Here is a 113,730-nt window from a genome sequence, read left to right on the forward strand (position 1 = left end):
GGTTGAAGATTGAGTAACATCAATTGGAGGACCGAACTCACTAATGTTGAAAAATTAGGAGATGACCTGTGGATCGGAGTGAAAGGCTAATCAAGCCGGGAGATAGCTGGTTCTCCTCGAAAGCTATTTAGGTAGCGCCTCGCGTCTCACCCTCGGGGGTAGAGCACTGTTTGGGCTAGGGGGTCATCCCGACTTACCAACCCCATGCAAACTCCGAATACCGAGGAGTGCAATCGCGGGAGACACACGGCGGGTGCTAACGTCCGTCGTGGAAAGGGAAACAACCCAGACCGCCAGCTAAGGTCCCAAATACCAGTTAAGTGGGAAACGATGTGGGAAGGCCCAGACAGCTAGGAGGTTGGCTTAGAAGCAGCCATCCTTTAAAGAAAGCGTAATAGCTCACTAGTCGAGTCGGCCCGCGCGGAAGATATACCGGGGCTCAAACTGGTAACCGAAGCTGCGGATGCACTATGTGCATGGTAGAGGAGCGTTGTGTAAGCCGTTGAAGGTGAACCGGGAGGTTTGCTGGAGGTATCACAAGTGCGAATGCTGACATGAGTAACGATAAGGGAGGTGAAAAACCTCCCCGCCGGAAGACCAAGGGTTCCTGTCCAACGCTAATCGGGACAGGGTTAGTCGGCCCCTAAGGCGAGGGCGAAAGCCGTAGTCGATGGGAAACAGGTTAACATTCCTGTACTTGCAATTGCTGCGATGGAGTGACGGAGAAGGCTAGGCCAGCATGGCGATTGGTTGTCCATGTTTAAGGCTGTAGGCTGGGGGTTTAGGCAAATCCGGACCCCTAAGGCTGAGAGCTGACGACGAAGCCTACTTAGGTAGGTGAAGTGGTTGATGCCCTGCTTCCAGGAAAAACTTCTAAGCTTCAGGCAATTGCGAACCGTACTCTAAACCGACACAGGTGGTCAGGTAGAGAATACCAAGGCGCTTGAGAGAACTCTGGTGAAGGAACTAGGCAAAATGGTACCGTAACTTCGGGAGAAGGTACGCCGGCTTTGGTGATGGGACTTGCTCCCTAAGCTGAGGTCGGTCGAAGTGACCAGGTGGCTGCGACTGTTTATTAAAAACATAGCACTCTGCAAACACGTAAGTGGACGTATAGGGTGTGACGCCTGCCCGGTGCCGGAAGGTTAATTGATGGGGTTAGCTTCGGCGAAGCCCTTGATCGAAGCCCCGGTAAACGGCGGCCGTAACTATAACGGTCCTAAGGTAGCGAAATTCCTTGTCGGGTAAGTTCCGACCTGCACGAATGGCGTAACGATGGCCACGCTGTCTCCACCAGAGACTCAGTGAAATTGAAATCGCTGTTAAGATGCAGTGTACCCGCGGCTAGACGGAAAGACCCCGTGAACCTTTACTACAGCTTTGCACTGAACTTTGAGCCTACTTGTGTAGGATAGGTGGGAGGCTTTGAAACTGTGACGCTAGTTGCAGTGGAGCCGTCCTTGAAATACCACCCTGGTATGTTTGAGGTTCTAACCCAGGTCCATTATCTGGATCGGGGACAGTGTATGGTGGGTAGTTTGACTGGGGCGGTCTCCTCCCAAAGAGTAACGGAGGAGTACGAAGGTGCACTCAGCATGGTCGGAAATCATGCAATGAGCATAATGGTATAAGTGCGCTTGACTGCGAGACAGACATGTCGAGCAGGTACGAAAGTAGGTCATAGTGATCCGGCGATTCTGTATGGAAGGGTCGTCGCTCAACGGATAAAAGGTACTCCGGGGATAACAGGCTGATACCGCCCAAGAGTTCACATCGACGGCGGTGTTTGGCACCTCGATGTCGGCTCATCACATCCTGGGGCTGAAGCCGGTCCCAAGGGTATGGCTGTTCGCCATTTAAAGTGGTACGCGAGCTGGGTTTAGAACGTCGTGAGACAGTTCGGTCCCTATCTGCCGTGGGCGTTGGAGATTTGAGAAGAGTTGCTCCTAGTACGAGAGGACCGGAGTGAACGAACCTCTGGTGTTCGGGTTGTCACGCCAGTGGCATTGCCCGGTAGCTATGTTCGGACGGGATAACCGCTGAAAGCATCTAAGCGGGAAGCCTCCTTCAAGATGAGATCTCCCTGGGACTTCGAGTCCCCTAAAGGGCCCTGGAAGACTACCAGGTTGATAGGCTGGGTGTGGAAGCGTTGTGAGGCGTTGAGCTAACCAGTACTAATTGCCCGTGAGGCTTGACCATACAACAGAGATGGTTACTGACGATTGGCGCAAGCCGATGGACTGTGAGCAAGAGACATACGACTTGCGGTGTATTACTACAGAATGTTTCACCGACTTATTTGGGGTTACCGTTGATCGGAAGATCATGCAAACGGCGGTAACAGGTAGCGCAGGGCACAGAAACAGCCCGTAAGACCGACACCAACCCAAGCCAGTTTGCCTGACGACCATAGAGTTGTGGAACCACCTGATCCCTTGCCGAACTCAGAAGTGAAACGCAACATCGCCGATGGTAGTGTGGTGATTCGCCATGTGAGAGTAGGTCATCGTCAGGCTTCAATTGCAAAAGCCCTGATCGCTAACGCGGTCAGGGCTTTTTTTATGCCTGCCGATGACCTACGGTCAGGTGATGGCGCACATCCCTGTATGCCACCATTCGGGCGACCTAAAGGTCGTGCTAATTTGCGTGGGCAAGTTGGTCAGGCTTCTAAATCAAAAAAGGGTCACCCAAACGGGTGGCCCTTTTTTGATTTAGAATTCCAACCGATGAATTAGCGCCCGGCCAAGGAATCCGGGCCGGGGCCTGATCGAACATACTGTCGCCGCGCCGTGAACGGCGACTCAAAGACTTTTGCCTGTACATACACACGTCTTTTCAAAGGCTCTGTCGCCATCATGTCCGGCCCCTTTTATTCACAGCGCCCGCTGATGAATGGTGATTCCCGGGCAGTCCTGTCTGCACCGGCCTTTACCCGCCAGGTCTTCTCCAGGATAACAAGCACCGGATTTCCCCCCATCATGGTTAACGCACCAGGCTGACAGGAATCGACTGGTGTGGGTAGATGAAAGAAGTGCCAGCAGGGCCGCGCAAGGTGATTATTTATACGCCTGCAATTTGCGACGCAGACGCTACGCTCGGGACCTATATCCCATGGTTATGCACAGCTCTATCCATGTTTTCTGTTAGTAACAGGGTGGCAAACAGTTTGTCACCTGGCTGGGTAGAGGGCATTCCCTGTGCATATTTCACCAGTGGCGCTGCTGGTAGGAGCTTACAGTGAGCCTCAGTTACCGCTGGGCGGATGGGGCAGGCCTGGGAATCGCGGGTGTAGTTGCGCCAGTGCTCGTTCGGCCCCGGATTGTGCATAACGCCTCGATAGTTGTATCTCACGCCCTGTGACTTTCCGTTTTCTCCAGGGTAGTGACTGGAGCGCGGTATGGGATGACGATCGAGGCTACATCTCCGTCGGCGGTTCGCGACTGTTCAATTTCCAGCGACATGATTCGTGGCGCCAAAGAGCGCGGGATACATTGTGCCGGCTGCCGCATCACAGGTTCGGCACGATTGATTTTTGCACGTAGTTGAGCTCGCGCCGTAGAGAGCCGCCCAGAGCGCTGTATCCCCACACTATTCACAGCTTTGTCCAGATTTTCTGTGTATGAAGCGGCACCGGCCGCTGTCATAGAGAGGGCCGAACTTACTGTTTTTTCGGTTGTTTTTTTGAGCGCCGGGGACGGAGTGGCAGGATGGCTGGGTCAGAGGCGGTATTCCAGTGATTATCCACAGCGTTTTCCAGAGAACCTGTGAACAGGCGATAACAGCCGCGCTTTCCACAGATGGAGCGGCTGCTTACCCTCGTAAAATATGTGAACAAAATGTCCGGGGGAGGGGCAGACGCTGGGATATGCAGGGCGGCCTTCATGTCAACGACCAGTCTCTGGTCATGGATAACGCTGCCCTGGCCTTTTCAGGAATCCTTGAGGCCGAATTCCCTCAGGATCTCCCGACGGGTCCACAGTGACCAGTCTGTCGGTGGCTCAGCGGTACTGGCCCCATCGGGCAGGATACCGCGGTGCTGGCCCGGCCAGGCCAGTACAGCCGGCGCGCGCCCGGATTCGAACTGATAGAAGAGTTCAGGCGCCGGTAGCAATTTCTCCAGGCCCCGGAGCAGGGGGAGCCAGGTGAGGGGGAGAATTGCCTCGGCCAGTTTCCAGGAGTTTTCCATTTTGCCGCGGTAGGTTGCCGCGAAATAGTCAAAGCGAAGACGTGCTGCAGTAAGTGCCACTTCCTCGTCGATATGGAGGCAACCCCGGGTTTGCCGGACTGCACAGGGGATGCAGATACCAGCGGGGAGGGAATGCTGGTTGCCAATGCTCCCAGGCAGGCGCCAGCCTGCCTGGTCTGATGCACAACCGCAGCCAGGACAGGCTTCAATTCCCTTTTCCTCTTTCTCTTCTGTCACCAGTGATGATTCATCGGCGGGAGAAGGGGCCTCACCGGGTTGCCAGAAGGTATATCCAGTATCGAAATACTGGTGTGAGAAGCGCTGTACATGCCCGACAAAGTCGAATGCCTGCTGGATCTGCTGCCGCTCCCGGGAGTCGGCGCGGCGGTAATCGTCATGGTTCAGGGTCGTGAGGCAGGACTGGCAGAGAGTCAGCGGGCTGTCTGCAAACGACGATCGCATCATTTCCAGGTCTGTGCCTATCCAGGCGCTGCGTTCACCGGAATCCAGGGCGCCGCAGCACGGCAGCAGATGCACCCGCTGCCAGAACTCCCGCCGTCGGTCCGCGTCCTCTACCTCCGGCACCTCAACCCCAAACACCATTACCGGGTGTCGCCGATAGGTCCAGCCAACCGGTGTGGGCTCCAGGGAACTGAGTGATACCTGCATCCCCTCGTTTAACTGTATCTCTATCGCCTCTGCTGTGGGTGCTCCCTGGCTGGTTGGCGCATCCGGTGGCGTTGCCGCTGTTTCCGGTCCTGGCTGCAGCGATGGCCCGGGGCGCGGGGCGTCGGGATCGCCGTTATCGGCAAGGACCTGCCTGCTGGCGTGGCGAAGGCTGGCCAGAGCCTGTTTCCACATGGCCACTACAGCGCCTCCTCGAGTATCTGGTGGATATGTGCCTCTGAATCCGTGATCACCCGGAAGGCCACACGGCGGGATTTCTCCGCATCCTCGCTGCCATCGGTATGCAGTACCGGCCTGGCCGAGGAGTAGCCTACCGCAGCCACGAGGGATTGCATGGTGGCTGCCTCGGCGGCGGGCACCAGGGTGTGTACAAAGCGCAGGACTGCGCGGGAGCGTTCCTGTGACAGGGCAAGGTTTTTGAAATAATTGGCCTGCGGGCCGACATCGCCGCCCCATTCGGAGCTTGTATGGCCCTCAATATGGATGGCGCTGATTGAGTCCATGTACGGCTTCAGCGCGCGTATATAGCGTGGGAAAAAAGATCGCATGACCTCGGTGGCAGTACGATTCATTTCCGCGGCCCCGGCCTGGAACATCGCATCGGAATTGTTGAAGGCGATAGCCAGCTTTTCCTTGTCGATGGTCGCACCCCAGCGGGGCAGGTCATTCCTGAACTCATCGCGCAACGCCTGGTAAATGGCCAGCTGGTTGTCGCGATAATCCTCGGCCAGTGCGCGAATTTTTTCGCGCTCTTCCATCACCGAGCGCATCATCACTACGGCAATACACAGGAATACCATCATCAATCCTGCCATCAGGTCGGACAGGCTGACCCACTCCGAATCTTCGCTGGTGGCCTGGAGCCCGGGCTGCTCAGGACGCATGCTCGACATCCTGCTGTGGTGTCATTTCAATGACCCTCTGCATCTGGGCTACAAGCTGGCGGTAGTCCCGGGTGAACTGGCCACTGATGGTTGCCAGTGCCTCGCCCATGCCGGTAAATACCAGGTCGAGCTCTTCGGAAACCTTGCGATCGATATTTTCATACTGGTGGCGCAAGGCGATATCGGTGTTCTGCAGATCGGTACGGATGATCTGCGTGAGCGCATCGAGCATCTCGCGATGAGTGCTGGCCATCCCCTGGGCAAGTTCCCGCATGGCGGTGCGGTGCATAACGCTGCTTTCCTCGACAAGCTGCTGGAGCCTTTGCGGCTCGAGCAGGGACAGTCGCTCCAGCAGCCCGGACAACTTGCTGTAATGTTCTTCGACCTGGCTGGACTGGGTGCTGATAAGCTTGTGTGAATGCTCGACATTCTCCGCGATTTCCCGCTGGGAGCTGGCCAGCTGCTGGCCCAGACCCTCCAGGCGGGGCTGGATCTCCGGGACCATTTCCGCCAGCGCATGGGAGGCTTTTTGCTGCGCCGCCAGCAGGTTATTGGTCTGTTCGAGTTGGGCCTGTTGCCGCTCGATCAGTTCGCTGAGCCCGGCGCCCAGTTGTGGCAGGGCGGCAATCCTGTCATGCAGAGCGACCAGCTTTTCCTGTTCATCTGCCAGCCGGGCAAGCTGCTGTCCGCAGCGTTCACTCCAGTCATTGACCTGTTCACCATGATCCCGGTACTGCTGCGCCAGGCTTTCAAGTGCCGGTAGCAGGTCCCCGAGCCGGTCGGAGAAACGATTCAGGTTGTCGCCGAACTGGTGTGTGAGCCGCTCATTAAAATGCGCCACAATGGTTTCCAGCTGGCCGGTCATGGTGGTGCTGGCACTGCGGGCAAGGCTATCGAGGCTCTGGTGCAGTTCCCCGCGCAGGGCAACCAGGTTTTCATTGAGGTCCGCGATCCCCACCGTGGCGGGGCGCTGCTTGCCGGGTATGCGGATCATGCGCGTGATGACCCTGATCAGCAGGGAGAGGGACAACCCGACCACGCTGGTGATAAACGCCGTCTTCAAGCCGTCCATCAGGATCGCAATGCTGTTGTCGATGTCGTCCAGGGAAAAATCGAACAGACCGATGATAATGCCGAAAAATGTCCCGAGAATACCCAGTGAGGTCATTATCCCCGGCGAGTGCTCGACAAATTCCGGCGCAGCGCCAGTAATCCGGAAGACCAGTGCAAGCGCGGTCAGTGCCAGCATCAGGATGATAAACACCTCGGTCACCTGTGCGGGCGTCATCAGGGAAAAGAAGTGTTGCAGTAACTCAGACATGATTGTGGCCAGCTGTTTTCTGTAATGTCAGTTCGTGAAAAAGCGTCCCGCAGGGAAGTTTACCGTGTCCCTGGGCAACCAGGCTCAGGTAGGGCAGGGCGCGCATGACCTCGGTAATACTGTTGAAGTTCCGTGGGCGGTCGCCATGGGCGGGGATATGGATCTTGGTTGAGCCGTCGGACTGGATCTCGAAAATACCCGGGCGTGAGGGCAGGGCAGAGTGTTTTAACACCACCAGGTGTAGCAGGCCCCGGGGACGCAGGTTATTGACCAGTAAGTGACTCAGTAGTGACACTTCTGCCGGGGTGAAAAAGTTGATCAGGTCCCACAGGAGTATTGCGTCGAGACCCTGCTCGGGTAATACCTGGCGTAGGGCGGACTGGGCCGCTTCCGAAAAGGGGGTGCCGCGATCCAGTTGCCAGCGTATCTGGGTATACAGGTCCTGGACGAAAAGCTCACCCACCTGCTTCTGCAGCCCATCGATATTGCGACCGGTTCTCGGGCCGCAATCGAGGACCGTACTGACCGGAGACTTGCGTGCTTTTTCCAGCACCTCTGACAAACCGGGCAGCCGAATGGCGTCCACCGGTCGCTGGTTGAAATAGGAGCTGACATCGCTGGCTCCACCCGAGCGGATACGAGCCTGTGGCCTGGAATTACCATATTCCAGCATATGCTCAATCATATCCTTGCGCATGCCTTCCCGCTGCAGGGTAGAGTTGCGCAGGGTGAAAGAACCCATAACCTGCATCAGGGACAGGGTCGAATAGCGGTAAGCCGGCAGGTCGGGCAGGTTTGCATCGAAGCCGGTCTCGAAGGTGAAGTTTCCCACGTGGCGAAAGCTGGCGGGTTTTTCCGGCAGTGTCTTGCCGGTATACATCATCGTATGAAAAATGGTCCCCGGCTTCAGGTTCGGCTCCAGTAGCTTGAGCAGGTAGCGCAGTAGTTCCGGGGGAAGGAAGTTGAGCAGGTCCCAGCAGAGGACAACGTCCAGCTTTACCCGCTCGGGCTTGGGGACCAGGTGATCGGCGAGTGCTTCCCTGTGTTCCAGTCCGTTACCGTGCTCCGTAAAGAACTCGATCAGGTCCTCGATATAGCAAGGGCAGTTAAGTTGCAGGAATGCGTCTGTGGTTCCCGAGGACAATGGTCCCAGGTCGAGAATACGACAGCCGGGCTGGACAATTTCTTCAATAAGAGCTGCCAACCCGAATGAGTGATGCTGCATATGGCAGGTCCTGCGTGGTCACGACAAAATCGCGCGCTAGTGTACGGATTTTGTCGTGACCTGCTGTTAACCAGTTGAGGTTATTCCTCTTTTTCTTTCTGGTCGTCTTTTTTCTTGTCTTCCTTGGCGCCTGCCTTGGGTTGGGTGAAACTCGGGGTTTCCGGGATTTTGCTGTCGAAAGCCGAGCCGGATTTCTTACCTGATGCCTGCTTTGCAGCTTCCGCCGGCGGCAGGTTGGGGTGTACGAGCTTTTCCTTGAATTCCTTGTGACGCTCCTTCATCTCGGAATCCGTATCGACCATATCCATGGAGCCGCGGAACTTACCGCCATCGTCCAGCTTGATGCGGGGGGCGATCAGGTTGCCTTTCACTGCCGCGGTACGGCGGATCTCGATCAGTTCATCAGCCAGGGCATCGCCGGTCAGCTGCCCCTCCACCACGATGTTCTTGGCATGGATATTGGCGTTGAGTTCGCCGCCCGCGCCCACAGAAAGGTCGTGCCCTTCCATGATCACGGTTCCCTCGATGGTGCCTTCGATATGCAGGTTTTCTGTGCCGACCAGTTCGCCGCGGAACTTGATGTTCTTGCCGATTACCGACTGTTCCTTTTCGGTTGCGGCAGCACTGCCGTAGCCACCACTGGCCTTGGGTTGTTCAATGATCCCGTCCATAAAGGACTTGGCGTTCTCGTCTTTGTTCTCGAGGATATCGTCGATAGCCATGCTTGTTTCCTCCGCCTTATGCAGCTGGCATGGGCCCGTGCGGGAGCACGGGAGGGCTGGGGTTGGATATGTGCCCGGTTGTGGTGGGCTTTATTTTCAGGGCAGCGTCATGTCTGCCGGTACCACGCTGGAGGCCGGTGAACTGGGGAACACTGCGTGGGAAATACTAAAGTTGAATTAGCCGCCGAGCCAGAAAAAATTACAACCTGGTTCTCAATTCTGGAACTCAGTGGGAACAATTTAATTTTTTTACATGACAAAGGTGTCTCAGGGGGAATTTAAGTCGATAGTGCGGTGCAGCGTGGGCGCTCTGCCCGCGCCTGGACACCGGGTGCGCTGTGGGCAGGACAAGGACTGGCCGCTGACCAGTTGGTGAGTGGTCACCATGGCGGGGGCCCTGGCCAGGCTTGCCCGCCCTGGTCGCTTACTGCAGAATCGGCCGCCCATTTACCAAGGTTTGTAGAGCAATGCAGCGAGTGCAATCCCCCCTTGCCCCGGGCTTCTCAATGTCGCGACTGGCCATGGGCCTTTGGCGGCTGGTCGATTGGGGCTATTCCCCCCGGGAGCTGGTTGAACTGACCGAAAAGCTCCTGGATATGGGGGTAACCACATTCGACCTGGCGGATATCTACGGAGACTATCGTTGCGAGGCCCTTTACGGTGAGGCCCTGCGGCTCGATCCGGGACTGCGGGGGAAAATGGAGATCGTCTCCAAGTGCGGAATCAAGCTCTGCGGTAAGGACAATGGTTTCCGGCTGAACCACTATGACAGTAGCGCTGCTCACGTGAACGCCGCGGTGGAATCCAGCCTGGCCAAGCTGGGCACGGATTACCTTGACCTGCTGCTCCTGCATCGCCCGGATCCGCTGATGGACGCCGATGTACTGGCGGCTGTCCTGCAGGGCCTGCTGGATGCGGGCAAGATACGTGCGGTGGGGGTATCCAATTTCCTGCCACATCAGTTCGAGCTGTTGCAGTCGCGCCTGCAGGCGCCGCTGGTGGTCAACCAGATCGAGGTGTCGCTACTGCACAGCGACCCGCTGTTCGACGGCCAGCTGGATTTCTGCCAGCGGGAGCGGGTACTCCCCATGGCCTGGTCACCGTTTGCGGGCGGTGCTCTGTTTACGGGGGGCGGAGAGGCGGCCCGGCGGGTGCAGTCCTGCCTGGAGGAGCTGTCCCTGGAGCTCGGCCTCGAGCCGCAACAGATTGCGCTGGCCTGGCTGCTGCGCCATCCCACCAATATGGTACCGGTGCTCGGCAGCGGCAACCCTGGCCGGCTTGAGGCGGCGGTGGCTGCGGCCACCCTCGAATTGCCGCTGGAAGCCTGGTTCCTGTTGCTCCGCGCAGCGCGGGGAAGGGATGTGGACTGAAAGCAGTTGGGGCGTGGCCGGGCTGGCGATATTGAGGCTGCCCGGCCGGGCTTTGGGCGAGTGGTTCAGGTGCTGTCGCGGAAGAGGTTGTCCGGCACCAGCTCATAGCCAAGCCGGTCCAGGTCGAATTCCTCCAGGGGGGCCAGGTGAACCGGTACCGCAAAACGGCGCAGCGGTTTACCGTCGCGCCGGTCCATAACCAGCAGGTCTTCATCCTGCAACCCGTGCAGCAGGCTGCCGGTATCGCTTTCCTTCACCACGCTGTCATATTCAACTTGCTCACCGAGGCGGATAAAGCGGTATTCCTGTCCGGCCCGCTCAATCCGTAACCAGGCTTCACCGCTCGCTTTCCCGGGTTCACCGAGGATCAGCGGGCCGTGCTGGTCCGAGCCCAGGGCCTCCAGCGGCGTGTCGATTTCGGTTTCCAGCAGGGTTCCCACCCACACCCAGCCGGACAGGCCGATGCGGCTCAGTTGCCACTCGCTGAGCCAGACTGTCTGGTCCTCATCGATGCGGAACTCGCTGTACTCGCGCTGGCCCTCGCGATTGTCGAAATGGATTTCAGCGTCGGGATTGTGCTTGCGGAAACTGTGGAGCTGCTGGGTCATCTCGTAATTGACTTCCCAGTGTTTGCGCAGTCGCCACTGCATGGGGTAAGGGCTCCATTCAACGATGTACTCCTCGCGCTCGCGGATGGTTTCGGCCACCCGCCAGAAGGCACCATCGATCAGGACGCACTTGTCGCCAGGCAGGCTGCCCGGTGCGATCATGCTGTTTTCGGTTGAGGCTTCCGACGCATTCACCACATGCTGTCCGCGCCCCTCGATCACCTCGTACCAGGGGAAGCCATGGCGCAGCGGCGGTGGGAAAGCCAGTGGGGGACGCCCGGCCAGCAGCCGGCGAAAAAGCACTGACTTTTCGATCTCGCCATCCGAGAGGGTATACCCCTCCTTATGGCTTACCTGTCCCCACGCGAACGCCGCGCGTATTAATTGTTTTTCTCGATCTGAAAAGCTCATTGGAAATACGAGGAACCCTGATTGAGCCGTAACCATAACACCGGCCAGAGGGGGACGCCACGGTAGCCAGCCACGGCGGAAAACGGCACCCGGGGGTAAATTTGGGTAGACTTGTGGGCGATCTCGATGGGGCGATCAAGGAGAATACAGTTTGGCCGGGACCAGAAAGATTATTGCGGGGCTCGCCGTGCTGGTGGCAAGCCTGTGGTTGCGTACAGATGCACTGGGCCAGGCGGCGGGCGCAGAGACCTGTTACCTGGATGGCTGGCGCAACCCGTTGCGCTGCTACCGGCTGCCGATCGAGAGCGAGCCGGAAGCGCCGCAACTTGCCGTGATGGTGGCGCCGGCAGTCAATAACAGTGGCGAGGAGCCTCTGTACCTGCTTGCGGGCGGGCCGGGGCAGGCGGCCAGTGACCTGGCGCCGCTCCTCAACGCATTCGAGCCTGTCAACCGGGAGCGGGACATTGTCATGGTGGATCGCCGTGGTGCCGGGCGCTCGGGCGCGTTCCGCTGTGGTATCGAGGACCAGCGTTCCCTGGACCTGGACGCCTTTGCCCGCAAACTGGCTGACTGCTACCTGGATCGGGCCGAATTTGCCGAGTCGCTCAGTAGCCGGCAGACCGTTGAAGACCTGGAAATGGTGCGTTCCCGGCTGGGCCATGAGCGCATTGCGCTCTGGGGCGGATCCTGGGGCACGCGCACTGCACTCCTCTACCAGCAGTGGCATCCGCAATCGGTCAGCGAACTGGTACTGGATGCGGTGGCACCCATCGACACCAAGGTATTCCTGACGGCCAGGGCAGCCGAGGATGCGTTGCAGGCACTGCAACGCGACTGCGCAAACGACCCGGCCTGCGCACGCCTGGGCAATTGGCGGGCACAGCTCGACGCGCTGCTGGAATCATGGGACCAGGGTGGCCGCCCGGTATTGTCCGATCCGCTCACCGGCCAGCCATTGACTGAGCCCATGGCTCGCTGGGAATTTGCCAATGCCATCCGTACGGTACTCTACGACCCTCGTGCTGCTGCCCAGCTCCCCTTTGCCATCACCGAGGCGCACAGCGGTAACCTGCAGCCCCTGGTGGGCCTGTCCGGGCTATTCGTGAAGAGCACCGAGTCGATGTCCATGGGCCTGACCTTCTCGGTGGCCTGTGCCGAAGAACTGAACCGGATCAGCGCCGATGAGATCGCCGCTGACAGCGACGGCACTTTCCTGGGTACCGCCTTTCTCGACCTGTTCCAGCACGGCTGCCGTGGCTGGCCGGTAAAGGAAAAACCCTATGCGGCGCCGGAACCCAGGGCACAGCCGGTATTGTTGATTTCCGGGGAGGCGGACCCGATTACCCCGCCGCGTTATGCAGACGAGGCGCTGGGCTACCTGGCGGACAAGCAGCACCTGGTGGTTGCCAGCGGTGGGCATATCAATTCCCCACGCGGCTGTATCCCCGAACTGATCGCCCGCTTCCTTGCGCAGCCCGCGGAGGAGCTGGACAGCACCTGTACCCGGGAGATCAGCCGGCCGCCGTTTATGGTGGCCAGCTACGGCCCCGATATCGGTGGCACTGCGGGGAATCCGGTAAAGGAGCCTGGGACTGGAGGCCGGCATGACTCCGGCGAGGAGGCTGGAGAGTGATCGAGGTGAATTCGATCAGCAAGGCGTTTGCCGGCCGGCCGGTGCTGCGGGAGCTCGATTTCCGCGTGCCCGATGGTCGGATTACCGCCCTGCTGGGCGCCAACGGTGCTGGCAAGACGAGCTGCCTGCGAATTATCGGGGGCCTGTTGCGGGCCGATTCCGGGACGGTGCGCGTTGGCGGTATCGACGTTGCCCGGGATCCGCTGGCAGTGCAGCGGCAGCTGGGTGTTGTGGGTGATCGGGAAGGCCTGTACGAGCGGCTGACGGTGGAGGAGTACCTGACGCTGTTCGCGCGCATGCAGGGACTTGCCGGAGCTGCACTGCGCGAGTCGCTGGAATATGTGCGCCGGGAGCTGGAACTGGAGCCGCTGTGGCGGCGTCGCACGCGGGGCTTTTCCCAGGGGGAGCGGATGAAGGTCTCCCTGGCGCGGGCGCTGGTGCATCGCCCTCAGCACCTGATCCTCGATGAGCCCACCCGCGGCCTGGATGTATTGGCTGCGCGCCTGCTGCGCCGTACCCTCCTGCGGCTGCGGGATGCGGGAACCACTATTCTTTTTTCGAGCCACGTCATGTCCGAGGTGCTGGAGCTGTCCGACAGTGTGCTGGTGATGGCCCGTGGCTGTATCGTCGGCAGCGGTACGCCGCAGGCCCTGATCCGTGAGGCGGGTTGCTCTAATCTGGAGGACGCGTTTGTCGCCCTGGCCTATGGCGACAGGCAGGCAGGGGAGGTGCCGGCTTGAACCGATTGACAGAAATACTGCGCGGCCCCACGGCGGCGCTGCTGCACAAGGAATTCCTTGAAGCCTGGCGGGATCGCCGGGCGCTGTGGATGGCAGTCTGCTTCTCCCTGCTGTTTCCTGCCATGCTGGCGGGGGGCAGTATCTTTATGGTGAAGAAGCAGGCTGAGGAGATCTCCCGCCTGGCCCTGCTGGGCTCGGCATCTGCGCCGTTGCTGGAGCAGCGGCTACGCGGTGGCGGCCTGGAGGTCGATGCGCTGGCAGAGGGAGACCCGGCGGAACTGCTGGCGGGTGACTACGACATAGTGCTGTGGGTGCAGGAGGGTTTTGCCGAGGAGTACCGCAACTTCGGGGCGCCGCCCCTGTACCTGTATATCGACAGCTCCTCTTCCTCATCCCCGCGCGCGCAGCGGCACCTGCAGGAGCGGTTGGGAGCGCTGCAGCAGCTGGTGGTTCAGCAGCGGGTCACTGCCCGCGGCCTTGCCCCGCAGTTGCTGGCCCCCTGGCGACTGGAAGTGCGTGATGTCAGTACCCCCTCGCGCCGAGGTGCGGTGCTACTGGCGATGGTGCCGGGTCTGCTGATCCTGACCCTGTTTGTCGCCAGTCTGGCGACATCCGTCGATACGTCTGCCGGGGAGCGCGAGCGGCTGAGCCTGGAAACGCTGCTCCTACAGCCGTTGCCCGGGTGGCAGGTGATCCTGGCCAAAACCCTGGCGGTGGCCAGCATGGGCTGGGCCGGGGCGCTGCTCGCGCTGGTTGCGCTGGTGTCGCTGATGCCGTTGATGCCGCTGGCGGAGCTGGGCATACAGCAGGCCACCACTCTCAGCGGGGTATTGACGATGGGGCTGTTGTTGCTGCCGCTTGCCCTGCTGGTGGCGGTGGTGCAGATTCTGCTGGCATTGCGTTCCGGCTCCTTCAAGGATGCGCAGACGCAGTTGAGTATCCTGCAGGTAGCGCCGGTGTTGTTGCTGATGATGCTGGATATGTCCCGGGTCGAGCTGGGTGGTTTCTTCTGGCAGCTGGTGCCACTGGTGGGCCAGCAGCAATGGCTCAAGGCCCTGCTGGTGGGGGAATCCGTGCCGGCGGCTACGCTGCTGGCGGGGTCCGCCGCGACCCTGCTGCTGGTGGCCGTGGCCATTCGCCTGGGTGCCCGGGCGCTGCAGCGTGAAGCCCTGCTCAGTGCCGCCTAGCAACTGGCAGCGGGTATAGAGAAGCGTCGAGGACTGGTGAGGTAAAAGATGACGAGCATACACGACGGCCTGCTCACGGTGGACCTGCAGGCCGCCGGCGATAATTTCCTGGCGCTGGACCAGCGGTTACGCGCGGGCAGCCGCTGCGGCGCGGTGGTCAAGGCGGATGCCTACGGCCTGGGGGTGGGTGAGCTGGCCCCGGTGTTTTACCGCCGCGGCTGCCGAGACTTTTTTATCGCCACCCTCGACGAGGGGCTGGAGCTGCGCGATATCCTCGAGCCCGACGCCCGGATTTATGTGCTTACCGGTGTGAGGCCGGGGCGCGAGCTGGAATGCATCCGGGCCGGGCTGATCCCGAATGTCTTTACCCTGCAACAACTGCGGGCCTGGGTGGATGCCTGTAATGCGGCCGGTTCCCCGGCCCCCTGTGGCCTCAAGATCGATTCGGGCATGACCCGGCTGGGGATGACCGCCGAGGAGTTTGACCAGCTGTTGCGCGAGCGCGGGCTGCTCAGGGAGGCGGGCATCCAGGTGGTGATGAGCCATCTCGCCTGCGCGGATGACCCCGCCCACCCGCACAACCGCCGGCAGCTGGAAGCATTCCGGCGTGCCGGCGAGCGACTGCGGGAGCAATTGCCGGAAGTCCAGTTGAGCCTGGCAAATTCGTCGGGAATCCACCTGGATGAGTCCTATCACTTCGATATCGCCCGACCCGGTTCGGCGCTCTACGGCGTCAATCCGCAGCCTGCAGTCGCCAACCCCATGCGCGCCGTGGTTCACCTCAGCCTGCCCGTGGTGCAGCAGCGACATGTCTCCCGTGACAGTTGGGTAGGCTACGGTGCCACCCAGCAGGCACCGGCCGGTAGCTGGCTGGCAGTGGCCCGGGGTGGATATGCCGACGGTATTATCCGGGCCCAGGGCGGGCGCGGTTGTGGCTGGGCCTGCGGGCGCCGTTTGCCCATGGTGGGCAGGGTTTCCATGGATTCCACGGTGTTTGATATCAGCGCGCTGGCTGCCCGGGAGCGTGACAGACTGGGGCATATCGAGGTGCTGAACGACCAGGTAACCGTCGACGAGGTCGCGGAGTACGCGGGGACCATCGGCTATGAAATCCTGACCAGCCTTGGCCGCCGTTATACGCGCCGCTATACAGGAAATTGAATGTGACCAATGTCGACCGGAAAAATCCCCTGGGCCAGCTGCGGCCAGTACTGGAGTTGCTGGCTGACGGCGAAGTGCACTCGGGCCAGGCGCTCGGGGCGGCCCTGGGGGTAAGCCGTGCGGCCGTGTGGAAGCAGTTGCAGAAACTGGCGGATTACGGCCTGGAGCTGGAATCGGTAAAAGGGCGGGGCTACCGGGTCCCGGGAGGCCTGGACCTGCTGTCCGGGGCGCAGATGGAGGAGGCCATGGCGCCGCGGGCCCGCGACTTGCTCGGGGGGTTGGTCCTGAGGGACGAAGTGGACTCCACCAATGCCCGCATGCTGGCCCTCCTGGAGCGCGGGGAAGGTCACGGCGTGGCCATGCTGGCCGAACGACAGACTGACGGGCGCGGCCGGCGCGGGCGGCAGTGGATCAGCCCGTTCAGCGCCGGCGTCAGCCTGTCGGTGGGCTGGCAGTTCAGCGGCGGTGTGCAGCTGCTCGAGGGCCTCAGCCTGGCGGTGGGCGTGGCACTGGCGGAGGCGCTGGAAGAGTTTGCGGTGCCGGATGTGAGCCTCAAGTGGCCCAATGACGTCTGGTGCCGGGGGCGCAAGCTGGCCGGTGTGCTACTGGAGCTCAGTGGCGACCTCACCGATCGCTGCGGCGTGGTGGTGGGTGTGGGAGTGAACGTTGGGTTGCCCCAGGCGCAGGCCGCGGCGATCGACCAGCCCTGGATCGACCTGCAGCAGGTGCGGCCGGGTATCGAGCGCAATGCGCTCGCTGCCGCCATGCTCAGCCGCTTGCTGGCGCTGCTGGCCGACTACCCGGAGCGGGGTTTCGCCGCTTACCGCGATGCCTGGCTGGCCCGCGATGCCTTTGCCGGGCGCCGGGTGGAGCTGCAGTCGGCACAGCAATCATGGCGAGGCACTGCCCGCGGCGTGGACGCCAGCGGGGCGTTGGTGCTGGAGCTGGATAGCGGTGAGCAGCGCAGTTTTCATGGGGGGGAAGTTTCCCTGCGGGAGGCATTGCGGTGATCCTCGAAATCGATATCGGCAATACGCGTGGCAAGTGGCGCCTGGTGCAGTCGCAATCGGGTCATGCGGTGGCGCGAGGCGGGTTCGCCACCGGTGACCTGGCGCAGGGCCGCCTGCCGGCCCAGTGGGCCGGTGCCGGCCCGCGGCGGGTGCGGGTGGCCAATGTGGCCGGTGCGCGGATGGCGGAATTGCTGACCGCGGCGTTGCGCACGGACCTCTCACTGGAGCCGCAGTTTGCCCGGGTGGAGCGCCATTGTGCGGGCGTTACCTGCGGCTACCGGGATACGGCTGCGCTGGGGGTGGACCGGTGGCTGGCGGTGTTGGCCGCGCACCGGCGCGATCCCTCGCCGGCGCTGGTGGTGGACTGTGGCAGTGCCGTGACCCTGGACCTGCTGGGCACTGGCGGCCGGCACCGCGGGGGGTATATATTGCCGGGCCTGGAGCTGATGCGCCGGGCCCTGTACGCCGACACCGACGCGGTCAAGGTGGCGGGCCAGTTCATTGAGGGGATGTCGCTGGCGCCCGGCATCGATACCGCAGAGGCGGTGAACCGCGGCCTGCCGTCAATGGTGCTGGGCGCCATCGAGCGGGCACTGGCGGAGCTGCGTCGCAGCGAGGAGATGGAGCCGCTGCTGTGGCTGACCGGCGGCGATGGCCAGTTCTTCGCCAGCCTGTTCGGCGACGACGCGGAGCTGGTACCGGATCTCGTATTCGAGGGGCTGGGTATCAGCATTCCCTGAACATCACCAAGCGGTGAACAACACCAATCGACTCTCCCCTGTCTTCGGGAACAGACTCTATGCGTTGGATTGTACTTGTCCTTTTTCTTGCCAATGTGGGCGTCTTTGCCTGGTTGCAGACCAGTGGGCATGCGCCGGTCACGCCTGACGCGGCAGTGACGACCGCGCCGCCGGCAGAAGCCGGGGATACCATCCGCCTGCTCAGCGAGCTGGACCGGGATGAGCTGGAGTCCCGTGACAGCGCCGCGCCGGCGCCTCGCGCGCCAGCCAGCAGTGGCGCATCGACGACAGAGGGCCGGGCCGGGACCGCCGGTGCGGTCTGTACCCTCGTGGGGCCGTTTGAAGAGGGGTACCAGGGCGAGGACGTTGTGCAGCGCCTGCGGGCACTGCAGCTGGATGCGGAGCTGCGCGAAGTGGAGGTGCCGGGGCAGATGCGCTACTGGGTGTACCTGGAGCCGCTATCTTCACGCCGGGAGGCGTTCAACAGGTTACGGGAACTACAGGCCGCCGGGGTCGACAGTTACGTGATCCCGAAGGGATCCCTCACCCACGGTATCTCGTTCGGCATCTTCTCCGAGCGGGACCGGGCACAGTTGCTGTCTGATGAGCTGCGGGCGCAGGGCATTGACGCCCAGATGCGCGAGGAGCCGCAGATGATTGCCGAGCAGTGGGTGGTGTTGGCGCCCGGGGCTGCCGATGCGCTGGCGGGGGATTTCTGGGCGCAGCTGCAGCTGGACTATCCCGAGCTTGATCGGCGCCAGAATCTCTGTGCGGAGCTGGAAACCGACTAGGCCCGGGAGGTGAGCCGCAGTTGACCGGGGGGAGAAAAAACTCGCGCTCAAAACGGTTGCTTGTCGGCATAACATCCCCTAGAATCCCGCCTCCACTTACGGGGTAGAAGGCTTTCCCGTAAGGAGAGACAGGGCTGGCGTAGCTCAGTTGGTAGAGCAGCTGACTTGTAATCAGCCGGTCGGGGGTTCGACTCCTCTCGCCAGCTCCATTTTGTCTCTCACGCTGTTTTCACTTTAGGTTCCGCTGGTAAGTGTGTGAATTTAAAGAAAAAGTTGTTGACAGCGTAGCGGTTAGTGTAGACAATGCGCACCGCTTTCGAGCAGGGGTTCCCGAGTGGCCAAAGGGATCAGACTGTAAATCTGACGCGCAAGCTTCGGTGGTTCGAATCCACCCCCCTGCACCATATTCAGATGCCCCGGTATGCCGGGGTGTCGAAAGCGGAAGGCTGAGGGTCTTTTGCTTTGAGGTTCCTGCGCGGAGCGTGCGGGCATAGTTCAATGGTAGAACCTCAGCCTTCCAAGCTGATGATGCGGGTTCGATTCCCGCTGCCCGCTCCATGCCGGAAACCCGGTGTGGCGCAAAGGTGGGAGGTCGCTGCGGCGGCCGATAAACTGGTGGGGTTCACCGGTTAAAGCAGTTTTAGCTCATGTAGCTCAGGGGTAGAGCACACCCTTGGTAAGGGTGAGGTCGGCGGTTCAAATCCGCCCATGAGCTCCATTTTTACGGTGGCCGCGGGGGCAGGTGTCTCTGCGGCTATTTGTATCCGGGTGTTGTGTATCCCGGTGCTTCGGTTCTGCAAGTGGGTGTCTTTAAGTCTGCCCATACTAGGAGGCTGCAATGGGAAAAGAGAAGTTTGAGCGTTCCAAGCCCCACGTGAACGTGGGCACCATCGGTCACGTTGACCACGGTAAAACCACCCTGACTGCCGCGCTGACCCGCGTTTGTGCAGAAGTATGGGGTGGCGCCGCGGTAGAGTTCGCCGGTATCGACAATGCACCGGAAGAGCGTGAGCGCGGTATCACCATCGCTACTTCTCACGTTGAGTACGAGTCCCCGACTCGTCACTACGCGCACGTTGACTGCCCGGGCCACGCCGACTACGTGAAGAACATGATCACCGGTGCTGCCCAGATGGACGGCGCAATCCTGGTTTGTTCCGCAGCTGACGGCCCCATGCCGCAGACTCGCGAGCACATCCTGCTGTCCCGCCAGGTAGGTGTACCGTACATCGTGGTATTCCTGAACAAGGCTGACATGGTCGACGACGAAGAGCTGCTCGAGCTGGTTGAGATGGAAGTTCGCGAACTTCTGGACCAGTACGACTTCCCGGGTGACGACACCCCGATCATCGTTGGTTCCGCCCTGATGGCGCTGGAAGGCAAAGACGACAACGAGATGGGTACCACCGCTGTTAAGAAGCTGGTTGAGACCCTGGACGAGTACATCCCGGAGCCGGAGCGCGCTGTAGACCAGCCGTTCCTGATGCCGATCGAGGACGTATTCTCCATCTCGGGTCGTGGTACCGTGGTAACTGGTCGTGTCGAGCGCGGCGTTCTGAAGACTGGCGACGAGATCGAAATCGTTGGCATGAAGGACACCACCAAGACCACCTGTACCGGTGTTGAGATGTTCCGCAAGCTGCTGGACGAAGGTCGTGCAGGTGAGAACATCGGCGCACTGCTGCGTGGCACCAAGCGTGACGAAGTTGAGCGTGGTCAGGTCCTGGCGCAGCCGGGTTCCATTACCCCGCACACCAAGTTCGAGTCAGAAGTATACGTTCTGTCCAAGGACGAAGGTGGTCGTCACACCCCGTTCTTCAAGGGCTACCGTCCGCAGTTCTACTTCCGTACCACCGACGTAACCGGTGACGTACAGCTGCCGGAAGGTACCGAGATGGTAATGCCGGGCGACAACGTACAGATGACTGTTACGCTGATCGCACCGATCGCCATGGAAGAAGGCCTGCGCTTCGCGATTCGTGAAGGTGGCCGTACCGTGGGTGCCGGCGTGGTATCCAAGATCATCGATTGATCAGATCGATGGCGGGCGCGGTCACTGGTCTCCAGTGACCCGCTTTGCAAAAGAGGGGGAGGATGGTAAGATCCGCCCCCTCATTTTTCGGTCTCTGGCGCGTAAATGCGCGGCATTGACCGGAAGCTGTTCTAGGCCAGTGGCTCAATTGGTAGAGCATCGGTCTCCAAAACCGAGGGTTGGGGGTTCGAGTCCCTCCTGGCCTGCCAACTTTTCAAGCGCCCCATTCCTTTTGCCTGAGGGCGTTGCAAGTTCCGGTCCGCCGTGGCCGGGCTTGTTTTGTAAGCGCTAAGGGCTTCTTTGTATGAATGCTAAAGTAGAGGCGAAAACCTTTCGTCTTGATGGCCTAAAGTGGCTGCTGGTGGTAGTGCTGATCGGTGCTGCCTTGGCGGGCAACACCTACTACGCTGAATTCCCCCTGCTGTATCGCGTGCTGGCCATGGTCGTCATCTTCCTGGTGGCGTTGGTTGTGGCGGTAAATACTGCCAAGGGGCATGCGCTGTGGACGCTGCTGCGCGAAGCGCAGACAGAAGTGCGTCGTGTGGTGTGGCCCTCTCGCCAGGAAGCGACACAGACAACCCTGATCGTGGTGGTGTTCGTGTTGATTATGGCGCTAATTCTCTGGGCGCTGGATTCTGCCCTGGGTTGGGCAGCCTCCAAGGTTATCGGCTAAAGGTTGACGCATGGCTAAGCATTGGTACGTGGTTCAGGCTTACTCCGGGTATGAGAAGCGCGTTGCGTCATCCCTGAAGGAGCGTATTGAACTGCACGAAATGGACCACCTGTTCGGTGATGTCCTGGTTCCCACCGAGGAAGTGGTGGAGATGCGTGCGGGCCAGAAGCGCAAGAGTGAGCGCAAGTTCTTCCCCGGTTATGTGCTGGTAGAGATGGAGCTGAACGACGACACCTGGCACCTGGTCAAGGAGACCCCGCGGGTCCTTGGTTTTATCGGTGGCAAGGCCGACCGGCCGGCTCCGATTACCGAGCGTGAGGCCCAGGCGATCCTGAACCGGATCGATGATTCCGTCGACAAGCCCAAGCCCAAGACCCTGTTCGAGCCGGGTGAGATGGTGCGGGTCATCGATGGGCCGTTCAATGACTTCAACGGTGTGGTTGAAGAGGTTAATTACGAGAAGAGCCGCCTGCGGGTCGCAGTGCTGATCTTCGGCCGCTCCACCCCGGTGGAGCTGGAGTTTGGTCAGGTCGAGAAGACCTGATCAGACAGGCAGTTTTTTTGCCCTCTTCCGCTGCGGGTGGAAGGGGGCTTTCGCGTCCCTGAAAACCGTGACTGATCAGTTGCTGTACAGGGGCACCCGGGGAGCCGGGCGTTGCGGCTGTTGCAGCCGTCCAGCGCAGGCGCTACCACCCACTGAAAGAGGAAGCTGTAATGGCTAAGAAAATCGAAGCTTATATCAAGCTGCAAGTGCCTGCCGGGCAGGCCAACCCGAGCCCGCCCGTCGGCCCCGCGCTGGGTCAGCACGGCGTCAATATCATGGAGTTCTGTAAAGCGTTCAACGCCCAGACCCAGGGTATGGAGCAGGGCCTGCCGGTACCGGTCGTGATCTCCGTATATAGCGATCGTTCCTTCACCTTCATCATGAAGACCCCGCCGGCCTCCGTGCTGCTGCGCAAGGCTGCCGGTATCAAGAGCGGCTCCGGTCGTCCGAATACCGAGAAGGTGGGCAAGGTTACCCGCGCCCAGCTGGAAGAGATTGCCACTACCAAGATGCCCGACCTGAGTGCATCTGACATGGACGCAGCCGTGCGCACTATCGCCGGTTCCGCCCGTAGTGCCGGTATTGATGTGGAGGGCGTGTAACGTGGCAAAACTGAGCAAGCGCCAGCGCGCAATCGCTGAGAAAGTAGAAGCAGGCAAGGCCTACGGATTCGACGAAGCCGTCGCCCTGCTGAAAGAGCTGTCCAACGTCAAGTTCGCCGAGACCGTTGACGCATCTATCAACCTGGGTATCGACCCGCGCAAGTCTGACCAGGCGGTTCGCGGTGCGACCACCCTGCCGCACGGCACCGGTAAAGACGTCCGTGTTGCGGTCTTCACCCAGGGCGCCAACGCCGACGCCGCCAAAGAGGCTGGTGCCGACCTGGTGGGCATGGATGAGCTGGCAGCCGACGTCAAGGCCGGCAAGATGGACTTCGACGTGGTAATCGCCTCCCCGGATGCGATGCGTGTCGTTGGCCAGCTGGGCCAGATCCTCGGTCCGCGCGGCCTGATGCCGAACCCGAAAACCGGCACTGTGACCCCGGACGTGGCCACTGCAGTGAAGAACGCCAAGGCCGGTCAGGTGCGTTTCCGCGCTGACAAGGGCGGTATCATCCACGGTGGTATCGGCAAGGTTGCTTTCGACGCCAAGGCGCTGAAAGAGAACCTCGAAGCCCTGATCGCTGACCTGAAAAAGGCCAAGCCGGCTTCCGCCAAGGGCGTTTACCTGAAGAAGGTCTCCCTGAGCACCACCATGGGCCCGGGCCTGACCATCGACCAGGGATCCCTGGACGTTAAATAAGCCAGCGGTTTCCCCGGGAAACTGTTGCAGGCCGCAGCCGGCGCTACCGACGGGTATGCCTGGCTGCGGTTTTACCGAACTTTGGGGTCCGCCGGAATGCCCCGGCAGGAAGGCGGGCCGTCAAAGACCGTAGGCGTAGTGGGCGTGGCAAGTTCCGCTGTCCACCGCTTAATCAGGATCGAGCCCCTGGCCCGGTCCCAGCCTACGCAGACGGTGTTGCCCAAACCAGTATTTTTACTGGATTTGAGGTCTTAGCACCGGAGTGGATCGGGAGTGGTAATTCCCGGTCTTTTTTCCAAATCCAGGAGTGACACTATGGCTATTGGACTCGAAGACAAGAAAGCAATTGTCGCTGATGTCCAGCAGGCTGCTGAGGGTGCTCTGTCTGCGGTCGTTGCGGATTCCCGCGGCGTTGCCGTAAATGACATGACAGCCCTGCGCAAAGAGGCTCGCGAGAACGGCGTCTGGATGAAAGTCGTCCGCAATACTCTGGCGCGTCGCGCTCTGGCAGGTACCGAATACGAATGTCTCCTCGAGAAATTCGTAGGTCCAAGTCTTATCGCATTTTCCACCGAACACCCGGGTGCCGGTGCGCGCATCCTGACGGCGTTCGCCAAGGACAACGATAAGCTTGAACTGAAAGGTGCTGCCTTCGAAGGCGTGGTCACCGACGTCGCAATGTTGGCAACCCTGCCGACTTACGACGAGGCGATCGCCAAGCTGATGAGCGTTATGAAAGAAGCATCTGCTGGCAAGCTGGTCCGCACTATTGCGGCCGTTCGCGACCAGAAAGAGCAAGAAGCTGCCTAATAGTTTCGCCTGCGCGAAACGGCAGTTTTCAACGACTTTTAAATGAATTGACGGGCAGTTTACTGCTCACACAAATCAGGTACTGACTTATGTCTCTGACTAAAGAAGATATCATCAATGCTGTTGCCGAAATGTCTGTTAAGGACGTTGTCGAGCTGATCGAAGCAATGGAAGAGAAGTTCGGTGTTACCGCTGCTGCTGCTGTTGTAGCTGGTGGCGCTGCTGGCGGCGAAGCTGCTGCAGAAGAGAAGACCGAGTTCGACGTAATCCTGGCATCTGCCGGCGACAAGAAAGTGAACGTGATCAAGGCTGTTCGCGGCATCACCGGCCTGGGCCTGAAAGAAGCCAAGGCGCTGGTAGACGGCGCTCCGGCTCCGCTGAAGGAAGGCGCGACCAAGGAAGAGGCCGAAGAGGCCAAGAAGCAGCTGGAAGAAGCTGGCGCAACTGTAGAACTGAAGTAACTCGGTTGTTGCGACTACCGCTGTCGGCCGCAACCCGCGGTCGCAGCGGCAAGGCTGGTGGACTTTGTCCGCCGGCCTTTTTGCCGTTTTCGGCAGTGTGGTTTTGTTTGGCGATTCGGGGACCTGTGGGCCCTGGGTGAAACATACCGCGGCCTGCGCCGCTGGCAAGCGCGCAGTTAACCGAGAGGTTTCCGACCAGTGTAGCCATCGCTGCATTGCTCAGAGGCTTCTCGCCCGGGCGGACCGGGCCTTTCCGCATTCCCGTAAGTACAGTATGGGGAATATGGGGGCCGGTTCCAATGAAGTCTTGTCACTGATCAAGCTGGGGAATATGAATGGCTTACTCATACACTGAGAAAAAACGTATCCGCAAGGATTTTGGCAAACTGCCAAAGGTCATGGATGTACCTTTCCTGCTTGCGATACAGCTGGATTCTTATCGCAAATTCACTCAGGCCGACTCGCGCCCCGATGACCGACTGGACGTCGGCCTGCAGGCAGCGTTCAAGTCCGTATTTCCGATTGTCAGCTATTCCGGCAATGCGGCGCTGGAGTATGTCAGCTATACGCTGGGTAAGCCGGCGTTCGATGTCAAGGAATGTACCCTGCGCGGTATCACCTACGCATGCCCGCTGCGCGTGCGTGTACGCCTGATCATCTACGACAAGGAATCTGCCAACAAGTCCATCAAGGACATCAAGGAGCAGGAAGTGTACATGGGCGAGATTCCGCTCATGACCGAAAACGGTACCTTCGTGATCAACGGTACCGAGCGCGTGATCGTGTCCCAGTTGCACCGTTCCCCGGGTGTGTTTTTCGATCACGACAAGGGCAAGACGCATTCCTCCGGCAAGCTGCTCTACGCTGCGCGCGTGATTCCTTACCGTGGCTCGTGGCTGGACTTCGAGTTCGACCCGAAGGACCTGGTTTACGTGCGTATCGACCGTCGCCGCAAGCTGCCCGCGACCATCCTGCTGCGCGCCCTGGGTTTTTCTTCCCAGGAAATGCTGGACATGTTCTTCGATACCAGCAAGTTCGAGCTGCATGAAGAAAACTGCAGCCTGGAGCTGATCCCGTCGCGCCTGCGTGGTGATGTTGCCTCCTTCGACATCAAGGATGGCAAGGGCAAGGTTATTGTCGAGGAAGGTCGCCGCATTACCCCGCGCCACATCCGCCAGCTGGAAAAAGCCGGCGTGGAGCGCCTGGAAGCACCGCTGGAGTACCTGCACGGTCGCGTCCTGGCCCATGACATCATCGATGAGTCCACCGGTGAGGTAGCGGTTGAATGTAACAGCGAAATCACCGACGAGGTGATCGCCAAGCTGCGCGCCCTGGGCGTTAACAAATTCGAGACCCTGTACACCAACGACCTGGACTGCGGCCCATTCATCTCCGATACCCTGCGCTCAGAGCCGTCTCGCACCCAGCTGGAAGCGCTGGTGGAGATCTACCGCATGATGCGCCCGGGCGAGCCGCCCACCAAGGAGTCCGCCGAGTCCCTGTTCGAGAACCTGTTCTTCACCGACGAGCGCTACGACCTGTCCGCTGTCGGTCGCATGAAGTTCAACCGCCGCCTCGGTCGTGAGGACGAGACCGGCCAGGGCACCCTGAGCAAGGAAGACATCGTCGATGTGCTCAAGACCCTGATCGAGATCCGCAACGGCAATGGCATGGTGGACGATATCGACCACCTGGGTAACCGTCGTGTGCGCTCCGTGGGTGAAATGGCCGAAAACCAGTTCCGTGTGGGCCTGGTGCGTGTCGAGCGCGCGGTGAAAGAGCGCCTGTCCATGGCCGAGAGCGAAGGCCTGATGCCGCAGGACCTGATCAATGCCAAGCCGGTGGCGGCTGCCGTGAAGGAATTCTTCGGTTCCTCCCAGCTGTCCCAGTTCATGGACCAGAACAACCCGCTGTCGGAAGTGACCCACAAGCGCCGCGTATCCGCCCTCGGCCCGGGTGGCCTGACCCGCGAGCGTGCCGGCTTCGAGGTCCGCGACGTACACCCGACCCATTACGGCCGTGTGTGCCCGATTGAGACGCCGGAAGGCCCGAACATCGGCCTGATCAACTCCCTGGCCACATACGCCCGCGCCAACCACTACGGTTTCCTCGAGAGCCCGTACCGCAAGGTTGTTGACGGCCAGATTACCAACGACATTGAGTACCTGTCCGCGATCAACGAAGCGAACTACGTGATTGCCCAGGCGTCTGCTGCGGTGGACGACCAGGGTCGCTTTACCGATGAGCTGGTCAGCGTGCGTCACCACAACGAGTTCAGCCTCAAGCCGCCGGCCGAGATCCAGTACATGGACGTGTCTGCGAAGCAGGTGGTGTCCGTGGCCGCGGCCATGATCCCGTTCCTCGAGCACGACGACGCCAACCGCGCCCTGATGGGCTCGAACATGCAGCGCCAGGCGGTACCGACCCTGCGTGCCGACAAGCCGCTGGTTGGCACCGGTATGGAGCGCACCGTGGCGCGCGACTCCGGCGTGTGTGTGGTGGCCCGTCGCGGTGGTGTGATCGAGCGTGTCGATGCCAGCCGTGTGGTGGTTCGTGTGCGCGACGAAGAGGTGGAGGCCGGCGATGCGGGTGTAGACCTGTACAGCCTGACCAAGTACACCCGTTCCAACCAGAACACCTGCATCAACCAACGCCCAATCGTGAAGACCGGTGACGTGGTAGCCCGTGGCGATATTCTCGCTGACGGCCCCTCTGTTGACCTGGGTGAACTGGCCCTGGGCCAGAACATGCGCATCGCGTTCATGCCGTGGAACGGCTACAACTTCGAGGACTCCATCCTGATCAGTGAGCGTGTGGTGCAGGAAGATCGCTTCACCACCATCCACATTCAGGAGCTGACCTGTATCGCCCGCGATACCAAGCTGGGTAGCGAAGAGATTACTGCTGATATCCCCAACGTGGGCGAATCTGCACTGAACAAGCTGGACGAGTCCGGCATCGTTTATATCGGTGCGGAAGTTGGTGCCGGTGACATCCTGGTAGGCAAGGTGACGCCGAAGGGTGAAGCCCAGCTGACGCCGGAAGAAAAGCTGCTGCGTGCGATCTTCGGTGAGAAGGCCTCCGATGTGAAGGACACGTCCCTGCGCGCGCCGAGTGGCACCCGCGGTACCGTTATCGACGTGCAGGTGTTTACCCGCGACGGCCTGGAGAAAGACCAGCGTTCGATCGATATCGAGAAGGCCCAGCTCGACGAGGTGCGCAAGGACCTCAATGAGGAATATCGCATCGTCGAAGGCGCCACGTTCGAGCGCCTGGCATCCGCACTGGAAGGCCAGAAGGTTGCAGGCGGCAAGGGCGTCAAGAAAGGCGACGTGCTGACCGCCGAGGTCCTGGCAGGCCTGCCGCGCGAAGACTGGTTCAAGCTGCGTATGGCCGAAGAGAGCCTGAACGAGCAGCTCGAGAAGGCCGAAGCGCAGCTCAAGGATCGCCGCAAGCTGCTGGACGAAGCCTTCGAGGACAAGAAGAAGAAGCTGGAGTCCGGCGACGACCTGGCGCCGGGCGTGCTGAAGATCGTCAAGGTTTACCTGGCGATCAAGCGCCGCATCCAGCCGGGCGACAAGATGGCCGGTCGCCACGGTAACAAGGGTGTGATCTCCGTGATCAAGCCGGTCGAGGACATGCCGTACGACGAGAACGGCGAGCCGGTTGATATCGTCCTGAACCCGCTGGGTGTACCCTCGCGGATGAACGTGGGCCAGGTTCTGGAAATGCACCTGGGTATGGCCGCCAAGGGCCTGGGCGTGAAGATTGACCGCATGCTCAAGGAGCAGCAGGAAGTGGCCAAGCTGCGCGGTTTCCTGGAAGAGGTGTACAACTCCACCGGCGGTTACAAGGAGGAGCTGGACGAGCTGTCCGACGAGGAAGTGCTGGCCATGGCCAACAACCTCCGCGGCGGTGTGCCGATGGCGACCCCGGTCTTCGATGGTGCCGACGAGAGCGAAACCAAGAAACTGCTGCGCCTGGCGGACCTGCCGGATTCCGGCCAGATCACACTGTACGACGGCCGTACCGGTGACTCCTTCGAGCGCCCGGTAACCGTGGGCTATATGTACATGCTGAAGCTGAACCACCTGGTGGACGACAAGATGCACGCGCGTTCTACCGGTTCCTACAGCCTGGTTACCCAGCAGCCGCTGGGTGGTAAGGCGCAGTTCGGTGGCCAGCGCTTCGGTGAGATGGAGGTCTGGGCTCTGGAGGCGTACGGTGCCGCCTACACGCTGCAGGAAATGCTCACGGTCAAGTCCGACGACGTGGAAGGCCGGACCAAGATGTACAAGAACATCGTGGATTCCGACCACCGCATGGAGCCGGGCATGCCCGAATCCTTCAACGTACTGGTCAAGGAGATCCGCTCGCTCGGTATGAATTTCGAGCTCGAGCACGAGTAAGACCGGTAACTGGTGTAGGCGCCTGGTAACAGGCGATCGCATATAGAGGCCGGTGTCCCGCGAGTGTGCGGGCGCCGGCTGGCCCACCCCGAGATGGCAAGGGGCGGGTTGACTACCTCAAGTGGAGGAAAGGCCTTGAAAGATTTGTTAAACCTGGTGAAAGACCGGGAACAGCTGGAAGAGTTTGACGCAATCCGTATCGGTCTGGCGTCCCCGGACATGATCCGTTCCTGGTCCTACGGCGAGGTCAAGAAGCCGGAGACCATCAACTACCGTACCTTCAAACCGGAGCGGGAAGGCCTGTTCTGTGCCAAGATTTTTGGCCCGGTCAAGGACTACGAATGCCTGTGCGGTAAGTACAAGCGCATGAAGCACCGCGGCATCATCTGCGAAAAGTGTGGCGTGGAAGTTACCAAGGCGAAAGTTCGCCGCGAGCGCATGGGCCACATTGAGCTGGCCAGCCCGGTCGCGCACATCTGGTTCCTGAAATCGCTGCCGTCCCGCATTGGCCTGCTGCTGGACATGACCCTGCGCGATATCGAGCGCGTGCTGTACTTTGAGTCCTATGTGGTTACCGATCCGGGTATGACCACCCTGGAGCGCGGCCAGCTGCTGAACGACGAGCAGTACTTCGAGGCGATGGAAGAATTCGCCGACGAGTTCGAGGCCAAGATGGGTGCCGAGGCGATCCAGGACCTGATGAGCGATATCGACCTGCCGGCGGAAATCCAGCGCCTGCGGGAAGAGATCCCGGCCACCAATTCCGAAACCAAGATCAAGAAGCTGTCCAAGCGCCTGAAGCTGCTGGAAGCTTTCTACAAGTCCGGTAATGACCCGGAGTGGATGATCATGCAGGCGCTGCCGGTACTGCCGCCGGACCTGCGTCCGCTGGTTCCGCTGGACGGTGGCCGCTTCGCGACCTCCGACCTGAACGACCTGTACCGTCGGGTGATCAACCGCAACAACCGCCTGAAGCGCCTGCTGGAACTGAACGCGCCGGACATCATCGTGCGCAACGAGAAGCGCATGCTGCAGGAGTCTGTGGACGCGCTGCTGGACAACGGCCGTCGCGGCCGCGCCATTACCGGTTCCAACAAGCGCCCGCTGAAGTCCCTGGCTGACATGATCAAGGGTAAGCAGGGCCGCTTCCGCCAGAACCTGCTGGGTAAGCGCGTGGATTACTCCGGTCGTTCCGTGATCGTGGTTGGCCCGACCCTGCGCCTGCACCAGTGCGGCCTGCCCAAGAAGATGGCCCTGGAGCTGTTCAAGCCGTTTATTTTCGGCAAGCTGGAAGCCCGCGGCCTGGCAACCACCATCAAGGCGGCCAAGAAAATGGTCGAGCGCGAAGAAGCGGTGGTGTGGGACATCCTCGACGAGGTGATCCGCGAGCACCCGGTACTGCTCAACCGCGCCCCGACCCTGCACCGCCTGGGTATCCAGGCGTTCGAGCCGGTACTGATTGAAGGCAAGGCGATCCAGCTGCACCCGCTGGTGTGTGCGGCCTATAACGCCGACTTCGACGGTGACCAGATGGCCGTGCACGTGCCGCTGACCATTGAAGCGCAGCTGGAATCCCGCGCGCTGATGATGTCCACCAACAACATCCTGTCGCCCGCTAACGGTGAGCCGATCATCGTACCGTCACAGGACGTTGTACTGGGCCTGTACTGGATGACCCGCGAGCGTGTGAACGACAAGGGCGAGGGCATGGTCTTTTCCGATATCAAGGAAGTGAGCCGTGCCTTCTACGCCAAGCAGGTGGGCCTGCAGGCGAAGATCAAGGTCCGTATCCGCGAGGTGATCGTCGGCGAAGACGGCGAGAAGCGCGAGACAATATCGCTGCAGGACACCACTGTCGGCCGCGCGCTGCTGTGGAACATCGTACCGGACGGCCTGCCGTTCGAGATGGTCAACCAGCCGATGAAGAAAAAGGCTATCTCACGCGCGCTGAACGAGTGTTACCGCAACGTGGGCCTCAAGGCGACGGTTATTTTCGCCGACCAGCTGATGTATACCGGTTTCGACTTCTCCACCAAGTCCGGTTCCTCCATTGGCGTGAACGACTTCGAGATCCCGGCTGCCAAGGCCGAGCTGATCGACAGTGCCGAGGAAGAGGTCAAGGAGATCGAGAGCCAGTTCGCCTCCGGCCTGGTAACTGCCGGTGAGAAATACAACAAGGTGATCGACGTCTGGTCCCGTACCAACGACAAGGTCACCCAGGCGATGATGGCCGGCATCAAGAAAGAGCCGGTGATCGATCGCGATGGCAACGAGACCGAGCAGGACTCGTTCAACTCGGTTTACATGTACGCCGACTCCGGTGCCCGTGGTAGTGAGGCGCAGATCCGCCAGCTGGCTGGTATGCGTGGCCTGATGGCGCGTCCGGACGGCTCCATTATCGAGAACGCGATTACCGCGAACTTCCGTGAGGGTCTGTCGGTACTGCAGTACTTTATCTCCACCCACGGTGCCCGTAAGGGTCTGGCGGATACCGCTCTCAAGACCGCGAACTCCGGTTACCTGACCCGCCGTCTGGTAGACGTGGCACAGGACGTGGTGATCACCGAGGACGATTGCGGCACCGACGACGGCCTGACCATGGCGCCGGTGATCGAGGGTGGTGACGTAATCGAGTCCCTGGGTGACCGCATCCTGGGCCGCGTAGTCGCACGCGATGTGATCAAGCCCGGCAGCGATGAGATCGCCATCCCGGCAGGTACCATGATCGACGAGAAGTGGGTCGAGCGCATCGAGACCATGGGTATCGACGAGGTGATCGTGCGCTCCCCGATCACCTGTGAGACGGCACACGGTATCTGTGCCCTGTGTTACGGCCGTGACCTGGCCCGTGGCCACCGCGCCAACTCCGGCGAGTCCGTGGGTGTGGTCGCCGCCCAGTCCATTGGTGAGCCGGGTACCCAGCTGACCATGCGGACCTTCCACATCGGTGGTGCGGCGAGCCGTGCTTCCGCGGCGGACAGCATCCAGGTGAAGCAGGAAGGCACCGTGCGCCTGCACAACGTCAAGACCGTGAAAGCCGAGAGTGGCAAACTGGTGGCGGTTTCCCGCTCCGGTGAGCTGGCGGTTGCCGACAGCGCCGGCCGTGAGCGCGAGCGCTACAAGCTGCCCTACGGTGCGACCATCAACGTCGACGAGGGCGCACAGATCGATGGTGGCCAGGTTGTGGCCAAGTGGGACCCGCACACTCACCCGATCATCACCGAGGTGGCCGGTTGGGTGAAGCTGTCCGGCATGGAGGACGGCCTGTCCATCCGCAAGCAGACTGACGAGATCACCGGCCTCTCCTCTATCGAGATCATCGATCCGGCCGAGCGCCCGTCTGCCGGTAAGGACCTGCGTCCGGCAGTAACGCTGGTAGACGAGAATGGCGAGGAGCTGACCCTGGCCAACAGTAACGCTCCGGCGCACTACGCGCTGCCGGCGCGGGCCATCGTCAGCCTGAAAGACGGCGACAAGGTGAATATCGGTGACATCGTCGCCCGTATCCCGCAGGAGTCTGGTGGTACCAAGGACATCACCGGTGGTCTGCCGCGGGTAGCCGACCTGTTCGAGGCGCGGAAGCCGAAGGAGCCGTCTATCCTGGCGGAGATCTCCGGTACCGTCTCCTTCGGTAAGGAAACCAAGGGTAAGGTGCGCCTGCAGATCACCCCGACCGATGGCAAGCCGCTGGCGAATGGCAAGGATCACTACGAGGTACTGATTCCCAAGCATCGCCAGCTGACCGTGTTCGAGGGTGAGACCGTGGAGAAAGGCGAGGTCATCTCCGACGGCCCGTCCAACCCGCACGACATCCTGCGCCTCAAGGGCGTGGAAGAGCTCGCGCGCTACATTACCAATGAGATCCAGGAGGTTTACCGCCTCCAGGGTGTAGGCATCAACGACAAGCACATCGAAGTGATCGTGCGCCAGATGCTGCGCAAGGTGGAAATCATTGAGATGGGTGACTCCGAGTTCATCAAGGGCGACCAGGTTGAGTACCAGCGGGTCATCGAGGAGAACGAGCGCCTGCGTGCGGAGAGCAAGCAGCCGGCACAGTTCGAGCGCCTGCTGCTGGGTATTACCAAGGCTTCCCTGGCTACCGAGTCCTTCCTGTCCGCGGCCTCCTTCCAGGAGACCACCCGCGTACTGACCGAGGCAGCGGTAACCGGCAAGGAAGACAGCCTGCGCGGTCTGAAGGAGAACGTCGTGGTGGGCCGCCTGATCCCGGCCGGTACCGGCCTGGCGTACCATGCCGAGCGCAAGCGCAAGCGTGCCATGCAGATGACCCAGGGCTATGCCGAGGGGCCGTCCGCAGAAGAAGTGGAAGCGGCGCTGACCGAGGCGCTGAAGTCCTCCGGGGAGTAATCCCCGGTGGCGGGGTGGGAGCCCCGCCGTTCCAGCCGGCCCGGTGTCCCGCCGGGCCGGCCCAATCAGCAACATAAGTGAGTGCTCACATATTTGCCGATTGACTCGTGGGGTAACCGCCTATAGAATGCGGCCCCCGCTTATGTGGGGTGTGCTGTCCGGCGAGCGCGTTTGCGTGCCCGGCTGGCATACACTGACGACTGGGCCCTCACTGTTAGAGGTGGGGGCGTTTTATTTTTGGAGTGATTTTTAATGGCAACGATCAACCAGTTGGTTCGTAAGCCGAGAAAACGCAAAGTCGAAAAAAGCGACGTTCCCGCTCTGCAGGCCAGCCCGCAGCGCCGTGGAGTTTGCACTCGTGTGTACACCACTACACCGAAGAAGCCGAACTCTGCACTGCGTAAGGTTTGCCGTGTGCGCCTGACCAACGGTTACGAAGTGACTTCGTACATCGGCGGTGAAGGCCACAACCTGCAGGAGCACAGCGTGGTACTGATTCGCGGCGGTCGTGTTAAGGACCTGCCGGGTGTGCGCTACCACACTGTTCGCGGCGCACTGGACTGTGCCGGCGTCAACGATCGCAAGCAGGGCCGTTCCAAGTACGGCGCCAAGCGACCGAAGGATTAATTAATCCTTTTTTGACCAATGCGTTTCGGTTTCCAACCGGAGTAAGGCTGAGCTCGCCGAGTTGTATTTTGTACGGCGGCGTCTCAGAGCAACCCTGAAGAGAGGCAATTGCAATGCCAAGAAGACGAGTAGTCGCCAAGCGCGAAGTACTGCCCGATCCCAAGTTCGGGAATGTCACCCTGGCCAAGTTCATGAACCACGTCATGATCAGCGGCAAGAAGTCCGTGGCAGAGCGCATCGTTTACGGTGCCCTGGACATGGTTTCTGAAAAACTGAACAAAGACCCCATCGAAATTTTCGAAGAGTCCCTGGAAAACATCGCGCCGATGGTGGAAGTAAAATCCCGCCGTGTGGGTGGTGCGACCTACCAGGTGCCGGTTGAAGTGCGTCCCTCGCGCCGCATGGCACTGGCAATGCGTTGGCTGGTTGAGTTTTCCCGCAAGCGCGGTGAGAAATCAATGGCTCAGCGCCTGGCCAACGAAATGATCGACGCATCCCAGAACAAGGGCGGCGCGGTCAAGAAGCGTGAAGACGTACACCGTATGGCGGAAGCCAACAAGGCGTTCTCTCACTACCGCTTCTAAGCCTCATGCATGTTTTCAATTTCATGAAAATTATCGTGAGACATTAATACCGAAAGGCAGCATGGATAAATTCCACAGCTGCCTTTTGCCGTTATATCGAGGATACAACTGTGGCACGTAAAACGCCTATCGCACGCTATCGTAATATCGGTATCTGCGCCCACGTAGACGCGGGCAAGACCACCACTACCGAGCGCGTACTCTTCTACACCGGCCTGTCCCACAAGATTGGTGAGGTGCACGAGGGTGCCGCAACCATGGACTGGATGGAGCAGGAGCAGGAGCGTGGTATCACCATCACCTCTGCAGCTACCACCTGTTTCTGGGCCGGTATGCAGCAGCAGTTCGACCAGCATCGCATCAACATTATTGACACTCCCGGACACGTGGACTTCACCATTGAGGTTGAGCGTTCCCTGCGTGTACTGGACGGCGCTGTGGTAGTGCTGTGTGGTTCCTCCGGCGTGCAGCCGCAGACCGAAACTGTCTGGCGCCAGGCCAACAAGTACGAAGTGCCGCGCATGGTTTTCGTCAACAAGATGGACCGCGCCGGTGCTGACTTCATGATGGTTGTGAAGCAGCTGAAAGACCGCCTGGGTGCCAACGCCGTTCCCCTGCAGATGACCATTGGCTCTGAAGATAACTTCAAGGGCGTGGTCGACCTGATCAAGATGAAGGCCATCCTGTGGAACGAAGACGACATGGGCATGACCTTCGAGTACGGCGACATCCCTGCTGACATGCAGGACCAGTGCGACGAAATGCGTGAGTACCTGGTCGAGGCGGCAGCCGAGGCCAGCGAAGAGCTGATGGAGAAGTACCTGGAAGAGGGCGAGCTGACCGAGGAAGAGATCAAGTCCGCCATTCGCCAGCGCACCCTGGCCAACGAGATCGTGCCGGTACTGGGCGGCTCCGCGTTCAAGAACAAGGGTGTACAGGCCGTACTGGACGCGGTTATCGAGTTCCTGCCGGCGCCGACTGAAGTTCGCGCGATCGAGGGTACCCTGCTGGACAAGGCGGAAACCGTCGAAACCCGTGAAGCCGACGACAATGCCCCCTTCGCAGCGCTGGCGTTCAAAATCGCCACTGACCCCTTTGTGGGCACCCTGACTTTCTTCCGTGTCTACTCCGGTAGGCTCGAGAGTGGTACCGCCGTGTACAACTCTGTAAAGCAGAAGAAAGAGCGCGTTGGTCGTATGGTGCAGATGCACTCCAAGGACCGCCAGGAGATCAAGGAAGTACTGGCTGGCGATATCGCCGCGGCGATCGGCCTGAAGGACGTCACCACTGGTGACACCCTGTGTGACGAGAACAACAAGATTGTACTCGAGCGCATGGAGTTCCCGGAGCCGGTAATCTCCGTAGCAGTTGAGCCGAAATCCAAGGCCGACCAGGAGAAAATGGGTATTGCCCTCGGCAAGCTGGCCCAGGAAGACCCGTCCTTCCGCGTGAAGACTGACGAGGAAACCGGCCAGACCATCATCTCCGGTATGGGTGAGCTGCACCTGGACATCATCGTCGACCGTATGCGTCGTGAGTTTAACGTTGAGGCCAACATCGGTAAGCCGCAGGTTGCCTACCGCGAAGCGATTCGCAACAACGTTGAGATCGAAGGCAAGTTTGTTCGCCAGTCCGGTGGTCGCGGTCAGTACGGTCACGTATGGGTGCGCTTCGAGCCGTCCGGTGACGAGACTGAGGAAGGCCTGGAGTTCGTCAACGAGATCGTTGGTGGTGTGGTACCGAAGGAATACATCCCGGCGGTGCAGAAAGGTATCGAAGAGCAGATGCAGAACGGTGTTCTGGCGGGCTACCCCCTGCTGGGCCTGAAAGCGACTCTGTACGACGGTTCTTTCCACGATGTGGACTCCAACGAGATGGCGTTTAAAATCGCCGCCTCCATGGCGACCAAGCAGCTGGCCCAGAAGGGTGGTGCAGTGCTGCTGGAGCCGATCATGAAAGTGGAAGTCGTCACGCCGGAGGAGAATATGGGTGACGTGGTTGGCGACCTGAACCGCCGCCGCGGCCTGATCCAGGGCATGGAAGAAAGTTCTTCTGGCAAGGTGGTGAATGCGGAAGTGCCGCTGGCCGAGATGTTCGGTTACGCGACCGACCTGCGCTCTGCCACCCAGGGGCGCGCTACCTACTCCATGGAGTTCCTGAAGTACGGGGAAGCGCCGAAAAACGTTGCCGATGAGATCATCGCGAAAACCAAAGCTTAAGCTTTAGTACCTTTAAAACTTTTTAGTTAGAGGATCCTAAAAATGGGAAAAGAAAAGTTTGAACGTTCCAAGCCCCACGTGAACGTGGGCACCATCGGTCACGTTGACCACGGTAAAACCACCCTGACTGCCGCGCTGACCCGCGTTTGTGCAGAAGTATGGGGCGGCGCCGCGGTAGAGTTCGCCGGTATCGACAATGCACCGGAAGAGCGTGAGCGCGGTATCACCATCGCTACTTCTCACGTTGAGTACGAGTCCCCGACTCGTCACTACGCGCACGTTGACTGCCCGGGCCACGCCGACTACGTGAAGAACATGATCACCGGTGCTGCCCAGATGGACGGCGCAATCCTGGTTTGTTCCGCAGCTGACGGCCCCATGCCGCAGACTCGCGAGCACATCCTGCTGTCCCGCCAGGTAGGTGTACCGTACATCGTGGTATTCCTGAACAAGGCTGACATGGTCGACGACGAAGAGCTGCTCGAGCTGGTTGAGATGGAAGTTCGCGAACTTCTGGACCAGTACGACTTCCCGGGTGACGACACCCCGATCATCGTTGGTTCCGCCCTGATGGCGCTGGAAGGCAAAGACGACAACGAGATGGGTACCACCGCTGTTAAGAAGCTGGTTGAGACCCTGGACGAGTACATCCCGGAGCCGGAGCGCGCTGTAGACCAGCCGTTCCTGATGCCGATCGAGGACGTATTCTCCATCTCGGGTCGTGGTACCGTGGTAACTGGTCGTGTCGAGCGCGGCGTTCTGAAGACTGGCGACGAGATCGAAATCGTTGGCATGAAGGACACCACCAAGACCACCTGTACCGGTGTTGAGATGTTCCGCAAGCTGCTGGACGAAGGTCGTGCAGGTGAGAACATCGGCGCACTGCTGCGTGGCACCAAGCGTGACGAAGTTGAGCGTGGTCAGGTCCTGGCGCAGCCGGGTTCCATTACCCCGCACACCAAGTTCGAGTCAGAAGTATACGTTCTGTCCAAGGACGAAGGTGGTCGTCACACCCCGTTCTTCAAGGGCTACCGTCCGCAGTTCTACTTCCGTACCACCGACGTAACCGGTGACGTACAGCTGCCGGAAGGTACCGAGATGGTAATGCCGGGCGACAACGTACAGATGACTGTTACGCTGATCGCACCGATCGCCATGGAAGAAGGCCTGCGCTTCGCGATTCGTGAAGGTGGCCGTACCGTGGGTGCCGGCGTGGTATCCAAGATCATCGAGTAATCACTACTCCTGATCTGGAATAAAAAGCCGCAGCGGAAACGCTGCGGCTTTTTTTATGCCTGTGGTCCGGCTGCAGTCGGGGCCGGGTCAGAGCGTTCCCTTTTTCCATGGACCCCGGATGGCGAAAGTGACGCCCGGTGACTGAACGTTGGCGAACAGCCAGTCACCGTAAAAGGTGGCCCCCGCCCATTCCCGGCCGCGGAAATCGCCCTCGGTGCTATCCCAGAAGTTTGCCCTGGTTCCCGGGTACACCGCGTCGATGCGGTCGATATCGCCGGCTCCCAGCACAATGCGGTTCTCCGCAAACGGGAAGGTAATGCCCTCGTGGGTCAGGCCCACCATGCGCTTGGGGTTCGAGCTGCCGTCCTCGCACAGGATGATGCCGCCGCGCGGGCTGATGGCGATATTGTCCGGGCCGTCCACGTCCGAGGCGTCACTGGATTCGTAGAGCATGGTCAGGGTTTCCGCCCGCGGGTCGTAGACCCACACCTGGCCCAGCTCGGCGGTGCCCCCATCGGTGGAGACGAAGTAGATCAGGCCGCGGTCTTCCCAGCAGCCCTCGCCGCGGGAGAAGATGGCGGCGCTCGGGGCGGAATCGAACGGGCGGCCCTGCATCCCCTCGGGGTCGGTCACCGCTTCCCAGGCGACCTCGAAGGTATCGCCGGGCTGGAATCCACCCCGCAGGTCCATGGATGGCTGGCCCTTCACCACCAGGGCATACAGCTTGCCGCCGTCCCGCAGTGCTTCGCTGCGATCGCGACCGCCGCGCCAGTTGCGGTGGCCGGCGCCTGGCTGCACATATTTGTAGAAGCCGCACGGGTTGGCGTCCTCGGTCTCGTACACAACTCCGGTATTCGGGTCGACAGCAACCGCTTCGTGGCTGAAGCGTCCGGCGGCGCGGACCGGCTGGCCACCATTGCTGGTGCCGAACCCCGGCACGTCGAAGATATAGCCATGGTTGTAGCCATCATTGCGGCTGTTCCAGGGGTGGAAGGTCTCTTCACAGGAAAGCCAGGATCCCCAGGGGGTTGGGCCGCCGGCGCAGTTGCGGATAGTGCCGCCGAGGCTAGTGTAGGAGCGCACGAAGCGCCCGCGAGCCAGGTCGAACTCCAGGTTGGTGGTGCCCCCAAATTCGGCCGGGTTGTACATGCCTCCCGGGACGTGACACTGGGTGCTCTCGCCTGCTGAGAGCTCGTGATTGCGCACCAGGGCGATGGTGTGGCCGCGGCGGGCGCAGACCGCCATGCCGTCGTGATCGGTCGGTGTGGCCCGGCCATCGTCCATCAGTTGGCCGGTCCAGCCAAACGACAGGTACTCGAAGCCCCTGGGGAGCGCAAGTAGGGGCAGGCCGGTAGCCAGGTCGCGGGTGGGCTGCAGGGGGCCGTAATCGGGCGAGTAGGCGTCGCGCCCCCGTCCATATCCGGCACCGCTCCCGGCTGCGGCGCGAGCGGCCAGTGAAGAGAAGGCCAGTCCCGCGGCCCCGGCCGCCAGGCCGGATTTGCAGAACTGCCTCCGATCCAGGGTGGCTGCGTCTTTATTGTTGTCCATGATTCCTCCAGAGGTCTTGGTTGCGCGAATTGGCTGCCCGCGGCTGCTTCAATGGCTATGAACACCGGGTCGGGAGGCGATGCTGCTTGCTGTTTTCCGGTTCCGGTCACCGTGGACACAGGGATGGCGGGAGGGTGGGATGCGGCTGTCGCCGGCACCGTCCGCCCGCAATTGAATGCGCGTCCAGATTAGGGGTGGTCAATGACAGGCGGGGCAAGCTTGGGTGAAGTTTTGGTGGCCGGGGTGTTGCAGCGCTGCGCGTACAGGCGCTCTTAAAGCGCGCCTGCCGGGCTCATGAGTCGGGCCGGGTGCGAGGCCGGTCTCGGTTGGGGAGGGCCCCTGTCGCCCTGACAGGAGCCCTCAGGTCTACCGCGCTGAGGTTACGGCCAGTCCTTGCTCAGGTCGCAGTGGCGGCAGCCGGAGAACAGCTGGTCGAAATCGCGTCCGTCCATCGCCACAAGCTCCTCGTGGTCGCCGGACTCAAAGTAGACCGTGTCGCAGCGCCCCAGGCTGCTGTCCACCAGGGTGGTGATGCCGTAGGCAGGTCCAAGTGGGGGCAGTGCGCCCAGTTCGCAGTCGGGGAAGGTGCCTGCCAGGTCTTCCTCGGGCACCATCTCCAGCTGGTTGCGGCCGGTCTCATCATGGACTGCCCGCATGTCCACGCTACTGCTGGCGGGTATCACCACCATCACGGGGCCCTGTGAGTCACGGAGCAGGATCGCCTTGGCAACCCGGTCCTCCCGCACATTGGCGGTGTGGGCGGTCTCGCGGCTGGTGGCGCTGTGTGAGTGAGTGATCACGCGGTAGGATACCGAGTGGTCATCCAGATATTGACTGACTGTAGAGGCCATGGTCATGGTAAAGCCCTCCTGTTCGGCCCGGTAAGCCAAGTGTAGTTTCGCGCCAGGGCGGCGTCGAAAAACCAGACAGGTTGAGTGCTTGACACCCAGTCCCAGCGCCCGTAGAATTCGCGCTCCTTTTCGCCCGCCCTCGGGGCTGCGTAAAAGGACGCTCTTTAGGTTTTTAAGTTGGAGTTTGATTCCATGCAGGGTCAACGCATTCGAATTCGCCTGAAGGCGTTCGATCACAAGCTGATCGATACGTCTACCCAGGAGATCGTCGAGACGGCCAAGCGCACTGGTGCGCAGGTTCGCGGTCCCATTCCGCTGCCGACTCGCAAGGAGAAGTACACCGTGCTGATCTCCCCGCACGTCAACAAGGACGCGCGCGACCAGTACGAGATTCGTACTCACAAGCGTTTGCTGGACATTGTTGAGCCCACCGAGAAGACTGTCGACGCGCTGATGAAGCTCGATCTGGCAGCCGGTGTTGAGGTTCAGATCAGTCTCGGCTAACACTTTTTAAATCAACTACCGAATCCCAGGCGAAAACGGTCTGGGTAGTGTAACGCTCTGAAACTGGGCGGCCGCAGTGGGTTAAAGCCCCGTGCACTGAGAGGTTAAAACGATGACTATAGGTATTGTCGGCCGCAAGAGCGGCATGACTCGCATCTTCACTGAAGATGGCGCGTCCATCCCGGTTACCGTAATTGAGGTAGCCCCGAATCGCGTCACCCAGGTGAAAACCGTGGATTCTGACGGCTATGCTGCAGTTCAGGTAACTGTGGGCAACCGTAAGGCTTCCCGTGTCTCCAAGCCCCAAGCGGGCCACTTCGCCAAAGCCAACACTGAGGCTGGCTCCCGTCTGTTCGAACTGCGCACTGACGGTTCTGACGAAACATTCGAAATCGGTTCTGAGATCACTGTGTCCGGCTTTGAGGCTGGCCAGATGATTGATGTCACCGGCACTTCCAAGGGTAAAGGTTTCCAGGGTGGCGTTAAGCGCTGGAACTTCCGCACCCAGGACGCAACTCACGGTAACTCCCTGTCTCACCGCGCACCCGGTTCTATCGGTCAGTGCCAGACTCCTGGTCGTGTGTGGAAAGGCAAGAAGATGGCCGGCCACATGGGTGCCGAGCGCGTAACCGTGCAGAACCTGGAAGTGGTTCGTGTAGACGCCGAACGTAACCTGCTGCTGGTTAAGGGTGCCGTACCTGGCGCGCCCGGCGGTGATGTGATTGTTCGTCCGGCAGTAAAAGCCTAAGTCTGAGGGGAAATAGATATGGAACTGAATATCGCTACTCCCGAAGGCGCTAAAGGCACTGTAGCTGTCTCTGAAGTGACTTTCGGACGTGAATTCAATCAGGACCTGGTGCACCAGGCGGTAGTGGCCTACATGGCCAGCGCCCGTCAGGGAACCAAGGCCCAGAAAAATCGTGCTGACGTTTCCGGTGGTGGTAAGAAGCCCTGGCGTCAGAAAGGTACTGGCCGCGCGCGTGCCGGTACCATCCGCAGCCCGCTGTGGCGCTCCGGTGGTGTTACTTTTGCCGCTGAGCCGCGCGATCACAGCGTCAAGCTGAACAAGAAAATGTACCGCGCTGCCCTGCGTTGCATCCTGTCCGAGCTGGCTCGCCAGGAGCGCCTGGTGGTGGTTGAGTCCTTCGAAGTGGAAGCGCCGAAAACCAAGCAGCTGGTCAGCAAGCTGGCCCAGTTCGACCTGGCCGACGCGCTGATCATCACTGAAGAAGTGAGCGAGAACCTCTACCTGGCTGCGCGCAACCTGCACAAGATCGATGTACGCGACGTGCAGGGCATCGATCCGGTTAGCCTGATCCGCTTTGACAAGGTCGTGGTTACCGTATCTGCGCTCAAGAAAATTGAAGAGGTGCTGGGATGAACCAAGAGCGACTCTACAAAGTACTGCTGGGCCCGGTAATTTCCGAAAAGGCTGCTGTGCTGGCGGACGCCGCCAACCAGGTTGTTTTCAAGGTTACCACCGACGCCTCCAAAGCTGAGATCAAGGCTGCGGTCGAAAAGCTGTTCAACGTTTCTGTTGAGCAGGTTCGCACCGTGAACGTAAAAGGTAAAACCAAGCGTACGCGTTTCGGCATGGGCCAGCGCAACGATTGGAAAAAAGCCTATGTACGTCTGGCCGAAGGCAGCGACATCAACTTTGAAGCTGCTGAGTAAAGGGGACAGTTACAATGCCGATTGTAAAGAGTAAACCGACCTCTGCCGGCCGTCGCCACCTGGTCAAGGTTGTTAACCCCGACCTGCACAAGGGTGCGCCTTACGCGCCTCTGGTAGAGAGCAAGAGCAAGAGCGGTGGCCGTAACAACGCTGGCCGTATCACCACCCGTCACGTCGGTGGTGGTCACAAGCAGAGCTACCGTATCGTCGACTTCAAGCGCAACAAGGACGGTATCCCGGCCAAGGTTGAGCGTCTGGAGTACGATCCGAACCGCAGCGCACACATCGCCCTGGTCTGCTACGCAGACGGCGAGCGTCGCTACATCATCGCACCGAAAGGCCTCAAGGCCGGTGCAACCGTACAGTCCGGTGATGCGGCCCCGATCAGCGTGGGTAACACCCTACCGCTGCGCAACATCCCGGTTGGTGCCGTGATCCACGGTATCGAGCTGAAGCCGGGCAAGGGCGCCCAGCTGGCTCGCTCTGCCGGTGCCTCTGTACAGCTGGTTGCTCGCGAAGGTCAATACGCGACCATTCGCCTGCGTTCCGGTGAGATGCGTCGTGTGCTTTCCGAGTGTCGCGCCACCCTGGGTGAAGTGAGCAACTCCGAGCACAGCCTGCGCAAGCTGGGTAAAGCTGGTGCCAAGCGCTGGCGCGGTGTTCGCCCGACCGTTCGCGGTGTGGCGATGAACCCGGTAGATCACCCGCACGGTGGTGGTGAAGGCCGTACCTCTGGTGGCCGTCACCCGGTAACTCCGTGGGGCGTACCTACCAAGGGTAAGAAAACGCGCAAGAACAAGCGCACCGATAAAATGATTGTACGTCGTCGCGGCAAGTAAGCCGCGCGTCGTCTGAGCAGCTAGAGAGGAATCGACAGTGCCACGCTCATTAAAGAAAGGTCCCTTTATTGATCTGCATTTGATCAAGAAGGTGGAGGCGGCGATCGCAGCCAATGATCGTCGACCGATTAAAACCTGGTCCCGCCGTTCCATGGTTATGCCGGAAATGGTTGGACTGACGATTGCCGTGCACAACGGTCGTCAACACGTGCCCGTGCTGGTCAACGAAGAAATGGTTGGCCACAAGCTGGGCGAGTTCGCCGCTACCCGCACTTACCGCGGTCACGCTGCGGACAAGAAAGCGAAGAAGCGCTAAGCCGAGGTTAAAACGATGGAAGTAGCAGCAAAACTACGCGGCGCTCGTCTGTCGGCGCAAAAGGCGCGTCTGGTAGCTGATCAGATTCGCGGCAAAGGTGTCGAGGAAGCCCTGGACATCCTGGCGTTCAGCCAGAAGAAGGGCGCGGCGATCGTCAAGAAAGTTCTGGAATCGGCCATTGCCAACGCCGAGCACAACGATGGTGCCGACGTTGACGAGCTGAAGGTGTCCACAATTTTCGTGGACGAAGGGATGACCATGAAGCGCATTAAGCCGCGCGCCAAGGGTCGTGCCGATCGTATTCTTAAGCGTACTTGTCACATCACTGTGAAAGTGGCCGAGAAATAAGAGAGCAGGCGAGAAAACCATGGGACAAAAAGTAAATCCTACCGGCATTCGTCTGGGTATCGTTAAAAAGCATACCTCTGTGTGGTATGCAGGCAGCGACGAGTACGCAGACAAGCTGTACACGGATCTGAGTGTTCGCGATTTCATTCGCAAGAAGCTGGCCCACGCCTCCGTGAGCCGCATTGAGATTGAGCGTCCGGCAAACACTGCGCGTGTGACTATTCACACCGCTCGCCCGGGCATCGTGATCGGTAAAAAAGGTGAAGACGTTGAGCGTCTGCGCAACGAGGTAAGCGCGAAGATGGGTGTGCCCGTGCACATCGACATCGAAGAAGTGCGCAAGCCTGACCTGGACGCCACCCTGGTGGCCCAGAACGTTGCCCAGCAGCTGGAGCGTCGTGTGATGTTCCGTCGCGCCATGAAGCGTGCGGTTCAGAACGCAATGCGCCAGGGTGCGGAAGGCATCCGGATTCAGGTCGGTGGCCGTCTGGGCGGTGCTGAAATCGCCCGTACCGAGTGGTACCGCGAAGGTCGTGTGCCCCTGCACACCCTGCGCGCCAACATCGACTACGGCACTGCTGAAGCGATGACCACTTACGGCATCATCGGTATCAAGGTATGGATCTTCAAAGGTGAGGTTATCGGCGACGAAATGCCCGATGAGCAGCCGAAGAAGACCCGCAAGAAAGCTGCTAAGTAAGGGGTGCGCAGATGCTACAACCGAAGCGTACAAAATTCCGCAAGGTACAGAAGGGTCGCAACCGCGGTCTTTCACAGCGCGGCTCTAAAGTGAGCTTTGGCGAGTTCGGCCTTAAGGCCATCGGTCGTGGTCGCATCACTGCGCGCCAGATCGAAGCTGCTCGTCGCGCAATGACCCGTCACGTAAAACGTGGCGGTAAGATCTGGATTCGTGTGTTTCCGGACAAGCCCATTTCCAGTAAGCCCCTCGAAGTTCGTATGGGTAAAGGTAAGGGTAACGTAGAATACTGGGTAGCTCAGATCCAGCCGGGTAAGGTCCTCTATGAGATGGAGGGTGTTTCCGAGGATCTGGCTCGCGAAGCGTTCGAGCTCGCCGCAGCCAAGCTGCCTGTGAAGACAACTTTCGTTAAGCGTTCGGTGATGTAATGAAGACTGCAGATCTACGCGAAAAGTCAGTTGAGGAGTTGAACCAGGAGCTGCTGAATCAACTTGAAGCCCAGTTCAAGCTTCGCATGCAACAGTCCACCGGTCAGCTGACTCAGACTCATCTGCTGAAGCAGACTCGTCGCGACATTGCTCGCATTAAGACTGTGTTGACCGAGAAGGCAGGTAACTAATCATGGCTGAAGCAAAACTGAAGCGTACTGCGACTGGTAAAGTCGTAAGCGACAAGATGGACAAAACCATCACCGTTTTGATCGAGCGCCGTGTTAAGCACCCGATCTACGGTAAATACGTGAGCAAGTCCACCAAGCTCAAGGCTCACGACGAGAACAACGATTGCAACATCGGTGATGTTGTTGTGATCGAGGAATCTCGTCCGCTGTCCAAGAGCAAATCCTGGGCTTTGCAGAAAATTGTAGAGCGTGCGGCGAAGGTTTAACCCCTAGCGCATTGAAGAGTTTCGGAGAGAGACGATGATTCAAGCGGAATCCTACTTAGAAGTAGCTGACAACAGTGGGGCTCGCCGCGTCATGTGCATCAAGGTGCTGGGCGGCTCCCATCGTCGGTATGCTGGCGTGGGCGATATTATCAAGGTGACCGTTAAGGAAGCCATTCCCCGCGGTAAAGTAAAGAAAGGTCAGGTAATGAACGCAGTGGTAGTGCGCACCAAGAAAGGTGTGCGTCGCCCCGACGGCTCCCTGATTAAGTTTGACGAAAACGCAGCGGTACTGCTGAACCAGCAAAATGCACCGGTTGGCACCCGTATTTTTGGCCCGGTAACTCGCGAGCTGCGCGGTGAGAAGTTCATGAAGATCATCTCACTGGCTCCCGAAGTTATCTAAGCCTCGAGCGGAGAAGAGTTATGCGCAAGATCAAGCGTGACGATGAAGTGGTCGTTATCGCCGGTCGCGACAAAGGCAAGCGCGGCACCGTACGCAAGGTGCTGAACGACGGTCGCCTGATCGTGTCCGGTGTACAGATGATCAAGAAACACCAGAAGCCAAACCCCCAGCTGGGTGTTGCTGGCGGGATCGTTGAGAAGGAAGCCGCTATCCAGGGTTCCAACGTGGCGATTTACAACCCGTCTACCCAAAAAGCTGACCGTGTAGGCTTCAAAGTACTGGAAGACGGCACTAAGATTCGCGTCTTCAAATCCAGCGGCGAAGCCGTAGACGCATAAGCAGGTTGGGTAACTATCATGGCAAAGCTTAAAGAGCTCTACGTTAAAGAACTCGCGCCCAAGCTGAAGGAAGAGCTGGGTGTCGACAATGTGATGGCAGTGCCGCGCATCACCAAAATCACCATCAACATGGGTGTTGGTGAGGCTATTGGTGACAAGAAGGTGCTCGAGCACGCTGTCGAGGACATGACTGCAATTAGCGGTCAGAAGCCCATTATCACCAAGGCGCGCAAGTCAATTGCGGGCTTCAAGATTCGTGATGGCTGGCCGATCGGCTGTAAGGTAACTCTGCGCGGTGAGCGTATGTATGAGTTCCTGGAGCGCCTGGTCGATATCGCGATTCCGCGTATCCGTGACTTCCGTGGCATCAGCCCGAAGCAGTTTGACGGCCGCGGTAACTTTTCTATGGGCGTGAATGAGCAGATCATCTTCCCGGAAATTGACTACGACAAGGTAGACAAGCTCCGCGGTCTGGATATTTGTATCACTACTACAGCAGCCAACGACGACCAAGGTCGTGCACTGCTGAAAGCATTTAACTTCCCGTTCAAGGGTTAAGAGGATTCCATGGCGAAGAAATCCATGATTGCGCGCGAAGATAAGCGCGCTCGAACCGCAGCTAAGTACGCTGAAAAGCGTCAAGAGCTGAAGGCGATCATCGCCAGTACCACTGCTTCCGATGAGGAGAAGTGGGAGGCTCAACTCAAGCTGCAACAACTGCCGCGCGATGCAAGCCCGGTACGTCAGCAACGTCGCTGCCGTATTACTGGTCGCCCACACGCTGTTTACCGCAAGTTCGGCCTGTGCCGTAACAAACTGCGCGAAGCGGCCATGCGTGGTGATGTTCCCGGCCTGGTCAAGTCCAGCTGGTAAGAAGTCCAGCCGGTATTCGGCAGATTTGAGGAGTCTCATAAAATGAGTATGCAAGATCCGTTGGCAGATATGCTGACCCGCATCCGCAACGCCCTCGGGCGTGGCAAGGCTGAGGTCGCAATGCCTTCATCCAAACTGAAAATTAATGTGGCCAAAGTCCTGAAGGACGAGGGTTACATCAACGATTACGCCGTAAGCGAAGGCACCAAGCCGGAGCTGACCATTGACCTGAAATACTTCCAGGGCAAGCCGGTCATCGCCGAGCTGGACCGCATGTCCCGTCCGGGCCTGCGCGCCTACTTTGGCAAAAAAGCTCTGCCGTCCGTACGTGGTGGCCTGGGTATCGCGATCGTCTCCACCTCCAAGGGTGTTATGACTGATCGTGCTGCACGCCAGGCTGGTATCGGTGGCGAAGTGCTTTGCACCGTATTCTAAGCGGGGGTTGATATGTCTCGAGTAGCAAATGATCCGGTAAAAATCCCCGCAGGCGTTACTGTTGACCTGAAAGGCCAGGATATCGCTGTCAAAGGCAGCAATGGCAACCTGGACATGGTCATCCACGGTGATGTGGAAGTGGCTGAGGCTGATAGCCAGCTGACTTTCGTCGCCCGTAACGGTTCCAAGAAGGCCAAGGCGCTCGCGGGTACTACACGCGCACTGGTCAATAACATGGTGGTAGGTGTCAGCCAGGGCTTCGAGCGCAAGCTGCAGCTGAACGGTGTAGGTTACCGCGCCAAGGCGTCCGGTAAGACCGTAAACCTGACTCTGGGTTTCTCCCACCCCATTGATTATCAGCTGCCGGAGGGCGTTACCGCCGAAACTCCGTCCCAGACTGAAATCGTACTCAAGAGCAGCGACAAGCAGCTGCTGGGCCAAGTGGCTTCTGAGATCCGCGCATTCCGTCCGCCGGAGCCCTACAAAGGTAAGGGTGTCCGCTACGCCGACGAGCGTGTGTTCCGGAAAGAGGCCAAGAAGAAGTAGGTAGGGCATAGAAATGAACGTTAAGAAGCAATCTCGCTTGCGTCGTGCACGCCGTGCCCGCGCCAAGATCCGCGAGCTCGGCACTGTTCGCCTGACCGTGAACCGTACGCCGCGCCACATTTACGCACAGGTCCTGTCCGCCGATGGCGACAAGGTACTGGCTTCTGCCTCTACCCTGGACAAAGACCTGCGCTCAGGAAAAACCGGGAACGTCGATGCCGCTACTGCGGTTGGCACCCTGATCGCCGAGCGCGCCAAGGCCGCTGGTGTTGAGCAGGTCGCCTTCGATCGCAGCGGTTTCAAGTACCACGGCCGCGTAAAGGCTCTGGCTGACGCTGCCCGCGAAGCCGGTCTGAAATTCTAAGGGTTGAGTTATGGCTAGAGAGAAAGACAAAAGCAACGACGAAGGCCTGCAGGAAAAGCTGGTCCAGGTCAATCGTGTTGCCAAGACTGTTAAAGGTGGTCGTATTTTCGCCTTCACAGCACTGACTGTGGTTGGCGATGGTAACGGCCGTGTCGGCTTCGGCCGCGGCAAGGCCCGCGAAGTGCCGGTAGCGATCCAGAAGGCTATGGAAGCTGCGCGTCGCAACATGATTCAGGTTGAACTGAATGGCGACACCATCCAGTATGCCACCAACGGCCGCCACGGCGGTTCCAAGGTGTACATGCAGCCCGCCTCCCAGGGTACCGGTGTTATTGCCGGCGGTGCCATGCGCTCCGTCCTGGATATGGTTGGCGTGCACAACGTACTGGCCAAGTGCTACGGCTCCACCAATCCGGTGAACGTGGTGCGCGCTACTTTCAACGCGCTGGCTCAGATGAGCAGCCCGGAAGATGTAGCGGCCAAGCGCGGCAAGTCTGTTGAAGAAATCCTGAACTGATCGCGGTTCGGACACCAAGGTTATTTAGTGGGTTAAGACCATGGCTAAGAAGACCATTAAAGTCACCCAGATCAAAAGCATCGCCAAGCGCCTGAAAAACCATCAGGCGTGCGTTGCGGGTCTGGGCCTGCGCCGCATCGGTCACACTGTGGAAGTGGAAGACACTCCCTCCGTGCGCGGCATGATCAACAAAGTTAACTACCTGGTTAAGGTAGAGGGGGAATAACATGCGTTTGAACGACCTGTCTCCCGCAGAAGGCCACAAGCACGACGCCAAGCGCGTCGGCCGTGGTATCGGTAGCGGCCTGGGTAAAACCGGTGGCCGCGGCCACAAGGGCCAGAAATCCCGTTCCGGCGGATCCGTGCGTCCGGGCTTCGAAGGCGGCCAGATGCCGCTGCAGAAGCGCCTGCCGAAGTACGGTTTCACCGCGTACAGCTCCCGCTTTGCGGCGGAAGTGCGCGTCGGTGAGCTGAACAAGGTGGATGCGGACGTAATTGATTTGGCAGCGCTGAAGAATGCCGATATTATCGGCAGCCACGTAAAACGCGCCAAAGTGTTCCTGTCCGGCGAGCTGACCAAGGCGGTGACCGTCAAAGGTCTGGCAGTCAGCAAGGGCGCTAAAGCGGCCATCGAAGCTGCTGGCGGTAAAGTAGAAGACTAATTGAGGCCCCAATGGCACGACCAGGATCCGGCGTAAATTCCCTGGGCAACAGCAAGGGATTGGGCGAGCTTTGGGCTCGCCTTCGTTTTCTGTTCCTCGCGATACTGGTGTATCGCTTAGGTACCCATATTCCGGTGCCCGGCATTGATCCGGAGAAGCTGGCGAACCTGTTTAACCAGAACCAGGGAACAATCCTGGGCCTGTTCAACATGTTCTCCGGTGGCGCACTGGAACGCATGAGTATTCTGGCGCTGGGCATCATGCCGTACATCTCCGCGTCCATCATCATGCAGTTGATGACCGCGGTGACACCCTCTCTGGAAGCTCTGAAGAAAGAGGGGGACGCCGGCAGGCGCAAGATCAACCAGTACACCCGTTACCTGACGGTGGTGCTGGCCCTGATCCAGGGTATCGGCATGACCTTTGGTCTCGCTGGCCAGAACCTGGCCTACTCAGCTGAGCCCGCGTTCGGTTTCTACTTCGTGGCCGTCGTGTCACTGGTAACCGGTGCGGTGTTCATGATGTGGCTGGGTGAGCAGATCACCGAGCGCGGTGTCGGCAACGGTATTTCCATGCTGATCTTCGCCGGTATTGTGGCAGGCCTGCCCAGCGCGGTCGGCCAGGCTTTCGAGCAGGCGCGCCAGGGCGAGTTGCATCTCCTGCTGCTGCTGTTACTGGGCTTTATCTCGGTGGCCGTAGTGTACTTCGTGGTGTTCATGGAGCGCGGCCAGCGTCGCATTACCATTAACCACGCGCGCCGCCAGGCCGGTCGCTACTCCGCAGCCCCGGCTGCGCAGTCGAGCCACCTGCCGCTGAAGGTCAATATGGCCGGTGTGATCCCGGTAATCTTTGCCAGCAGCATCCTGCTGTTCCCCGCCACTCTGGCGCAGTGGTTCGGTGAGGGTGGTGAAGGCTTCGGTGCCCAGATCCTGCAGTGGATGGCGCTGCAACTGGGGCCGGGTCAGCCGCTGAACATTATCCTGTTCGCACTGCTGATCGGCTTCTTCTGCTTCTTCTATACGGCGTTGATGTTCAACCCGAACGAAGTGGCAGACAACCTGAAGAAATCCGGTGCCTATGTGCCCGGCATCCGTCCCGGTGAGCAGACCGCGCGCTACATCGACAGCGTGCTGACCCGTCTGACCCTGGTGGGTGCGGTATACATCGCATTGGTCTCCCTGCTGCCGCAGTTTCTGGTGGTCGGGTTTAACGTACCCTTTTATCTGGGTGGTACTTCACTGCTGATCGTCGTGGTCGTGGTGATGGACTTCATGTCACAGGTGCAGTCACACCTGTTGTCCCACCAGTACGAGGGGCTGATGAAAAAGTCCAACCTGCAAGGCTACGGTCGTCGCTGATCGCGACACCAGGCAGCAGTTTGATTGAATTGAGGTAAGGTCATGAAAGTACGCGCTTCTGTTAAAAAGATCTGCCGTAACTGCAAAATCGTGCGTCGCAAGGGCGTTCTGCGGGTAATCTGCAGCACCGATCCGCGCCACAAGCAGCGCCAGGGCTAATCGAGACAAGTCCGGTGGCTGGGATTCCCCTCCCGGTCACCGGCGCCGGATTCGACCTCCTGGTCGGTTCCGGGCAGCAGGGACCCACGGGTCAGCTGCTGCCAACAGGGGGCGTTGACTGTCGTCCGTTTCTTCTCGGGAGACCCGGGGAGAGGCGGACTATTGCAATTTAGTGTCTGAGAAGCTATTCTTGCGCGCCTTTTTGGTGGCGCCGCCGGTTTTTTAGTCGCTGTCAGCGCCGAATCTAGAGTTGAGTCACGCTTTGAAGACAAAGCACGTGGCTCCCAATACGTGGAGTATGCCTCTATGGCACGTATTGCTGGTGTCAATGTACCAGACCACAAGCACGCCGTGATCTCCCTGACCCATATCTATGGGGTCGGTCGCACCACGGCTAAATCAATTTTGGCAGCGGTTGGTATCGCTGAATCCACCAAAATCCGCGAACTGTCTGAAGAGCAGATCGAGTCCATCCGTGGCGAAGTTGCAAAGCTTTCCGTGGAAGGCGACCTGCGTCGTGAAGTATCCATGAACATCAAACGTCTGATGGACCTGGGTTGCTTCCGCGGTTTGCGCCACCGTCGCAGCCTGCCGCTGCGTGGCCAGCGCACCAAGACCAACGCCCGTACCCGCAAGGGTCCGCGCAAGCCGATCCGCAAGTAAGCGGCTCTCGCGGTTTAACAATCCCCGCGGCGCTTTGCTGGCCGGGGAGTTGATACAGGATTTAGGATACAGGTATGGCTAAGCCAAAAACTACTGTTCGCAAAAAGGTCAAAAAGACCGTTGTCGACGGTGTTGCCCACGTCCACGCATCGTTCAACAACACGATCGTGACGATCACTGATCGCCAGGGTAATACCCTCAGCTGGGCCACTGCCGGTGGTTCCGGTTTCCGTGGCTCGCGCAAGAGCACGCCTTTTGCAGCCCAGGTGGCCGCTGAGCGCGCGGGTAATGCCGCTCAGGAATACGGCCTGAAAAACCTCGACGTCGAAGTTAAGGGCCCCGGCCCCGGTCGCGAATCTGCTGTTCGCGCCCTGAATAACTGCGGCTTCAAGATCACCAATATCACCGACGTGACGCCGATCCCGCATAATGGTTGTCGTCCGCCCAAAAAGCGTCGCGTGTAAGAGGGGGCTGACAAAATGGCACGTTATATTGGACCAAAATGTAAACTTTCCCGTCGGGAAGGTACCGATCTGCAGCTGAAGAGCGGCGTTCGCCCGCACGACTCCAAGTGTCGTGCAGAGGCCAAGCCGGGCCAGCACGGCGCCGGCCGCGGCCGCCTGTCTGACTACGGCGTACAGCTGCGTGAAAAGCAGAAGGTTCGCCGCATCTACGGCGTACTGGAAAAGCAGTTCCGCAACTACTATAAGGAAGCGGCGCGCCTGAAGGGTGCAACCGGTGAAAACCTGCTGCAGCTGCTCGAGAAGCGCCTGGACAATGTGGTTTACCGCATGGGCTTCGGTTCTACCCGTTCTGAAGCACGCCAGCTGGTAGCTCACAAGGCGATTCTGGTTAACGGCAGCACCGTGAATATCCCGTCTTACCAGGTACAGGCTGGTGACGTGGTTTCTATTCGCGAGAAAGCCAAGAAGCAGATGCGTATCCAGAATTCCGTTTCCCTCGCCGCCCAGCGTGGCGATGTCGAGTGGGTAGATGTCAACGCGACCAAACTGGAAGGCACTTTCAAGCGTGTTCCGGATCGTGTTGACCTGCCGGCAGAGATCAACGAAAACCTTATCGTGGAACTCTACTCCAAGTAAGGGATACAACTGTAAACAGGTATGGCTATGCAGACTGCTGTCAACGAGTTTTTGACACCGCGTCGTATTGACGTCACTGAGTACAACCAGAATCACGCCAAAGTGGTTCTGGAGCCCCTGGAGCGTGGTTTCGGCCACACTCTGGGTAACGCCCTGCGTCGCATCCTGCTGTCCTCCATGCCAGGCTGCGCCGTCACCGAAGTCGAGATCGACGGTGTCGAGCACGAGTACAGCGCCATTGAAGGTGTGCAGGAAGACGTAATTGAAATCCTGCTCAACCTGAAGGACGTTGCCGTGGTCATGCACGGCAAGGACCAGGCAGTGCTGAGCCTGAGCAAGAAGGGCCCGGGTGCCGTGACCGCTGGTGATATCCAGGTGGATCACGACATCGAGATCGTCAACCCGGAGCACGTGATCGCCAATATTACCGGTGACGTGGAACTCAGCCTCCGTCTGACGGTGGCGCGCGGTCGTGGCTACCAGCCCGCCGACGCCCGTCACGAGGACGAGGAGGAAACCCGTGCGATTGGCCGTCTGCAGCTGGACGCTTCCTACAGCCCGGTCCGCCGCGTTTCCTACGCAGTGGAATCCGCGCGTGTAGAGCAACGGACTGACCTGGACAAGCTGGTTCTGGACCTGGAGACCAACGGTACCCTGGATCCGGAGGAGGCTATCCGTCGCGCCGCCACAATCCTCCAGCAGCAGCTGGCAGTGTTTGTGGACCTGGAAGGCCCGGATGAGTCCCAGCCCAAGCAGGACGAGCCGGAAGTCGATCCGGTACTGCTGCGCCCGGTGGATGACCTGGAGCTGACCGTGCGTTCGGCTAACTGTCTGAAAGCAGAGAACATCTACTACATCGGTGACCTGATCCAGCGCACCGAAGTGGAACTGCTGAAGACTCCGAACCTGGGCAAGAAGTCCCTGACTGAAATCAAGGACGTCCTGGCTTCCCGTGGTCTGTCCCTGGGCATGCGCCTGGAGAACTGGCCGCCGGCCAGCCTCAAGGGTGACAGCAAGCTGAGCCCCCTGTAAGCATCTGGTAAGCGCGGCTCCGGTCGCGCCGTCGATAGATAGAACCCGAGCGGTGACACGACCCTGTGCGGCACCGCTCCAGAACGACCTGCTGAGAAAGCAACTGTCGTAAGGAATTGAGTTATGCGTCATCGCTATAGTGGCCGTAAATTCAGCCGTACCAGTTCCCATCGCAAGGCCATGTTCAAGAACATGACTGCGTCACTGGTAGAACATGAACTGATCAAAACCACACTGCCGAAAGCCAAGGAGCTGCGCCGGGTTGCCGAGCCGCTGATTACCCTGGCCAAGAAGGACAGTGTTGCCAACCGTCGCCTGGCATTTGCCCGTATCCGTGACAAGGATGCCGTCAAGAAGCTGTTCGACGAACTGGGCCCGCGTTACGACGCTCGCCCGGGTGGCTATATCCGTATCCTGAAGTGTGGCTTCCGCGCCGGCGACAAGGCCCCCATGGCCTACGTCGAGCTGGTTGACCGCCCGCAGGCGGACGACGACGCAGCTGAGGCCGCCGAGGCCTGAGTCGCAGTCGTCAACGAAAAAGCCGGTCCCTGACCGGCTTTTTTTTCGCCTGTTTGTCGTATAATTGGCCGGTCGGTGCCCAGTGCGCCTTCCATGACCCGGAGGTTTCCCCATGGACTTGCAGCAACTGCTGGACAACCTGAACCCGCAGATCGTCGGCAGCCTCAAGCGCGCCATCGAGCTGGGCAAATGGCCCAATGGGGTGGCCCTGACCAGTGAGCAGAAGATGCTGTGTGCAGAAGCCGTGCGAGCCTGGGAGCTGCGCAACCTGCCACGAGAGTCCCAGGTGGGCTATGTGGCGCCGAAGAAAACGCCCTGTGGCGACAAGGACGAGGCCCAGCCCCTGAACTGGCGCTGATCCGATGCCGGGGAAAGCTGCCGGCAGCTGATACTGCGACAGACTTTCCCCAGGAACAGTCCGGGTAGCCCAGCCGGGTTGTACCGCAATTTCCCCATCTCCCCCGATCACTTTCTTTCCTGTCCTTGTACCGGTGTCTCGGCGGTGCCGCACCGTGCTTTTCTTCTGTCGCCAGATTTAACGCGTGAATGCATGGGCGGTCTCGGTTCCCGCCCCGGCTGGCGTTATGCTGAGTGAGGTGGGTAGGTCGTGGATGCAGACAAGGACAGGCTCTATGGGGAAACATCAACAAAGGTGGCTCTGGGCCCTGCCGGCGTTGGCGGTTGCGCTCTGGTGGGCGGGTAGTCAGTTGTATTCGGGAACGGGCGGGTCCGGTACCGTTGTAGAGGGGCCCGGCGGTATTCCCTCTGCACCTGCCGCAGTGGCCCGAGACAGGGATAGGATATTGGCAGGCGAGGGTGAGCCGACGCGGGACCAGTTGCTTTCACATCCCCGGGTAGAGGCTTACCTGGAGCGTGAGGAGGACAAGCGGGCGCTGAAGGCGTATTTCGCGGGCTCTGCGACTGCACCGGGTGATGAGGAGGCATGGGCGCTGATCGAGCGGATCGAGTCAGAGGGCCGGGTAATTGCTTTCGAGGCGTTGACCCTCAAGCTCGCCTGGCTGGAGCGCAACAGTACCGGTAAGGAGGAATTCGATCAGGCGGCCGCCGGGTTGATGGCCCAGTACCGCCAGCGCGCAGAAGCCCGTGAGGAATACGATCCCTACCGGGATGAGCCGGGGTTTGCCCGCTACAAGGCGATGGAAGCGCAGATCCTGCAGCGGGTCCAGGAAATGGATGTGTTCCCGGATGGGCTTACACGGCAGCAGTACCTGCGCCGGGAGTTACAGCAGGCGCGGGAAAAGGCCTACGGGAATTGAGGCGAAACCAGCGTCGATAGCCAGGGCTGCGAAACCGATCAATTCGTACCTGGTAAATCCGGCCGCCATGAACCTGCATTGAAAAAGGGCCGCCCCGGGGGACGGCCCTTTTTATGCCAACCAGGAAGAGTGGTGCCGGTCAGAGCAATCCACCCACCAGATCGTAGAACCAGTTGTTGTTATTTTCGAAGTCCGAGGTCTCGTCGGTTTCATACGCACGGATATAACTGCCGCCCTGGTAGTTGACGATATTGTTGAGGAAGTCACGGGTATCCAGTCCCAGCTGGGCGATTTCCCCATACTGTAGGTCGAGCACGGTGGTGCAGTGGCTTTCATTGAAGTTGCGGAAGCGGGGGAAGTAATAGCCCCAGTTACCGGTCTGGTCGAGCAACGGGATCAGGTTGTCGAAGGTGTCCTGCTGCCACCTGGCACGGAGCTTCGCCAGTTTGGATTGTGCATCTGGGTCATTGCCAATCTCACCGAAGAAACGCTCATAGGAGTAGGATGAAAAATTACCGTCCGCCAGGAAGTGGGTAATACCCAGTCGATCGCCGGGAAACTTATTTGAGAGGCCGCCGTAGAGGGTTGCCAGGGCATTGGGATCGAACCCGGGCGTAATCTGTGTGAGCAGGTTGATCGGGTTTTCGGCGGTCGCATCGCCATCATCCGAATAGGTCGTCCAGGAATCCAGCACTTCCCGATGCAGGGGCAGTGACGGATAGCTCTCGGGATCATTGCTGTCCCGCGGGGCATTGAATAGCGGTCCGGAATCATCCAGCAGGTAGCCGTAATCCACACTCATATCCGCGCGCAATTTCGAGTAATTCAGCAGTGCACCGATACTGCCCGCGCTGCAGCCGGCGGCGAGCATCTGCCGGGGTTTCTGCAGGTTGTTCTTGACCCAGGAAGTGACCGCCTGCACGTTGCGCAAGCCGTTGTGATGCCAGACCAGGTCGGGGTTCTGGCCGCTGGGATCCGCATACACCTGGGTCTTGTCCCCAACATAAATATCCCCGGTGCAGTAAGGCACGTAGACAATATTCCACTCGCCGGTCTTGAACTGGTCATAGGGATGATGGGTATAGATCAGGGGCGAGGCGGCTGCGGTGCCCAGGTTGGATGAGTTTTCGAAGTCCAGCAGGTTGATGTTCTGGACGTAGTCATCCGGTATGCCATTGGGATTGCGCGCGCCGCGGATACCCGCCTGGCCCGAGCAGCTCTCGTAATCCCAGCAGGCGCCGCCGCCCTCAAAATAGAAAATGGTATTGCTGGTGTCCGGCACCCGGTACACGAAAAACTTGTAGGGCGAGCCATTGCCGCACATGGCCCCGGTGCTTGCGGGCACGTCGACTTTCTGCCAGTTGTCGTAATCGGCCGGGTCAAACCCATCGTCGAAGCCATCGACTTCCCGGGACAGTGGGTACATTCCCTGTGTCTGTTCCTGCGTTACCGGACCATTGGCCTGGCGCGGCACTATGAGGTTGCCGAGGGTGGCCCAGAAGCCGTAATCCCCGGGTTCTGCGCTCACCTGGGCGCTGAGCGTGAGGCTGATGGCGGCACAGGCGAGCGCCGCACTGCGGAGAACTTTTATCATTTTTATCCCCTGATTGATCAGTGATTATCAGTCGTTTTCTCTCTGGCTGCGCCAGTTGGTACGGGGCCGTACTGCGGGGACAAAAATGCCTGGGAAATGTCCGTCTCGACCGGAGTAAAACGGGCGCTGAGCCGGTTCGCTACTTCGGTAAAACGCCCTGAGCCTAGTGCCTTGTCGGCCCAGGGTCGAGAATATTTGCAGGCAGAACTATCGGGTCACCATAGACGTACCAGTCTCCCCGGCAAGCTGAAAACTGCTTCACAAATTCAGGTGGAAAAGAAAGACAGCAAGACAGTGCCGGGGTTTGATTGCCACCAGTTCCGGCAGGCTTTACCCGGCGTCACGGGTGGGGGACACTGGCAGCAATAACAATAATCCTGGTGAGTCTATGGTCCGGTTAAAACGCCTGCTCTGGTTGGTGGCGATGGCAGCTCCCGCGGCACTTCTGGTGGCTTTCCTGAGCCTGCCCCCGGGGATCGAAACCCAGCTGGAACGGCATGGCTTTACTGCCGCTGCAGGGCGTTATGATGTGGAGATACTGCGGGACCAGTGGGGAGTGCCGCATATCTACGGCAGCACCGACCCGGATGTGGCCTTCGGGCTCGCTTATGCCCATGCCGAGGATGACTTCGCCACCATCCAGGATGTGATCCTCGCCACGCGCGGCACTCTGGCGGCGGAGAAAGGCATGGCCGCCGCCAGGACCGATTACCTGGCCCAGTGGATGGGTATCTGGCCGGCCATCGAGCGCGGTTACGCCACCTTGCCGGCGCAGACACGTGCGGTGGCCGAGGCCTATGCCGCAGGCCTCAACCTCTATGCCGCCCGGAACCCGGAGCGGGTTTCCCGTTATCTGTTGCCGGTGACCGGGCAGGACCTGGTGGCCGGCTTTACCTTCAAGACCCCCATGTTCTACGGCTTCGACGAGACGCTGGGCATGCTGCTGGACCCCGATGCACCCCACGAGGTTGCGCGCACCGGAGAGGCCTCCCTGACCTGGCAGCCACAGCAGCGCCTGCCTGTCGGCAGCCAGGGCATTGCCGTGGCACCACACCGCTCTGCCGATGGTGCCACCCGGCTGCTGGTGAACTCCCACCAGCCCCTGACCGGTCCGGTGGCCTGGTACGAGGCCCGGCTGCATTCAGGCGAGGGCTGGAATATGGCCGGCGCGACTTTTCCCGGGGCCCCGGTGATTATTCACGGGCACAATGCAAATATCGGCTGGTCCAACACCGTCAACAAGCCGGACCTGGTGGATATCTATCGCCTCACCATCAACCCCGATAACCCCGCGGAGTACCGGCTGGATGGTGAGTGGCGCAAATACAGGGAACGCACGGCGAAGATCACCGTCAGGCTCTGGGGGCCTTTCCACTGGACGGTGCAGCGGCCGATAAAAATTGCCGAGCACGGCCCGGTGCTGGAAACGGAACACGGAGTTTACGCGGTGCGCTGGGCCGGCATGGGAGAAATCCGCACACTGGATTTTATGCTGGCCCTGAACCGGGCTAAGGACCGGGAGGAGTTCGAGGCTGCCCTGCAGATGCAGGCCATGCCCAGCATCAATTACATCTATGCCGACAAGGCGGGCAACATCGCCCACTACTACAACGCCATGTTTCCCGAGCGCATCGGGGGCTGGGACTGGCAGAAAATCCTGCCCGGCGATCGCTCCGAACTTATCTGGCAGCGGTACCGGGATTTCAGCGCGGTGCCCAGGACGGTTAATCCCGTCTCCGGCCTGGTCTACAACGCCAACAATGCCCCGTTCCAGGCCACCGACGGCGACGACGATGCCTGGGCCGAGGACTATCCGGACAGCATGGGCATCGAAACCCGGGTCACCAACCGGGCCCTGCAGATCGAGGCCCTTTACGGTGCCGAGCAGAAAATCTCTGCGGAAGAATTCGAGCGGCTCAAATTCGACCACCGCTACCACCCGGACTCCTACCAGGTGAAAGCGTTGCGTCGCTGGCTGGCCAGTGAAAAACCCGCAGATTTATTGCGTGAGCCCTATCACTCGGCGCTGGCTGCGCTGGCCCGGTGGGACCTTTCCACGTCCCGCGACAACCGGCAGGCGGCCCTGGCCGTGCTGACGCTGCAGCCGGTGCAGGACGCCGGGAACGAAGCGGTTTCCGATACTGTGATCGGGCTGGCATTCCGCCGGGCGGTGGATCAGCTGGTCGAGCATCATGGCAATGTCGAGGTGCCCTATGGCGCGGTCAATCGCCATGTCCGCGGTGGGCAGGGCTGGCCGTTGAACGGCGGGCCGGACACATTGCGCGCGGTCTACGGTGGGCCACTGAATGGCGCGGGTGAGCTGGAGAATCGCGCCGGCGACGGGTACATCATGGTGGTCGCCTGGGACGATGAGGGGCGGGTGCGCTCGCGCGCCGTGCATAACTTCGGTTCAGCCACCCTGGACCATACATCCCCGCACTACGCAGACCAGGCGCCGCTGTTTGCCGCGGAGAAGCTGCGACCGGTGCACTTCGAGCGGGCGGCACTGGAATCCCATGTCACACGTCGGTATCGCCCGGGGCAGGAGTGATAAACAGGCAAGCCGCTTCCCCCGACTGGGCGGGAGCGCCCGCGGACGAGTTGCTGTCAGAGCAGCCCGAATGCCGACATCAGGCTGCGGCCGCCGAGCATTACCGTTACCAGCAATACCAGCAGCCCGGCCAGGTTCTGCCAGCGCGAGTTGCGGTACTCGCCCAGCCTGGGGGTATTCATCTCCCACAGCAGGAAGCCGGTAACGACCGGCAGCAACAGGCCGTTGGCGACCTGGGCAAACCAGATTACCTGCACCGGCTCCAGCTCCAGCGTGGCCACTCCCGCGCCGGTAACCAGTACCGCTATCCACAGGCTGCGAAAGCCCGCGGACCTGAGGTCGGGGCGCAGGCCCAGGACGCCGCCCAGGGCGTAGGCCGCTGCCAGCGGGGCGGTAACCGCTGAGGATATGCCCGCGGCGAACAGGCCGACTCCCATCATTGCGGTGGCCAGGTCGCCGAACAGCGGCCGCATTGAGGTGGCGATATCGGCCGCGCCCTGCAACGCCAGCTGGTGCCTGAAGAAGGCGGCCGCAGCGGTGGCGACGATGGCCATGGAGATCAGTCCACCGAGGGGAATGGAAAACAGGATGTCGCTGCGCGCGCTGGGAAGGTCGCGTGGATGCCGCCACCTGCGGCTGGCGCTGGCACTGTGCAGGAACAGGTTGTAGGGCACCACCGTGGTCCCCACCAGGGCGATGACGGTCAGGGTTGCGCCCTCCGGAATCCGCGGTACCAGCAGTCCCTGGAACAGCGCGGGGATATCGGGCCGGCTGATCAGGAAGGTGGCAAGGAAGGCCAGGCTCATCAGGCCCACCAGGGCGACCAGGGTTTTTTCCACCAGTCGGTAGCTGCCGCTCCACAGCAGCGCAAACGCCACCAGGGCGATCAACACTGCCCAGGGGTTGAAGCCCCAGCGGGATGGGTCCCCATCACCGGTGAGGGCGCGAAGGCCCATACCGGCGCCGGCGATATTGCCGCCCTGGTAGGCGGCATTGCCCACCAGGATGGCGCTGGCCACCAGGGCGATGGCGGCGAAGCGCGGCAGCGGCCGGCGAAAGGATTCACGGATATTCTCCCCCAGGCCACGGCCGGTCACCACGCCCAGGCGTGCCGCCATCTCCTGCAGCACGATGCTGGCCAGTACCGCGAACAGCAATGCCCAGAGCAGGGCGTAGCCATAGTTGGCGCCGGCGAGGCTGGCGGTGACCACGGTGCCGGGGCCGATGAAAGCGGCCGCTACCATGGTAGCGGGGCCGATACTCAGGTGCCTGGTGATTTTCATTATTTTTATGTTCTGTATTTATCTGGCGTAGAGGTGCAGTCCCGTTTCCTCCGGGGTCAAATCGAATTCCCGCTCGAACCGCATGCCCAGTTTTTGCAGCACCCGGGCAGAGCCAGTATTTGCCGGCTGCACAAGCCCCACAATCCGTCGCAGGCCCATTTCCCCGCGACCGCAGGCCATCACAGCCTGCGCCGATTCGGTAGCCAGCCCCCGTCCCCAGTACGCGGGCAGGAAGCGGTAGCCTATATCCACCTCTTCGATTTCCGGTACAAACTTCAGGCCGCAGAAGCCGATCAGGTTGCCCGTGCTTTTCTCGATACAGGCCAGCCGGCCGAAGCCCCGCTCGCGGTAATCGCGCAATGGCTTGTCTTCCAGGGCCCGGGTGGCCTCGGCCAGAGAGCTGAACGGGGCCTGGCCGGTGTAGCGGACCACCTCGGGGTCTGCGCTGAGGGCATAGAAACCGGGTGCATCGTCCAGCGTGAACTTTCGCAGTCGCAGTCGCGCCGTCTCTATCACCGTCAACAGCCCCGTTATTGCAGCATCGGCTTCAGGAAGCGACCGGTGTGGGATACCTCCATCTCCGCCACTTCCTCCGGGCTGCCGGTGGCGATGATCTCGCCGCCGCCGGAGCCGCCCTCCGGGCCCAGGTCGACAATCCAGTCGGCGGTCTTGATGACATCCAGGTTGTGCTCGATCACTACCACGGTATTGCCGTGGTCCCGCAGCCGGTGCAGGACGTCCAGCAGCAACTGGATATCGGCAAAGTGCAGGCCGGTGGTGGGCTCGTCGAGGATATACAGGGTCTGGCCGGTGTCCCGCTTGGACAGCTCGCGGGACAGCTTGACCCGCTGTGCCTCGCCGCCGGAAAGCGTGGTGGCCGCCTGGCCCAGCTTGATATAGGACAGGCCCACATCCATCAGTGTCTGCAATTTCTTGGCAATAGCCGGCACCGGGTCGAAGAACTCCCGGGCCTCCTCCACGGTCATCTCGAGGACTTCATTGATGTTCTTGCCCTTGTAGTGCACCTCGAGGGTCTCGCGGTTATAGCGCTTGCCCTTGCAGGTGTCGCAGGGCACATAGATATCGGGCAGGAAGTGCATCTCCACCTTGATCACCCCATCCCCCTGGCAGGCCTCACAGCGGCCGCCCTTGACGTTGAAGCTGAAGCGGCCGGGCTTGTAGCCCCGCGAGCGCGCCTCCTGGGTGCCGGCGAACAGCTCGCGGATCGGGGTGAAGATCCCGGTGTAGGTGGCGGGGTTCGAGCGCGGCGTGCGGCCGATCGGGCTCTGGTCGATATCCACGCACTTGTCGAAATGCTCCAGGCCGTGCACCGCGGCATGGGGCGCGGCCTTGAGGGTGGTGGCCTTGTTCAGCGCCGTCGCCGCCAGCGGGTAGAGGGTGGCATTGATCAGGGTGGACTTGCCGGAGCCGGATACCCCGGTGACACAGGTGAGCAGGCCCACCGGGATCTCCAGGTCGACCTCCTTGAGGTTGTTGCCGCTGGCGCCCTCGATACGCAGTTTGTATTCCGGGTCGGGCAGGTAGCGTTCCTCGGGGACGGCAATTTCCTTGGCACCGGACAGGTACTGGCCGGTAAGTGAGCGCTCACAGGCGGTAATAGCCTCGGCCGGTCCGGCGGCCACCACTTCGCCGCCGTGCACGCCGGCGCCGGGGCCGATATCGACGATGTAGTCCGCGCTGCGGATGGCGTCCTCATCGTGCTCCACCACGATCACCGTGTTGCCCAGGTCGCGCAGGTGGGTGAGGGTGGCCAGCAGGCGTTCGTTGTCGCGCTGGTGCAGGCCGATGGAGGGCTCGTCGAGGATATACATCACGCCGACAAGACCGGCCCCGATCTGGCTGGCCAGGCGGATACGCTGGGCCTCGCCGCCGGACAGGGTTTCGGCGCTGCGATTCAGGGTCAGGTAGTTGAGGCCCACATCTACCAGAAAGCGGAAGCGATCCCGCAGCTCCTTGAGGATCTTGTCGGCAATCTCTTTCTGTGCGCCCTGGAAGGTAAGCTGGTGGTCGAAGTAGTCAAAGGCATCGCCCACGGGCAGCTCGGTGAGTTGCGCCAGGGTACGGTTGTCCACGAACACGTTGCGCGCCTCGCGGCGCAGGCGGGTACCGCTGCACTCGGGGCAGTTCTGGGTGCTGAGGTATTTTGCCAGTTCGTCGCGTACCGACTGTGATTCGGTGTCGCGGTAGCGGCGCTGGAAGTTGGGGATGATGCCCTCGAAGGTGTGCCGGCGCACGGTGACATCGCCACGGTCATTGACGTAGCTGAAGTCGATCACCTCGTCGCCGCTGCCGTGGAGGATCACCTCGCGATGGGCCTTGCGGAGTTTGTTCCACGGCTTGTCCAGGTCGAAGCCGTAGTGCTCGGCCAGAGAATCGAGCATGTGATAGTAGTAGATATTGCGGCGGTCCCAGCCGCGGATCGCGCCCTCGGAGATGCTGCTCTCCGCATCCAGGATCACCTTGTCCTCGTCGAAGAACTGCTTGACCCCCAGGCCATCACAGCTGGGGCAGGCGCCGGCCGGGTTATTGAACGAGAACAGCCGAGGTTCCAGCTCGTTCAGTGAGTAATCACACACCGGACAGGCGTGGCGGGCGGAAAACAGGCGGTCTTCCTGGTCGCCGTCCATAAAGCTGATGGAGGCGATGCCCTCGGTCAGGGCTAGGGCGGTCTCGAAGGATTCGGCCAAACGCAGCTGCAGGTCGGGGCGCACCTTGAACCGGTCCACCACCACCTCGACGGTGTGCTTGCGACGCTTGTCGAGCTTGGGGGTGTCGTCCAGGTCGCAGACCACACCGTCGATCCGTGCGCGCACAAAACCGTCGCGGCGCAGCCGCTCGAAGACATGCAGGTGCTCACCCTTGCGGTCGCGCACCACCGGTGCCAGCAGCATCAGCTTGCTGCCCTCTGGCAGCGCCAGTACCTGGTCCACCATCTGGCTCACCGTCTGGGCCTGCAGGGGTTCTGCGTGGTCCGGGCAGCGCGGCTCGCCGACCCGTGCAAACAGCAGGCGCAGGTAATCGTAAATCTCGGTAATGGTGCCCACGGTGGAGCGCGGGTTGTGGGAGGTGGACTTCTGTTCAATGGAAATGGCCGGTGACAGGCCTTCCACGGTATCCACGTCCGGTTTTTCCATCATCGACAGGAACTGGCGTGCGTAGGTGGACAGCGATTCCACGTAGCGGCGCTGGCCCTCGGCATACAGGGTGTCGAAAGCCAGTGATGACTTGCCGGAACCGGACAGTCCGGTGATCACGATAAGTTTATCGCGGGGAATATCGAGGTCGATATTCTTCAGGTTGTGGGTGCGCGCACCCCGGACATAAATCGTATCCACGCAGCATCCTGTGGTTTGGTCGGAAAACAGGCAAGTATAATCTCTCCGGCACTTGTGCCAAAATCTGGCCTCAAATTAATCACCCTTACCTCCGGAACGGATATCCATGATTCCCGTGATTCTCTGCGGTGGCACTGGTTCGCGCCTGTGGCCACTCTCCCGTGAAGCCTACCCGAAACAGTTCCTGCCGCTGGCTGGCAGCGACACCATGTTGCAGGCTACCGCCATGCGCCTGGACGGTGTGGCCGGTGTGGCCGCACCAATCCTGGTCTGCAATGAGGAGCACCGCTTCGCCGCCGCCGAGCAGCTGCAGGAAGTCGGTCGCTCGGCGCAGTCGATTCTGCTGGAGCCCTGCGCGCGCAACACCGCGCCGGCCATTGCTCTGGCGGCGCTGGCGGCACTCGAGGATGCCGGGGAGGGCGAGGACCCGCTGTTGCTGGTGCTGCCGGCCGATCACGCAGTGGCGGATATCCCCGCCTTCGAGCGCGCGGCCGCCGGAGCGCGGGAACTGGCGGAGCGCGGTCACCTGGTCACTTTCGGCATCGTGCCCACCTGTGCCGAGACCGGTTACGGTTACATCCGTCGCGGCGAGGAGCTGGGGGAGGGCGCCTGGAAGGTGGCCGAGTTTGTCGAGAAACCGGATGCCGCGACCGCAGAGCGCTACCTGGACAGCGGCGACTACAGCTGGAACAGCGGCATGTTCCTGTTCCGCGCCTCACGCTACCTGGAGGAGCTGCGCGAATACCGGCCGGGTATCCTCGAGGCCTGCCGCGCGGCTTTCGCCGGTGCGGCGCGGGACCTGGATTTCACCCGGGTCGACGCGGCAGCTTTCGCCGCCTGCGAGAGCGAGTCGGTGGATTACGCAGTGATGGAACGTACCGAGTCTGCGGCAGTGGTGCCCATGGACGCCGGCTGGAGTGATGTGGGCTCCTGGTCTGCACTGTGGGAGCTGGCCGAGAAGGACGGTGACGATAACCTGCTGCACGGGGACGTACTGGCAGAGGACTCCAGTGGCTGCCTGGTGCGGGCGGACAACCGCCTGGTGGGCCTGCTGGGGGTGCGCGACCTGGTGGTGGTGGACACCGATGATGCGGTGTTGATCGCGGACAAGGGCCGGGTGCAGGAAGTCAAGAAGCTGGTGCGGCGGCTCGAGCAGTCCGGCCGTGGCGAGGCCCGCGCGCACCGCAAGGTCTACCGGCCCTGGGGTTACTACGACTCCATCGACGCCGGTCCCCGGTTCCAGGTCAAGCGCATCGTGGTCAAGCCGGGGCGGCAGCTGTCCCTGCAGATGCACCACCACCGTGCGGAGCACTGGATCGTGGTACGCGGCACCGCCCGTGTCACCCGTGGGGAGGAAGAGCTGCTGGTCACAGAAAATGAATCCACCTATATCCCCCTGGGCGTGACCCACCGGCTGGAAAACCCGGGTTCCATCCCGCTGGAGCTTATCGAGGTGCAGTCCGGCAGCTACCTGGGGGAAGACGATATCGTCCGCCTCGAAGACAAATACGGGCGTAGCTGACAACACGGCAGGCTCGACGGCACGGTTCCGGTTCCCAACCGGGGCCGCGCCGCTGTTACAATGCGCGCCCATTGAAGCTGTGCGCCCGGACCCCCGGATGAATCCCTCTGCCCATGAATGCCACTGAACGACGCGCCCTGATGGGGCTCGCCTCGCTTTACATATTCCGCATGCTCGGCCTGTTTATGGTGCTGCCGGTGCTGTCCGTGTACGGTGCCGACTACAGCCACAGCACGCCGTTCCTGCTGGGCATCGCCCTGGGGGCCTACGGGCTCAGCCAGGCCCTGCTGCAGGTACCGCTGGGCATCCTGTCGGATCGCTGGGGTCGCAAGCCGGTCATTTTCCTGGGGCTGGGGGTGTTTGCCCTGGGTAGCGTGGTGGCAGCCAATACCGACTCTGTTTACGGCCTGATCGCCGGCCGGGTGCTGCAGGGCTGCGGTGCCATTGCCGCCGCCACCATGGCGCTGATGGCAGACCTGACGCGGGACGAGAACCGCGGCAAGGCGATGGCGGCGATCGGCGCTGCGATTGGCATTTCCTTTATGCTCGCGGTCATGCTGGGCCCGGTACTGGCGGGGGCCGGCGGGCTGGCGGCGATTTTCTGGGTGACCGCCGTGCTGGCACTGCTGGGCATGCTGATGCTCTGGCGCCTGGTACCGACACCGGCAGCCGCCGCGCGGCCGGCGGTGAACCGTGCCGGCTTCCGGGAGCTGCTGGCCAGCGGCAATACCTGGCAGCTGGTCAGCGGGGTGTTCTTTTCCCATCTGCTGCTGACCGCCCTGTTTGTGCCGCTGCCACTGGTACTGGTGGAACAGCTGGGTGTGCCCGGCGCCGCGCACTGGAAAATATACGGGCCGCTGATGCTGGGCGCCTTCGTGGTGATGCTGCCCCTGATGCGCCTGGCGGAGCGCCGGGGCTGTGTCTCCCGGGCAATGGCGCTGGCCCTGCTGGGACTTGGGGGCGGCAGCGCCGCCCTGGTACTGCCGGTTGGCCCGGCGGGATTGCTGGCCCTGCTGGCGGTGTTCTTCATTGCCTTCAACCTGCTGGAGGCACTGTTGCCGGCCCAGCTGACCCGCACCGCCCCGGCCGAGTCCCGCGGCGCGGCCAGCGGCCTGTACGCGACTTTCCAGTTCCTGGGCGCATTTGCCGGCGGCAGCCTGGGCGGATACCTGTTCGGAGCCGGCGGGGCGCCCTCGGTTGCCGCGCTGGGTGGCGCGGTGCTGTTGGCCTGGGGGCTGCTGTGGTGGTTCCTGGAAGGGCGCCGGCAGCTGGCGCCCGGCTGAGCTGGGCACCCCGGCAGCGACTGTTGTATGCTGCTGGATAAAAATACACTGGTTGCAGGGGGCAACCTGCCGCTGGTGCCACGTTGGCGCCGGCGGGTGATAGGGACAGCCTGAGACTATTCAGACCATTTGATAATTGCCGCCCGGGGCGTACCGCGGGCGAAAGAGGAGAGGGCCATGGCCAAGGGTATTAACAAAGTCATCCTGATCGGCAATCTGGGCGCAGACCCGGAGACCCGCTATATGCCGAGCGGCGGTGCGGTAACCAACGTCAACCTGGCGACTTCCGAGACCTGGAAGGACAAGCAGACCGGCCAGCAGCAGGAGCGCACCGAGTGGCACCGTGTGGTGTTCTTCAATCGCCTGGCGGAGATCGCCGGCGAGTACCTGCGCAAGGGCAGCAAGGTCTACATTGAGGGCTCACTGCGCACGCGCAAGTGGCAGGACAAGAACAGCGGCCAGGACCGCTACACCACCGAGATCGTTGCCAGCGAAATGCAGATGCTCGACAGCCGCGGCGGTGACCAGGGCGGCTACGGCCAGGGTATGGGTGGCCAGGGCATGGGTAACCAGGGCGGTTACGGCCAGCAGAACCAGGGTGGTTTCCAGCAGGGCGGCGACCCCTATGCACAGGGTAACCAGGGACGCTCTGCTCCCTCGCCCATGGCACCCTCGAACCAGCCGCCTTCCAATCAGCCGTCCCAGCAGCCGAACCAGGCGCCGGCCGGTGGTTTCGACAACAGCTTCGATGACGATATTCCCTTCTGATTCGCGGGTTCTGCGTGCCTGATTATCACACGGGTTACCAGCCGGATACCGTCGCCGTTATCGGTGCCGGCAACTACATCGATGCCCCGCTGCAGAAACGCCTGCAGCGGGTGGGCTTTCGCGTGCAGATGCTGGGGCCGGGTGAACTCGACCAGTTGCGCCCCGGCGCCCTGGTGATCAACGCTGCCTGCTGTGCCGGCAGTGAGTTCATGGACACGGCCCTGCAGGTCTGTCGTGAACTCGCCCGACGCGATGACTACAGCCACCTGGTGCATATCTCCTCTTACCGGGTTTTCGCCGGGGGTGCGCGCAAACGCTACGACGAGGACGATGAGCCCAATGCCGAGTCCGCCAGCGGCCGCCAGTGGCTGGCCTGCGAGCAGGCCCTGGCCGGTAGCGACAACCTCACGGTGCTGCGTTTCGGCTGGATGGTCGATCGCAGTGAAAATGCGCTGCTGGCGCGTGTGCTGCAGGCGCTGCTGGAGAACCGCACCATCGCCGTGGACGATGAGAGTCGCGGCAGCCCGGTGACGATCGCGGACCTGGTGCGGGTGGTGGTGGCGGTCGCCCAGCAGCTGGCCAGCGGCGCGCCGCGCTCCGGTGTCTACCACTATGGTGCTGCCGACAGTTGCACGGCGCTGGAATTCGCCCGCGAGGCGGTCGAGCGGGCCCAGTCGTTCCTCGACGAGGGCAGTGCGATCGAGCCGGAGCCCCTGGCGGAACCGGTGGGTAACCGCAGCGCGGTGCTCGCCTGCAGCAGCCTGCGGGACGTATTTGGTATCCAGCAGCGCAGCTGGAGGCAGGGACTTACCCGGCAGGTAGAGCTGTGGCTCGAAAGGCTCGGCAGCGGTCGCTGAGACACGGCGTGGCCACCCCCTTGCTTAAATCATGAAGGGGCGCGGCGGGGGCCGGCGGGTAGCCGGTTATCCATGGCACAAAAAAAGGGCGATCCATCCGGATCGCCCTTTTTATTTGCGCTGGCGGGCTCTCGCCCGCCCATCGCTCACACTTTGTCGAACACCAGGCTGGCGTTGGTACCACCAAAACCGAAGCTGTTGGACAGCACGCGGCGCAGTTCAGTCTTGCGCAGCTCGGTGACCAGGTCCATGCCCTCGGCCTGCTCATCACGGTTCTCCACGTTGGCGGAGGCGGTGATAAAGCCTTCCTGCATCATCAGCAGGCAGTAGATTGCCTCGTGCACACCGGCAGCGCCCAGGGAGTGACCGGTCAGGGACTTGGTGGAGGAGAAAGCCGGGGCCTGCTCGCCAAACACCTCGCGCATAGCGCGCAGCTCGGCCACGTCGCCCACCGGGGTCGAGGTGCCGTGGGTATTGATGTAATCCACGCTGCCCTCCAGCCCATTGCCATCCATGCCGGCCAGGGCCTGTTGCATGCAGCGTACTGCGCCTTCACCGCTGGGGGCCACCATGTCGTAACCGTCTGAGGTGGCGCCATAGCCGGTCAGCTCAGCATAAATGGTGGCGCCGCGGGCCTTCGCGTGCTCCATCTCCTCCAGTACCAGGCAACCGCCGCCGCCGGCAATTACAAAACCGTCGCGGTCGGCGTCATAGGGGCGTGAGGCGCGCTCGGGGGTGTCGTTGTACTTGCTCGACAGGGCACCCATGGCATCGAACAGGTGCGTCAGGCTCCAGGCCAGTTCCTCGCCGCCGCCGGCAAAGACAATGTCCTGCTTGCCCATCTGGATAAGCTCGGCACCGTTGCCGATACAGTGTGCGCTGGTGGCACAGGCGGACGAGATGCTGTAATTCACGCCCTTGATCTTGAACGGCGTGGCCAGGCAGGCCGACACGGTGCTGCCCATTACCTGCGGCACCCGGAAGGCACCGACGCGGCGCACGCCTTTCTCCTTCAGGGTTTGCGCGGCATCGATAATGGCTGCGGTGGAGGTGCCGCCAGAGCCCATCACCAGGCCGGTGCGGGGGTTGGAGATATCGCTCTCCTCCAGGCCCGAGGTGCGGATGGCCTCCTGCATGGCGATATAGGCATAGGCCGCGGAGTCGCCCATGAAGCGCAGGTGCTTGCGGTCGATATGGTCCCTGAAATCGATCTCCACCGGGCCCGCAACCTGGCTGCGCAGCCCCAGTTCGCGATACTCCTCGTTGGCACGAATGCCGCTGCGGCCCGCTTTCAGTGAGGCGGACACGGACTCCAGGTCCGTGCCGATACAGGAAGTGATACCGAGTCCGGTGATGGCTACCCGTCGCATAAGTGGTCTCCAGTAAAGCTTTCCGGCAGTTTACGTTGTTATTGTGCCCGGAGTTTGGTTCCGGCCGGACTAAAAGTTGTCCGTACGGGTGAACAGGCCTACACGCAGGTCTTTGGCGGTGTAGATCTCGCGGCCGTCGACCGCTACCGAGCCGTCACCGATGCCCATTACCAGCTTGCGCTCTACCAGGCGGCTCAGCTGGATATGATAGGTGACCTTCTTGGCGGTGGGTAAGATCTGGCCGGTGAACTTCACCTCGCCGCAGCCCAGTGCACGGCCGCGGCCGGGATTGCCTTTCCAGGCCAGGAAGTAGCCGAGCAGCTGCCACATGGCGTCGAGGCCGAGGCAGCCTGGCATCACCGGGTCGCCGGGGAAGTGGCAGTCGAAAAACCACAGGTCCGGGTGGATGTCGAGCTCGGCAATCAGCTCGCCCTTGCCGTAGGCGCCGCCGTCCTTGGAGATATGGGTGATGCGGTCAAGCATCAGCATGTTGGGTGCAGGCAGCTGGGCGTTGCCCGGGCCAAACATCTCACCGCGCGAGCAGGCCAGCAATTCTTCACGGGAATAGCTGCTTTTCTGAACGAAATTACTCATTTTGTCCCCGTTTATTGGGTGTTCACGCCACAAAGACTGGGCGTTTTTGCAAGAGCGGGCATTCTAAAGTCTGGGGAAATGTTGTCCAGTCAGTCAGCGGCCTTTTTGTGACTGGCACGGGCCTTGCTGACTAAATCACAGGGTACAAACGCCGCAAATGCCCCGCTCAATAGTCGTACCTGTACCAGTTGGCGGCAGCGGCGGTGTGCGGGTGATCTGCTTCACAGTTCTGTGGTAACTTTCCAGTCCGCGCGGGCCCCGGGGCCCGCCATGAGAACAAGAAGTGCCAGAAAATGTTGGGGTCCAGATGCTGAAGAAATGTCTCTTTCCGGTAGCCGGTTACGGTACCCGCTTCCTGCCCGCCACCAAGGCAATGCCCAAGGAGATGCTGCCGCTGGTCAATAAACCGCTGGTGCAGTACGGCGTGGAGGAGGCGATTGAGGCGGGCCTGACCGAGATCGGTTTCGTGACCGGCAGGGGCAAGCGGGCCATAGAGGATCACTTCGATACCAATTTCGAGCTTGAGTCCCAGATCGCCGGTACCGGCAAGGAGCGCTATCTGGACTCGGTGCGCAACGTCATTGACCGGGCCAGTTTCTCCTACACCCGCCAGGGTGAGATGCGCGGCCTCGGCGACGCTATCCTGCAGGGTGAGCGACTGATCGGCGATGCCGCCTTCGGTGTGGTGCTGGCCGATGACCTGTGCCTGAATGAGGAGCTGGGGGTGCTGGGCCAGATGGTGCAGCTCTACCAGCAGTTCCGCTGCAGCATCGTGGCAGTGGAAGAGGTGCCGCAGGACCAGATTCACAAGTTCGGTGTGATCGCCGGCAATGAGATCAAGCCCGGCCTGTACCAGGTCACCGATATGGTGGAAAAACCTGCCGCCGAGGATGCCCCAAGCAATATGGCCATTATTGGCCGCTATATCCTCACCCCGGATATCTTCGACCTCCTGCGCGAGACACCCCCAGGTAAAAATGGCGAGGTGCAGATTACCGACGCGCTGCTGGCCCAGGCCCAGCGCGGTTGTGTGCTGGCCTACCGCTTCAGGGGGCGCCGTTTCGATTGTGGCTCCGTCGACGGGTTTGTCGAGGCCACCAACCACGTCTACCAGAATATCTACCTGCCCGGCCAGGCGGGCGGGAACTGAGAACAAAACAACCAATCAGCGTAACCAGGAAACACTGTTACCCATGACCGAACTGACCTGTTTCAAGGCCTATGACCTGCGGGGCCGCGTGCCCGACGAACTGAATGTGGATATCGCCTACCGGGTGGGCCGCGCCTTTGCGCAATTCCTTGACGCCCGGCGGGTGGTGGTCGGGCACGATATCCGGCTGACCAGTGGCGAGCTGACCGACGCCCTCGCCAATGGACTGCGCGATGCCGGTGCGGACGTCTTCCATATTGGTGAGTGCGGTACTGAGGAAATCTATTTCGCGACCTTCCACGGGGATTTCGATGGCGGTATCTGTGTCACCGCCAGCCACAACCCGATGGATTACAACGGCATGAAGTTTGTGCGCTCGGGCAGCCGTCCCATCAGTGGCGATACCGGCCTGAAGGACATCAAGCGCCTGGCGGAAGAGAACGACTTCCCGCCGGTGGGCAAGCGTGGCGAGCTGCAGCCTTACGATCACCGTGCCGATTTCGTCAATCACCTGCTGGGCTATGTCGACACCGCTGAGCTGAAGCCGCTCAAGCTGGTGGTCAATGCCGGCAACGGCGGTGCCGGTGCTGTAGTGGATGCACTGGCGCCGCACCTGCCGCTTGAATTTGTACGTGTCCATCACGAGCCCGATGGGACTTTCCCCAATGGCATTCCCAACCCGATCCTGCCCGAGAACCGGGAGTCCACCTCCCGCGCGGTGAAGGAGAGTGGCGCTGATTTCGGTATTGCCTGGGATGGCGATTTCGACCGCTGTTTCTTCTTCGATGAGAACGGTGAGTTCATTGAGGGTTATTACGTAGTGGGCCTGCTGGCAGAGGCCTTCCTGCTCAAGGACGGCCGGACTGCTGCCGGTGGCGAGAAGACCAGGATCGTGCATGACCCGCGCCTGACCTGGAACACCGAAGATATCGTCGCTGCGGCCGGCGGCGAGCCGGTGCAGAGCAAGACCGGCCATGCGTTTATCAAGGAGCGCATGCGCAAGGAGGACGCCATCTACGGTGGTGAAATGAGCGCGCACCACTATTTCCGCGATTTCGCCTACTGCGACAGCGGCATGATCCCGTGGCTGCTGGTGGCCGAGCTGGTGAGCCGCAGCGGCAAGTCGCTGTCACAGCTGGTGGGCGAGCGCATGGCGGCCTTCCCCTGTTCCGGTGAAATCAACTCCAAGGTCGAGGACCCGGCGGCGCTGCTGGAAAAGGCCGAGGCGCAGTACGGGCCCGGCGCGGAGAGTGTGGAGCACGTGGACGGCCTGAGCGTGGCGTTTGCCGACTGGCGCTTCAACCTGCGCATGTCCAATACCGAGCCGGTGGTGCGCCTGAACGTCGAATCCCGTGGGGACGAGGCATTGATGAAGGAAAAGACCGCGGAGCTGCTGCAGCTGATCCGCGGCTGATCGGCATCCGGCAGTAGCGGTAGGGGCGAACCTTGTGTTCGCCCTTTCTGTTTGGGGTGTATTAAGGGCCTTTCTCCGCCCGCCCCTCGCCGATACCGGCCTGGTGCCGGGCTAACACTGGGTTCGCACCAGCGGGCCAGGTGTCAGACAGTGCGTTCCACGGCAAAGCTCGCGAGCTGCTGCAGCGCGGTTTTCTGCTCGCTTTCGGGAAGGATGGCCAGCTGGTCCCGCGCGTCATCCACCGCCGCCCGTGCGCGCTCCATGGTGTAATCCAGCGCGCCGCACTCCTCGATGGCCGCGACGATTTCTCCCAGTTTGTCCGCGCTGCGTTGTTCGATGGCCCCGCGTACCAGCGCCGCCTGGGCTTCGGTGCCCCGGGCCATGGTGTAAATCAGGGGCAGGGTCGGCTTGCCCTCGGCCAGGTCGTCACCGACATTCTTGCCCAGCTCTTCGGCATCGCCGCGGTAATCCAGGGCGTCGTCCACCAGCTGGAAGGCCAGGCCCAGGTGGCGGCCGTACAGTTTCAGGGCCTTTCGCTCCTCCGGGGTACAGCCGGCCAGCACCGCCGCGGCCTCGCAGGCGGCCTCGAACAGGGCCCCGGTTTTCTTGTGGATCACCGCCAGGTAGTTCTCCTCGCTGACCGCGGGATCGCCGGCATTGACCAGCTGCTGCACCTCGCCCTCGGCGATGGTGTTGGTGGTCTCCGACAGGATCGCCATGATGTCCATGTCTTCCAGGGCCACCATCATCTGGAAGGCGCGGGAGTAGAGGAAGTCGCCTACCAGTACCGCCGGCGCATTGCCCCACCTGGCATTGGCGGTCAGGCGGCCACGGCGCCGCTCCGAGGTGTCCACCACGTCGTCGTGCAGCAGGGTGGCGGTGTGGATGAACTCGATGATGGTGGCCAGGTCGATATGCCGGTCGTCGCGATAGCCCGCGGCCCGGGCACACAGCAGCACCAGCAGCGGCCGCAGGCGCTTGCCCCCGGCTTCAACCAGGTAGTGGCCGATATTCTCCACCAGCGGGACATCGGAGTGCAGCTGGTCGAGGATACGCTGGTTGACGGCGGCGAAATCATCGGCGGCGACCCGGTGGAAAGGCAACATGCAAGGCTTCCTTATACTGCTTTATGGGAATGGCTGTTCAGCACATGGTTGCGCCGGCCGGTAAGGCCGGGAGGCCGCCAGCGGGCAAGAGGGCAGCTATTGTATCAATGTCGCGAATTGATTAGAATCTGCGCCCCGCTTTGGCTGGCTTCCGTGGCCGGCAGTGGGACCAAGGTTTATTCGGTATTGAATATACGGCGCAAGCTCCCGAAATGCGGCGTTGTGACTGTCCGGTTTCCGGCATCCCGACCGCTGCTTCGTGTCGTCCATCTCGGAGCATAAAGAGATATGTACGCAGTTTTTGAGAGCGGTGGTAAGCAGCACCGCGTAGAAGAGGGCGAAGTCCTTCGCCTGGAGAAGCTGGAAGTCGCCACCGGCGAATCCATCGATTTTGACAAGGTGCTGATGGTTGTCGACGGTGACAACGTGAACATCGGCGCTCCGCTGGTCAATGGCGCGAAAGTAACGGCTGAAGTGATCAACCACGCCCGTGGCGAGAAGGTCCGGATCATCAAGTTCCGCCGTCGTAAGCACTCCATGACCCGTCAGGGCCACCGTCAGTGGTACACCGAAGTTAAAATCACTGGCATCAAGGCATAAGCAGAGGAGTAACGACTCATGGCACACAAGAAAGCTGGCGGTAGTACGCGCAATGGTCGCGATTCCGAAAGTAAACGCCTGGGCGTGAAGCGCTTTGGCGGTCAGTCTGTAGCGGCTGGCAACATCATCGTGCGTCAGCGCGGCACCAAGTTCCACGCTGGCGTCAACGTTGGCATGGGCAAGGACCACACCCTGTTCGCGACCGCGGACGGCGTTGTGAAGTTCGAGGTGAAGGGCCCCAGCAACCGCAAGTACGTTTCCATCGAAACTGCTTAATCCGGTTGCCTGACCCGATCCGAAAGCCCCGCCCCCGAGCGGGGCTTTTTCGTTGTGCGGCGTGGCCGCGAGACCCCACTGCGCAGGTTAAACTGCGTTAGAGAACAGCAACCGCTGCGGCGGTGGAGAGATCATGAAATTTGTCGATGAGGCGCCCATCTACGTCAAGGCAGGCAACGGTGGCAACGGCTGCCTGAGCTTTCGCCGGGAGAAGTTCGTCGAGAAGGGCGGTCCGGACGGCGGTGACGGTGGAGACGGCGGCTCTGTCTACCTGGAGGCGGACGAGTCCCTCAATACCCTGGTGGATTACCGTTACCAGCCACGCTATAGCGCCGGCAGCGGTGAGCAGGGGCGCGGCCGCAACTGTACCGGTGCCAAGGGCGAGGACCTGGTGCTCAAGGTGCCGGTAGGGACAACCATCATCGATACCGAGACCGGCGAGACCCTCGGCGATATGACCGCAGCCGGTGAGCGCCTGCTGGTGGCCCAGGGCGGTTTTCACGGCCTGGGCAATACCCGTTTCAAGTCCAGCACCAACCGGGCGCCGCGCCAGACCACCAAGGGGACACCTGGCGAGGAGCGCCAGCTCAAGCTGGAGCTGAAAGTGTTGGCGGACGTGGGCATGCTGGGCCTGCCCAATGCCGGCAAGTCGACCTTTATCCGCGCGGTGTCTGCCGCCAAGCCCAAGGTGGCGAACTACCCGTTTACCACCCTGGTGCCCAACCTGGGCGTGGTGAAGGTGGAGAGGCATCGCAGCTTCGTGATTGCCGATATCCCCGGCCTGATCGAGGGGGCGGCAGAAGGGGCCGGCCTGGGTATCCGCTTCCTCAAGCACCTGACCCGTTGCCGGGTCCTGCTGCACCTGGTGGACCTGGCGCCGTTCGATGGCAGCGACCCGGTGGAAAATGCCCTGGCAATCGAGCGCGAGCTGGAATCCTTCAGCCCAACCCTGGCTGCCCGGGAGCGCTGGCTGGTCCTGAACAAGACCGACCTGGTGCCCGCCGACGAGCTCGACCAGCGCTGCGACGATATCGTGCAGGCGCTGGGCTGGCAGGGTCCGGTATTCCGTGTGGCGGCCATCCGTGGTGAGGGTACCGATGCCCTGGCGGGGCGCCTGATGGACTACCTGGATGAGCGTCGTGCCATGGAAGAGGCAGATCCGGAGCTGGCCGGGGCCGAGCTGGAAGCCCAGCGGCAGATGCAGCGCGAGGCGCGGGAGCGTATCCAGGAAGTGCGCGAGGCGCAGCGTGCGGGTCGCCACGCCGAGAAGGACGACGATGATGACGACTGGGACGACGATGACCACGACGTCGAGATAGAATACCGCCAATAACCACAGGGGCCGGTCGCACCGGCCACCATGTATGCTGCCGGGAGCCTGGCTCGCCCGGCATGTCCCGGCCCGAGGGGGCCGCTCCTGGGGAGGGATCTACGTGCAAGCTCGGCAACAGCTCGCCGCCGGCCGGCGCTGGGTAATCAAGATCGGCAGTGCCCTGCTGACCGACAACGGTCGCGGGGTCAATCGTGTCGCCATTGCCAACTGGGTCGCCCAGATCGCCGGCCTGCGTGCCGCTGGTATCGAGGTGCTGCTGGTATCCTCCGGGGCCGTGGCCGCGGGGATGGATCGCCTCGGCTGGCGTCGGCGCCCGGAGTCGATCCACCAGTTGCAGGCCGCGGCCGCGGTGGGACAGAGCCACCTGGTGCAGGTGTACGAACACGCCTTCGGCCAGTTCGACTGCCGCACCGCACAGATCCTGCTGGACCACGACGACCTCTCCAACCGCACCCGCTACCTCAATGCGCGCAGTACCCTGCGTACCCTGCTGTCCCTGGGGGCGGTGCCTATCATCAATGAAAACGACACGGTGGTTACCGACGAGATTCGCTTTGGTGACAACGACACCCTGGCGGCGCTGGTGGCGAACCTGGTGGAGGCCGATACCCTGCTGATCCTCACCGATGCCGATGGCCTGTTTACCCAGGACCCACGCGACAATCCCGATGCGGAGCTGATCCGCGAGGCGTCCGCGGCCGACCCGTCCCTGGTGGCCATGGCCGGCGGCTCGCGCAGTGGGCTGGGACGTGGCGGCATGAGCACCAAGGTGTGCGCGGCGCAGCTGGCGGCCCGTTCCGGTGCCGCCACGGTGATCGCCGGCGGGGCGATGGAGGATGTGATCCGGCGGGTCTGCGCCGGCGAGCAGCTGGGCACCTTGCTGCTACCCGAGGCGGACCCGATGACGGCCCGCAAGCGCTGGCTGGCCGGCCAGCTACAGGTGCGCGGCAGCCTGGTCCTGGACGAGGGTGCTGCGCGGGCGCTGCGGGAGCAGGGCAAGAGCCTGCTGGCCGTGGGGGTGACTGGTGTGGAGGGGCGTTTCCATCGCGGTGAGCTGGTTGCCTGCCGCAATGCCGGGGGTGAGGAGATTGCCCGCGGCCTGGTAAATTACGACAGCGCCGAGGCGGCGCGTATCGTCGGCCAGCCATCGGAACGCTTCGCAGAGCTACTCGGTTACCGCGACGACGACGAGCTGATTCACCGGGACAACCTGATACTGCTCTAGCCTGCGCGCTTGCGGCCTTGTGCGGCCGGAGAGCCGACGGGTAGATACAAAAAAGCCCCGCCAGGGCGGGGCTTTTTGATGCTCGCGAAACGCGGGATCAGGCGGCCAGGGCCTTGATCTGGGCGTTCAGGCGGCTCTTGTGACGGGCGGCCTTATTCTTGTGAATAATGCCCTTGTCCGCCATGCGGTCGATGACCGGCACCGCTTCCGCGTAAGCAGTCTTGGCTTTTTCTGCATCACCTGCATCGATGGCCGCAACTACCTTCTTGATGTAGGTGCGCACCATGGAGCGCAGGCTGGCGTTGTGGTTGCGGCGCTTGTCGTTCTGGCGCGCGCGTTTCTTCGCTTGAGGTGAATTGGCCACCGGTTGCTCCTGTTGGAAATCTCAATAAATCTGTAACTAACGGGCCGGGGCCCGATCGGGACGCGACATTATCGCCACGGCTGGTTGTTTGTCAACCACCATGGCACTCCCGCCTTCACGAATCCCGGCGGGGCAGGTGCAGGGTGAAGATGACACCGCTACTGTCCCCGCGGTCAGCCGCCTCCAGCCGTCCGCCGTGAAAGTCGGCAATCAGCCGCGCGATATGCAGCCCCAGCCCCAGGTGCCCGGCGCGGCTGCCGTCGTCGCGGACCGAGACCAGTGAGTCGAAAAGCTTGTGGGCGAAGCCCGGCGGCAGCAGGGGGCCGTCGTTACTCACCGAAATACGGTAGGCGTCGGCATCCCGCTCCAGCTGCAGCAGGATTTCACTGCCTTCCGGGGCAAAGCTGGTGGCGTTGTCCACCAGCTTGTCGAGCAGCTGGGCCAGCAGCTCCGGTGCGCCGTAGCAGCGCTGGGCGCCCGCGGGGCAGGCGAGGCGGAAGCGGTGCCCGGGATGGGCATCGCGATAGCTGTCGGTGAGTACCTGCAGCAGGTCGTCCAGCTCGAACTCCTCCCGATTGCGCTCGGCGGGTTCGCGCTCCGCCTGGCGGATGCTCGCCTCCAGGTGGCTGGCCGCCGACAGGCTGTTGAGGATGCCCGACAGCCGGCCGCTGCCTTCCAGCGCGCGCTCGGCGTAGCGCCGGCTATCCTCGTCCAGCTCGCCGGCGCTGAGGTTGTCCAGGGAGCCCCGCACCACCGCCAGCGGTGTGCGCAGCTCGTGGGAGAGCTTGCTGGCCAGGGAGCGCAGGTACTGGTGGTACTGGTCGAGCTCCTGCAGCAGGCTGGCAAAGGCGCGGTTCAGGGCGCCCAGCTCGTCGTTCATGCGCGCCCGCGGGAAGTCGCCGCGCAGGCGGCCGCTGGCATCCACGGCATTGCGGGCCGCCCGGTGCAGGCGCCGGATGCGCCAGGACAGCCAGCTGGCATAGCCGAGCAGCAACAGCAGGGCGCTGCCGGCAGCGATGCAGGACACCAGCCACAGCTGGTAGGCGGCGGACTGGGTGAGGGACTGCAGGGCGTGGCCGGACTGCAGGGCGATGACTCGCCCCAGGAGTGGTCGCTCGACGATATTGTCGGCACGGGTGATCACCGGCACACCGGCGGCGCCGATGCGGGTTTCCCGGGGCCCCTGGTACCACTGTTCCGCCCTGTCGCGTCCGCGGGCCAGCTCCCCCGGGAGGCTTCCCCCCGGCATTGCCGGCAGTGCGGTGCGCGACAGCAACTGGCGGTAGAGCCAGTTGCGCAGCCAGTGCTGCTGCTCCAGTTCCCCGCCGCCGGCCCGTTCGCCCACCGCGGCGAGCCGGTATCCCTCGCTGTCCACCACCACCAGCTGCAGCTGCGGCCGGGCAAAGTGTTCGAGCTCGGCCTGCAGGTCCGGCAGTGGCTGTACCAGCCTGCCGGGCCGCCCGTCTGCGGGCAGGGTACTGGCGCGCTTCTGTGGGGTGGCGCCGTCGCTGGCAGCGCGGTCACTGATAGCCAGGGCAAACTCCCCGTCGGTGAGGGAATAGGGCAGGGCGAGTTCCAGCTGGTAGCCGTCCGCAGAGGCGGTCCAGCGGCCGCGCAGGCGCAGCTCGCGCTCACGCGTGCCGCGGCGCAGGTTGCGCCACAGGGCGGTGGCGCTGCCCTGGCTGGCGACCGGGAGGGTGTAGTGCCGGCCGCCGGTGTATATCTCCACCGCATCGCCGCTGGCGAGCAGGCCCGTCCGCGGGTCCTGGTAGGCGGGCGTGTCGTCGGCGACTGTGAGCAGCAGGTAAATGTAAGCATCGTGACGCCCCATGGTCACCCGGGCCAGGGGGGATCCGTCGCCGGCGTGCAGCTGGCGCGGCGGCAGCTGCCAGGAGCGCCACTCGTCACCGTAGCCGTCCAGCAGCGGCGGCTGCGGCAGCGGGTGCAGGTAGAACTGCGCCCCGGGCGGGCGCCCGGGGCGCTCGGGGTCCGGTGCGATCAGCTGCGGTGCGCTGGCCAGGCGCGCCGCCACGGCGCTGGCGGTGGCTTCCAGGGCCTGCATCTGGCCCTGGGCCAGGGCGCTGTCCACCTGGCGCAGGTACTGGCAGCCGGCCCAGGGCAGGGCCAGGGCGAACAGGCTGACCAGCAGCAGTTGGCGGCGCAGTTTCACTGTCCCGGCTCCATTGGTTCTTTACTCATCGGGCCTGCCGCAGCTCACGCCTGCCAGCGATAGCCCATGCCGTAGGCGGTGGTAATGGCATCGAAGGCCGGATCCAGGGCCTGGAACTTGCGCCGGATCCGCTTGACGTGCGATGTGATGGTGTTGTCGTCGAGCACCACCCGTGCCGCTTCCATCAGCTGCCCGCGGGATTTCACGTGCCCGGGGCGCTTGGCCAGGGCATGCACGATCCAGAATTCGGTCACGGTGAGTTCGACCGGTTGCCCCTGCCACTGGCACTGCAGGCGCGACACGTCGAGGGACAGGTTCCCCTGCTCGAGCCGCTCGCCATCCTCGGAGCGGTCACGCAGGACACTGACCCGGCGCAGTAGCGCGTTGATGCGGGCCTGCATATGGGGCAGGGAAATGTCCTTGGTCAGGTAATCATCGGCACCCAGGCGCAGGCCGGAGATGATATCCAGCTCCGAATCGCGGGCAGTGAGGAACAGTATCGGCAGGGTCGGGGCCATGGCCCGCAGTTCCCGGCACAGCTCGAAGCCACCCTCCACCTCTGCGCCCAGCCCGACGTCGATCACGGCCAGGTCGGGCAATCGCTGGCGGAATGCCTCCAGGGCCTCGGCACGGGCCTCGTACAGGTTGACGGCATAGCCGCTGCGGCGCAGGGCATCGCGATAGTTCTCGGCGATTGCGCGCTCGTCTTCGACAATGGCGATAGTGGCGGTCATGGGATTTCCAGCTGTTCTGTTTCCGCTCGGTGGCCGTTGATCATGCCGCAAAGCGGCGCCCATGCCAAAAAAGCGGGCCGTGGGCCCGCGAAGGTATGGAGAGGTGATGGATTTCGGTGCGGAGTGTGCTTTCCGCAGGCGACGCAGTTAAACCGGGCCGCCTGCGGGGGCTGGTCAGAAGTTGCCGGCCACTGAGTCCGGCAGGTCAAAGAAGATATCGACGCGGCGCTCCATGGCGTAGGCGTCGGCATCGCCCCGGGGCGCCCGGGAATAGGTGGAGCCCATGGCGCGGCGGCTGATGCGGGCGGGGTCGATGCCCTGGCCTTCCAGAGCGCGCTGTACACTCAGGGCGCGCTGGTCGGACAATACATTGTTGTAGCCATCGGTGCCGCGGGGGTCGGCGCGGCCTTCCAGGCGCACCTGTAAATCGGGATGGCGACGCAGGAAGTCGGCGAGGGCCGCCACCTGGGCCAGCTGGGCATCTTCCAGCCGGTCCTCGCCGGTGGTGAACAGCAGCTGGAACTGCAGTGAGTCCGCCGCGAGTTTGTTGGCGTCATTTGCCGACAGTCGCGCCGCGTCCAGTTCCTGTGCCAGGTCGCCCAGCTTGACGCGGCTCGCGTTCAGTTGTGTTGCCAGCATATCCGCCTCTTCTGCTTGTTTGATCTGCTCGCCCAGCCAGGCGCCACCCAGCGCACCGGCAATAAAGCCTACCGGCCCGCCGACCGCGGCACCGGCGATGGCAGCGCCGGTAAAGGCCGTAGCCTGTTTGGCCGGGGTCAGCCGGGATCCCTCGGTCTGCTGTCCGTGGTCCTGTGCCTGGGTGCCGGTCGCGATCAGTGAGCCCAGGGTTACAGCCATGATTGCCTTTTTCATTGTCCTTTCTCCTTGCGGTGGTTGCAGTCTTGTCTCTAGGTGGGCCCTTGAACTGTTTCCGGCCCGGTCGAGACTTATTGAACAACCGCAAGGCGGCGCCGCCATGGCACTCGTGTGGCCATTACCGGCGCAATCGTGGCGAATTATGGCAGTGTGCCGGGTTCAGCGATGCAGGCGGCGGTAGCGACGGTCCCGCGGCGCCTCTATGCGAACACGCACACGGGGAGGGCGGGGCCCCAGCACTACTGCGACATACAGCAAAACTGCCAGCGCAAGAGCAATAATCAAGGCATTCAATGTCATCCATCACCTCCTCGCGCCGACACTCCCCTGCAGCGCGCCACAATCTCACTTCGAGTATAGTTTGCCGTCACGGGACGGGTAGGAACAGATCCTCAATTCGGCGCGCATCTGCGCAGCGCGAATTGCGGTAGACTTGCCGGCCACGACCCCCAGCGACTTCACCCAGCCCAGCAGGAGCCCAGTTTTGTCCCAGCCGACTGCCGACAGCCAGCCTCCCAAGTCCGGTGCCGCCCGCCTGCTGCGGGGCAGCAGTGTGGTGGGCGGCGCGACTATGCTGTCGCGTGTCATGGGGCTCGCGCGGGACATGGTGCTGGCACGTTTTGCCGGCGCCGGCGATGCCGCCGATGCGTTTTTCGTCGCTTTCAAGATACCCAACTTTTTTCGCCGCCTGTTTGCCGAGGGTGCTTTTGCCCAGGCATTCGTGCCGGTGCTGGCAGAGTACCGCCAGAATGGCGGCATGGCCGCCGCCCGGGAGCTGAATGACCGGGTGGCCGGTGCGCTGGGCGGGGCGCTGTTGCTGGTGACCCTGTTCGGGGTGCTCTGCGCCCCCCTGATCACCGGCATTTTTGCCTTCGGCTGGTGGTGGGATGGCAGTGAACGGGAAAAGTTCTCCCTGGCCGCGGATATGCTGCGGATCACCTTCCCCTACCTGATGCTGATTTCCCTGACCGGCTTCGCGGGCTCGATCCTCAACAGTTTCGACCGGTTTGCGGTGCCGGCGCTGACGCCAGTGCTGTTGAACGTGATGTTGATCGCCGCGGCCACGGTGGCCAGCGGCTGGTTCGACCCGCCGATCATGGCGCTGGCCTGGGGGGTGCTGGCAGCGGGAGTGGTGCAGTTGCTGTTCCAGCTGCCCTTCCTGATGCACCGGGGCCTGCTGCCGCGGCCCCGCTGGGACTGGAGTTACCCCGGGGTGCGTAAGATCCTGCGCCTGATGGCGCCGGCCCTGTTCGGCGTGTCGGTGACCCAGATCAGCCTGGTGCTGGATACGGTGCTCGCGTCCTTCCTGCCGTCGGGCAGTGTTTCCTGGCTGTATTTCTCCGACCGCCTGACCGAGCTGCCACTGGGGGTGTTCGGGGTGGCCGTGGGCACCGTTATCCTGCCCAGCCTGTCGCGGCATCACGCCGGCGGCGATCCGCGACTTTTTCGCCACACCCTCGACTGGGCCCTGCGCAGCGTTACCCTTATCTCGTTCCCCGCCGCCGTGGCGCTGGTGATCCTGGCGGAGCCACTGCTGACCACCCTGTTCCAGTACGGGCGGATGGAGCCGCGCGATATGGAAATGGCGGCCTGGTCGCTGCGTGCCTACGCCCTGGGGCTGGTGTCGTTCATGCTGATCAAGGTGCTGGCGCCGGGTTACTTTGCCCGCCAGGATACCTATACCCCGGTGCGCTTCGGGCTGATTGCCATCTCCGCCAAGATGCTGCTCAGCCTCGCGTTTGTGGTTCCGCTGCACCACTACTTCCAGCTCGGGCATATGGGCCTGGCGCTGGCTACCGCGGCGCAAGCGGCGATCAACGCCTGGCTGCTCTACCGCGGCCTGCGTCGCGATGACATCTATCGTCCCGAGCCCGGCTGGGGTGGCTACCTGGTGCGCCTGTTGCTGGCCAACCTGGCCATGGCAGCGCTACTGGTGGCGGCGCTGTTCCTCTGGCCCCACTGGGGTGACTGGAGCTGGTGGCAGCGGGGCTGGCGCATGGCGGCCCTGGTGTCCGCCGGGGCTGGTACCTACGGCCTGGTGTTGTTGTTTGCCGGCCTGCGGCCGCGGCATTTCCGCGCCGTCAGCGACTGAACCCGGGCCCGCCCAGGGGGGGGCGGGCCCACTGACCGGGTCACGGGAATCCGGTATACTGCGGCGTTCGATTTTGTGACCATGGAGAAAGCAGCATTGGCCGCCGAGCGCGAACTGATTCGCGGGTTGCATAACCTGCGCCCCCGCCACCGGGGCTGCGTGGCCACCATCGGTTCATTCGACGGGGTACACCGGGGCCACCAGGCGATCATCGCGCAGCTGCGCCAGCGCGCGCGCGAGCGAAACCTGCCCTCGGTGGCGATTGTCTTCGAGCCGCAGCCGCATGAGTTCTTCTCCGGCGAGAAGGCCCCGGCGCGACTGATGCGTTTCAAGGAGAAGGTGCTGGCCCTGTTCGACGCCGGCGTGGACCGGGTCCTGTGCCTGCAGTTCAACGAGCGGTTGCGCAGCCTGGGGGCCGAGGCCTTTGTGCAGCGGGTGCTGCTCGACGGGCTGGGAATCGACCACCTGGTAGTGGGGGATGATTTCCGCTTCGGCTGTGACCGCAGCGGCGACTATCGCTTCCTGCAGCAGGCGGGCGCGGCGCACGGGTTTACCGTGGAGGACACCGCGACCCTGGAGATCGAGGGCGAGCGGGTCAGCAGCACCCGGATTCGGGCGGCCCTGCAGGATGGTGATTTTGCCCTGGCGGAAACCCTGCTCGGCAAGCCCTACCGGATCACCGGGCGGGTGGCGCCGGGCCGGGCGCTGGGGCGCCAGCTGGGCGCGCCCACGGCGAATGTGCGCCTGCACCGCTACCGCTCGCCGCTGGTGGGCGTATATACCGTGCGGGTGACAGCCACTGATGGCAGTGAGCTGGCCCCGGGGGGCCGGCAGCTGAATGGTGTGGCCAATGTGGGCTTTCGTCCCACAGTGGAAGGCGAGGGCGCCCAGGCACTGCTGGAAGTCAACCTGTTCGATTTTGACGGGGACCTCTACGGGCGTGAACTGGCAGTGGAGTTCTGCCATAAACTGCGGGACGAAGAGAAGTTCGACTCGCTGGAGATCCTCCGCGATCGGATTGCCCAGGATATTGAGGACGCCAAGGCCTGGTTCAGGCAGCACCCCTAGGGGCAAGCTCGCCCTGCCCGGGCGTAACACAGCTGCCCAGAACGTAACCTGAGAGGGGCGACAAGGTTTGCCCCTGCAGATTTCTTAACCGTCTAGATTTAAGCAGACACCCAATGACCGATTACAAAGCGACACTCAACCTGCCCGCCACGGACTTCCCGATGCGCGGCAACCTGCCGCAGCGGGAGCCCAAGACCCTGAAAAAATGGCAGGACGGCAAGCTGTACGAAAAAATCCGTGCGGCCCGTGCCGGACGCGAGCAGTTTATCCTGCACGACGGCCCGCCCTACGCCAACGGCGACATCCATATCGGTCATTCGGTCAACAAGATCCTCAAGGACATCATCGTCAAGTCGAAGACCCTGAGTGGATTTGACGCCCCCTATGTGCCCGGCTGGGACTGCCACGGCCTGCCTATTGAGCACCGGGTCGAGAAAAAAGTCGGCAAGGCAGGGGCCAAGGTGGATCATCGCACTTTCCGCCAGAAGTGCCGCGACTACGCCGCGAAGCAGGTGGAGGGGCAGAAGAAAGATTTCATCCGCCTGGGGGTGTTCGGCGAATGGGACAATCCCTATCGCACCATGGATTACCAGTTTGAGGGTGACATCATCCGTGCCCTTGGCCGCATTGTAAAAAATGGTCACCTGGCGCGCGGTTTCAAGCCAGTCTACTGGAGTGTGGTAGGCGGCTCGGCCCTGGCCGAGGCGGAAGTGGAGTACCAGGACAAGACCTCCTTCTCCATCGACGTCTGCTACCCGGTAACCGAAGAGACCGCTCTGGCGATCGCCGATGCCGCCGGCGGCCACGCCGGTGACGGGCCTCTGTCAGTGGTGATCTGGACCACCACCCCCTGGACGCTGCCGTCTTCCCAGGCGGTATCGGTCAATGCTGAGCTGGAATACGTCGTGGTGCAGGTGGGGGAACGCCGCCTGCTGGTAGCCGAGGACCTGAAAGATGCAGTGCTGGGGCGCGCGGGCCTCGAGGGCGAGGTTGTGGGCCATATCCGCGGTGCCGCACTGGAGCACCTGAAGGTCCACCATCCCTTCTACGACAAGGAGCTTCCCATCGTGCTGGGTGACCATGTCACCACCGATGCGGGTACCGGCTGTGTCCACACCGCCCCCGACCATGGCCCGGACGATTTCCTGGTGGGCAAGCGTTACGGTATCGAGACCCTCAATTACGTCGACGATAACGGTGTCTACCGCGACAGTGTGCCCCTGTTTGCCGGTGAGCATGTCTACAAGGTGGACGAACAGATCGTTGACCTCCTGAAAGAGAAAGGCGTGCTCCTGCACCAGGACAAACTGGTGCACAGCTATCCGCACTGCTGGCGTACCAAGACACCGCTGATCTATCGCGCCACGCCGCAGTGGTTCATCAGCATGCAGCAGAACGACCTGCTGGATCATGCACAGAAGGCCGCCGACCAGGTGCAGTGGATTCCCGGCTGGGGCAAGGCCCGTATCGATGCCATGCTGGACGCCAGCCCGGACTGGTGTATCTCCCGCCAGCGCACCTGGGGCGTACCCATTGCCCTGTTCGTGCACAAGGAGACACACGAAATCCATCCGGATACCCCGGCGCTGATGGAGAAGGTGGCGGAACGCGTGGACGCGGAGGGTATGGATGTCTGGTTCGACCTGGACCCGGCGGAGCTGCTGGGCAGCGATGCGGAGCACTACCAGAAAGTGACCGATACCCTGGATGTCTGGTTCGATTCCGGCGTGACGCATTTTGCCGTACTGGAGCGCCGCGATGACCTGCGCTTCCCGGCGGACCTGTACCTGGAAGGCTCTGACCAGCACCGCGGCTGGTTCCAGTCGTCGCTGAAGACCTCCATTGCCATCAACGACTGTGCTCCCTACCGGCAGGTGCTTACCCACGGGTTTACCGTCGACGCCGAGGGCCGCAAGATGTCCAAGTCGATCGGCAATACCGTGGCGCCCCAGGATGTCATCAACAAACTGGGCGCGGACGTACTGCGCCTGTGGGTTGCCGCCACCGATTTCAGTGGCGAAATGGCGGTGTCCGACGAGATCCTCAAGCGTACCGCGGATTCCTACCGGCGCCTGCGCAATACCGCCCGTTTCTTCCTGTCAAACCTGGCAGGATTTGACCCGGCCACTGACCTGCTGCCGGAGGGCCAGCTGCTGGCACTGGATCGCTGGGCGCTGGACAAGGCGGCGCGGCTGCAAGACGAGATTGTCGCGGCCTATGACAATTACCAGTTCCACCAGATTTACCAGAAGCTACACAATTTCTGCGTGGTCGAAATGGGTGGCTTCTACCTGGATATCATCAAGGATCGCCAGTACACCACCAAGGCCGACAGCGTCCCGCGCCGCTCGGCCCAGACTGCGCTCTACCATATCGTGCAGGCCTTCACCCGTTGGGTTGCGCCGATCCTCAGCTTTACCGCTGATGAGTTGTGGCAGTCGATCCCGGGCGAGAAGGGCGAAAGCGTCTTTGTTGCGGAGTGGTACCCCCTGCCAAGGCTGGATGCGGACGCAGACAAAGGAGCGGATTACTGGGCGGCGATCGCCGCGGTTAAAACCGCGGTGAACAAGGTGCTCGAGGAGCAGCGCGCGGCTGGCAATATCGGCGGCTCCCTGCAGGCAGCAGTGACACTCTATGCTGACGATGACCTGCGGGAGAAACTGCTCGAACTGCAGGATGAGCTGCGTTTCGTTCTCATCTGCTCCTCCACTTCGGTACAGCGCCTGAGCGATGCCGCCGGTGCGCATGCCACCGAGCTGGACGGACTGAAAGTGGAAGTGCGCAAGGTGGACCATCCCAAGTGCGCGCGCTGCTGGCATTACCGCGAGGACGTGGGTGCAAACGCGGCACACCCGGAAATCTGTGGCCGCTGCGTGGAGAACGTGGAAGGCGCCGGTGAGGAGCGTCACTATGCCTGAGTCGCGCGGGCCCGGATTGTTCGGGCATCCCTGGCGCTGGTACTGGCTGGCGCTGCTGGTAATCGCGATCGATATCGCCACCAAGGTGTGGGCCGTGGGCGAGTTTCGCAGTGGGCCGCCGTTCCAGATCATTCCGGGGCTGCTCCAGTTCACCTATGCGGAGAACTACGGTGCGGCGTTCAGCTTCCTGGCTGATGCCGGGGGGTGGCAGCGCTGGTTCTTTGGTGTTGTGGCGGTCGGCTTCAGCATTATGGTTTCCATCTGGCTGTGGCGCCTGCCGGCGGCAAAGCGCTGGGAGCCGTGCGCCCTGGGCCTGATCCTGGGTGGGGCCCTGGGCAACCTGTGGGATCGCATGGTGCTGGGTTATGTGCGGGATTTTATTTCCGTTTACTACAACACCTGGAGCTTCCCGGTTTTCAATGTGGCCGATATGGCCATCAGCGTCGGTGCCGCAATGCTGGTAATCGAGCTGTTGTTTTTCTCCGAGAGCGATGACGCCTCGGGCAAAAAAGATTCAGAAGTAGAGAAAGCATGACTGACCACGTGATCGGCGAGCACAGCCGGGTAACGATGCACTTCAGCCTGAAGCTGGATGACGGCACCGAGGTAGACTCCACCTTCAAGGGGGAGCCCGCCTCTTTTTCCGTCGGTGATGGCAGCTTGCTGCCGGGTTTCGAGCGGGCGTTGTTCGGCCTCGAGGCCGGCGACGAGGCTGAGATCGAGATTGCCCCGGAGGCCGGCTTTGGCCAGCGCAACCCGGCCAACATCCAGAAAGTGCGGCGCGATCACTTTTCGCCGGATATGGAACTGGAGCCGGGGCTGGTAGTCTCTTTCGACAACGGTAGTGGTGAGCTGCCCGGTGTCATCCGCGAGGTGGGTGACGATGAAGTGGAGGTGGATTTCAATCACCCCCTTGCCGGCCAGACCCTGATGTTCCATGTGAAAATCATTGAAGTGGCTTCGGTGAACTGATGACTGAAATACGCCTTGCCAACCCGCGCGGCTTCTGTGCCGGTGTGGACCGGGCAATCGATATCGTCAACCGCGCCCTGGATGTATTCGGGGCGCCCATTTACGTGCGCCATGAAGTGGTGCACAACAAGTTCGTGGTGGATACCCTGCGTGATCGCGGGGCAGTCTTCGTCGATGAGCTGTCCGAGGTGCCCGACGATGTGATCGTTATCTTCAGCGCCCACGGTGTTTCCCGCGCGGTGCAGCGCGAGGCGGAAGAGCGCGGCCTGCGTGTCTTCGATGCCACCTGCCCGCTGGTCACCAAGGTCCACATGGAGGTGAGCAAGTTCAGTAACGACGGCAGCGAGTGCATCCTGATCGGCCATGCCGGCCATCCGGAGGTGGAAGGCACCATGGGCCAGTACGACACCAGCGGCGGTGGTGCTATCTACCTGGTGGAAAACGAGGAAGATGTATCCCGCCTGCAGGTGCAGGATGAGAACAACCTGAGCTTCGTCACCCAGACCACGCTGTCCATGGACGATACCGCCAGGGTTATCGATGCCCTGCGTGCACGCTTCCCGAATATCCGCGGCCCGCGCAAGGACGATATCTGCTATGCCACCCAGAACCGCCAGGACGCGGTCAAGCAGCTGGCGCTGGAGAGTGACCTGGTGCTGGTAGTGGGTAGCCCCAACAGCTCCAATTCGAATCGCCTGCGAGAGCTGGCCGAGCGCTGTGGCGCGACGGCCAAGCTGATCGACGGTGCCGGCGATATCGATCCGGCCTGGCTTGAGGGCAAGCAGCGTATCGGCCTGACCGCGGGAGCTTCTGCCCCGGAAGTATTGGTGCAGGGAGTTGTCGGTCGCCTGCAGGAGCTCGGGGCCGAGTTGCCGCAGGAGATGAGCGGGCGCGAGGAAAACATCAGTTTTTCCCTGCCGCGAGAATTGCGCGGCCAGGACTGATTTCCGTTACGGAGCAGGCAGTTTGCGATCGGCTCAATCGCTGCATTCGGCTGCAGTCAGCCGGGAAATCCTTACCCGACCGCTACGGGCCAGCACCAGGCTGAAACCGCTATCCAGTGATTCGCTGCAGATCTCCATGGTCCCGGCCTGAAAAGCACCACCTGCTGAGCCAGCATATCGGGCTTCGCCGGTACCGATAAATGAGATGTAGTTTCTCAATGGCTGGTTGGCGCTCACCCGGACACCGCTCACCGGGCCGCTGCTGAACAGCTCGCGCTCGCCGGCGTCGAGCTGGCCATTATTGTTGGAGTCGGTGAACGCCTGCCAGCCGGCTTGCCAGCTTCCCCGGTTGCGCAATGTTGCCCGCTGGTTTTGTGTCACCGCACTGGTGCGCGCCAGCTGGATCGCCGCCATGATTTCCTCCGTGGTACTTCTGGTGCGATACTGCTCGACCTGGCGGGCAAAATTGGGGATGGCGATCGCTGCCAGTAGCGCCATAATGGCGACGGTCAGTATCAGTTCCATCAGCGTCATTCCCTGCTGCTGCATTGGCATTCCTCCCTGGAAATACTTTGAGCTCCGGCGTGGCGCCTCGGGTCACTGTGCTGGATGTCCAGCATCCCTGCCGCCGATCGGCCATTCCTCACCGTTCATCGGGCGAATCTTCCCGTGATCCTCTGCCCATTGGTACGCTTTGGGCAAAATAGACTCCCCCTGCTGCATCATCAGTAATGTGACTGTATCCCCGGCACATTGGTCAAGAGATCTGGGGAAATTGAGCGGGATAGGGCAACACGATGCAAGTCGATACAAAAAAATACCGGAGAGGCCGGATCAGGTATGAGACAGCACCAACGGGGCTTCACGCTCCTTGAGTTGATGATTACTGTGGCGATTATCGCGATAGTGGCTGCTATGGCCGCCCCCAGTTTCAACAACCAGATCAGTAATAACCGCTCTGTGGCACTGGGTGAGGAGCTGACCAGTGCGCTGAATGTTGCGCGGTCAGAGGCGGTGCGCCGTGGTACTCGCGTGTCACTCTGTGCCAGTGCTGACGGCGCGACCTGCAGCAATTCCTGGAGCGACGGCTGGATCGTTGTGGTTGACGACGCGACTTCGGATACTGCCAACGCCGTGACTGTGGGGGAGGTCCTGCGCAGGTGGGAGGCACCGAGCGCGAACGCCGCGATAAATGTCCAGCAGAATGGCGGCGCGACCGGCTTTGTCCGGTTCAATCGGTTGGGCATCCTCGGTCGTGCCGATAGCGGGGAGGTCACTGTCAATGCCAGTGTATCCGGTTGCACGGGTAACGCCGCGCGTAATATTACCGTGGGAATCGCCGGGCTGTTGAACGTCGCCCATGGCGACTGCTCTTAAGGGGGAGGCCGATATGACATTGCTCAAGCAACAGCGTGGCGCGGGCCTGATCGAAGTGATGGTTACTGTGCTGATCCTCTCAACTTCACTTCTGGGTTTGGCGGCGATGCAGGCCGCCTCCCTGCAGTATAACCACAGCGCTTATCTTCGTTCGCAGGCAAATATCCTCGCCTACGACCTGCTGGATCGCGTACGCCTGAACCGAGCCAGAATGTCGGATTACAACCTCGACCTGGATTCTGATCCACCCGGAGCCGGTGGGACCCTGGCAAAGGATGACCTGATCGAGTGGCACGACTCCGTTAGTGATTCGCTCCCCGATGGGGATGGCGGAATCGACTGTGATGCGGCACAGAGGCTGTGCACGATCGAAATCACCTGGTCGGAGCAGAACAGCACTGGCGAGGAAAGCGAAGATTCAACCACTTTCCAGTACACAACAAAAATCTAGGGGGCGACGCAATGCGCAGACAACAGGGGATTTCGCTGGTTGAGTTGATGGTCGCCCTGGCAATCGGTGTTGTCCTGATGACTGGCGTGGTACAGCTGTTCCTGTCCAGTCGTGTCACTTTCACTACCCAGCAGGCGCTGTCACGGGTACAGGAGACCGGGCGGCTGGGGATGGAGTTCCTGGCACAGGATATCCGCATGGCGGGTTATATGGGCTGCATGAGCCGTAACATGAGCTTTACCAATACGCTGAATAATTCGAATGACCTGGCATACAGGTTCAATGTCGGTATTGAGGGGGTCGATAACTACTCGAGCGCGATGACAGGTTATCCGGCGGCACTGGCCGGAACCGATATGCTGGTGGTTCGAAGCGCTAACGGGCTCGGCGTCGGTGTCGAGCAGAATAATGATAGCTCGCAGCTCTTCGCGGAGGATACCGGTACGGATCCCAATGGCTGCGGTACGGGGCAGGCAAGTCTGAGCGGCCTGTGTATCGGCGATATCCTGGTGGTGGCTGATTGCCAGAAAGCCCGGGTTTTCCAGGCCACCAACCTGCAGGATACGGGCGGTGTATCAATTAACGTTGTGCACTCGGGGAACTCCTCCGGTGGTACCTATACGCCAGGCAATGCACTCAGTTCCTGGGGAGGCGCTTCCGGCGATCCCTCCGAATCGTTTGGTCCCGACTCAGAAATCATCAAAGTCAATACCACGGTGTATTACCTGGCAAATCAGGGTGCAGGGGGGGAGCCGGCGCTGTTCCGGAAGATCGGCAACCAGACTCCGCAGGCATTGCTTGAGGGCGTACAGGATATGCAGTTGACCTATGGTCGCGATACGGATGGGGACGATGTGCCCGATACCTACGTGGATGGCAGTGTGCTCGAGGCTGCCAGTGCCTGGGGCGAGGCCCTCAGTGTCCGGGTTGAACTCCTGGTGCGTAGTACTGATGACAATGTCGTGCCGGATCCGCAGCCCTACACATATGCAGGCTCGGATGTAACACCGACCGATCGCCGACTGCGCCAGGTGTTTGTCAACACCATTGGAATCCGCAGTCGCCTGCCGTAACAGGAGTCATGAAATGAAGAGACACAATCGCGGGGCCCTGCCACGGGCCCGTAAGCTCTCCTCCCAGCGCGGGGCGGTGTTGATTGTCGGGCTGGTGATGTTGCTGCTGATGACAGTGGTGGCCATGGCCGCCATGCGTGGCAGTGAAATGCAGGAGTTGATGGCCGGTAACATGCGGGATCGCAATCTCGCTTTCCAGGCGGCCGAGGCCGGCCTGCGGGAGGCCGAAGAGGTACTGAACCAGGCGGTGCTGCCAAGTTTTGATGGCGGTGTGGCAGGCTATTACGTTGAAATCGATGGCTCGCGGAATACAGGTTATTGGAATACCCATGACTGGGATGTAGATGCCGTCGAGACTGACCTGGAGCTGGATCGAGTCGCCGCGCCACCGCGTTATGTGATTGAGGAAATCACCGCAACAGCCGCCACCGGTACCGACGGCGGGGCTATTGATTTCCAGAGCACGCTTAACCAGGAAGAAATTGTCTATTACCGGGTTACCAGCCGTGGAGTCGGCGGTACGGCAAACGCTGTCGTTATCATTCAGTCCACATTCAAGCGATAGGCAGTGAGGGGATAAAATCATGAAAATAATCGCTGCACTCAGGAAACAGGCTTTCGCACTGGTGACGGGTGTCTTGAGCATTGGGGTCGCGCATAGCGCTTATTCCCTGGAACTGGCCCAGACTCCACTGTTTCTGTCCCAGCCGGTACGGCCTATCGTCATGCTGAATATGTCGAATGACCACCAGTTGTTCTTCAAGGCATACGATGACTACAGTGATATCACCGGGGATGGGCTGGCTGATACGACTTACGTACACGAGCATGATTACTACGGGTATTTTGATAGCAATACCTGCTATTCCTATACGGGCGGTATTTTCTCGCCGGAAGTAAGAACCGACACCAAATACTGTAATGCGGGCAGTGCAACCGGCCAGTGGAGTGGTAATTTCCTGAACTGGGCCACCATGACCCGTGTCGATACCGTTCGTAAAATCCTCTATGGCGGCACCCGTTCCACTGATACCGCCGATCAGACAGTGCTGGAGCGTGCTTTCCTGCCCCATGATGCGCATTCTTTCGCCAAGCATTATGAAGGTAGTGATATTGCCGCGTTGACTCCCTATGCAGCAGACCGGGGCTCTATATCGGCAGACCGGGTCAAGGATGGTGTTACCTTCTGCAATACCACAGCTGGCACAGGCTGGTCCCAGGATGTAACCAGTGCGCCGCTGCTGAGAGTAGCCAAGGGCAACTACTCCCTCTGGGCCAGCAACGAGCGTTGGCAATGTCGTTGGGGCGTTGCGAGTAACGGCAACGACAAAAATGCCAGCGGCATTAATGCCTATGATACGAGCCCTTCTGACGGTGATGGCGGTGATAAGCTCGGCGAGTACAATGTCCGTGTGGAAGTCTGTAAAGAGGGTATGCTCGAAGACAATTGCCGCTCCTACCCGGATGGCAATGCCAAGCCTTCAGGCCTGTTGCAGAAATACGGTGAGAAAGGGGAAATTCTCTTCGGCCTGATGACCGGCTCCTATGCCAAGAACAAGTCCGGTGGGCTGTTACGCAAGAATATCGGCGATATCTCCGACGAAGTTAATGTCGCCACCGACGGCACTTTTGAGTCGACCGGCACCGGCTCAATTATTGATACTCTCGATGGGCTGCGGTTGTATGGTTATGATTATGGCCAGGGCTACTACAACCGGTCCACGTCAGGTGGCGATAATTGTCCATATGGCCTGAGTTCGTTTGCCGATGGCCGCTGTTCCAACTGGGGCAACCCGCAGTCGGAGATCTACCTGGAGTCCCTGCGTTATCTGGCGGGCAAGGACTCTACTGGCGACTACAATGACGATGACTCTTCCTATATCTCAGGCCTCACGTCACCTTCCTGGGAAGATCCCCTCGGCAGTGATAATTATTGCGCGCCCTTGAATGTTATCCAGTTTAATGCCTCGACCAGTTCCTATGATGGTGAGACGACACCGGCAAACGACCTGGCCTCGATCGGTTCCATCGATACCTGGACCAATCAGGTGGGTGTGGCCGAGGGTATTCATGGTAATGAATATTTTGTTGGCGAGAGCGGGGCTGCCAATAACCAGCTGTGTACTCCCAAGACAGTCGCCAGCCTCTCCGGGGTGGCCGGTACCTGTCCGGACGCCCCCCGCCTTGAGGGCACCTACGATATTGTGGGGCTTGCGCGCTATGCCAGGAGCAACAGCATCCGCAGTGATTTGTCTGGTGACCAGACAGTGCGGACTTTCGGCGTTGCCCTGGCACCTTCAGTACCACAAGTGAGGGTGCCTGTCCCCGGTGATTCAGGGAAATTCATTTCGATATTGCCAGCCTGCCGAAATTCGGACACCGGTGGTAACTGTGCCATTGTCGATTTCAAAATCGTCTCCCAGGACATCGCCGCTGGGACCGGTAAGCTCTATGTGAACTGGGAGGACAGTGAGCAGGGTGGGGATTTTGACCAGGATATGTGGGGCGTCATCGACTACGAGGTTGATACGGCGACGGTCAAGGTGAGCACCACTGTTATTGCGCAGTCAACCCCTGACCCGATGGGCTTCGGTTTTGTGATCGGCGGTACCACGCAGGATGGCTTTCATGCTTTTTCGGGTATCAATGATTTTGAGTACGTTTCCTCAAGTACCATTAGCAGCTGTGGTGATGACGGTACTACCTGTACCTGCCTGAGCAGCGGATGGCAGGGAGCCTGTGATGCAAGCGAAGCAAACAAGCGCACGGAGACCTTCAGTGTTGGCAGCTCTGGCGCTCAGCTGCTTCAGACGCCGCTTTATTATGCCGCCAAGTGGGGTGGCTACAGTGACGATGCCCTGACTGATGCGGAGATCGCCGCTGCGGTACCCGAGTCCTATTATTTTGCGATTGATCCTGCGGAGCTTGAGAAAAACCTGGGAGCGGCGCTGGAACAGGTGGCTTCTGATATTGGTTCAGCCTCAGCAGTCGCCACCAACTCCACCCGGCTGGGGACGGATACCGCAATCTACCAGGCGCTGTTCAACAGTGGTGACTGGAGCGGTGAAATCCGGGCGATCAAGCTGAATGCCGACGGGAGTATCGGTAATTACCTCTGGAAGACAGAAGCTGCGGATTTTGCCGCGCCGGCGGATCGGGAGATCTTTACCCATAATGGCACTGGCGGAACCGAGTTCCTGTGGGATAACCTCACTGCCGCGCAGCAGTCCAGCCTGGGCGCATCTGCCGCGGAAGGCCAGAATGCGCTGAACTGGCTACGTGGTGAAAATATCCCGGGTCTGCGCGAGCGCACCACCCCACTGGGTGACATCGTCAATTCTTCACCGGTATTTGGCTCACAAAAAGGCTTTGGCTTCCAGCGCCTGCCGGAAGAACTCGGTGGCCTGGAGTATCTGAGCTACGTTGCCACCTATAAAGAAAGTCGCCGCGAGGTGGTTTACGTTGGCTCCAATGACGGGATGCTGCATGCGTTTGATGCACTGAATGGGGAAGAGGTGTTTGCCTATGTGCCGTCCGGGGTCTACGACAAACTGAAGAACCTGACCCTGCCCAACTATGGTTCCCCGGAAAACCCACATAAATACAGTGTGGATGGTCCCCTGTTCGTCGGCGATGCCTATATCAATGGCCAGTGGCGCAACATCCTGGTAGGCACGCTGGGGGCCGGGGGGCGCGGGCTTTTTGCCCTGGATGTGACCGACCCTGCGAACTTTGACGAGGGGGATGTCCTGTTTGAGATTACCCCGGCACAAATGCCTGAGCTGGGCAACGCCACCGGCAAGCCCGTAATCGCCCCGACGGGGGATGGCTGGAAGGTGATCCTGGGCAACGGCTACAATTCTGCCAATGAGACGGCAGAGCTGCTGGTTATCGACCTGGAGGCTCCGTTTGCGGAATCTCAGGCCATAGCCACGGACGGAAGCGGCTCCAATGGCCTGGCTGCACCTGCATTGAAGCCCGGTAATGACGGTATCGTGGATTACGCGTATGCGGGCGACTTGCTGGGTAATATGTGGAAGTTCGACCTGACCGCGAACAATAACAGTAACTGGGACGTTGCCATCAGCCAGGGCAGTACCGACTTACCGCTGTTTACAGCGGCTTATGATGATGGTTCCGGCACCCTTATACCGCAACCTATCACCAGTGCACCGACCCTGGGGCTGAACCCGAAAAAGGAAAATGCCACCATGGTTTATTTCGGCACGGGCAGCTACCTGGCCGACTCGGATAACAGCGCCGGCAGCGTAATCCAGAGCGTCTATGCGCTTGCTGACCAGGGAGACAATATCCCCGACCGCGACAGCCTGTTTGAAAAAGTGATTTCCACCCAGACCGCGACAACCCGGGAAGTCGATAACGACGGTGATACCTCCTGGTGGGCAGATAGCTACGATGGCTGGTATATGGACCTGGCTTATACTGATCCGACCACCGGTAGCGCGATCGTGACCGGCGAGAGGGTGATCAGTAAGCCGTTGCTGTTGTTTGACCGGCTGATCTTCCCGACGCTGATTACTTCCTCCAACCCCTGTGCATTTGGCGGTAGTGGCTGGCGCATGGAATTGAGTGGGGTAGGGGACCGTTATGAAGGGCACTCGATTTTCGGTGAGGCTGGCACATCCCTGGATTATGCAATCATCGGCTATTCCAGTGTGATTACTGCGGGCGAAAAAGCCTACCTGCCAGCCAGTGATATCAAGGGCCAGCCGAGTGTGGAAAGTGGCGACCTGCCCGCGGGCTCCGTGGGTCGGATGTCTTGGCGACAGATACGATAACCCGAGGAAAGTATGAAAGTACCAAACAGGAACCAGAAAGGCTTTACCCTGATTGAGGTGCTGATTGTGGTGGCGATACTGGGAATTATTGCCAGTATCGCCTATCCGTCCTACCAGGAGTCAGTACAGAAGAGTCGCCGGGCAGATGCCAAAGCCATGCTGGGAGATGTCTCCCAGCGGTTGCAACGCTGCTTTACAGTTTACAGCGCCTATAACGATGACAGTTGCGCGGTGGAGGATCAGCTGACAGGTGGCAATACCATGGATTCCCAGGAGGGGTTCTACAGTATCAGTGGTGTTATCAATGCAACTGACTTCACCCTGACTGCTACCGCTGTGGGGGCACAAACTGCGGACACCAAGTGTGGCAACTTTGCGCTGACTAATACCGGTAACCGCTCGGTGTCGGGCAGCAGCGGTGCGGATTACTGCTGGTAGGTGATCCGAGCTGGGATAAAGGGCGGGGTGCTGGCTCAGTTCCCGTCCTGTGAGTCAGTCCTCCAGCCCCAGCTTCTTCAGGCGGTAGCGCAGGGATCGGAAGCTAATGCCCAGTTTCTGGGCTGCGGACGTCCTGTTCCAGCGTGTTTCAGCCAGGGTCGATTCGATTACATGTCGCTCTATTTCCTGCAGATACCGGTCCAGGGACTGATGGCGTGCCAGGTCGAAGCCTGGCTCGTGGCCAGCATCAAGCACTCCATCCAGAGGCTTTTTCCGAGCTGGTAATGCATTTATTTCTGCACCCTTATGGTCGAAGGGGGAATCATGTGGCGCCGCACGCTGGCAGGGTTCCAGTAGCAGGTCCTCGGCCTGTATAACCTGCTGTTCACAGAGAGTAAGGGCCCGTTCCAGTATATTTTCCAGCTGGCGCACGTTGCCGGGAAAAGGGTACTCCTGTAATGCCCGAAAAGCGCCTTCCGACAGTCTGGGCATATCGGTACCGGCTTCACTGGCGATACGGCGCATGATCGTTTGCGCCAGTAGTGGAATATCCCCGGCGCGTTCCCGCAGCGGGGGTACGTGGATATCGATTACATTTATTCGGTAGAAAAGGTCACTGCGAAAACGCCCGGCAGCCACCTCTGCGGAGAGATCCCTGTGCGTGGCACTGAGAATGCGGACATCAATGGGGACCTCTTCACTGGACCCGACCGGTCGCACGCTCTTCTCCTGAATTGCCCGCAGTAGCTTCACCTGCATTTCAAGGGGCAGGTCGGCAACTTCGTCGAGGAACAGGGTGCCGCCTGCCGCACTCTGGAAAAGACCCGCCTTGTCCCTATGCGCCCCGGTAAAGCTCCCCTTGCGATGGCCGAAAAACTCACTCTCCATCAGCTCGGCGGGAATGGCGCCACAATTAATGGGGACAAAGGGCTTGTCAGCTCGCGCTCCCTGTTCGTGTATGGAGCGGGCGGCCAGCTCCTTGCCGGAGCCAGATTCTCCGCTGATATAAACAGGTGCATCACTTCGTGCAACCTTGGCGATCCGCTGGCGCAGCTGCTGCATTACCGGTGCCTGCCCGAGCAGCCGGCTGTGCGTACTGTCATTGGCGACAATTTCACGGCGGTCGAGTCGCAGGGCCAGTTGCACCAGGGCGCGTAACCGCTCCAGATTGACCGGCTTGCTGACAAAGTCGAAGGCGCCCAGTTTCAGCGCGTCGATGGCGGTATCCATACTGCCGTGGGCTGTAATTACCGCGATCGGGAGGTCTCCGTGCTGCGTTGTATGTTCCTGTAAATGCCGCACCAGTTGCAGTCCGTCCCCGTCTGGCAGGCGCATGTCAGTAAGACAAAAATCGTAGCGGTGCTGACCGAGGAGCTGGTGGGCTTCCCCCAGGCTGTTGGCGGTATGGCTGTTGACGTCCATCCGCCCCAGGGTCATGGTCAGGAGCTCGCAGATGTCCGGCTCGTCATCGACGACCAGTGCAAGAGGCTGCATAGAGTGTGCGCTTTATTTTTGGTATGGGTGAGCGGTCTATACCCGAATTATGCCAGATCCAGGCGGGATCCAGTCAACTTGGTGCTGTGATCAGAATACTTTCCTGGCATGGGCGAATTCAATCCTGAAGCAGCTGCGGCTGCTGGCATCGTGACAGTATTGCAGGCTCGCCTGGTTGGACTCGCACAGTTCCCGGGCGATATAGAGACCCAGCCCGCTGCCGCCCTGGCCGTTGGTGAAAAATGGCTCAAAGATCTGTTCGCGGTATTGCTCGGGCACGCCCGGGCCGGAATCAATCACATCCAGGATTGCGCAGTCCCGACCCGGGTGCCGGTAGACATGAAGCTCGAATTCCGGCACTTGGGTATCCTGGCGGGAATGTACGAGAGCATTGTTGCACAGGTTGGTAACCACCTGCGCAAGTTGCGCACTATCAAAGCGGGCGGAAAGCGGCCCGTCTGGCAGTTCCAGCGTTATCCTGGCGTCCGCTGGCATACCGATACGATAGTCGGCGATAAAGCGCTCGACCCAGTAGCCCAGCTCATGCAACTCCGGCTCCGGGGCCCGGCGCCTGGAGAGTTGCATCACATTCTCGACGATCTGGTTGACCCGCTCGCTGTGCCGGCAAATGATTTCTGTCAGGTGGCGGTCATCCGCGGAAAGCGTCGAGGACTCCGTGAGGAGCTGTGCGGCATGGCTGATAGCGCCGAGGGGGTTGCGTACTTCGTGAGCGATAGACGCGGTGAGGTGACCGAGTGAGGCGAGCTTGAGCTTCTGCGCTTCCTGGTTCAGCTTGCGATTGTCATCGACAAAAACCAGGGTGTTGTCACCATGCTCACGTCGCAGGTTGGCAAAGCTGAGTCGTAATTCACTGCCACCATCGAGTTTCACCAGCTGTCCATTGCGTCCCGGATCCCGCTTCCATTCCCTCAAGGCGGACAGCATGGCCTCGTGCAGATCGGTGCCGGGTTGCATCCGGTTGGCGGTCAGGCGCAGGGCGGCCTGGTTGGCCAGCTCCGTTTTCTGCGCAGAGTTCAGTACCAGCACACCTGTGCGCATACGCTCGATGATTTGCTGTGCCAGGCGCTGCAGGTGGGCCGCGTGGCGGCTCTGCTGGTCGGCGCGCCAGGTGGCCATATTGATCATGCCCGACAGGTATTGCAGCCCGCTGACCGCAAGGAACAGCAGGATTCCCAGGCTGCCTGCGGCGACAATGTCCCGGGAAGCTGCAGTGCCAGCCACCAGTCCGTAAACCTGCTGGGCAATCACGCCACTGCTGGTCAGCGCCGCGAAAAAAGCGCCCAGTCGCCGATCCAGCAGCAGGGAGCCGGCCGCGCAGTTTATCAGGAGCAGGTAGCCCAGCCCGGATGTCAGGCCGCCACTGGCGTGGATCATAGTGAGGAACGCCGGGATGTCGCAGCCGAGCATCAGGGCTATCTGGCCGACGCTGGAATGGTAGCCCGTGCTGCGGAGGTGCAAAAGCCAGCCTGTATTGAGCACCACGTAAGCAACGGCGGTATTCAGGAAGAGAGTCGGTGCAGTATTGCCCAGTGCCCCGTGACTGATGTCAGAGATAAAGATCCCCATCAGGACCACGGAGATTGCCACGCGGTAGAAAGCGTAAACACGCAGGAGTTCGATGTATTGGAGGGCGGGCCTGCTGGGGGAGGGGGCTGCGCTGCTCACGTTTATTCTTCCCATACTGGTATGCCGCTGCGGTTGTCCCTGTGGCAAGGTACACTCGCTGTAAAGCGGTATAATCGCCGCTTCCCCGATCCGAGGTAACAAGATGTCTACTTTGCAGCTAGTGCTGGCACAAATCAATTCCCTGGTGGGCGATATCCCGGGCAATACCGCCCAGGTGATCGATGTGACCCAGCGGGCCCACCGGGAGCTCGGTGCCGAACTGGTGTTGTTTCCCGAACTTACGCTCTGCGGTTACCCCCCGGAGGACCTGCTGCTGCGGCCCAGCATGGGGCGGCGGATAGACGCGGCGCTCGGCCAGCTTCAGGCCGCTGAGCTGCCCTGCGCGGTGTTGGTGGGCTATCCCCGGGTAGTGGCAGGCAAGGTCTTTAATATCGCAGGGCTGATTGTCGACGGAGAGCTGGTGGCGGAATATGCCAAGCAGAAGCTGCCCAACTACCAGGTCTTCGACGAGATGCGCTATTTCGTGCCCGGCGACCAGCCCTGTGTCGTTGATATCAAGGGTATCCCCACGGCGATCACTGTTTGCGAGGATATCTGGCATCCGGAACCGGTGGCCCAGGCAGCGGCTGCCGGCGCGAAGCTGATGCTCAATATCAATGCCTCGCCCTTCCATCGCGGCAAGGCCCAGGAGCGCCTCGAGCTGCTGGGGAACCAGGCCCGTCTCGGCAGGATGCCGATCATCTATGTCAATTCCATCGGTGGCCAGGATGAGCTGGTATTCGATGGCGGCTCCTTCGCGGTCGACGCACAGGGCAAGTTGCGCGCGCGCGCGCCGGAGTTTGTTGAGCACCTGCTGTCCGTACAGGTGCAGTCCCGCGATGGCCGCGTCGCGCTGGCGCAGGGCGAAATGGTGCCTGCGGAGTCTGACCTGGCGGCGGTGTACAGGGCGCTGGTGCTTGGGGTTCGCGATTACGTGAACAAGAACGGTTTTAACGGTGTGGTGCTGGGACTCTCCGGCGGCATTGATTCCGCCTTGACATTGGCGGTGGCGGTGGATGCCCTGGGCAAGGAGCGCGTCGAGGCCGTCATGATGCCGTTCCGCTATACATCGGACCTGAGCAAGAACGATGCGGCCGACCAGGCCCAGCGCCTGGGGATTCACTACCGGGTGATCAGTATCGAACCTATCTTCGACGCCTTCATGGGGGCGCTGGCTGAGGAGTTTGCCGACACGCAACGGGATACCACCGAGGAAAACCTGCAGGCGCGCTCCCGCGGGGTCATCCTGATGGCGATCTCCAACAAGAAGGGCGCCATGGTGCTAACCACCGGTAACAAGAGTGAGATGGCGGTGGGCTACGCCACTTTGTACGGTGATATGGTCGGGGGCTACAGCGCCCTGAAGGATGTACCCAAGATCCTGGTCTACGAGCTGGCCCGCTACCGGAACACCATCTCGGAGGTGATTCCCGAAACCGTGATCACCCGACCGCCCACGGCGGAGCTGGCGCCGGACCAGGTGGACTCCGACAGCCTGCCGCCCTACGAGATTCTCGACGAGGTGCTGAACCTGTATATCGAGCGCGACTTCAGTGCCGCCGATATCATCGCCCGGGGCTTTGACGGGGAAATGGTGGAGCGTGTGGTGCGGTTAGTGGATCGCAACGAGTACAAGCGTCGCCAGGCCGCGGTGGGGGTACGCATTTCCGAGCGAGGTTTCGGGCGCGACCGGCGCTACCCGATCACCAATGGCTGGAAGGCCGGCGAATAAGCGGGGCCGGACTGGCCGGGTACAAAAAAGGCGCCGTGAGGCGCCTTTTTTTTGGTCGCGGCCCGGGCCAGCAGCTTTACAGGAGCTCCGGCGGCAGCGGGGCGTCTTCGTCGCGGAACTCGGCGTTGTAGAGTTCGCGGCTATCGAACCCGCGGGGGTCCGACTTCTCGAACAGTCCCAGGGTCAGGCGGTGTACCAGGCTGCGGCCGCTGGCACCCTTGTAGTAGCTGTAGTTGAAACTGCCGTCATCCTTCAGGGCCGGGTGATGCGGGTAATTGGTGCGCAATACGTTCAGGGCGTCATTCTCCAGGCTTTGCATACCCATCAGGTGATAACCCTGCACCATGGTGGCCAGTGCATCCGGCACAGCGGGGGTCTGCTGGAAGTTCTCGACCACGTAGCGGCCGCGGTTGGCCGCTGCCAGGTAGGCACCGCGCTTGAAGTAGTAGTTGGCCACGTGGATCTCGTAGCGGGCCAGCAGGTTGCGCAGGTGAATCATGCGCTTCTGGGCGTCCGGAGCGTAGCGGCTATCCGGGTAGCGCGCCATCAGCTGGGCAAAATAGGCGAATGACTCCCGCGCCGAGCCGGGGTCGCGGCGGGTCATGTCCGTGGGCAGGAAGCGCTCGAACAGGCCGGTGCCTTCGGTGAACGACGCCAGCCCTTTCATGTAGTAGGCGTAATCCACATTGCGGTGCTGCGGATGCAGGCGGATAAAGCGGTCCGCTGCCGCGATGGCGGCATCGTTCTCATAGTTGCGGTAATAGGCGTAGATCAGTTCCAGCTGCGCCTGCTCCGCGTAGCTGCCGAACGGGAAGTTATCCTCCAGCGCCCGCAGGTTCTTGATCGCCAGGTCCCACTGGCTGGATCGAAGCTGGCGCTGGGCGGCTTCATAGAACGCCTGTTCTGTACGGCTGCCGGAGGGCAGGCCCTCTTCCTCTTCATCGGTGCTGGCGCAGGCGACAAGTATCGCGGACAGTACAACCAACCACAGGGTTTTCCAGGCCTGCATAGCCCCTCGCTCTATCATTATTACTCTCTACCTTCTTGCATTGGTTCCGCAGCGACTCCTCTCGGGGACCGGCTGTGCGGTACACTGGCCGCCTTTCGCTGGGCGGCGGGCGGTCATTTAACCACAGTCGCGCAGTCGTCCAAAGTATTTGAGCCTGATCAATGACTGACCAAGTGGAACTCGAACTGGAAGTGCCGGCACAGATGGCCGGCTTGCGCTTAGACCAGGCGGCGGCCGAATTAATTCCCGATTATTCCCGCGCCAGGTTGCAGGCGTGGATCAAGGGCGGCCAGCTGACCGTGGACGGCCGCGCCGCGCGTCCCCGCGACAAACTGTTCGGCGGTGAGCGGCTGAGCCTGCGGGCAGAGCTGGAGCCGGCAGGGGAGTGGCGCGCGCAGAAACTCGACTTGAGGGTCATCTACGAGGATGAAAGCCTGCTGGTGCTGGACAAGCAGCCCGGGCTGGTGGTGCACCCGGCCGCGGGTAACCCGGATGGCACTCTCTTGAACGGCCTGCTGCACCATTGCCCGCAACTGGAGAAGATCCCCCGCGCCGGTATTGTTCACCGGCTGGACAAGGACACCAGCGGCCTGATGGTGGTGGCCAAGACCCTGCCTGCGCAGACCGGGCTGGTGGAGCAGCTCAAGCAGCGCACCGTCAGCCGGCAGTATGACGCCATCGCCCAGGGGAAAATCACCGGTGGCGGAACGGTCGACGCTCCCATCGGCCGCCATCGCCAGAACCGGTTGAAGATGGCAGTACTGGCACACGGTGGCAAGGAGGCGATCACCCATTACCGGGTACAGGAGCGTTTCCGTGCCCATACCCTGGTGCGGTGCCAGCTGGAAACCGGGCGGACACACCAGATCCGTGTGCATATGGCGCATATCCGTCACCCGCTGGTTGGCGACCCGCTTTACGGTGGGCGTTCCCGGGTGCCGCCTGAGGCCGGGGAGGCGTTGCTGCAGGAGTTGCGACAGTTTCCCCGCCAGGCCCTGCACGCGGCGGAGCTGGCACTGGTCCACCCCGGGAGCGGGGAGGAAATGCACTGGTCGACCCCCATGCCCGCGGATATGCTGCACCTGCTGGAATTACTGCGTGCCGACGCCACGGGCACTCCCGGCTGAGCGCATCGTCGCTGCCGGGAATTCAAACAATTGCTGAAGGAACTGGAATGACTGCCGATCACTACCTGGTCCCCGACTGGCCCGCTCCCGCCAATGTGCGCACCGCCACATCGCTGCGCCGGGAAGGGCACAGTTCGGGTGCCTACGCCGCCTTCAACCTGGGAGCCCATGTGGGGGATGACGGCGACGCCGTTGAGGCCAACCGGCGCCAGCTGGCACAGGAGCTGCAGCTGCCGGCAGAGCCCCAGTGGCTGGAGCAGATCCACAGTGACCGGATTGTGGAGGCACACCGGGATGGCCTGGTACGGACCGCCGACGCGGCCTTCTCCCGCGAGGCGGGCACCATCTGTGCGGTACTGACTGCCGATTGCCTGCCGCTGCTGCTTTGCGATCGCGCCGGCACAGTGGTGGCGGCGGTGCATGCCGGCTGGCGTGGGCTGGCGACTGGCGTGATTCGCAACAGTGTGCGGGCGCTGGGGTGCGACCCGGCCGAGCTGCTGGCCTGGCTGGGGCCTGCCATCGGACCGGAAGCCTTCGAGACCGGCGTCGATGTGCTGGAATTGTGTTTCGAGCACGCCATGGACAGTGCCCATACGGAGCGCATGGCCCAGTGTTTCCGCCCGCACGCAGCCAAGCCCCTGCACTTTCTCGCAGATATCTATGGCCTGGCCAGGGCAGAGCTGGAAAGCCTCGGGGTCAGTGCTATTTACGGTGGCAACCGCTGCACCTTTACCGAGTCCGGGGACTTTTATTCGTATCGACGCGATGGCGTTACCGGCCGCATGGCGTCGCTGATCTGGCTGACCTGAGCCGCCGGCTCTCGAAAACCGCCCCGCAATAATAACCCCCTCCAGTGTGCGGGTATTGAAAACCTCTCGCACGCCCCCATTTTATTTCCTGACCCGGGAGACCACCGGATTCACCGTGGGATCCCCTAGACTCAGAGTTGGCGCCGTCGTGCGTCACCCCACTGTCAAATTGCTTTTACTGTGCCGAGGGAGGAGACCCGTCCATGCGCATAGACAAAATGACAAACCCGCTGCAGGCCGCGATTGCCGATGCGCAATCCCTGGCGGTGGGGCGTGACCATAACCAGATATATCCCGAACACCTGTTGCAGGCGCTGCTGGACCAGTCTGGCGGCAGTGTCCCTGCATTCCTGTCACAGGCCGGCTTCAACCTGAACGGGCTGCGTAACGACCTGGCGAAAAGGCTCGACCAGCTGCCCACGGTAACCTCGCCGACCGGCGATGTGGGCATGTCGCAGGAACTGATGCGCCTGTTCAACCTTGCCGATAAAAAAGCGCAGCAAAAGGGCGACAGCTTTATCGCCAGTGAAACCGTATTGCTGGCCGCATTCGATTCCGCCGCCGGCGAAGTCTCCAAGCTGCTGCATGCCAATGGCGACCTGAAACAATTGCAGGCAGCCATCGACAAGGTCCGCGGTGATGAGAAAGTCAGCGATGCCGGGGCCGAGGATGCGCGCCAGGCCCTGGACAAGTACACCCTGGACCTGACCGAGCGGGCGGTGTCCGGCAAGCTGGACCCGGTGATTGGGCGCGACGACGAAATCCGCCGCACCATCCAGGTATTGCAGCGCCGCACCAAGAACAACCCGGTCCTGATCGGCGAGCCGGGCGTGGGCAAGACTGCCATTGTCGAGGGCCTGGCCCAGCGCATCGTCAATGGCGAGGTGCCCGAGGGCCTGAAAGACAAGCGCCTGTTATCTCTGGACCTGGGGGCCTTGCTGGCCGGTGCAAAATTCCGGGGCGAGTTTGAGGAACGGTTGAAGGCGGTGCTGAACGAACTGTCCAAGCAGGAAGGCCGTGTCATCCTCTTCATCGATGAACTGCACACCATGGTCGGCGCCGGCAAGGCCGAGGGCGCCATGGACGCGGGCAATATGCTCAAGCCGGCACTGGCCCGTGGCGAGCTGCATTGCGTGGGTGCCACCACCCTGGACGAATATCGCAAGTACATCGAGAAAGATGCCGCGCTTGAACGTCGCTTCCAGAAGGTGCTGGTGGACGAGCCCACCGAAGAGGACACCATCGCCATCCTGCGCGGCCTGAAAGAGCGCTATGAGGTCCACCACGGTGTGGATATTACCGACTCGGCGATTATTGCGGCGACCAAGCTGTCGCAGCGCTACATCACCGATCGCCAGCTGCCGGACAAGGCTATCGACCTGATTGACGAGGCCGCCAGCCGTATCCGCATGGAAATCGACTCCAAGCCGGAATCCATGGATAAGCTGGAGCGACGCCTGATCCAGCTGAAGATCGAGCGCGAGGCGGTCAAGAAGGACAAGGACGACGAAGCGGCGCAGAAGCGGCTGCAAAAGCTGGAAGAAGATATCCGCGAAATCGAGAAGGAATATGCCGACCTGGAAGAGGTCTGGAAAGCCGAGAAAGCCCAGCTGGCCGGCAGCACGGATACCAAGGAAAAGCTCGAGCAGGCCAAGCTGGATATGGAAGCGGCCCGCCGTGCCGGCGACCTGACGCGCATGTCGGAGCTGCAATACGGGGTGATCCCGCAACTGGAGCAGCAGCTGCAGCAGGCCAGTGATACGGAAGCCACCGAGGAGCCCCGGCTTTTGCGCAACCGGGTCACTGACGAGGAAGTGGCTGAGGTGGTTTCCCGCTGGACCGGCATCCCGGTATCGAAAATGCTCGAGGGCGAGCGAGAAAAGCTGTTGCGGATGGAGGACGCCCTGCACCATCGGGTGATTGGCCAGGACGAGGCCGTCAATGCGGTGGCCAATGCCGTGCGCCGTTCCCGGGCAGGCCTGTCCGATCCCAACCGGCCCAACGGTTCCTTCCTGTTTCTCGGTCCCACCGGGGTGGGCAAGACGGAGCTGTGCAAGTCGCTGGCGGAATTCCTGTTCGACAGCCAGGACGCCATGGTGCGCATCGATATGTCCGAGTTTATGGAAAAGCACTCGGTGGCACGACTGATTGGTGCGCCGCCCGGGTATGTCGGTTACGAAGAAGGTGGTTACCTGACCGAGGCGGTGCGTCGCAAACCCTATTCTGTAGTGCTGCTGGATGAGGTGGAGAAGGCGCACCCGGACGTATTCAATATCCTGCTGCAGGTCCTCGAGGATGGCCGCCTTACGGATGGCCAGGGACGCACGGTGGATTTCCGCAATACGGTGGTGGTGATGACCTCCAACCTGGGATCTGACCTGATCCAGAAATATGCCAGCAAGAAAGAGGAAGACGAACTCGACAGCGAAATCCATTACCGCCAGATGAAAAACGCGGTGATGGATGTGGTGGGTGAGCACTTCCGGCCGGAATTCATCAACCGCATCGACGAGGTGGTAGTGTTCCATCCGCTGGCACGGGCCCAGGTGCGCTCCATTGCCGAAATCCAGCTGGAGCAGCTGCGCCGCCGGCTGGCGGAGCGCGACCTGCAGCTGGAAGTGGCCGAGCCCCTGCTGGACAAGCTGGCGGATGTGGGCTTCGACCCGGTCTACGGCGCCCGCCCGCTCAAGCGTGCAATTCAGATGTGGCTGGAAAACCCGCTGGCCCAGGATGTCCTGTCGGGCAAGTTCGCACCCGGCGATACCATCCATGCGGAGCTGGAGGGGGATCACGCCGTCTTCCGCAAGTGATACGTCCCACCCTGTGAAATGGCCCGCCGGCGCGAGCGCACCGGCGGGCTTTTCTTTATCCGCCGCCCCATTGCCCGCTCCCGCCGGACCGTCCGTTTTCGACCCCTGGCTGCAGCCCACCGATTGCCAACCGTCATTCCTGCCCGCGCTTGCCTATCCTGACTGCTGGGCCCGGTCAATTTGGCCGGCTTGCCCCTGCTTGGATATGTGGCAATCGACAGGGAGTTGCAGTGGCTGGACGCAATCCGGTATTCAACAAGCGCATGCTGCTGATGCTGCTGGGCTGCCTGTTGCTGTTTGGCGGCATCTTTGCCTTCAAGATGTTCGGCAAAATGATGATGAACCGGGCATTCGACAATATGCCATTACCGGCGGCCACGGTCACCGCAGCGCGGGTCGAGCGGCAGCTCTGGCAGGAGAGCCTGTCTGCCGTAGGCACAATGCGCGCCGTCAATGGCGTCGAGGTAACGACCCGCGCCCAGGGCGTGGTGCAGCGGATACTGTTCGATTCCGGCCAGCCTGCGGAGAAGGGCCAGTTGCTGGCGGAGTTGTCGGCGGAACCGGAAAAGGCGGAACTGGAAGTGCTGGAGGCGGAGCTGCGGCTGGCCCGCCGCAATCACCAGCGCATCAAGGCGCTGCACGTCAAGGGTGTCACCACCGATGCGGAGCTGGATGACGCACTCAGTACCCTGGACCGGGTGTTGGCAAGTATCCGTGTGCAGAAAGAGACGGTGGAGGAGCACCGGGTTGTGGCGCCGTTTTCCGGGCGGCTGGGTATTCGGCGCATCGACCTGGGGCAGAACGTCGCGCCCGGAGATCCGGTGGTCTCCCTGCAGCAACTGGACCCGATTTTCGTCGATTTCTACCTGCCGGGCCGCTACTTCGCGCGCATCAAGACCGGTCTTCCCATCGAAGTCACCACCGATGCGTTCCCGGAAAAGACATTCCCGGGCAAGGTGACAGCCATTGATCCCGGTATCGACAGTGCCAGTCGCAACTTCCTGCTCCAGGCCACCATGGACAACCCCGGCGACCAGTTGCGCCCGGGCATGTTCGCCGACGTGTCGGTGGACCTTCCCCGCCGGCGCAATGTGCTGGTGGTGCCGCGCACGGCAGTCAGCTTCTCTCCCTACGGCAATGCCATCTTTGTCCTGCAACAAGACCCGGAGGGCAATGGCCTGGTGGCGAGCAAGCGGTTTGTAAAAACCGGTGAGGAGCGTGGTGACCTGGTGGAAATCATCGAGGGGGCGGAGGAGGGGGAGCGTGTCGCCACCAGCGGCCTGCTGAAGTTGCGTAACCAGAGCCCGGTCACCGTCAATAACGAGGAGACACTGCCGGCGAAGGCGGATCCACAGCCGGAGAACAGCTGACCATGGCCACGACCGCAACCGGTGCCCCCGCGTGAATTTTACCGAGATCTTTATCCGCAAGCCGGTGCTGGCGACAGTGGTGAGCCTGTTTATCTTCCTGCTGGGGCTCCGTGCCGCCACCGAGCTCAACGTGCGCGAGTACCCGGAGCTGCAGAATGCGGTAATCACCGTAACCACGGTCTATGTAGGCGCCGATGCAGACCTGGTGCAGGGATTTATCACTACGCCACTGGAACAGGAGATCGCCACCGCCGACGGCATCGACTACATGGTGTCCACCAGTGTGCAGGGGGTGTCGACCATCCAGGCCTATGTGCGCCTCGATTTTGATCCCAACCAGGTGCTCACCCAGGTGGTGGCCAAGGTCAACCGCCTGCGCAGCGAGTTGCCGGAGGAGTCCGAGGATTCCACCGTGGATATGGCCATCGGCCAGACGGTGGCGGCAATGTACCTGTCGTTCTCGTCCGGGATCCTCGATAACAACCAGATTACCGATTACCTGACACGGGTGGTGCAGCCCAAGCTGTCGACCATCCCGGGTGTGCAGCGAGCGCGCCTGCTGGGCAACCGGACCTTCGCCATGCGTATCTGGCTGAAGCCGGCAGAAATGGCATCGCAGGAGGTAACCCCGGGGGATGTCAGTGCGGCGCTGCGCGCCAACAATGTGTTGTCGGCGGTGGGCAGTACCAAGGGCCGCTGGATCACCGTGGAAATATCAGCCGATACGGATATCGCCTCTGAGGAGGCTTTCCGTGACCTGGTGGTGCGCTCCGACGAGGACCGCATCGTGCGGCTGGGGGATATCGCTGAGGTGGAGCTGGGTTCCGAGTCCTACGATACCTCGGTCACCTTTAATGGGCGTTCGGCCACCTTTATTGCGGTGGAGGTGGCTCCGGATGCCAATGCGCTGGAAGTCATCCGCGAGGTGCGCAGGAAACTCGATGGTGAGGTTTTCCCGCAGCTGCCGGAGGGCATGATCGGTGAGATTCCCTACGACAGCACCGAGTACATCCAGGACTCGATCAACGAGGTGGTGAAGACGATCGCCGAGGCAGTGTTGATCGTGATCGTGGTGATCTACCTGTTCCTCGGTTCCCTGCGCAGCGTGGTGATCCCGGCGATCGCGGTGCCGCTGTCGCTGGTGGGGGCGCTGTTCCTGATGCTGCTGATGGGGTTTTCCATCAACCTGCTGACCCTGCTGGCGATGGTGCTGGCCATCGGTATCGTGGTGGATGATGCCATCATCGTGCTCGAGAATGTACACCGCCACATCGAAGAGGGCATGACGCCGCGGGACGCCGCCATTCGCGGTGCGCGCGAACTGGCATGGCCGGTGGTGGCCATGACCACCACCCTGATTGCCGTGTACCTGCCGATCGGTTTCCTGGGCGGGCTCACCGGCACCCTGTTTGTGGAGTTCGCCTTCTCCCTGGCCGGGGCGGTGCTGCTGTCCGGTGTGGTGGCGCTGACCCTGACGCCGATGATGGCGTCAAAGATCCTGAAGCCGCCGAAGGAGAATGGCGGCAATAGCCTGGAGCAGTGGCTGGAAAGGCAATTCGAGCGTATGCAGCAGGGATACCAGCGGCGGCTGCACAGCGCCCTGGATGACCGGCTGGTGATCCTGCTTTTCGGGTTGATTGTGCTGGTGAGTTGTTATTTCCTGTTCGTCACCTCGCCCAGCGAGCTGGAACCGGATGAGGACCGCGGTTTTGTCCTGACCATTTCCTCGGCGGACTCCTTTGCCACCATCGATTACCTGGAGCGCTTCACCCGGGAGCTTAACGTCATTGCCGAGCGGCATGCCGACGAGGTGGAAAACCTGTTCCTGCTCAACGGGGTCGGCGGTGCCGGTAATGCCACCAACAGCGCCATTGCCGGTTTCGTGCTCGCGCCCTGGAACCGGCGTGCGCTGGACACTGCCGAGATGAAGGACATTATCAGCAACGAGGTGGCAGAGATCGCCGGCCTCAAGGTGGCGGTGGTGGTACCACCCAGCCTGCCCACCGCCGGTGGCCGCCTGCCAGTGGAGTTCGTGGTCGGCTCCACCGAGCCGATGGAAAACCTGGCCTCGTTTGCCGACGAGATCATGGAGCGGGCACTGGCCAGCCGTAAGTTTATTTTCGTGGATTCCGACCTGAAGCTGGATAAGCCCAAATTGCGGGTGCTGGTGGATCGCAACAAGGCGGCAGCAATGGGGATCACCATGGCGGATATCGGGCGGGAGCTGGGGGCCATGATGTCGGGCGCCTATACCAATCGGTTTTCGCTGGAGAACCGCAGTTACAAGGTGATTCCCCAGGTGGTGCGGCGCGAGCGGCTGACTGGCGCCCAGCTCAAGCAGTACTACATCCGCAGCCGTTCCGGGCAGCTGGTGCCCATGTCGACGCTGGTAAGCCTGGAGGAAACGGTGGAGCCACAGCAGCTCAAGCGTTTCCAGCAACTCAATGCGGTGACCATTTCCGGTGTCCCGCGCCCGGGCATCACTCTGGGGGAGGCGCTGGGGGTGCTGGACAATGCCGCGGCAGAGGTATTGCCGCCGGGCTATTCGGTGGACTACGCCGGGCAGTCGCGCCAGTACAAGGCGGAGGGCTCCGAGCTGGTGGTTACGTTTTTCTTTGCCCTGATCGTGATTTACCTGGTGCTGGCGGCGCAGTTCGAGAGCTGGCGCGACCCGCTGATCATGCTGATGACGGTGCCCATGAGTGTCTGCGGCGCGATGATTTTTGTCAGCCTGGGGCTCACCACACTGAATATTTATACGCAGGTGGGGCTGGTGACATTGATCGGCGTGATATCCAAGCACGGCATTTTGATTGTCGAGTTCGCCAACCAGCTGCAGCAGGACGGCCGGGACAAGCGCACGGCAATCGAGGAGGCGGCATCGATCCGGTTGCGTCCGGTGCTGATGACGACGGCATCACTGGTGCTGGCAATGGTGCCGCTGCTGCTGGCGGCCGGGCCGGGCGGCGGTGCCCGTTTTGCCATGGGCCTGGTTGTGGCGACAGGGATGACCATCGGCACGCTGTTCACCCTGTTTGTCGTTCCCGCCATGTACCTGTACCTGGGGCGGGACTACCAGCGAGAGGAGGATATGCGGGAGGCGGAACAGAACGGCTAGGCATGTGTCGGGCAGCGTATTTGCACGGGATGTGATTGTCGTAACAGGAGGTGTGGGGTCTCCTGGCCGACCCTATACTGCCGGGCAGTCCCAAGTGGTTCGGGTGGGAATGCCCAACCCGGCCAATCCCGTGCTTCACTGTGGAGGTGAAATCATGCGTTTAGTGCAACA

General features: G+C 61.3%; 104 protein-coding genes, 5 tRNA genes and 2 rRNA genes (2 of these 111 running past the window's edge). 88 read left to right on the forward strand and 23 right to left on the reverse strand.

The features are described 5' to 3' along the window. A 23S ribosomal RNA gene (locus LVE68_RS13195) occupies positions 1–2,199 on the forward strand (it extends 682 nt beyond the left edge of the window). 200 nt (positions 2,200–2,399) lie between these two features. After that, positions 2,400–2,515, forward strand: a 5S ribosomal RNA gene (rrf, locus tag LVE68_RS13200). A 1,413-nt stretch (positions 2,516–3,928) separates the two neighbouring features. On the opposite strand, the gene LVE68_RS13205 is transcribed toward rrf, so the two are convergent. The 5 genes from LVE68_RS13205 to LVE68_RS13225 all read right to left on the reverse strand — a co-directional run bounded on the left by LVE68_RS13205 (position 3,929) and on the right by LVE68_RS13225 (position 9,025). After that, positions 3,929–5,053: a hypothetical protein gene (locus tag LVE68_RS13205; RefSeq protein WP_232940864.1), complete on the reverse strand. Its 1,125-nt coding sequence runs from the start codon at positions 5,051–5,053 to the stop codon at positions 3,929–3,931. Next, positions 5,053–5,757 carry an OmpA/MotB family protein gene (locus tag LVE68_RS13210; protein WP_232940865.1) on the reverse strand — a complete coding sequence of 235 codons (705 nt, stop codon included), beginning with the start codon at positions 5,755–5,757 and terminating at the stop codon, positions 5,053–5,055. The genes LVE68_RS13205 and LVE68_RS13210 overlap by 1 nt, the downstream gene beginning before the upstream one ends. After that, the gene (locus LVE68_RS13215; protein ID WP_232940866.1) at positions 5,747–7,078 is read right to left on the reverse strand and encodes a hypothetical protein; all 1,332 of its coding nucleotides are present in this window, start codon (positions 7,076–7,078) and stop codon (positions 5,747–5,749) included. Before LVE68_RS13215 ends, LVE68_RS13210 begins: the two co-directional genes overlap by 11 nt. Continuing rightward, complete coding sequence (locus tag LVE68_RS13220; RefSeq protein WP_232940867.1) at positions 7,071–8,303, reverse strand: hypothetical protein; 1,233 nt, start codon at positions 8,301–8,303, stop codon at positions 7,071–7,073. The genes LVE68_RS13215 and LVE68_RS13220 overlap by 8 nt, the downstream gene beginning before the upstream one ends. 80 nt (positions 8,304–8,383) lie before the next feature. Further along, positions 8,384–9,025: a bactofilin family protein gene (locus tag LVE68_RS13225; protein ID WP_232940868.1), complete on the reverse strand. Its 642-nt coding sequence runs from the start codon at positions 9,023–9,025 to the stop codon at positions 8,384–8,386. A 467-nt stretch (positions 9,026–9,492) separates the two neighbouring features. Here LVE68_RS13225 and LVE68_RS13230 point away from each other — a divergent pair, with 467 nt between their 5' ends. Then, entirely contained in the window at positions 9,493–10,395 is a 903-nt protein-coding gene (locus tag LVE68_RS13230) for an aldo/keto reductase (protein ID WP_232940869.1), read from the forward strand. Between the two features lie 65 nt (positions 10,396–10,460). Here the strand turns inward: LVE68_RS13230 and LVE68_RS13235 are convergent, their stop codons facing one another. Beyond that, positions 10,461–11,414 (reverse strand): hypothetical protein, encoded by a 954-nt coding sequence (locus LVE68_RS13235; RefSeq protein WP_232940870.1) that lies wholly within the window; start codon positions 11,412–11,414, stop codon positions 10,461–10,463. A 151-nt stretch (positions 11,415–11,565) separates the two neighbouring features. On the opposite strand from LVE68_RS13235, the gene LVE68_RS13240 reads away from it, so the two are divergent. The 25 genes from LVE68_RS13240 to tuf (LVE68_RS13360) all read left to right on the forward strand — a co-directional run bounded on the left by LVE68_RS13240 (position 11,566) and on the right by tuf (LVE68_RS13360) (position 37,938). Then, positions 11,566–13,047 (forward strand): alpha/beta fold hydrolase, encoded by a 1,482-nt coding sequence (locus LVE68_RS13240; protein WP_232940871.1) that lies wholly within the window; start codon positions 11,566–11,568, stop codon positions 13,045–13,047. Further along, positions 13,044–13,787, forward strand: coding sequence for an ABC transporter ATP-binding protein (locus LVE68_RS13245; RefSeq protein ID WP_232940872.1), 744 nt, complete (start codon positions 13,044–13,046; stop codon positions 13,785–13,787). The genes LVE68_RS13240 and LVE68_RS13245 overlap by 4 nt, the downstream gene beginning before the upstream one ends. Continuing rightward, entirely contained in the window at positions 13,784–14,974 is a 1,191-nt protein-coding gene (locus LVE68_RS13250; protein WP_232940873.1) for an ABC transporter permease, read from the forward strand. Before LVE68_RS13245 ends, LVE68_RS13250 begins: the two co-directional genes overlap by 4 nt. A 48-nt stretch (positions 14,975–15,022) precedes the next feature. Continuing rightward, positions 15,023–16,135 (forward strand): alanine racemase, encoded by a 1,113-nt coding sequence (gene alr, locus LVE68_RS13255; RefSeq protein ID WP_232940874.1) that lies wholly within the window; start codon positions 15,023–15,025, stop codon positions 16,133–16,135. Between the two features lie 2 nt (positions 16,136–16,137). Continuing rightward, entirely contained in the window at positions 16,138–17,145 is a 1,008-nt protein-coding gene (gene birA, locus LVE68_RS13260; RefSeq protein WP_232940875.1) for a bifunctional biotin--[acetyl-CoA-carboxylase] ligase/biotin operon repressor BirA, read from the forward strand. After that, positions 17,142–17,885, forward strand: coding sequence for a type III pantothenate kinase (locus tag LVE68_RS13265; protein ID WP_232940876.1), 744 nt, complete (start codon positions 17,142–17,144; stop codon positions 17,883–17,885). Before birA ends, LVE68_RS13265 begins: the two co-directional genes overlap by 4 nt. Before the next feature lie 59 nt (positions 17,886–17,944). Further along, positions 17,945–18,676, forward strand: coding sequence for a hypothetical protein (locus LVE68_RS13270; RefSeq protein ID WP_232940877.1), 732 nt, complete (start codon positions 17,945–17,947; stop codon positions 18,674–18,676). Between the two features lie 133 nt (positions 18,677–18,809). After that, positions 18,810–18,885: transfer RNA gene (locus LVE68_RS13275), tRNA-Thr, on the forward strand. A 111-nt stretch (positions 18,886–18,996) separates the two neighbouring features. After that, positions 18,997–19,080: transfer RNA gene (locus LVE68_RS13280), tRNA-Tyr, on the forward strand. Positions 19,081–19,160: 80 nt separating this feature from the next. Further along, positions 19,161–19,234, forward strand: a tRNA-Gly gene (locus LVE68_RS13285). Between the two features lie 85 nt (positions 19,235–19,319). After that, positions 19,320–19,394, forward strand: a tRNA-Thr gene (locus LVE68_RS13290). 120 nt (positions 19,395–19,514) lie between these two features. Next, complete coding sequence (gene tuf / locus LVE68_RS13295; RefSeq protein WP_232940878.1) at positions 19,515–20,708, forward strand: elongation factor Tu; 1,194 nt, start codon at positions 19,515–19,517, stop codon at positions 20,706–20,708. Between the two features lie 133 nt (positions 20,709–20,841). Then, a tRNA-Trp gene (locus LVE68_RS13300) sits at positions 20,842–20,917 on the forward strand. A 95-nt stretch (positions 20,918–21,012) separates the two neighbouring features. Beyond that, positions 21,013–21,381: a preprotein translocase subunit SecE gene (secE, locus tag LVE68_RS13305; RefSeq protein WP_232940879.1), complete on the forward strand. Its 369-nt coding sequence runs from the start codon at positions 21,013–21,015 to the stop codon at positions 21,379–21,381. Between the two features lie 10 nt (positions 21,382–21,391). Then, on the forward strand, positions 21,392–21,925 hold the full coding sequence (gene nusG / locus LVE68_RS13310) for a transcription termination/antitermination protein NusG (RefSeq protein ID WP_232940880.1): 534 nt from the start codon (positions 21,392–21,394) through the stop codon (positions 21,923–21,925). 170 nt (positions 21,926–22,095) lie between these two features. Further along, positions 22,096–22,527, forward strand: a complete 432-nt coding sequence (gene rplK, locus LVE68_RS13315; RefSeq protein WP_232940881.1) for a 50S ribosomal protein L11 — start codon at positions 22,096–22,098, stop codon at positions 22,525–22,527. 1 nt (position 22,528) lies between these two features. Next, complete coding sequence (rplA, locus tag LVE68_RS13320; RefSeq protein ID WP_232940882.1) at positions 22,529–23,227, forward strand: 50S ribosomal protein L1; 699 nt, start codon at positions 22,529–22,531, stop codon at positions 23,225–23,227. A 315-nt stretch (positions 23,228–23,542) separates the two neighbouring features. After that, entirely contained in the window at positions 23,543–24,037 is a 495-nt protein-coding gene (gene rplJ / locus LVE68_RS13325) for a 50S ribosomal protein L10 (protein ID WP_232940883.1), read from the forward strand. An 89-nt stretch (positions 24,038–24,126) separates the two neighbouring features. Beyond that, complete coding sequence (gene rplL / locus LVE68_RS13330; RefSeq protein ID WP_232940884.1) at positions 24,127–24,498, forward strand: 50S ribosomal protein L7/L12; 372 nt, start codon at positions 24,127–24,129, stop codon at positions 24,496–24,498. A 335-nt stretch (positions 24,499–24,833) separates the two neighbouring features. Beyond that, the gene (rpoB, locus tag LVE68_RS13335) at positions 24,834–28,907 is read left to right on the forward strand and encodes a DNA-directed RNA polymerase subunit beta (protein WP_232940885.1); all 4,074 of its coding nucleotides are present in this window, start codon (positions 24,834–24,836) and stop codon (positions 28,905–28,907) included. A 135-nt stretch (positions 28,908–29,042) separates the two neighbouring features. After that, a complete protein-coding gene (gene rpoC, locus LVE68_RS13340; protein ID WP_232940886.1) occupies positions 29,043–33,272 on the forward strand; it encodes a DNA-directed RNA polymerase subunit beta' in 4,230 nt (1,409 codons plus the stop codon). A gap of 252 nt (positions 33,273–33,524) precedes the next feature. Further along, positions 33,525–33,899, forward strand: coding sequence for a 30S ribosomal protein S12 (rpsL, locus tag LVE68_RS13345; protein WP_232940887.1), 375 nt, complete (start codon positions 33,525–33,527; stop codon positions 33,897–33,899). 113 nt (positions 33,900–34,012) lie between these two features. Then, positions 34,013–34,483, forward strand: a complete 471-nt coding sequence (rpsG, locus tag LVE68_RS13350) for a 30S ribosomal protein S7 (protein WP_232940888.1) — start codon at positions 34,013–34,015, stop codon at positions 34,481–34,483. A 110-nt stretch (positions 34,484–34,593) separates the two neighbouring features. Beyond that, the gene (gene fusA, locus LVE68_RS13355) at positions 34,594–36,702 is read left to right on the forward strand and encodes an elongation factor G (protein ID WP_232940889.1); all 2,109 of its coding nucleotides are present in this window, start codon (positions 34,594–34,596) and stop codon (positions 36,700–36,702) included. Between the two features lie 42 nt (positions 36,703–36,744). Beyond that, positions 36,745–37,938 carry an elongation factor Tu gene (gene tuf, locus LVE68_RS13360; RefSeq protein WP_232940890.1) on the forward strand — a complete coding sequence of 398 codons (1,194 nt, stop codon included), beginning with the start codon at positions 36,745–36,747 and terminating at the stop codon, positions 37,936–37,938. A gap of 87 nt (positions 37,939–38,025) precedes the next feature. Here the strand turns inward: tuf (LVE68_RS13360) and LVE68_RS13365 are convergent, their stop codons facing one another. Continuing rightward, positions 38,026–39,486: an alkaline phosphatase PhoX gene (locus tag LVE68_RS13365; protein ID WP_232940891.1), complete on the reverse strand. Its 1,461-nt coding sequence runs from the start codon at positions 39,484–39,486 to the stop codon at positions 38,026–38,028. Between the two features lie 380 nt (positions 39,487–39,866). Further along, positions 39,867–40,376: an aminoacyl-tRNA deacylase gene (locus tag LVE68_RS13370; RefSeq protein ID WP_232940892.1), complete on the reverse strand. Its 510-nt coding sequence runs from the start codon at positions 40,374–40,376 to the stop codon at positions 39,867–39,869. A 153-nt stretch (positions 40,377–40,529) separates the two neighbouring features. On the opposite strand from LVE68_RS13370, the gene rpsJ reads away from it, so the two are divergent. The 30 genes from rpsJ (at position 40,530) to LVE68_RS13520 (ending at position 55,846) form a co-directional block, all read left to right on the forward strand. Then, on the forward strand, positions 40,530–40,841 hold the full coding sequence (gene rpsJ, locus LVE68_RS13375; RefSeq protein ID WP_066967210.1) for a 30S ribosomal protein S10: 312 nt from the start codon (positions 40,530–40,532) through the stop codon (positions 40,839–40,841). Positions 40,842–40,953: 112 nt separating this feature from the next. After that, positions 40,954–41,589, forward strand: coding sequence for a 50S ribosomal protein L3 (gene rplC, locus LVE68_RS13380; RefSeq protein WP_232940893.1), 636 nt, complete (start codon positions 40,954–40,956; stop codon positions 41,587–41,589). 18 nt (positions 41,590–41,607) lie between these two features. After that, positions 41,608–42,222: a 50S ribosomal protein L4 gene (rplD, locus tag LVE68_RS13385; RefSeq protein WP_232940894.1), complete on the forward strand. Its 615-nt coding sequence runs from the start codon at positions 41,608–41,610 to the stop codon at positions 42,220–42,222. Continuing rightward, positions 42,219–42,515 carry a 50S ribosomal protein L23 gene (gene rplW, locus LVE68_RS13390; RefSeq protein ID WP_232940895.1) on the forward strand — a complete coding sequence of 99 codons (297 nt, stop codon included), beginning with the start codon at positions 42,219–42,221 and terminating at the stop codon, positions 42,513–42,515. Before rplD ends, rplW begins: the two co-directional genes overlap by 4 nt. Before the next feature lie 14 nt (positions 42,516–42,529). Next, positions 42,530–43,354, forward strand: a complete 825-nt coding sequence (gene rplB / locus LVE68_RS13395) for a 50S ribosomal protein L2 (RefSeq protein WP_232940896.1) — start codon at positions 42,530–42,532, stop codon at positions 43,352–43,354. Positions 43,355–43,391: 37 nt separating this feature from the next. Further along, positions 43,392–43,670 carry a 30S ribosomal protein S19 gene (gene rpsS / locus LVE68_RS13400; RefSeq protein WP_067087044.1) on the forward strand — a complete coding sequence of 93 codons (279 nt, stop codon included), beginning with the start codon at positions 43,392–43,394 and terminating at the stop codon, positions 43,668–43,670. Between the two features lie 15 nt (positions 43,671–43,685). After that, positions 43,686–44,018 carry a 50S ribosomal protein L22 gene (rplV, locus tag LVE68_RS13405; RefSeq protein ID WP_067087040.1) on the forward strand — a complete coding sequence of 111 codons (333 nt, stop codon included), beginning with the start codon at positions 43,686–43,688 and terminating at the stop codon, positions 44,016–44,018. A 19-nt stretch (positions 44,019–44,037) separates the two neighbouring features. Beyond that, positions 44,038–44,718, forward strand: coding sequence for a 30S ribosomal protein S3 (gene rpsC / locus LVE68_RS13410; RefSeq protein ID WP_232940897.1), 681 nt, complete (start codon positions 44,038–44,040; stop codon positions 44,716–44,718). An 11-nt stretch (positions 44,719–44,729) separates the two neighbouring features. Further along, entirely contained in the window at positions 44,730–45,143 is a 414-nt protein-coding gene (gene rplP / locus LVE68_RS13415) for a 50S ribosomal protein L16 (protein ID WP_067087034.1), read from the forward strand. Further along, complete coding sequence (gene rpmC, locus LVE68_RS13420) at positions 45,143–45,334, forward strand: 50S ribosomal protein L29 (RefSeq protein ID WP_067087030.1); 192 nt, start codon at positions 45,143–45,145, stop codon at positions 45,332–45,334. The genes rplP and rpmC overlap by 1 nt, the downstream gene beginning before the upstream one ends. Before the next feature lie 2 nt (positions 45,335–45,336). Beyond that, the gene (gene rpsQ, locus LVE68_RS13425) at positions 45,337–45,600 is read left to right on the forward strand and encodes a 30S ribosomal protein S17 (RefSeq protein ID WP_232940898.1); all 264 of its coding nucleotides are present in this window, start codon (positions 45,337–45,339) and stop codon (positions 45,598–45,600) included. A gap of 34 nt (positions 45,601–45,634) precedes the next feature. Beyond that, positions 45,635–46,003, forward strand: a complete 369-nt coding sequence (gene rplN, locus LVE68_RS13430) for a 50S ribosomal protein L14 (RefSeq protein WP_091516889.1) — start codon at positions 45,635–45,637, stop codon at positions 46,001–46,003. A gap of 20 nt (positions 46,004–46,023) precedes the next feature. Continuing rightward, complete coding sequence (gene rplX, locus LVE68_RS13435) at positions 46,024–46,341, forward strand: 50S ribosomal protein L24 (protein WP_232940899.1); 318 nt, start codon at positions 46,024–46,026, stop codon at positions 46,339–46,341. 18 nt (positions 46,342–46,359) lie between these two features. Further along, complete coding sequence (gene rplE / locus LVE68_RS13440; protein WP_232940900.1) at positions 46,360–46,899, forward strand: 50S ribosomal protein L5; 540 nt, start codon at positions 46,360–46,362, stop codon at positions 46,897–46,899. Between the two features lie 9 nt (positions 46,900–46,908). Continuing rightward, entirely contained in the window at positions 46,909–47,214 is a 306-nt protein-coding gene (gene rpsN, locus LVE68_RS13445; RefSeq protein ID WP_232940901.1) for a 30S ribosomal protein S14, read from the forward strand. A 42-nt stretch (positions 47,215–47,256) separates the two neighbouring features. Continuing rightward, positions 47,257–47,649 carry a 30S ribosomal protein S8 gene (rpsH, locus tag LVE68_RS13450; protein WP_232940902.1) on the forward strand — a complete coding sequence of 131 codons (393 nt, stop codon included), beginning with the start codon at positions 47,257–47,259 and terminating at the stop codon, positions 47,647–47,649. Positions 47,650–47,661: 12 nt separating this feature from the next. Continuing rightward, positions 47,662–48,195, forward strand: a complete 534-nt coding sequence (gene rplF / locus LVE68_RS13455) for a 50S ribosomal protein L6 (RefSeq protein ID WP_232940903.1) — start codon at positions 47,662–47,664, stop codon at positions 48,193–48,195. 13 nt (positions 48,196–48,208) lie between these two features. Next, on the forward strand, positions 48,209–48,559 hold the full coding sequence (gene rplR, locus LVE68_RS13460; protein WP_232940904.1) for a 50S ribosomal protein L18: 351 nt from the start codon (positions 48,209–48,211) through the stop codon (positions 48,557–48,559). A gap of 10 nt (positions 48,560–48,569) precedes the next feature. Then, complete coding sequence (gene rpsE / locus LVE68_RS13465; RefSeq protein WP_232940905.1) at positions 48,570–49,076, forward strand: 30S ribosomal protein S5; 507 nt, start codon at positions 48,570–48,572, stop codon at positions 49,074–49,076. A gap of 40 nt (positions 49,077–49,116) precedes the next feature. Beyond that, entirely contained in the window at positions 49,117–49,302 is a 186-nt protein-coding gene (gene rpmD / locus LVE68_RS13470) for a 50S ribosomal protein L30 (protein WP_232940906.1), read from the forward strand. Position 49,303: 1 nt separating this feature from the next. Further along, complete coding sequence (gene rplO, locus LVE68_RS13475) at positions 49,304–49,738, forward strand: 50S ribosomal protein L15 (RefSeq protein WP_232940907.1); 435 nt, start codon at positions 49,304–49,306, stop codon at positions 49,736–49,738. A gap of 11 nt (positions 49,739–49,749) precedes the next feature. Then, positions 49,750–51,096 (forward strand): preprotein translocase subunit SecY, encoded by a 1,347-nt coding sequence (gene secY / locus LVE68_RS13480; RefSeq protein WP_232940908.1) that lies wholly within the window; start codon positions 49,750–49,752, stop codon positions 51,094–51,096. A gap of 42 nt (positions 51,097–51,138) precedes the next feature. Beyond that, positions 51,139–51,255, forward strand: a complete 117-nt coding sequence (gene rpmJ / locus LVE68_RS13485) for a 50S ribosomal protein L36 (protein WP_091516926.1) — start codon at positions 51,139–51,141, stop codon at positions 51,253–51,255. Positions 51,256–51,561: 306 nt separating this feature from the next. Beyond that, complete coding sequence (gene rpsM / locus LVE68_RS13490; RefSeq protein ID WP_232940909.1) at positions 51,562–51,918, forward strand: 30S ribosomal protein S13; 357 nt, start codon at positions 51,562–51,564, stop codon at positions 51,916–51,918. Between the two features lie 74 nt (positions 51,919–51,992). After that, a complete protein-coding gene (gene rpsK, locus LVE68_RS13495; protein WP_091516932.1) occupies positions 51,993–52,382 on the forward strand; it encodes a 30S ribosomal protein S11 in 390 nt (129 codons plus the stop codon). A 15-nt stretch (positions 52,383–52,397) separates the two neighbouring features. After that, complete coding sequence (gene rpsD / locus LVE68_RS13500; RefSeq protein WP_232940910.1) at positions 52,398–53,018, forward strand: 30S ribosomal protein S4; 621 nt, start codon at positions 52,398–52,400, stop codon at positions 53,016–53,018. A gap of 27 nt (positions 53,019–53,045) precedes the next feature. Further along, complete coding sequence (locus LVE68_RS13505) at positions 53,046–54,050, forward strand: DNA-directed RNA polymerase subunit alpha (RefSeq protein WP_232940911.1); 1,005 nt, start codon at positions 53,046–53,048, stop codon at positions 54,048–54,050. 123 nt (positions 54,051–54,173) lie between these two features. Next, positions 54,174–54,569, forward strand: coding sequence for a 50S ribosomal protein L17 (gene rplQ / locus LVE68_RS13510; protein ID WP_232940912.1), 396 nt, complete (start codon positions 54,174–54,176; stop codon positions 54,567–54,569). A gap of 112 nt (positions 54,570–54,681) precedes the next feature. Next, positions 54,682–54,927 (forward strand): YeaC family protein, encoded by a 246-nt coding sequence (locus LVE68_RS13515; protein WP_232940913.1) that lies wholly within the window; start codon positions 54,682–54,684, stop codon positions 54,925–54,927. A gap of 445 nt (positions 54,928–55,372) precedes the next feature. Next, positions 55,373–55,846 (forward strand): hypothetical protein, encoded by a 474-nt coding sequence (locus tag LVE68_RS13520; RefSeq protein WP_232940914.1) that lies wholly within the window; start codon positions 55,373–55,375, stop codon positions 55,844–55,846. Between the two features lie 139 nt (positions 55,847–55,985). Here LVE68_RS13520 and LVE68_RS13525 read toward each other — a convergent pair whose 3' ends face one another. Then, positions 55,986–57,440: a pectinacetylesterase family protein gene (locus LVE68_RS13525; RefSeq protein WP_232940915.1), complete on the reverse strand. Its 1,455-nt coding sequence runs from the start codon at positions 57,438–57,440 to the stop codon at positions 55,986–55,988. 388 nt (positions 57,441–57,828) lie between these two features. On the opposite strand from LVE68_RS13525, the gene LVE68_RS13530 reads away from it, so the two are divergent. Then, on the forward strand, positions 57,829–59,991 hold the full coding sequence (locus LVE68_RS13530) for a penicillin acylase family protein (protein ID WP_232940916.1): 2,163 nt from the start codon (positions 57,829–57,831) through the stop codon (positions 59,989–59,991). Positions 59,992–60,047: 56 nt separating this feature from the next. On the opposite strand, the gene LVE68_RS13535 is transcribed toward LVE68_RS13530, so the two are convergent. The 3 genes from LVE68_RS13535 to uvrA are packed head-to-tail and all read right to left on the reverse strand — an operon-like array spanning position 60,048 to position 64,630. Beyond that, complete coding sequence (locus LVE68_RS13535) at positions 60,048–61,274, reverse strand: Nramp family divalent metal transporter (RefSeq protein ID WP_232940917.1); 1,227 nt, start codon at positions 61,272–61,274, stop codon at positions 60,048–60,050. A gap of 18 nt (positions 61,275–61,292) precedes the next feature. Next, a complete protein-coding gene (locus tag LVE68_RS13540) occupies positions 61,293–61,790 on the reverse strand; it encodes a GNAT family N-acetyltransferase (protein WP_233006721.1) in 498 nt (165 codons plus the stop codon). 14 nt (positions 61,791–61,804) lie between these two features. Then, positions 61,805–64,630, reverse strand: coding sequence for an excinuclease ABC subunit UvrA (uvrA, locus tag LVE68_RS13545; RefSeq protein ID WP_232940918.1), 2,826 nt, complete (start codon positions 64,628–64,630; stop codon positions 61,805–61,807). Between the two features lie 106 nt (positions 64,631–64,736). Here uvrA and LVE68_RS13550 point away from each other — a divergent pair, with 106 nt between their 5' ends. The 4 genes from LVE68_RS13550 (at position 64,737) to LVE68_RS13565 (ending at position 69,060) form a co-directional block, all read left to right on the forward strand. Further along, positions 64,737–66,152, forward strand: coding sequence for a mannose-1-phosphate guanylyltransferase/mannose-6-phosphate isomerase (locus LVE68_RS13550; RefSeq protein ID WP_232940919.1), 1,416 nt, complete (start codon positions 64,737–64,739; stop codon positions 66,150–66,152). Between the two features lie 113 nt (positions 66,153–66,265). Then, entirely contained in the window at positions 66,266–67,435 is a 1,170-nt protein-coding gene (locus LVE68_RS13555) for an MFS transporter (protein ID WP_232940920.1), read from the forward strand. 177 nt (positions 67,436–67,612) lie between these two features. Then, positions 67,613–68,203, forward strand: a complete 591-nt coding sequence (ssb, locus tag LVE68_RS13560; protein WP_232940921.1) for a single-stranded DNA-binding protein — start codon at positions 67,613–67,615, stop codon at positions 68,201–68,203. A 14-nt stretch (positions 68,204–68,217) separates the two neighbouring features. Beyond that, positions 68,218–69,060, forward strand: a complete 843-nt coding sequence (locus LVE68_RS13565) for a sugar nucleotide-binding protein (protein ID WP_232940922.1) — start codon at positions 68,218–68,220, stop codon at positions 69,058–69,060. 146 nt (positions 69,061–69,206) lie between these two features. Here LVE68_RS13565 and fabB read toward each other — a convergent pair whose 3' ends face one another. Then, positions 69,207–70,430 carry a beta-ketoacyl-ACP synthase I gene (fabB, locus tag LVE68_RS13570; protein ID WP_232940923.1) on the reverse strand — a complete coding sequence of 408 codons (1,224 nt, stop codon included), beginning with the start codon at positions 70,428–70,430 and terminating at the stop codon, positions 69,207–69,209. 69 nt (positions 70,431–70,499) lie between these two features. Continuing rightward, positions 70,500–71,024, reverse strand: coding sequence for a 3-hydroxyacyl-[acyl-carrier-protein] dehydratase FabA (gene fabA, locus LVE68_RS13575; RefSeq protein ID WP_232940924.1), 525 nt, complete (start codon positions 71,022–71,024; stop codon positions 70,500–70,502). Positions 71,025–71,331: 307 nt separating this feature from the next. On the opposite strand from fabA, the gene galU reads away from it, so the two are divergent. Then, positions 71,332–72,174: a UTP--glucose-1-phosphate uridylyltransferase GalU gene (galU, locus tag LVE68_RS13580; protein ID WP_232940925.1), complete on the forward strand. Its 843-nt coding sequence runs from the start codon at positions 71,332–71,334 to the stop codon at positions 72,172–72,174. A 43-nt stretch (positions 72,175–72,217) separates the two neighbouring features. Then, positions 72,218–73,588, forward strand: coding sequence for a phosphomannomutase (locus LVE68_RS13585; RefSeq protein WP_232940926.1), 1,371 nt, complete (start codon positions 72,218–72,220; stop codon positions 73,586–73,588). A 143-nt stretch (positions 73,589–73,731) separates the two neighbouring features. Here the strand turns inward: LVE68_RS13585 and ispB are convergent, their stop codons facing one another. After that, complete coding sequence (ispB, locus tag LVE68_RS13590) at positions 73,732–74,694, reverse strand: octaprenyl diphosphate synthase (RefSeq protein ID WP_232940927.1); 963 nt, start codon at positions 74,692–74,694, stop codon at positions 73,732–73,734. A gap of 288 nt (positions 74,695–74,982) precedes the next feature. Here ispB and rplU point away from each other — a divergent pair, with 288 nt between their 5' ends. The 4 genes from rplU to proB all read left to right on the forward strand — a co-directional run bounded on the left by rplU (position 74,983) and on the right by proB (position 78,128). Continuing rightward, positions 74,983–75,294: a 50S ribosomal protein L21 gene (rplU, locus tag LVE68_RS13595; RefSeq protein ID WP_232940928.1), complete on the forward strand. Its 312-nt coding sequence runs from the start codon at positions 74,983–74,985 to the stop codon at positions 75,292–75,294. 18 nt (positions 75,295–75,312) lie between these two features. Further along, positions 75,313–75,570, forward strand: coding sequence for a 50S ribosomal protein L27 (gene rpmA, locus LVE68_RS13600; protein ID WP_232940929.1), 258 nt, complete (start codon positions 75,313–75,315; stop codon positions 75,568–75,570). A gap of 133 nt (positions 75,571–75,703) precedes the next feature. Next, complete coding sequence (gene cgtA / locus LVE68_RS13605) at positions 75,704–76,903, forward strand: Obg family GTPase CgtA (protein ID WP_232940930.1); 1,200 nt, start codon at positions 75,704–75,706, stop codon at positions 76,901–76,903. A 100-nt stretch (positions 76,904–77,003) separates the two neighbouring features. Further along, entirely contained in the window at positions 77,004–78,128 is a 1,125-nt protein-coding gene (gene proB, locus LVE68_RS13610) for a glutamate 5-kinase (RefSeq protein ID WP_232940931.1), read from the forward strand. Positions 78,129–78,225: 97 nt separating this feature from the next. On the opposite strand, the gene rpsT is transcribed toward proB, so the two are convergent. From rpsT to LVE68_RS13630, 4 genes are all read right to left on the reverse strand, one after another. After that, complete coding sequence (rpsT, locus tag LVE68_RS13615; RefSeq protein WP_091517007.1) at positions 78,226–78,492, reverse strand: 30S ribosomal protein S20; 267 nt, start codon at positions 78,490–78,492, stop codon at positions 78,226–78,228. A gap of 115 nt (positions 78,493–78,607) precedes the next feature. Beyond that, a complete protein-coding gene (locus LVE68_RS13620; protein ID WP_232940932.1) occupies positions 78,608–80,662 on the reverse strand; it encodes an ATP-binding protein in 2,055 nt (684 codons plus the stop codon). 44 nt (positions 80,663–80,706) lie between these two features. Beyond that, entirely contained in the window at positions 80,707–81,396 is a 690-nt protein-coding gene (gene pdsR / locus LVE68_RS13625) for a proteobacterial dedicated sortase system response regulator (RefSeq protein ID WP_232940933.1), read from the reverse strand. Between the two features lie 174 nt (positions 81,397–81,570). Next, positions 81,571–82,269, reverse strand: a complete 699-nt coding sequence (locus LVE68_RS13630; RefSeq protein ID WP_232940934.1) for an OmpA family protein — start codon at positions 82,267–82,269, stop codon at positions 81,571–81,573. Positions 82,270–82,756: 487 nt separating this feature from the next. Here LVE68_RS13630 and murJ point away from each other — a divergent pair, with 487 nt between their 5' ends. The 6 genes from murJ (at position 82,757) to ispH (ending at position 90,266) form a co-directional block, all read left to right on the forward strand. Further along, the gene (gene murJ / locus LVE68_RS13635; RefSeq protein WP_255701139.1) at positions 82,757–84,364 is read left to right on the forward strand and encodes a murein biosynthesis integral membrane protein MurJ; all 1,608 of its coding nucleotides are present in this window, start codon (positions 82,757–82,759) and stop codon (positions 84,362–84,364) included. A gap of 81 nt (positions 84,365–84,445) precedes the next feature. Further along, a complete protein-coding gene (gene ribF, locus LVE68_RS13640) occupies positions 84,446–85,432 on the forward strand; it encodes a bifunctional riboflavin kinase/FAD synthetase (RefSeq protein ID WP_233006723.1) in 987 nt (328 codons plus the stop codon). Between the two features lie 113 nt (positions 85,433–85,545). Next, on the forward strand, positions 85,546–88,350 hold the full coding sequence (ileS, locus tag LVE68_RS13645; protein WP_232940935.1) for an isoleucine--tRNA ligase: 2,805 nt from the start codon (positions 85,546–85,548) through the stop codon (positions 88,348–88,350). Next, on the forward strand, positions 88,343–88,885 hold the full coding sequence (gene lspA, locus LVE68_RS13650; protein WP_232940936.1) for a signal peptidase II: 543 nt from the start codon (positions 88,343–88,345) through the stop codon (positions 88,883–88,885). Before ileS ends, lspA begins: the two co-directional genes overlap by 8 nt. After that, complete coding sequence (locus LVE68_RS13655; RefSeq protein ID WP_232940937.1) at positions 88,882–89,322, forward strand: FKBP-type peptidyl-prolyl cis-trans isomerase; 441 nt, start codon at positions 88,882–88,884, stop codon at positions 89,320–89,322. The genes lspA and LVE68_RS13655 overlap by 4 nt, the downstream gene beginning before the upstream one ends. Further along, the gene (gene ispH / locus LVE68_RS13660; protein ID WP_232940938.1) at positions 89,322–90,266 is read left to right on the forward strand and encodes a 4-hydroxy-3-methylbut-2-enyl diphosphate reductase; all 945 of its coding nucleotides are present in this window, start codon (positions 89,322–89,324) and stop codon (positions 90,264–90,266) included. The genes LVE68_RS13655 and ispH overlap by 1 nt, the downstream gene beginning before the upstream one ends. 33 nt (positions 90,267–90,299) lie before the next feature. On the opposite strand, the gene LVE68_RS13665 is transcribed toward ispH, so the two are convergent. Further along, positions 90,300–90,815, reverse strand: coding sequence for a GspH/FimT family pseudopilin (locus LVE68_RS13665; RefSeq protein WP_232940939.1), 516 nt, complete (start codon positions 90,813–90,815; stop codon positions 90,300–90,302). Positions 90,816–91,106: 291 nt separating this feature from the next. Between LVE68_RS13665 and LVE68_RS13670 the strand changes: the two genes are divergently transcribed. The 6 genes from LVE68_RS13670 to LVE68_RS13700 are packed head-to-tail and all read left to right on the forward strand — an operon-like array spanning position 91,107 to position 98,404. After that, positions 91,107–91,643, forward strand: coding sequence for a GspH/FimT family pseudopilin (locus LVE68_RS13670; RefSeq protein WP_232940940.1), 537 nt, complete (start codon positions 91,107–91,109; stop codon positions 91,641–91,643). Between the two features lie 13 nt (positions 91,644–91,656). Beyond that, positions 91,657–92,094, forward strand: a complete 438-nt coding sequence (gene pilV, locus LVE68_RS13675) for a type IV pilus modification protein PilV (protein ID WP_232940941.1) — start codon at positions 91,657–91,659, stop codon at positions 92,092–92,094. An 11-nt stretch (positions 92,095–92,105) separates the two neighbouring features. Next, positions 92,106–93,167: a PilW family protein gene (locus LVE68_RS13680; RefSeq protein WP_232940942.1), complete on the forward strand. Its 1,062-nt coding sequence runs from the start codon at positions 92,106–92,108 to the stop codon at positions 93,165–93,167. A gap of 13 nt (positions 93,168–93,180) precedes the next feature. Continuing rightward, the gene (locus LVE68_RS13685; RefSeq protein ID WP_232940943.1) at positions 93,181–93,732 is read left to right on the forward strand and encodes a pilus assembly PilX family protein; all 552 of its coding nucleotides are present in this window, start codon (positions 93,181–93,183) and stop codon (positions 93,730–93,732) included. Between the two features lie 19 nt (positions 93,733–93,751). Continuing rightward, complete coding sequence (locus LVE68_RS13690; RefSeq protein ID WP_232940944.1) at positions 93,752–97,966, forward strand: pilus assembly protein; 4,215 nt, start codon at positions 93,752–93,754, stop codon at positions 97,964–97,966. A gap of 12 nt (positions 97,967–97,978) precedes the next feature. Then, on the forward strand, positions 97,979–98,404 hold the full coding sequence (locus LVE68_RS13700; RefSeq protein WP_305080383.1) for a type IV pilin protein: 426 nt from the start codon (positions 97,979–97,981) through the stop codon (positions 98,402–98,404). Positions 98,405–98,458: 54 nt separating this feature from the next. On the opposite strand, the gene LVE68_RS13705 is transcribed toward LVE68_RS13700, so the two are convergent. Beyond that, positions 98,459–99,898, reverse strand: coding sequence for a sigma-54-dependent transcriptional regulator (locus LVE68_RS13705; protein WP_232940945.1), 1,440 nt, complete (start codon positions 99,896–99,898; stop codon positions 98,459–98,461). A gap of 90 nt (positions 99,899–99,988) precedes the next feature. Further along, entirely contained in the window at positions 99,989–101,584 is a 1,596-nt protein-coding gene (locus tag LVE68_RS13710; protein ID WP_232940946.1) for a sensor histidine kinase, read from the reverse strand. A gap of 103 nt (positions 101,585–101,687) precedes the next feature. Here LVE68_RS13710 and LVE68_RS13715 point away from each other — a divergent pair, with 103 nt between their 5' ends. Next, positions 101,688–103,316, forward strand: coding sequence for an NAD+ synthase (locus LVE68_RS13715; protein ID WP_232940947.1), 1,629 nt, complete (start codon positions 101,688–101,690; stop codon positions 103,314–103,316). Between the two features lie 76 nt (positions 103,317–103,392). On the opposite strand, the gene LVE68_RS13720 is transcribed toward LVE68_RS13715, so the two are convergent. Then, on the reverse strand, positions 103,393–104,325 hold the full coding sequence (locus tag LVE68_RS13720) for an outer membrane protein assembly factor BamD (RefSeq protein ID WP_232940948.1): 933 nt from the start codon (positions 104,323–104,325) through the stop codon (positions 103,393–103,395). 161 nt (positions 104,326–104,486) lie between these two features. Between LVE68_RS13720 and rluD the strand changes: the two genes are divergently transcribed. From rluD to LVE68_RS13750, 6 genes are all read left to right on the forward strand, one after another. Next, positions 104,487–105,452, forward strand: coding sequence for a 23S rRNA pseudouridine(1911/1915/1917) synthase RluD (gene rluD / locus LVE68_RS13725; RefSeq protein WP_232940949.1), 966 nt, complete (start codon positions 104,487–104,489; stop codon positions 105,450–105,452). 47 nt (positions 105,453–105,499) lie between these two features. Further along, a complete protein-coding gene (gene pgeF / locus LVE68_RS13730) occupies positions 105,500–106,261 on the forward strand; it encodes a peptidoglycan editing factor PgeF (protein WP_232940950.1) in 762 nt (253 codons plus the stop codon). Between the two features lie 203 nt (positions 106,262–106,464). Further along, complete coding sequence (gene clpB, locus LVE68_RS13735; RefSeq protein WP_232940951.1) at positions 106,465–109,071, forward strand: ATP-dependent chaperone ClpB; 2,607 nt, start codon at positions 106,465–106,467, stop codon at positions 109,069–109,071. Positions 109,072–109,301: 230 nt separating this feature from the next. Beyond that, positions 109,302–110,441, forward strand: a complete 1,140-nt coding sequence (locus LVE68_RS13740; protein ID WP_232940952.1) for an efflux RND transporter periplasmic adaptor subunit — start codon at positions 109,302–109,304, stop codon at positions 110,439–110,441. Positions 110,442–110,472: 31 nt separating this feature from the next. Further along, positions 110,473–113,559: an efflux RND transporter permease subunit gene (locus LVE68_RS13745; protein WP_232940953.1), complete on the forward strand. Its 3,087-nt coding sequence runs from the start codon at positions 110,473–110,475 to the stop codon at positions 113,557–113,559. A gap of 154 nt (positions 113,560–113,713) precedes the next feature. After that, positions 113,714–113,730 carry the start of a fasciclin domain-containing protein gene (locus LVE68_RS13750; RefSeq protein ID WP_232940954.1) on the forward strand. Its footprint extends 529 nt past the window's final position, so the window shows 17 of its 546 coding nt (coding positions 1–17); the start codon lies at positions 113,714–113,716; its stop codon lies beyond the right edge, outside the window.

It is taken from the genome of Microbulbifer sp. YPW16 (genome assembly GCF_021290385.1).
Lineage (GTDB): Bacteria > Pseudomonadota > Gammaproteobacteria > Pseudomonadales > Cellvibrionaceae > Microbulbifer > Microbulbifer zhoushanensis.

Excerpts from the sequence above, each read along its gene's own strand:
- rpsE (WP_232940905.1), top strand. The coding sequence starts at position 48,570 with ATGGCTAGAGAGAAAGACAAAAGCAACGACGAAGGCCTGCAGGAAAAG.
- LVE68_RS13535 (WP_232940917.1), bottom strand. The coding sequence starts at position 61,274 with ATGAAAATCACCAGGCACCTGAGTATCGGCCCCGCTACCATGGTAGCG.
- LVE68_RS13665 (WP_232940939.1), bottom strand. The coding sequence starts at position 90,815 with ATGCAGCAGCAGGGAATGACGCTGATGGAACTGATACTGACCGTCGCC.
- ribF (WP_233006723.1), top strand. The coding sequence starts at position 84,446 with ATGGAGAAAGCAGCATTGGCCGCCGAGCGCGAACTGATTCGCGGGTTG.
- rplP (WP_067087034.1), top strand. The coding sequence starts at position 44,730 with ATGCTACAACCGAAGCGTACAAAATTCCGCAAGGTACAGAAGGGTCGC.
- lspA (WP_232940936.1), top strand. The coding sequence starts at position 88,343 with ATGCCTGAGTCGCGCGGGCCCGGATTGTTCGGGCATCCCTGGCGCTGG.
- rpsQ (WP_232940898.1), top strand. The coding sequence starts at position 45,337 with ATGGCTGAAGCAAAACTGAAGCGTACTGCGACTGGTAAAGTCGTAAGC.
- rplX (WP_232940899.1), top strand. The coding sequence starts at position 46,024 with ATGCGCAAGATCAAGCGTGACGATGAAGTGGTCGTTATCGCCGGTCGC.
- rplW (WP_232940895.1), top strand. The coding sequence starts at position 42,219 with ATGAACCAAGAGCGACTCTACAAAGTACTGCTGGGCCCGGTAATTTCC.
- rplJ (WP_232940883.1), top strand. The coding sequence starts at position 23,543 with ATGGCTATTGGACTCGAAGACAAGAAAGCAATTGTCGCTGATGTCCAG.
- rplN (WP_091516889.1), top strand. The coding sequence starts at position 45,635 with ATGATTCAAGCGGAATCCTACTTAGAAGTAGCTGACAACAGTGGGGCT.
- pdsR (WP_232940933.1), bottom strand. The coding sequence starts at position 81,396 with ATGACCGCCACTATCGCCATTGTCGAAGACGAGCGCGCAATCGCCGAG.
- rplK (WP_232940881.1), top strand. The coding sequence starts at position 22,096 with ATGGCTAAGAAAATCGAAGCTTATATCAAGCTGCAAGTGCCTGCCGGG.
- rplV (WP_067087040.1), top strand. The coding sequence starts at position 43,686 with ATGGAAGTAGCAGCAAAACTACGCGGCGCTCGTCTGTCGGCGCAAAAG.
- alr (WP_232940874.1), top strand. The coding sequence starts at position 15,023 with ATGACGAGCATACACGACGGCCTGCTCACGGTGGACCTGCAGGCCGCC.
- rpsD (WP_232940910.1), top strand. The coding sequence starts at position 52,398 with ATGGCACGTTATATTGGACCAAAATGTAAACTTTCCCGTCGGGAAGGT.
- LVE68_RS13700 (WP_305080383.1), top strand. The coding sequence starts at position 97,979 with ATGAAAGTACCAAACAGGAACCAGAAAGGCTTTACCCTGATTGAGGTG.
- LVE68_RS13220 (WP_232940867.1), bottom strand. The coding sequence starts at position 8,303 with ATGCAGCATCACTCATTCGGGTTGGCAGCTCTTATTGAAGAAATTGTC.
- ispH (WP_232940938.1), top strand. The coding sequence starts at position 89,322 with ATGACTGAAATACGCCTTGCCAACCCGCGCGGCTTCTGTGCCGGTGTG.
- rpsL (WP_232940887.1), top strand. The coding sequence starts at position 33,525 with ATGGCAACGATCAACCAGTTGGTTCGTAAGCCGAGAAAACGCAAAGTC.
- rplL (WP_232940884.1), top strand. The coding sequence starts at position 24,127 with ATGTCTCTGACTAAAGAAGATATCATCAATGCTGTTGCCGAAATGTCT.
- ssb (WP_232940921.1), top strand. The coding sequence starts at position 67,613 with ATGGCCAAGGGTATTAACAAAGTCATCCTGATCGGCAATCTGGGCGCA.
- rpmC (WP_067087030.1), top strand. The coding sequence starts at position 45,143 with ATGAAGACTGCAGATCTACGCGAAAAGTCAGTTGAGGAGTTGAACCAG.
- LVE68_RS13655 (WP_232940937.1), top strand. The coding sequence starts at position 88,882 with ATGACTGACCACGTGATCGGCGAGCACAGCCGGGTAACGATGCACTTC.
- LVE68_RS13230 (WP_232940869.1), top strand. The coding sequence starts at position 9,493 with ATGCAGCGAGTGCAATCCCCCCTTGCCCCGGGCTTCTCAATGTCGCGA.
- LVE68_RS13235 (WP_232940870.1), bottom strand. The coding sequence starts at position 11,414 with ATGAGCTTTTCAGATCGAGAAAAACAATTAATACGCGCGGCGTTCGCG.
- rpsH (WP_232940902.1), top strand. The coding sequence starts at position 47,257 with ATGAGTATGCAAGATCCGTTGGCAGATATGCTGACCCGCATCCGCAAC.
- rplD (WP_232940894.1), top strand. The coding sequence starts at position 41,608 with ATGGAACTGAATATCGCTACTCCCGAAGGCGCTAAAGGCACTGTAGCT.
- rpmA (WP_232940929.1), top strand. The coding sequence starts at position 75,313 with ATGGCACACAAGAAAGCTGGCGGTAGTACGCGCAATGGTCGCGATTCC.
- LVE68_RS13555 (WP_232940920.1), top strand. The coding sequence starts at position 66,266 with ATGAATGCCACTGAACGACGCGCCCTGATGGGGCTCGCCTCGCTTTAC.
- tuf (WP_232940878.1), top strand. The coding sequence starts at position 19,515 with ATGGGAAAAGAGAAGTTTGAGCGTTCCAAGCCCCACGTGAACGTGGGC.
- LVE68_RS13630 (WP_232940934.1), bottom strand. The coding sequence starts at position 82,269 with ATGAAAAAGGCAATCATGGCTGTAACCCTGGGCTCACTGATCGCGACC.
- rpsM (WP_232940909.1), top strand. The coding sequence starts at position 51,562 with ATGGCACGTATTGCTGGTGTCAATGTACCAGACCACAAGCACGCCGTG.
- LVE68_RS13215 (WP_232940866.1), bottom strand. The coding sequence starts at position 7,078 with ATGTCTGAGTTACTGCAACACTTCTTTTCCCTGATGACGCCCGCACAG.
- rpsK (WP_091516932.1), top strand. The coding sequence starts at position 51,993 with ATGGCTAAGCCAAAAACTACTGTTCGCAAAAAGGTCAAAAAGACCGTT.
- LVE68_RS13365 (WP_232940891.1), bottom strand. The coding sequence starts at position 39,486 with ATGGACAACAATAAAGACGCAGCCACCCTGGATCGGAGGCAGTTCTGC.
- LVE68_RS13530 (WP_232940916.1), top strand. The coding sequence starts at position 57,829 with ATGGTCCGGTTAAAACGCCTGCTCTGGTTGGTGGCGATGGCAGCTCCC.
- ispB (WP_232940927.1), bottom strand. The coding sequence starts at position 74,694 with ATGTTGCCTTTCCACCGGGTCGCCGCCGATGATTTCGCCGCCGTCAAC.
- LVE68_RS13550 (WP_232940919.1), top strand. The coding sequence starts at position 64,737 with ATGATTCCCGTGATTCTCTGCGGTGGCACTGGTTCGCGCCTGTGGCCA.
- cgtA (WP_232940930.1), top strand. The coding sequence starts at position 75,704 with ATGAAATTTGTCGATGAGGCGCCCATCTACGTCAAGGCAGGCAACGGT.
- rpmJ (WP_091516926.1), top strand. The coding sequence starts at position 51,139 with ATGAAAGTACGCGCTTCTGTTAAAAAGATCTGCCGTAACTGCAAAATC.
- LVE68_RS13585 (WP_232940926.1), top strand. The coding sequence starts at position 72,218 with ATGACCGAACTGACCTGTTTCAAGGCCTATGACCTGCGGGGCCGCGTG.
- LVE68_RS13705 (WP_232940945.1), bottom strand. The coding sequence starts at position 99,898 with ATGCAGCCTCTTGCACTGGTCGTCGATGACGAGCCGGACATCTGCGAG.
- LVE68_RS13685 (WP_232940943.1), top strand. The coding sequence starts at position 93,181 with ATGAAGAGACACAATCGCGGGGCCCTGCCACGGGCCCGTAAGCTCTCC.
- rpsC (WP_232940897.1), top strand. The coding sequence starts at position 44,038 with ATGGGACAAAAAGTAAATCCTACCGGCATTCGTCTGGGTATCGTTAAA.
- rpsN (WP_232940901.1), top strand. The coding sequence starts at position 46,909 with ATGGCGAAGAAATCCATGATTGCGCGCGAAGATAAGCGCGCTCGAACC.
- rpoB (WP_232940885.1), top strand. The coding sequence starts at position 24,834 with ATGGCTTACTCATACACTGAGAAAAAACGTATCCGCAAGGATTTTGGC.
- rplC (WP_232940893.1), top strand. The coding sequence starts at position 40,954 with ATGACTATAGGTATTGTCGGCCGCAAGAGCGGCATGACTCGCATCTTC.
- LVE68_RS13225 (WP_232940868.1), bottom strand. The coding sequence starts at position 9,025 with ATGGCTATCGACGATATCCTCGAGAACAAAGACGAGAACGCCAAGTCC.
- LVE68_RS13670 (WP_232940940.1), top strand. The coding sequence starts at position 91,107 with ATGAGACAGCACCAACGGGGCTTCACGCTCCTTGAGTTGATGATTACT.
- secE (WP_232940879.1), top strand. The coding sequence starts at position 21,013 with ATGAATGCTAAAGTAGAGGCGAAAACCTTTCGTCTTGATGGCCTAAAG.
- rplE (WP_232940900.1), top strand. The coding sequence starts at position 46,360 with ATGGCAAAGCTTAAAGAGCTCTACGTTAAAGAACTCGCGCCCAAGCTG.
- fabB (WP_232940923.1), bottom strand. The coding sequence starts at position 70,430 with ATGCGACGGGTAGCCATCACCGGACTCGGTATCACTTCCTGTATCGGC.
- pilV (WP_232940941.1), top strand. The coding sequence starts at position 91,657 with ATGACATTGCTCAAGCAACAGCGTGGCGCGGGCCTGATCGAAGTGATG.
- LVE68_RS13270 (WP_232940877.1), top strand. The coding sequence starts at position 17,945 with ATGCGTTGGATTGTACTTGTCCTTTTTCTTGCCAATGTGGGCGTCTTT.
- rpmD (WP_232940906.1), top strand. The coding sequence starts at position 49,117 with ATGGCTAAGAAGACCATTAAAGTCACCCAGATCAAAAGCATCGCCAAG.
- galU (WP_232940925.1), top strand. The coding sequence starts at position 71,332 with ATGCTGAAGAAATGTCTCTTTCCGGTAGCCGGTTACGGTACCCGCTTC.
- rpsG (WP_232940888.1), top strand. The coding sequence starts at position 34,013 with ATGCCAAGAAGACGAGTAGTCGCCAAGCGCGAAGTACTGCCCGATCCC.
- LVE68_RS13210 (WP_232940865.1), bottom strand. The coding sequence starts at position 5,757 with ATGCGTCCTGAGCAGCCCGGGCTCCAGGCCACCAGCGAAGATTCGGAG.
- secY (WP_232940908.1), top strand. The coding sequence starts at position 49,750 with ATGGCACGACCAGGATCCGGCGTAAATTCCCTGGGCAACAGCAAGGGA.
- tuf (WP_232940890.1), top strand. The coding sequence starts at position 36,745 with ATGGGAAAAGAAAAGTTTGAACGTTCCAAGCCCCACGTGAACGTGGGC.
- fabA (WP_232940924.1), bottom strand. The coding sequence starts at position 71,024 with ATGAGTAATTTCGTTCAGAAAAGCAGCTATTCCCGTGAAGAATTGCTG.
- LVE68_RS13505 (WP_232940911.1), top strand. The coding sequence starts at position 53,046 with ATGCAGACTGCTGTCAACGAGTTTTTGACACCGCGTCGTATTGACGTC.
- rpsJ (WP_066967210.1), top strand. The coding sequence starts at position 40,530 with ATGCAGGGTCAACGCATTCGAATTCGCCTGAAGGCGTTCGATCACAAG.
- LVE68_RS13680 (WP_232940942.1), top strand. The coding sequence starts at position 92,106 with ATGCGCAGACAACAGGGGATTTCGCTGGTTGAGTTGATGGTCGCCCTG.
- LVE68_RS13525 (WP_232940915.1), bottom strand. The coding sequence starts at position 57,440 with ATGATAAAAGTTCTCCGCAGTGCGGCGCTCGCCTGTGCCGCCATCAGC.
- rplU (WP_232940928.1), top strand. The coding sequence starts at position 74,983 with ATGTACGCAGTTTTTGAGAGCGGTGGTAAGCAGCACCGCGTAGAAGAG.
- LVE68_RS13715 (WP_232940947.1), top strand. The coding sequence starts at position 101,688 with ATGTCTACTTTGCAGCTAGTGCTGGCACAAATCAATTCCCTGGTGGGC.
- ileS (WP_232940935.1), top strand. The coding sequence starts at position 85,546 with ATGACCGATTACAAAGCGACACTCAACCTGCCCGCCACGGACTTCCCG.
- rluD (WP_232940949.1), top strand. The coding sequence starts at position 104,487 with ATGACTGACCAAGTGGAACTCGAACTGGAAGTGCCGGCACAGATGGCC.
- nusG (WP_232940880.1), top strand. The coding sequence starts at position 21,392 with ATGGCTAAGCATTGGTACGTGGTTCAGGCTTACTCCGGGTATGAGAAG.
- clpB (WP_232940951.1), top strand. The coding sequence starts at position 106,465 with ATGCGCATAGACAAAATGACAAACCCGCTGCAGGCCGCGATTGCCGAT.
- pgeF (WP_232940950.1), top strand. The coding sequence starts at position 105,500 with ATGACTGCCGATCACTACCTGGTCCCCGACTGGCCCGCTCCCGCCAAT.
- rplO (WP_232940907.1), top strand. The coding sequence starts at position 49,304 with ATGCGTTTGAACGACCTGTCTCCCGCAGAAGGCCACAAGCACGACGCC.
- LVE68_RS13720 (WP_232940948.1), bottom strand. The coding sequence starts at position 104,325 with ATGCAGGCCTGGAAAACCCTGTGGTTGGTTGTACTGTCCGCGATACTT.
- rplF (WP_232940903.1), top strand. The coding sequence starts at position 47,662 with ATGTCTCGAGTAGCAAATGATCCGGTAAAAATCCCCGCAGGCGTTACT.
- rplR (WP_232940904.1), top strand. The coding sequence starts at position 48,209 with ATGAACGTTAAGAAGCAATCTCGCTTGCGTCGTGCACGCCGTGCCCGC.
- rplQ (WP_232940912.1), top strand. The coding sequence starts at position 54,174 with ATGCGTCATCGCTATAGTGGCCGTAAATTCAGCCGTACCAGTTCCCAT.
- LVE68_RS13515 (WP_232940913.1), top strand. The coding sequence starts at position 54,682 with ATGGACTTGCAGCAACTGCTGGACAACCTGAACCCGCAGATCGTCGGC.
- rplB (WP_232940896.1), top strand. The coding sequence starts at position 42,530 with ATGCCGATTGTAAAGAGTAAACCGACCTCTGCCGGCCGTCGCCACCTG.
- LVE68_RS13690 (WP_232940944.1), top strand. The coding sequence starts at position 93,752 with ATGAAAATAATCGCTGCACTCAGGAAACAGGCTTTCGCACTGGTGACG.